114 protein-coding genes (2 of these 114 only partly in view) are annotated in these 111,820 nt (G+C 69.7%); 44 read left to right on the top strand and 70 right to left on the bottom strand.

The window, feature by feature from the left end:
* From ACOCEP_RS30955 to ACOCEP_RS30940, 4 genes are all read left to right on the top strand, one after another.
* Positions 1-372 carry the final stretch of a M55 family metallopeptidase gene (locus ACOCEP_RS30955; RefSeq protein ID WP_482332637.1) on the top strand. The gene continues 456 nt to the left of window position 1, outside the view, so 372 of the gene's 828 nt are visible here — the last part of the coding sequence; its start codon lies beyond the left edge, outside the window; the stop codon is at positions 370-372.
* Positions 365-1,660: a M20/M25/M40 family metallo-hydrolase gene (locus tag ACOCEP_RS30950; protein WP_482332636.1), complete on the top strand. Its 1,296-nt coding sequence runs from the start codon at positions 365-367 to the stop codon at positions 1,658-1,660. The genes ACOCEP_RS30955 and ACOCEP_RS30950 overlap by 8 nt, the downstream gene beginning before the upstream one ends.
* Before the next feature lie 120 nt (positions 1,661-1,780).
* Positions 1,781-2,422: a maleylpyruvate isomerase family mycothiol-dependent enzyme gene (locus ACOCEP_RS30945; RefSeq protein WP_482332635.1), complete on the top strand. Its 642-nt coding sequence runs from the start codon at positions 1,781-1,783 to the stop codon at positions 2,420-2,422.
* 149 nt (positions 2,423-2,571) lie between these two features.
* A complete protein-coding gene (locus tag ACOCEP_RS30940) occupies positions 2,572-3,645 on the top strand; it encodes a GDSL-type esterase/lipase family protein (protein WP_482339852.1) in 1,074 nt (357 codons plus the stop codon).
* Here ACOCEP_RS30940 and ACOCEP_RS30935 read toward each other — a convergent pair.
* From ACOCEP_RS30935 to ACOCEP_RS30910, 6 genes are read right to left on the bottom strand one after another with little or no spacing between them, the layout of a single operon-like run.
* A complete protein-coding gene (locus ACOCEP_RS30935; RefSeq protein WP_005150941.1) occupies positions 3,642-3,941 on the bottom strand; it encodes a hypothetical protein in 300 nt (99 codons plus the stop codon). The genes ACOCEP_RS30940 and ACOCEP_RS30935 overlap by 4 nt on opposite strands.
* Positions 3,928-4,155, bottom strand: a complete 228-nt coding sequence (locus tag ACOCEP_RS30930) for a hypothetical protein (protein WP_007035425.1) — start codon at positions 4,153-4,155, stop codon at positions 3,928-3,930. The genes ACOCEP_RS30935 and ACOCEP_RS30930 overlap by 14 nt, the downstream gene beginning before the upstream one ends.
* Positions 4,156-4,201: 46 nt before the next feature.
* The gene (locus ACOCEP_RS30925) at positions 4,202-4,654 is read right to left on the bottom strand and encodes an Lrp/AsnC family transcriptional regulator (RefSeq protein ID WP_016334198.1); all 453 of its coding nucleotides are present in this window, start codon (positions 4,652-4,654) and stop codon (positions 4,202-4,204) included.
* Complete coding sequence (locus ACOCEP_RS30920) at positions 4,651-5,793, bottom strand: M24 family metallopeptidase (protein WP_478228360.1); 1,143 nt, start codon at positions 5,791-5,793, stop codon at positions 4,651-4,653. The genes ACOCEP_RS30925 and ACOCEP_RS30920 overlap by 4 nt, the downstream gene beginning before the upstream one ends.
* Positions 5,794-5,803: 10 nt before the next feature.
* Positions 5,804-7,054, bottom strand: coding sequence for an MFS transporter (locus ACOCEP_RS30915; RefSeq protein WP_482332634.1), 1,251 nt, complete (start codon positions 7,052-7,054; stop codon positions 5,804-5,806).
* Positions 7,051-7,629: an ArsR/SmtB family transcription factor gene (locus ACOCEP_RS30910; protein WP_482332633.1), complete on the bottom strand. Its 579-nt coding sequence runs from the start codon at positions 7,627-7,629 to the stop codon at positions 7,051-7,053. The genes ACOCEP_RS30915 and ACOCEP_RS30910 overlap by 4 nt, the downstream gene beginning before the upstream one ends.
* Positions 7,630-7,747: 118 nt before the next feature.
* On the opposite strand from ACOCEP_RS30910, the gene ACOCEP_RS30905 reads away from it, so the two are divergent.
* From ACOCEP_RS30905 to ACOCEP_RS30895, 3 genes are all read left to right on the top strand, one after another.
* Entirely contained in the window at positions 7,748-8,284 is a 537-nt protein-coding gene (locus ACOCEP_RS30905; protein WP_482332631.1) for an NADPH-dependent FMN reductase, read from the top strand.
* Positions 8,285-8,359: 75 nt separating this feature from the next.
* Entirely contained in the window at positions 8,360-9,304 is a 945-nt protein-coding gene (locus ACOCEP_RS30900; protein WP_482332630.1) for a 5'-3' exonuclease, read from the top strand.
* Entirely contained in the window at positions 9,301-10,269 is a 969-nt protein-coding gene (locus ACOCEP_RS30895; RefSeq protein ID WP_482332629.1) for a pirin family protein, read from the top strand. The genes ACOCEP_RS30900 and ACOCEP_RS30895 overlap by 4 nt, the downstream gene beginning before the upstream one ends.
* A gap of 308 nt (positions 10,270-10,577) precedes the next feature.
* On the opposite strand, the gene ACOCEP_RS30890 is transcribed toward ACOCEP_RS30895, so the two are convergent.
* From ACOCEP_RS30890 to ACOCEP_RS30870, 5 genes are all read right to left on the bottom strand, one after another.
* The gene (locus ACOCEP_RS30890) at positions 10,578-11,798 is read right to left on the bottom strand and encodes a GNAT family N-acetyltransferase (protein ID WP_482332628.1); all 1,221 of its coding nucleotides are present in this window, start codon (positions 11,796-11,798) and stop codon (positions 10,578-10,580) included.
* Positions 11,799-11,841: 43 nt separating this feature from the next.
* Positions 11,842-12,240: a DUF4333 domain-containing protein gene (locus ACOCEP_RS30885; RefSeq protein WP_482332626.1), complete on the bottom strand. Its 399-nt coding sequence runs from the start codon at positions 12,238-12,240 to the stop codon at positions 11,842-11,844.
* A gap of 34 nt (positions 12,241-12,274) precedes the next feature.
* Complete coding sequence (locus ACOCEP_RS30880) at positions 12,275-13,474, bottom strand: GNAT family N-acetyltransferase (RefSeq protein ID WP_482332625.1); 1,200 nt, start codon at positions 13,472-13,474, stop codon at positions 12,275-12,277.
* Positions 13,475-13,515: 41 nt separating this feature from the next.
* The gene (locus ACOCEP_RS30875) at positions 13,516-14,334 is read right to left on the bottom strand and encodes a DUF4333 domain-containing protein (RefSeq protein WP_482332624.1); all 819 of its coding nucleotides are present in this window, start codon (positions 14,332-14,334) and stop codon (positions 13,516-13,518) included.
* 509 nt (positions 14,335-14,843) lie between these two features.
* A complete protein-coding gene (locus ACOCEP_RS30870) occupies positions 14,844-17,621 on the bottom strand; it encodes a DEAD/DEAH box helicase (RefSeq protein WP_482332623.1) in 2,778 nt (925 codons plus the stop codon).
* A 112-nt stretch (positions 17,622-17,733) separates the two neighbouring features.
* Between ACOCEP_RS30870 and ACOCEP_RS30865 the strand changes: the two genes are divergently transcribed.
* Complete coding sequence (locus ACOCEP_RS30865; protein ID WP_482332622.1) at positions 17,734-18,321, top strand: hypothetical protein; 588 nt, start codon at positions 17,734-17,736, stop codon at positions 18,319-18,321.
* Here the strand turns inward: ACOCEP_RS30865 and ACOCEP_RS30860 are convergent.
* The 7 genes from ACOCEP_RS30860 to ACOCEP_RS30830 all read right to left on the bottom strand — a co-directional run bounded on the left by ACOCEP_RS30860 (position 18,305) and on the right by ACOCEP_RS30830 (position 23,238).
* Positions 18,305-19,180, bottom strand: coding sequence for a diacylglycerol/lipid kinase family protein (locus ACOCEP_RS30860; protein ID WP_482332621.1), 876 nt, complete (start codon positions 19,178-19,180; stop codon positions 18,305-18,307). The genes ACOCEP_RS30865 and ACOCEP_RS30860 overlap by 17 nt on opposite strands.
* Before the next feature lie 7 nt (positions 19,181-19,187).
* A complete protein-coding gene (tatC, locus tag ACOCEP_RS30855; protein WP_482332620.1) occupies positions 19,188-20,159 on the bottom strand; it encodes a twin-arginine translocase subunit TatC in 972 nt (323 codons plus the stop codon).
* A 94-nt stretch (positions 20,160-20,253) separates the two neighbouring features.
* The gene (gene tatA / locus ACOCEP_RS30850; RefSeq protein WP_482332619.1) at positions 20,254-20,586 is read right to left on the bottom strand and encodes a Sec-independent protein translocase subunit TatA; all 333 of its coding nucleotides are present in this window, start codon (positions 20,584-20,586) and stop codon (positions 20,254-20,256) included.
* A 37-nt stretch (positions 20,587-20,623) separates the two neighbouring features.
* Positions 20,624-20,833 (bottom strand): bacteriophage holin, encoded by a 210-nt coding sequence (locus ACOCEP_RS30845; RefSeq protein ID WP_482332618.1) that lies wholly within the window; start codon positions 20,831-20,833, stop codon positions 20,624-20,626.
* Positions 20,834-20,842: 9 nt separating this feature from the next.
* Complete coding sequence (locus ACOCEP_RS30840; protein WP_482332617.1) at positions 20,843-21,820, bottom strand: helix-turn-helix transcriptional regulator; 978 nt, start codon at positions 21,818-21,820, stop codon at positions 20,843-20,845.
* Positions 21,817-22,797: a helix-turn-helix transcriptional regulator gene (locus ACOCEP_RS30835; protein WP_482332615.1), complete on the bottom strand. Its 981-nt coding sequence runs from the start codon at positions 22,795-22,797 to the stop codon at positions 21,817-21,819. Before ACOCEP_RS30835 ends, ACOCEP_RS30840 begins: the two co-directional genes overlap by 4 nt.
* Positions 22,798-22,806: 9 nt before the next feature.
* Positions 22,807-23,238 carry a winged helix-turn-helix transcriptional regulator gene (locus ACOCEP_RS30830; RefSeq protein ID WP_482339851.1) on the bottom strand — a complete coding sequence of 144 codons (432 nt, stop codon included), beginning with the start codon at positions 23,236-23,238 and terminating at the stop codon, positions 22,807-22,809.
* Positions 23,239-23,343: 105 nt separating this feature from the next.
* Here ACOCEP_RS30830 and ACOCEP_RS30825 point away from each other — a divergent pair, with 105 nt between their 5' ends.
* The 3 genes from ACOCEP_RS30825 to ACOCEP_RS30815 are packed head-to-tail and all read left to right on the top strand — an operon-like array spanning position 23,344 to position 25,467.
* The gene (locus ACOCEP_RS30825) at positions 23,344-24,282 is read left to right on the top strand and encodes an NADP-dependent oxidoreductase (RefSeq protein WP_482332614.1); all 939 of its coding nucleotides are present in this window, start codon (positions 23,344-23,346) and stop codon (positions 24,280-24,282) included.
* A gap of 37 nt (positions 24,283-24,319) precedes the next feature.
* Positions 24,320-24,772: an SRPBCC family protein gene (locus ACOCEP_RS30820; RefSeq protein ID WP_482332613.1), complete on the top strand. Its 453-nt coding sequence runs from the start codon at positions 24,320-24,322 to the stop codon at positions 24,770-24,772.
* Positions 24,769-25,467, top strand: a complete 699-nt coding sequence (locus tag ACOCEP_RS30815) for an SDR family oxidoreductase (RefSeq protein ID WP_482332612.1) — start codon at positions 24,769-24,771, stop codon at positions 25,465-25,467. Before ACOCEP_RS30820 ends, ACOCEP_RS30815 begins: the two co-directional genes overlap by 4 nt.
* Here the strand turns inward: ACOCEP_RS30815 and ACOCEP_RS30810 are convergent.
* From ACOCEP_RS30810 to pafA, 4 genes are all read right to left on the bottom strand, one after another.
* Positions 25,464-26,327 (bottom strand): TIGR03620 family F420-dependent LLM class oxidoreductase, encoded by an 864-nt coding sequence (locus ACOCEP_RS30810; RefSeq protein ID WP_482332611.1) that lies wholly within the window; start codon positions 26,325-26,327, stop codon positions 25,464-25,466. The genes ACOCEP_RS30815 and ACOCEP_RS30810 overlap by 4 nt on opposite strands.
* A 71-nt stretch (positions 26,328-26,398) precedes the next feature.
* A complete protein-coding gene (locus ACOCEP_RS30805) occupies positions 26,399-26,740 on the bottom strand; it encodes an ArsR/SmtB family transcription factor (RefSeq protein ID WP_482332610.1) in 342 nt (113 codons plus the stop codon).
* A 12-nt stretch (positions 26,741-26,752) separates the two neighbouring features.
* Positions 26,753-27,796 carry a WD40/YVTN/BNR-like repeat-containing protein gene (locus tag ACOCEP_RS30800; RefSeq protein ID WP_482332609.1) on the bottom strand — a complete coding sequence of 348 codons (1,044 nt, stop codon included), beginning with the start codon at positions 27,794-27,796 and terminating at the stop codon, positions 26,753-26,755.
* Positions 27,797-27,875: 79 nt separating this feature from the next.
* Positions 27,876-29,234 carry a Pup--protein ligase gene (pafA, locus tag ACOCEP_RS30795; protein WP_007035399.1) on the bottom strand — a complete coding sequence of 453 codons (1,359 nt, stop codon included), beginning with the start codon at positions 29,232-29,234 and terminating at the stop codon, positions 27,876-27,878.
* Positions 29,235-29,381: 147 nt separating this feature from the next.
* Between pafA and ACOCEP_RS30790 the strand changes: the two genes are divergently transcribed.
* Positions 29,382-30,860 carry a phosphatase PAP2 family protein gene (locus tag ACOCEP_RS30790; protein WP_482332608.1) on the top strand — a complete coding sequence of 493 codons (1,479 nt, stop codon included), beginning with the start codon at positions 29,382-29,384 and terminating at the stop codon, positions 30,858-30,860.
* A 240-nt stretch (positions 30,861-31,100) separates the two neighbouring features.
* Here the strand turns inward: ACOCEP_RS30790 and prcA are convergent, their stop codons facing one another.
* From prcA to dop, 4 genes are all read right to left on the bottom strand, one after another.
* Positions 31,101-31,862, bottom strand: a complete 762-nt coding sequence (gene prcA, locus ACOCEP_RS30785) for a proteasome subunit alpha (RefSeq protein WP_482332607.1) — start codon at positions 31,860-31,862, stop codon at positions 31,101-31,103.
* A 52-nt stretch (positions 31,863-31,914) separates the two neighbouring features.
* Positions 31,915-32,751: a proteasome subunit beta gene (gene prcB / locus ACOCEP_RS30780; RefSeq protein ID WP_125678144.1), complete on the bottom strand. Its 837-nt coding sequence runs from the start codon at positions 32,749-32,751 to the stop codon at positions 31,915-31,917.
* 73 nt (positions 32,752-32,824) lie between these two features.
* On the bottom strand, positions 32,825-33,019 hold the full coding sequence (locus ACOCEP_RS30775; protein WP_037319666.1) for a ubiquitin-like protein Pup: 195 nt from the start codon (positions 33,017-33,019) through the stop codon (positions 32,825-32,827).
* A 97-nt stretch (positions 33,020-33,116) separates the two neighbouring features.
* Positions 33,117-34,619, bottom strand: a complete 1,503-nt coding sequence (gene dop, locus ACOCEP_RS30770; RefSeq protein ID WP_482332606.1) for a depupylase/deamidase Dop — start codon at positions 34,617-34,619, stop codon at positions 33,117-33,119.
* A 43-nt stretch (positions 34,620-34,662) separates the two neighbouring features.
* On the opposite strand from dop, the gene ACOCEP_RS30765 reads away from it, so the two are divergent.
* Positions 34,663-35,181 (top strand): NUDIX hydrolase, encoded by a 519-nt coding sequence (locus ACOCEP_RS30765; protein ID WP_482332605.1) that lies wholly within the window; start codon positions 34,663-34,665, stop codon positions 35,179-35,181.
* On the opposite strand, the gene ACOCEP_RS30760 is transcribed toward ACOCEP_RS30765, so the two are convergent.
* From ACOCEP_RS30760 to ACOCEP_RS30750, 3 genes are read right to left on the bottom strand one after another with little or no spacing between them, the layout of a single operon-like run.
* Positions 35,178-35,783, bottom strand: a complete 606-nt coding sequence (locus ACOCEP_RS30760) for a hypothetical protein (RefSeq protein WP_482332604.1) — start codon at positions 35,781-35,783, stop codon at positions 35,178-35,180. The two genes, ACOCEP_RS30765 and ACOCEP_RS30760, sit on opposite strands and share 4 nt — an antisense overlap.
* A gap of 56 nt (positions 35,784-35,839) precedes the next feature.
* A complete protein-coding gene (locus tag ACOCEP_RS30755) occupies positions 35,840-36,793 on the bottom strand; it encodes an aldo/keto reductase (RefSeq protein ID WP_482332603.1) in 954 nt (317 codons plus the stop codon).
* Positions 36,790-37,134: a hypothetical protein gene (locus ACOCEP_RS30750; RefSeq protein WP_125678154.1), complete on the bottom strand. Its 345-nt coding sequence runs from the start codon at positions 37,132-37,134 to the stop codon at positions 36,790-36,792. The genes ACOCEP_RS30755 and ACOCEP_RS30750 overlap by 4 nt, the downstream gene beginning before the upstream one ends.
* A gap of 144 nt (positions 37,135-37,278) precedes the next feature.
* On the opposite strand from ACOCEP_RS30750, the gene ACOCEP_RS30745 reads away from it, so the two are divergent.
* Positions 37,279-38,190, top strand: a complete 912-nt coding sequence (locus ACOCEP_RS30745) for a DMT family transporter (protein WP_482332602.1) — start codon at positions 37,279-37,281, stop codon at positions 38,188-38,190.
* Between the two features lie 54 nt (positions 38,191-38,244).
* Here the strand turns inward: ACOCEP_RS30745 and arc are convergent, their stop codons facing one another.
* Entirely contained in the window at positions 38,245-40,047 is a 1,803-nt protein-coding gene (gene arc / locus ACOCEP_RS30740) for a proteasome ATPase (protein WP_482332601.1), read from the bottom strand.
* A gap of 362 nt (positions 40,048-40,409) precedes the next feature.
* Here arc and ACOCEP_RS30735 point away from each other — a divergent pair, with 362 nt between their 5' ends.
* Together ACOCEP_RS30735 and ACOCEP_RS30730 are read left to right on the top strand one after the other, a co-directional pair.
* Positions 40,410-41,231: a hypothetical protein gene (locus ACOCEP_RS30735; protein ID WP_482332600.1), complete on the top strand. Its 822-nt coding sequence runs from the start codon at positions 40,410-40,412 to the stop codon at positions 41,229-41,231.
* Positions 41,232-41,238: 7 nt separating this feature from the next.
* Positions 41,239-41,694, top strand: a complete 456-nt coding sequence (locus tag ACOCEP_RS30730; protein WP_482332599.1) for a hypothetical protein — start codon at positions 41,239-41,241, stop codon at positions 41,692-41,694.
* A gap of 300 nt (positions 41,695-41,994) precedes the next feature.
* Here the strand turns inward: ACOCEP_RS30730 and ACOCEP_RS30725 are convergent, their stop codons facing one another.
* Together ACOCEP_RS30725 and ACOCEP_RS30720 are read right to left on the bottom strand one after the other, a co-directional pair.
* Complete coding sequence (locus tag ACOCEP_RS30725) at positions 41,995-42,819, bottom strand: tRNA (adenine-N1)-methyltransferase (RefSeq protein WP_482332598.1); 825 nt, start codon at positions 42,817-42,819, stop codon at positions 41,995-41,997.
* Between the two features lie 58 nt (positions 42,820-42,877).
* Positions 42,878-44,029, bottom strand: coding sequence for a M50 family metallopeptidase (locus ACOCEP_RS30720; RefSeq protein WP_482332597.1), 1,152 nt, complete (start codon positions 44,027-44,029; stop codon positions 42,878-42,880).
* A 128-nt stretch (positions 44,030-44,157) separates the two neighbouring features.
* Between ACOCEP_RS30720 and ACOCEP_RS30715 the strand changes: the two genes are divergently transcribed.
* The 3 genes from ACOCEP_RS30715 (at position 44,158) to ACOCEP_RS30705 (ending at position 46,849) form a co-directional block, all read left to right on the top strand.
* Complete coding sequence (locus ACOCEP_RS30715; RefSeq protein WP_482332596.1) at positions 44,158-45,051, top strand: RecB family exonuclease; 894 nt, start codon at positions 44,158-44,160, stop codon at positions 45,049-45,051.
* Between the two features lie 9 nt (positions 45,052-45,060).
* Positions 45,061-45,846 carry a thioesterase family protein gene (locus ACOCEP_RS30710; protein ID WP_482332594.1) on the top strand — a complete coding sequence of 262 codons (786 nt, stop codon included), beginning with the start codon at positions 45,061-45,063 and terminating at the stop codon, positions 45,844-45,846.
* 67 nt (positions 45,847-45,913) lie between these two features.
* Complete coding sequence (locus ACOCEP_RS30705) at positions 45,914-46,849, top strand: ParA family protein (RefSeq protein WP_482332593.1); 936 nt, start codon at positions 45,914-45,916, stop codon at positions 46,847-46,849.
* Between the two features lie 70 nt (positions 46,850-46,919).
* Here the strand turns inward: ACOCEP_RS30705 and hisG are convergent, their stop codons facing one another.
* The 5 genes from hisG to ACOCEP_RS30680 form a co-directional block, all read right to left on the bottom strand.
* Positions 46,920-47,765, bottom strand: coding sequence for an ATP phosphoribosyltransferase (gene hisG, locus ACOCEP_RS30700; protein ID WP_482332592.1), 846 nt, complete (start codon positions 47,763-47,765; stop codon positions 46,920-46,922).
* 32 nt (positions 47,766-47,797) lie between these two features.
* Positions 47,798-48,061, bottom strand: coding sequence for a phosphoribosyl-ATP diphosphatase (locus tag ACOCEP_RS30695; RefSeq protein WP_034306611.1), 264 nt, complete (start codon positions 48,059-48,061; stop codon positions 47,798-47,800).
* Positions 48,062-48,133: 72 nt separating this feature from the next.
* Positions 48,134-48,625 (bottom strand): methylated-DNA--[protein]-cysteine S-methyltransferase, encoded by a 492-nt coding sequence (locus tag ACOCEP_RS30690; protein ID WP_482332591.1) that lies wholly within the window; start codon positions 48,623-48,625, stop codon positions 48,134-48,136.
* Positions 48,626-48,640: 15 nt separating this feature from the next.
* The gene (locus ACOCEP_RS30685; RefSeq protein ID WP_482332589.1) at positions 48,641-50,104 is read right to left on the bottom strand and encodes an AlkA N-terminal domain-containing protein; all 1,464 of its coding nucleotides are present in this window, start codon (positions 50,102-50,104) and stop codon (positions 48,641-48,643) included.
* Positions 50,105-50,160: 56 nt separating this feature from the next.
* The gene (locus ACOCEP_RS30680) at positions 50,161-50,841 is read right to left on the bottom strand and encodes an HAD family hydrolase (RefSeq protein ID WP_482332588.1); all 681 of its coding nucleotides are present in this window, start codon (positions 50,839-50,841) and stop codon (positions 50,161-50,163) included.
* A gap of 179 nt (positions 50,842-51,020) precedes the next feature.
* Between ACOCEP_RS30680 and ACOCEP_RS30675 the strand changes: the two genes are divergently transcribed.
* Positions 51,021-51,920: a PAC2 family protein gene (locus ACOCEP_RS30675; protein WP_482332587.1), complete on the top strand. Its 900-nt coding sequence runs from the start codon at positions 51,021-51,023 to the stop codon at positions 51,918-51,920.
* A 102-nt stretch (positions 51,921-52,022) separates the two neighbouring features.
* Here the strand turns inward: ACOCEP_RS30675 and ACOCEP_RS30670 are convergent, their stop codons facing one another.
* From ACOCEP_RS30670 to ACOCEP_RS30660, 3 genes are read right to left on the bottom strand one after another with little or no spacing between them, the layout of a single operon-like run.
* Entirely contained in the window at positions 52,023-52,847 is an 825-nt protein-coding gene (locus tag ACOCEP_RS30670) for a metallophosphoesterase family protein (protein WP_482332586.1), read from the bottom strand.
* A 15-nt stretch (positions 52,848-52,862) separates the two neighbouring features.
* Positions 52,863-54,101, bottom strand: coding sequence for an MFS transporter (locus tag ACOCEP_RS30665; protein WP_482332585.1), 1,239 nt, complete (start codon positions 54,099-54,101; stop codon positions 52,863-52,865).
* Positions 54,098-54,676 (bottom strand): ArsR/SmtB family transcription factor, encoded by a 579-nt coding sequence (locus ACOCEP_RS30660; RefSeq protein WP_482332583.1) that lies wholly within the window; start codon positions 54,674-54,676, stop codon positions 54,098-54,100. The genes ACOCEP_RS30665 and ACOCEP_RS30660 overlap by 4 nt, the downstream gene beginning before the upstream one ends.
* A gap of 150 nt (positions 54,677-54,826) precedes the next feature.
* Here ACOCEP_RS30660 and ACOCEP_RS30655 point away from each other — a divergent pair, with 150 nt between their 5' ends.
* Both ACOCEP_RS30655 and ACOCEP_RS30650 read left to right on the top strand, forming a co-directional pair.
* A complete protein-coding gene (locus tag ACOCEP_RS30655) occupies positions 54,827-55,294 on the top strand; it encodes a MarR family winged helix-turn-helix transcriptional regulator (protein WP_482332582.1) in 468 nt (155 codons plus the stop codon).
* A gap of 149 nt (positions 55,295-55,443) precedes the next feature.
* Positions 55,444-57,051, top strand: a complete 1,608-nt coding sequence (locus tag ACOCEP_RS30650) for an ABC-F family ATP-binding cassette domain-containing protein (protein ID WP_482332581.1) — start codon at positions 55,444-55,446, stop codon at positions 57,049-57,051.
* A gap of 328 nt (positions 57,052-57,379) precedes the next feature.
* On the opposite strand, the gene mshC is transcribed toward ACOCEP_RS30650, so the two are convergent.
* The 4 genes from mshC to ACOCEP_RS30630 all read right to left on the bottom strand — a co-directional run bounded on the left by mshC (position 57,380) and on the right by ACOCEP_RS30630 (position 62,829).
* Positions 57,380-58,618: a cysteine--1-D-myo-inosityl 2-amino-2-deoxy-alpha-D-glucopyranoside ligase gene (mshC, locus tag ACOCEP_RS30645; RefSeq protein ID WP_482332580.1), complete on the bottom strand. Its 1,239-nt coding sequence runs from the start codon at positions 58,616-58,618 to the stop codon at positions 57,380-57,382.
* 74 nt (positions 58,619-58,692) lie between these two features.
* Positions 58,693-59,457 carry a MerR family transcriptional regulator gene (locus ACOCEP_RS30640; RefSeq protein ID WP_482332579.1) on the bottom strand — a complete coding sequence of 255 codons (765 nt, stop codon included), beginning with the start codon at positions 59,455-59,457 and terminating at the stop codon, positions 58,693-58,695.
* 19 nt (positions 59,458-59,476) lie between these two features.
* Positions 59,477-61,435: a vWA domain-containing protein gene (locus tag ACOCEP_RS30635; RefSeq protein ID WP_482332578.1), complete on the bottom strand. Its 1,959-nt coding sequence runs from the start codon at positions 61,433-61,435 to the stop codon at positions 59,477-59,479.
* Positions 61,432-62,829: an ATP-binding protein gene (locus ACOCEP_RS30630; RefSeq protein WP_482332577.1), complete on the bottom strand. Its 1,398-nt coding sequence runs from the start codon at positions 62,827-62,829 to the stop codon at positions 61,432-61,434. Before ACOCEP_RS30630 ends, ACOCEP_RS30635 begins: the two co-directional genes overlap by 4 nt.
* A 131-nt stretch (positions 62,830-62,960) precedes the next feature.
* On the opposite strand from ACOCEP_RS30630, the gene ACOCEP_RS30625 reads away from it, so the two are divergent.
* A complete protein-coding gene (locus ACOCEP_RS30625) occupies positions 62,961-63,758 on the top strand; it encodes a hypothetical protein (protein ID WP_482332576.1) in 798 nt (265 codons plus the stop codon).
* A 5-nt stretch (positions 63,759-63,763) separates the two neighbouring features.
* On the opposite strand, the gene ACOCEP_RS30620 is transcribed toward ACOCEP_RS30625, so the two are convergent.
* Together ACOCEP_RS30620 and ACOCEP_RS30615 are read right to left on the bottom strand one after the other, a co-directional pair.
* A complete protein-coding gene (locus ACOCEP_RS30620) occupies positions 63,764-64,399 on the bottom strand; it encodes a VC0807 family protein (protein ID WP_482332575.1) in 636 nt (211 codons plus the stop codon).
* Complete coding sequence (locus ACOCEP_RS30615) at positions 64,381-65,265, bottom strand: alpha/beta fold hydrolase (protein ID WP_482332574.1); 885 nt, start codon at positions 65,263-65,265, stop codon at positions 64,381-64,383. Before ACOCEP_RS30615 ends, ACOCEP_RS30620 begins: the two co-directional genes overlap by 19 nt.
* Positions 65,266-65,352: 87 nt before the next feature.
* Here ACOCEP_RS30615 and ACOCEP_RS30610 point away from each other — a divergent pair, with 87 nt between their 5' ends.
* Positions 65,353-65,919, top strand: coding sequence for a TetR/AcrR family transcriptional regulator (locus tag ACOCEP_RS30610; RefSeq protein ID WP_482332573.1), 567 nt, complete (start codon positions 65,353-65,355; stop codon positions 65,917-65,919).
* A gap of 722 nt (positions 65,920-66,641) precedes the next feature.
* Here ACOCEP_RS30610 and ACOCEP_RS30605 read toward each other — a convergent pair.
* Positions 66,642-67,688 carry a ferrochelatase gene (locus ACOCEP_RS30605; RefSeq protein ID WP_482332572.1) on the bottom strand — a complete coding sequence of 349 codons (1,047 nt, stop codon included), beginning with the start codon at positions 67,686-67,688 and terminating at the stop codon, positions 66,642-66,644.
* A gap of 85 nt (positions 67,689-67,773) precedes the next feature.
* Here ACOCEP_RS30605 and ACOCEP_RS30600 point away from each other — a divergent pair, with 85 nt between their 5' ends.
* The 3 genes from ACOCEP_RS30600 to ACOCEP_RS30590 all read left to right on the top strand — a co-directional run bounded on the left by ACOCEP_RS30600 (position 67,774) and on the right by ACOCEP_RS30590 (position 70,023).
* Positions 67,774-68,358: a TetR/AcrR family transcriptional regulator gene (locus ACOCEP_RS30600; RefSeq protein ID WP_482332571.1), complete on the top strand. Its 585-nt coding sequence runs from the start codon at positions 67,774-67,776 to the stop codon at positions 68,356-68,358.
* Between the two features lie 69 nt (positions 68,359-68,427).
* On the top strand, positions 68,428-69,609 hold the full coding sequence (locus ACOCEP_RS30595; protein WP_482332569.1) for a Cmx/CmrA family chloramphenicol efflux MFS transporter: 1,182 nt from the start codon (positions 68,428-68,430) through the stop codon (positions 69,607-69,609).
* Between the two features lie 9 nt (positions 69,610-69,618).
* Entirely contained in the window at positions 69,619-70,023 is a 405-nt protein-coding gene (locus ACOCEP_RS30590; protein ID WP_482332568.1) for a nuclear transport factor 2 family protein, read from the top strand.
* Between the two features lie 64 nt (positions 70,024-70,087).
* On the opposite strand, the gene fabI is transcribed toward ACOCEP_RS30590, so the two are convergent.
* Both fabI and fabG read right to left on the bottom strand, forming a co-directional pair.
* On the bottom strand, positions 70,088-70,855 hold the full coding sequence (gene fabI, locus ACOCEP_RS30585; RefSeq protein WP_181777424.1) for an enoyl-ACP reductase FabI: 768 nt from the start codon (positions 70,853-70,855) through the stop codon (positions 70,088-70,090).
* Positions 70,856-70,906: 51 nt separating this feature from the next.
* On the bottom strand, positions 70,907-71,611 hold the full coding sequence (gene fabG / locus ACOCEP_RS30580) for a beta-ketoacyl-ACP reductase (protein ID WP_016334125.1): 705 nt from the start codon (positions 71,609-71,611) through the stop codon (positions 70,907-70,909).
* 192 nt (positions 71,612-71,803) lie between these two features.
* On the opposite strand from fabG, the gene ACOCEP_RS30575 reads away from it, so the two are divergent.
* From ACOCEP_RS30575 to ACOCEP_RS30550, 6 genes are all read left to right on the top strand, one after another.
* The gene (locus ACOCEP_RS30575; RefSeq protein ID WP_482332566.1) at positions 71,804-73,162 is read left to right on the top strand and encodes an MFS transporter; all 1,359 of its coding nucleotides are present in this window, start codon (positions 71,804-71,806) and stop codon (positions 73,160-73,162) included.
* Positions 73,163-73,178: 16 nt separating this feature from the next.
* Complete coding sequence (locus ACOCEP_RS30570; RefSeq protein ID WP_482332565.1) at positions 73,179-73,841, top strand: response regulator transcription factor; 663 nt, start codon at positions 73,179-73,181, stop codon at positions 73,839-73,841.
* A 4-nt stretch (positions 73,842-73,845) separates the two neighbouring features.
* On the top strand, positions 73,846-75,249 hold the full coding sequence (locus ACOCEP_RS30565) for a sensor histidine kinase (protein WP_482332564.1): 1,404 nt from the start codon (positions 73,846-73,848) through the stop codon (positions 75,247-75,249).
* Positions 75,246-76,187 carry a TAXI family TRAP transporter solute-binding subunit gene (locus tag ACOCEP_RS30560; RefSeq protein WP_482332563.1) on the top strand — a complete coding sequence of 314 codons (942 nt, stop codon included), beginning with the start codon at positions 75,246-75,248 and terminating at the stop codon, positions 76,185-76,187. Before ACOCEP_RS30565 ends, ACOCEP_RS30560 begins: the two co-directional genes overlap by 4 nt.
* Before the next feature lie 166 nt (positions 76,188-76,353).
* Positions 76,354-77,616: an alpha/beta hydrolase family protein gene (locus ACOCEP_RS30555; protein WP_482332562.1), complete on the top strand. Its 1,263-nt coding sequence runs from the start codon at positions 76,354-76,356 to the stop codon at positions 77,614-77,616.
* A gap of 207 nt (positions 77,617-77,823) precedes the next feature.
* Positions 77,824-78,255: an acyl-CoA thioesterase gene (locus ACOCEP_RS30550; RefSeq protein WP_482332560.1), complete on the top strand. Its 432-nt coding sequence runs from the start codon at positions 77,824-77,826 to the stop codon at positions 78,253-78,255.
* On the opposite strand, the gene ACOCEP_RS30545 is transcribed toward ACOCEP_RS30550, so the two are convergent.
* Complete coding sequence (locus ACOCEP_RS30545; protein WP_482332559.1) at positions 78,243-79,838, bottom strand: alkaline phosphatase D family protein; 1,596 nt, start codon at positions 79,836-79,838, stop codon at positions 78,243-78,245. The two genes, ACOCEP_RS30550 and ACOCEP_RS30545, sit on opposite strands and share 13 nt — an antisense overlap.
* Positions 79,839-79,949: 111 nt before the next feature.
* On the opposite strand from ACOCEP_RS30545, the gene ACOCEP_RS30540 reads away from it, so the two are divergent.
* Complete coding sequence (locus tag ACOCEP_RS30540; RefSeq protein WP_482332558.1) at positions 79,950-80,411, top strand: tRNA (cytidine(34)-2'-O)-methyltransferase; 462 nt, start codon at positions 79,950-79,952, stop codon at positions 80,409-80,411.
* A 215-nt stretch (positions 80,412-80,626) separates the two neighbouring features.
* On the opposite strand, the gene ACOCEP_RS30535 is transcribed toward ACOCEP_RS30540, so the two are convergent.
* The 5 genes from ACOCEP_RS30535 to ACOCEP_RS30515 all read right to left on the bottom strand — a co-directional run bounded on the left by ACOCEP_RS30535 (position 80,627) and on the right by ACOCEP_RS30515 (position 85,643).
* The gene (locus tag ACOCEP_RS30535) at positions 80,627-81,607 is read right to left on the bottom strand and encodes a VWA domain-containing protein (RefSeq protein WP_482332557.1); all 981 of its coding nucleotides are present in this window, start codon (positions 81,605-81,607) and stop codon (positions 80,627-80,629) included.
* Positions 81,604-82,488 (bottom strand): DUF58 domain-containing protein, encoded by an 885-nt coding sequence (locus tag ACOCEP_RS30530; protein ID WP_225950060.1) that lies wholly within the window; start codon positions 82,486-82,488, stop codon positions 81,604-81,606. Before ACOCEP_RS30530 ends, ACOCEP_RS30535 begins: the two co-directional genes overlap by 4 nt.
* 66 nt (positions 82,489-82,554) lie before the next feature.
* Entirely contained in the window at positions 82,555-83,625 is a 1,071-nt protein-coding gene (locus ACOCEP_RS30525) for an AAA family ATPase (protein ID WP_034306533.1), read from the bottom strand.
* Between the two features lie 116 nt (positions 83,626-83,741).
* The gene (gene mobA, locus ACOCEP_RS30520) at positions 83,742-84,284 is read right to left on the bottom strand and encodes a molybdenum cofactor guanylyltransferase (RefSeq protein WP_482332556.1); all 543 of its coding nucleotides are present in this window, start codon (positions 84,282-84,284) and stop codon (positions 83,742-83,744) included.
* Between the two features lie 3 nt (positions 84,285-84,287).
* Positions 84,288-85,643, bottom strand: a complete 1,356-nt coding sequence (locus ACOCEP_RS30515; RefSeq protein WP_482332555.1) for an NlpC/P60 family protein — start codon at positions 85,641-85,643, stop codon at positions 84,288-84,290.
* 341 nt (positions 85,644-85,984) lie between these two features.
* Between ACOCEP_RS30515 and acnA the strand changes: the two genes are divergently transcribed.
* From acnA to ACOCEP_RS30500, 3 genes are all read left to right on the top strand, one after another.
* Positions 85,985-88,792, top strand: coding sequence for an aconitate hydratase AcnA (acnA, locus tag ACOCEP_RS30510; protein ID WP_482332554.1), 2,808 nt, complete (start codon positions 85,985-85,987; stop codon positions 88,790-88,792).
* Between the two features lie 74 nt (positions 88,793-88,866).
* Positions 88,867-89,499, top strand: a complete 633-nt coding sequence (locus tag ACOCEP_RS30505) for an alpha/beta fold hydrolase (protein ID WP_482332553.1) — start codon at positions 88,867-88,869, stop codon at positions 89,497-89,499.
* A 5-nt stretch (positions 89,500-89,504) separates the two neighbouring features.
* Positions 89,505-89,669: an alpha/beta fold hydrolase gene (locus ACOCEP_RS30500; protein ID WP_482332552.1), complete on the top strand. Its 165-nt coding sequence runs from the start codon at positions 89,505-89,507 to the stop codon at positions 89,667-89,669.
* A gap of 15 nt (positions 89,670-89,684) precedes the next feature.
* Here ACOCEP_RS30500 and ACOCEP_RS30495 read toward each other — a convergent pair whose 3' ends face one another.
* Both ACOCEP_RS30495 and ACOCEP_RS30490 read right to left on the bottom strand, forming a co-directional pair.
* Entirely contained in the window at positions 89,685-90,155 is a 471-nt protein-coding gene (locus tag ACOCEP_RS30495) for an MgtC/SapB family protein (RefSeq protein ID WP_482332551.1), read from the bottom strand.
* 135 nt (positions 90,156-90,290) lie between these two features.
* Complete coding sequence (locus ACOCEP_RS30490; RefSeq protein WP_482332550.1) at positions 90,291-91,244, bottom strand: LysR family transcriptional regulator; 954 nt, start codon at positions 91,242-91,244, stop codon at positions 90,291-90,293.
* Between the two features lie 144 nt (positions 91,245-91,388).
* Here ACOCEP_RS30490 and ACOCEP_RS30485 point away from each other — a divergent pair, with 144 nt between their 5' ends.
* The gene (locus ACOCEP_RS30485) at positions 91,389-92,807 is read left to right on the top strand and encodes an MFS transporter (RefSeq protein ID WP_482339850.1); all 1,419 of its coding nucleotides are present in this window, start codon (positions 91,389-91,391) and stop codon (positions 92,805-92,807) included.
* Between the two features lie 67 nt (positions 92,808-92,874).
* Here ACOCEP_RS30485 and ACOCEP_RS30480 read toward each other — a convergent pair whose 3' ends face one another.
* The 8 genes from ACOCEP_RS30480 to ACOCEP_RS30445 all read right to left on the bottom strand — a co-directional run bounded on the left by ACOCEP_RS30480 (position 92,875) and on the right by ACOCEP_RS30445 (position 101,468).
* A complete protein-coding gene (locus tag ACOCEP_RS30480) occupies positions 92,875-93,594 on the bottom strand; it encodes a nucleotidyltransferase domain-containing protein (protein WP_482332549.1) in 720 nt (239 codons plus the stop codon).
* Between the two features lie 237 nt (positions 93,595-93,831).
* On the bottom strand, positions 93,832-95,436 hold the full coding sequence (locus ACOCEP_RS30475; protein ID WP_482332548.1) for an alpha/beta hydrolase: 1,605 nt from the start codon (positions 95,434-95,436) through the stop codon (positions 93,832-93,834).
* Between the two features lie 156 nt (positions 95,437-95,592).
* Positions 95,593-96,015 (bottom strand): nitroreductase family deazaflavin-dependent oxidoreductase, encoded by a 423-nt coding sequence (locus tag ACOCEP_RS30470; RefSeq protein WP_482339849.1) that lies wholly within the window; start codon positions 96,013-96,015, stop codon positions 95,593-95,595.
* 46 nt (positions 96,016-96,061) lie between these two features.
* Entirely contained in the window at positions 96,062-97,039 is a 978-nt protein-coding gene (gene egtD / locus ACOCEP_RS30465) for an L-histidine N(alpha)-methyltransferase (protein WP_482332547.1), read from the bottom strand.
* Positions 97,036-97,800: an ergothioneine biosynthesis protein EgtC gene (gene egtC, locus ACOCEP_RS30460; RefSeq protein ID WP_482332545.1), complete on the bottom strand. Its 765-nt coding sequence runs from the start codon at positions 97,798-97,800 to the stop codon at positions 97,036-97,038. Before egtC ends, egtD begins: the two co-directional genes overlap by 4 nt.
* Before the next feature lie 5 nt (positions 97,801-97,805).
* Positions 97,806-99,155 carry an ergothioneine biosynthesis protein EgtB gene (gene egtB, locus ACOCEP_RS30455; RefSeq protein ID WP_482332544.1) on the bottom strand — a complete coding sequence of 450 codons (1,350 nt, stop codon included), beginning with the start codon at positions 99,153-99,155 and terminating at the stop codon, positions 97,806-97,808.
* Positions 99,152-100,414 carry a glutamate-cysteine ligase family protein gene (locus tag ACOCEP_RS30450; protein WP_482332543.1) on the bottom strand — a complete coding sequence of 421 codons (1,263 nt, stop codon included), beginning with the start codon at positions 100,412-100,414 and terminating at the stop codon, positions 99,152-99,154. The genes egtB and ACOCEP_RS30450 overlap by 4 nt, the downstream gene beginning before the upstream one ends.
* A gap of 130 nt (positions 100,415-100,544) precedes the next feature.
* The gene (locus ACOCEP_RS30445; protein ID WP_482332542.1) at positions 100,545-101,468 is read right to left on the bottom strand and encodes a LysR family transcriptional regulator; all 924 of its coding nucleotides are present in this window, start codon (positions 101,466-101,468) and stop codon (positions 100,545-100,547) included.
* 161 nt (positions 101,469-101,629) lie between these two features.
* On the opposite strand from ACOCEP_RS30445, the gene ACOCEP_RS30440 reads away from it, so the two are divergent.
* Entirely contained in the window at positions 101,630-102,817 is a 1,188-nt protein-coding gene (locus tag ACOCEP_RS30440; RefSeq protein ID WP_482332541.1) for a Glu/Leu/Phe/Val dehydrogenase dimerization domain-containing protein, read from the top strand.
* A gap of 69 nt (positions 102,818-102,886) precedes the next feature.
* On the opposite strand, the gene pip is transcribed toward ACOCEP_RS30440, so the two are convergent.
* From pip to ACOCEP_RS30415, 5 genes are all read right to left on the bottom strand, one after another.
* Positions 102,887-103,834, bottom strand: a complete 948-nt coding sequence (gene pip / locus ACOCEP_RS30435; protein WP_482332540.1) for a prolyl aminopeptidase — start codon at positions 103,832-103,834, stop codon at positions 102,887-102,889.
* A 177-nt stretch (positions 103,835-104,011) separates the two neighbouring features.
* Entirely contained in the window at positions 104,012-104,743 is a 732-nt protein-coding gene (locus tag ACOCEP_RS30430) for an ESX secretion-associated protein EspG (protein WP_482339848.1), read from the bottom strand.
* Between the two features lie 24 nt (positions 104,744-104,767).
* Positions 104,768-106,108, bottom strand: coding sequence for a hypothetical protein (locus tag ACOCEP_RS30425; RefSeq protein WP_482332539.1), 1,341 nt, complete (start codon positions 106,106-106,108; stop codon positions 104,768-104,770).
* A complete protein-coding gene (locus ACOCEP_RS30420) occupies positions 106,105-106,731 on the bottom strand; it encodes a DUF3558 domain-containing protein (RefSeq protein WP_482332538.1) in 627 nt (208 codons plus the stop codon). The genes ACOCEP_RS30425 and ACOCEP_RS30420 overlap by 4 nt, the downstream gene beginning before the upstream one ends.
* Positions 106,732-106,733: 2 nt before the next feature.
* Positions 106,734-107,132, bottom strand: coding sequence for a hypothetical protein (locus ACOCEP_RS30415; protein ID WP_482332537.1), 399 nt, complete (start codon positions 107,130-107,132; stop codon positions 106,734-106,736).
* 202 nt (positions 107,133-107,334) lie between these two features.
* Between ACOCEP_RS30415 and ACOCEP_RS30410 the strand changes: the two genes are divergently transcribed.
* The 5 genes from ACOCEP_RS30410 to ACOCEP_RS30390 form a co-directional block, all read left to right on the top strand.
* Positions 107,335-107,931: a TetR/AcrR family transcriptional regulator gene (locus ACOCEP_RS30410; RefSeq protein WP_125678272.1), complete on the top strand. Its 597-nt coding sequence runs from the start codon at positions 107,335-107,337 to the stop codon at positions 107,929-107,931.
* 158 nt (positions 107,932-108,089) lie between these two features.
* Positions 108,090-109,436 (top strand): hemolysin family protein, encoded by a 1,347-nt coding sequence (locus tag ACOCEP_RS30405; protein ID WP_482332536.1) that lies wholly within the window; start codon positions 108,090-108,092, stop codon positions 109,434-109,436.
* Positions 109,433-110,476, top strand: a complete 1,044-nt coding sequence (locus ACOCEP_RS30400) for a hemolysin family protein (protein ID WP_465422151.1) — start codon at positions 109,433-109,435, stop codon at positions 110,474-110,476. Before ACOCEP_RS30405 ends, ACOCEP_RS30400 begins: the two co-directional genes overlap by 4 nt.
* Positions 110,473-111,384, top strand: coding sequence for a 3-methyladenine DNA glycosylase (locus tag ACOCEP_RS30395; protein ID WP_482332535.1), 912 nt, complete (start codon positions 110,473-110,475; stop codon positions 111,382-111,384). The genes ACOCEP_RS30400 and ACOCEP_RS30395 overlap by 4 nt, the downstream gene beginning before the upstream one ends.
* A 93-nt stretch (positions 111,385-111,477) precedes the next feature.
* A protein-coding gene (locus ACOCEP_RS30390; RefSeq protein WP_482332533.1) for a hypothetical protein crosses the window boundary here: on the top strand, positions 111,478-111,820 show its beginning. The gene runs 344 nt beyond the window's last position; 343 of the gene's 687 nt are visible here — the first part of the coding sequence; its start codon is at positions 111,478-111,480; its stop codon lies beyond the right edge, outside the window.

Genomic DNA, 111,820 nt, shown 5'->3' with positions numbered 1-111,820 from the left:
TCCGGTGACGACAAGGCCTGCGACGACGCACAGGACTACGCGCCGGAGGCCGAACTGGTCACGGTGAAGGAATGCGTCAGCCGCTACGCCGCGATCTGCCTGCCGCCCGCGAGGACGGCCGAACTGCTGAGCTCCGCGGCGGCGGACGCGATGAACCGGGCGGGCCGGATCGAGCGGTTCACCACACCGCACCGGATCGAGGTCGAGTTCGACGCGAGCCACCTCGCGCAGGCCGCGGCGGTGATCCCGACGGTGGAACAGATCGGTGTGCGGCGGGTCGGCTTCGACGCGCCGGACATGACCGAAGCGATGAAGGCGTTCAAGATCGTCACGGCGATCGCGGCCGGGGCGGTGCAGGGTATCTATGGCTGAGTTCGATGTCGTCGACGTTTGTTCGCGGCTGATCCGGTTCGACACCACGAACCGCGGCAACGGGGACTCCCAGGGCGAGCGTGAGGCCGCCGAGTACGTGGCGTCGCTGCTTTCGGGACTCGGGATCGACTCGAAGATCATCGAGTCCGCGCCCCGCCGCGCGAACGTGATCGCCCGGGTTCCCGGCACCGACCCGAGCCTGCCCGCGCTGCTCGTGCAGGGCCATCTCGACGTCGTGCCCGCCGACGCCGCCGACTGGTCGGTGGATCCGTTCTCGGGCGAGGTGCGTGACGGGTTCCTCTGGGGCCGCGGCGCGGTCGACATGAAGGACTTCTGCGCGATGGTGCTCGCCGCCCTCGCCACGGGTGTCCGGCCGCGGCGGGACCTCGTCCTGGCGTTCGTGGCCGACGAGGAGGACAAGGGCGAGTACGGCGCGCACTGGCTCGCCGCGGCGCACCGGGACCTGTTCGACGGCTGCGCGGCCGCGATCAGCGAATCGGGCGGGTACACCTACCACGTCCCCGCCGCCGACGGCCGGACCGTGCGGCTCTATCCGGTGGCCACGGCCGAACGCGGCACCGCGCATCTGCGCCTGACCGCCAAGGGCCGCGCGGGCCACGGCTCGCGGCCCAACGACGAGAACGCGGTCATCCGGCTGGTCACCGCGCTCGGCAAGATCGCCGCGCACCGCTGGCCGGTCCAGCTGACCCCGACCGTCCAGGCCTTCCTCGAACGCACCGGCGAAGCGCTCGGTGTCCCGGTCGATCTGTCCGATGTGGACGGAACGATCGCGCGGCTCGGGCCTGCCGGGGCGCTGGTGGTGCCGACCGTCCGCAACAGCACGACGCCGACCATGCTCGACGCCGGCTACAAGGTGAACGTGATCCCCACTTCGGCCGAGGCCCAGGTGGACGTCCGGGTCCTCCCCGGCGCCGAACCGGAACTGCTCGCCGAGCTCGACGCGATGCTCGGCGAGGGGGTGAGCCGCGAGTTCGTCGCGCACCAGCCGCCGGTCCAGGCTCCGGTGGATTCGCCGTGGTTCGACGCGATGGCGGACGCGCTGCGCTCGGAAGACCCCGAAGCCGTCGTCGTCCCCTACTGCATGGGCGGCGGCACGGACGCGAAGGCGTTCAGCCCGCTCGGGATCGACTGCTACGGCTTCGCGCCGCTGTGGCTGCCGGAAGGCTTCCCGTACCGGGCGATGGCGCACGGTGTGGACGAGCGCGTCCCGGTGGACGGCCTGCGGTTCGGCACCCGGGTGCTGCGGCATTTCCTGGAGAACTGCTGAGCTCACCGCGTCGGTTGCCGGAGTTCGTGACGGTCCAGGCCAAGGTCACCCAGCGGAACGAGGACACGAACCACTACGTTCGCGGGTGGCTCGACTACGAATGACCTCAGGAGGCCACCGGTGGACTCTGTCGCTCGGCTCGCCCGGGAGGAACGGGCGGACTTCGCCGCCTTCCTGCGAACCCTGTCCCCGGAGCACTGGGACGCGCCGACGTTGTGTTCGGAGTGGACGGTCCGGCAAGTGGTCGCCCACGTCGTCGACTACGACGCTCAGCGGTTCCGCGATGTGCTCGGACAAGCCGTCCGCGGCGGGCTGCGGCTCGACCGGATGAACGCGCTCGGTGTCGCGCGGAAACCCGCCAGGACACCGGAGGAGCTCATCGCACGGATCGAGGAGCACCTCGAACCGCGCGGCCTGACCTCGGCGTTCGGCGGACGGGTGGCGCTGCTCGACGGTCTCCTCCATCACCAGGACATCCGGCGCCCGCTGGGGTTCCCCCGCGAGGTGCCGCCGGAACGCCTGCGGCACGCCCTGGCTTTCGCCCGCTACGCCCCGCCGATCAAGGCGGGCAAGCGGGCGCGCGGGCTCCGGCTCGTCGCCACGGACCTCGACTGGTCCGCCGGATCCGGGCCGGAGGTCCGCGGCCCCGGTGAGGCGATCCTGCTGTCGATCGCCGGCCGGGCCGTCGCGCTGGACGAGCTTTCCGGACCGGGCACGACCACCCTCGCGTCCAGAGTGGACGGTCGCCCGGCCGTCGGCTGAGCTCGGCTCCGGAGCTCGCAGCCCGTCGACTGCGCGTCACCGAGAGTGAGCCGGAGCGGACCTGACAGAGGCGGGCCGACCCGGGCATCGCGACCGTCACACCGCCATGATCACCCTGTCGGGCCACGGGTCCGTAGAATCCGATGACGATGCGACGTTTCCGGTGGTGGTGGGGTGCTCTCGCGCTCACGTTCGTGGTGGTTCTCGTCGGGTTCATTGCCTTTACCGGGTCGGAAAGCCGCCCAGGGCAGCCGTCCCCGCGCCAAGGGCCGCCGGGGACGGGGCCGCTGACGGTCGTCTCCATCGGCGACAGCACGGTGTCCGGTGAGGGCGCGGGCGACTACACGCCCACGACCAACGGGCAGGGTGGCAACTGGTGCCACCGCTCCCCCAACGCCTTCGTCGAGCAGATCAAGATTCCCGACGTCACCGCCCGGGTGAACCTCGCGTGTTCGGGGGCTCCGTCGGAGCAGATCGCCCTCGGCGAAGCCAAGCAGTGGACCGAGCCGTCACAGGCCCAGCAGCTCGCGAACCTGATCAAGGATCACCGGGTGGCCGCGGTGGTGATCGCGATCGGCGCGAACGACGAGCCGAAGTTCTCCGCTCAGGTCAGCGAATGCTTCAAGGCGTGGTTCTCGCCGCAGAACCCGCCGTGCAGCGCGGCACTCAGCACCACGTGGAAGTCCAAAGTGGACGCCATGGTGCCGAAGGTGACCAACGCCGTCGCCGACGTGAAGAAGGTGCTGGCGCAGGCGGGTTACGTGCCGGCGGACTACCAGCTCGTGCTGATGTCGTACGCCTCGCCGGTCGGCCCGCAGATTCCCGAGGCGCTGCGCAGCCTCAACGGCTGCCCGTTCCGCACCGAGGACCTGGAGTGGATGCGCCGCGACGGCGTCTCCGTCCTGTCCGACGGGCTCAAGCAGGCGTCGAGAGCGACCAGCGCACGGTTCCTGGACCTCTCGCGGGCGGGCGCCGGGCACGAGGCATGCAGCAGTGACCCGGCGAACGAGTGGTTCAGCCGGCTGACGCTGCAGTTGCGCGACCTCGGCCAGGTCGACCGGGCGAGCCACGCGCTGCAGGAGTCCTTCCATCCCAACGCGAACGGCCACGCGCAGATCGCGAACTGCCTCAACGAGTTCCTCGCCGCGCGCGCGGGCAACGCGTCGTGCCTCTCGGGCCCTGACGGCAAACTGCACGCCGCGCCCGAGGTGATCGCGCGCTAGAGGTCGAGGGCGGCGCGCAACGCGATGTCGATGCGCTCCTGGACCTCTTGGTCGATCTCCGCGATCTTCTCGTCGAACCACGGCCGGTACAGGCGCGTGAGGTTCAGCGTGGAGACCCAGTACCGCGCGTCGACGGCGACGCCGAGGATGTCCTGCGGATCACGGTCCAGCAGTTCGGTGCCGAGCAGCCACGGCCGCTCGGATTCGTTCACCCCGTCCGAGGACAGCAGGACGACGGTGCGCTGCCGTGCCGGTTCGGTCGGGGGGTGGTACGTCCAGACTTCACCCCTGTGCACGCAGATCCTTCTCCGCGGCGGTCAGCTCGGCCTCGTCCGATTCGGCGGACGGTTCGACCGGGGCGCGCTGCGGGGTGTATCCGGTGCGGACGGCCTCCCTGCGGGCCGCTTTGGACAACCACGACGAGACCGAGATCCCGTGTGCCTTCGCGGCCCGCTCGGCGAACTCGAGCGCACCACTGTCGAGTGAGAGAGTGACCTTACGTGTTGCCATACCTTTTATCGTACCAGTGCCGCGCAAGCCCACCCGTTTTTCCGTTTCACAGAGTGGGCGAGCGGCCCTCGAACGGCGTCGACAGCACCACGGTGGTCCGCGTCGAGACCTTGGCGGACTCCCGGATCCGCCGGAGCAGATCCTCCAGGCCGAGCGGCGAAGCCACCCGGACCAGGAGGATGTACGACTCGTCGCCGGCGACCGAGTAGCAGGACTCGATCTCCTTGATGTGCTCCAGACGCTGCGGATAGTCATCCGGCGCGGCCGGATCGTTCGGCGTGAGCGAGATCAGCGCCGTGAGCGGCAGGCCGATCTGCTCACCGTCGAGCCGCGCGGTGTACCCGAGGATGACCCCGCGCTGCTCCAGTCGGCGCACCCGCTGGTGCACCGCCGACACCGAAAGCCCGACGCGCTCCGCCAGATCGGTGAAACTGCGCCGCCCGTCGGCGGCCAGTTCCTGCACGATGGCCTGATCCAGCGGCTCCAGGGAACCGGTCATGCGTCGAGCACGATCAGGTCGTGCGGGCGCTGGTTGACCGATTCGACGCCGTCCTCGGTGACCACGACGATGTCCTCGATGCGGGCGCCCCAGCGGCCGGGCTGGTAGATACCGGGCTCGACGCTGAAGGCCATGCCCGGCTCGAGCGGAAGCGCGTTGCCCTTGATGATGTAGGGCTCCTCGTGCACGTCGAGGCCGATGCCGTGGCCGGTGCGGTGGATGAAGTACTCGCCGTAACCCGCCTCGGCGATGATGTCGCGTGCGGCGGCGTCGATCGACTCGGCGGTGACGCCCGGACGGACGGCGTCGACGGCGGCCTTCTGGGCACGCTGCAGGACGGCGTAGGTCTCGGCGACGTCGGCGTCACGCGGCTCGCCGACCGCGTACGTGCGGGTGGAGTCGGAGTTGTACCCCTCGGCGATCGGGCCGCCGATGTCGACCACGACGACGTCGCCGCGCTCGATGACCCGGTCGGAGACGTCGTGGTGCGGGCTGGCGCCGTTGGGACCCGAGCCGACGATCACGAAGTCGGCGTGGGTGTGGCCCTCTTCGACGATGGCGGCGGTGATGTCCGCGCCGACCTCGGCCTCGGTGCGGCCGGGGCGCAGCCATTCGTGCACGCGGGCGTGCACACGGTCGATGGCGGCACCCGCGTCACGCAGCGCCTGGATCTCGGCGGCGTCCTTGCGCATCCGCAGTTCGCGCACGATCGGCCCGGCGAGCGTCTGCTCCGCGTCACCGAGCGCGCCGCGGAAGGCGAGCACGTGCAGCGCCGGGGTGAAGTCGCTGACCGCCACCCGGCCGGGCTTGCCCAGCCTGTCGGCCACCAGCTCGTAGGCGTTGTCCCCGTCGACCCAGGTGACGATCTCGATACCGAGTTCGTCGGCGGGGACGTCGGCGTAGCCGGGTGCCTCCAGCTTCGGCAGCACCAGCGCCGGAACGCCGTCGGCCGGGATCACCAGCGTGGTCAGCCGTTCGAAGGAGCCCCCGGCCTGGCCGATGAGGTAGCGCAGGTCCGAGCCGGGTGCGATCAGCAGGGCGTCGGTGTCGGCGGCGGCCGCGGCGGCGCGGGCCCGGTCGAGGCGGGCGCGGAGGCTGGCGGCGTCGGGGGCAGGGTTGTGAAGGGAACGGCGCGACATGAGGGCGAGCCTAGTCGGTCCGCGCCCCTTGGCTCACCGGCCGGTCACCCCCGATCGGGGCGGGATCGTCGAGTCCGCGCCAGACCCGGAAGATCGCCGGGAAGGTGCCGGCGATCAGGTACAGACCGCCGAACACGGCGAGCGCGCCGACGAGGCCGATGCCGTCCAGCAGCAATCCCGCCGCCATCGAGCCGAGCGGTGCCGCGGCGAGCACTCCTCCCACCAGAAGGCTGAGCACGCAACCCCGCACGGCCTCGGGAACCCGTTCGTAGACCACTGGGAGCACGATCGGGTTGAGCGCGCCCGCACCGATCCCGGCGACCACGAGTCCGGCGAGCAGCACGGCAGGCGGAGGTTCCAGCGCGAGCAGGGCGAACCGTGGCGCGCCTTCGATCGCGACGGCGACGAGGATCGCCGTCCGCCGGGAGAACCGGTGGCCGATCCAGCCGTAGAGCGCCGAGCCGAGGAGCGCACCCGCCGCGACGGCGGTGATCATCGCGCCGATGAGCGCGGTGCTGTGCAGGACCTGATCGCCATACGCCGGGTACAGGACGCCGAGGAGGCCGAAGTCGAGACTGCTGGTGAGCATCAGCATGCCGACCACCGCGCGCAGGACCGCGTCGTGTTTGACGTAGCCGAGTCCTTCGCGCAGTTGCTTGAGATATCCACCCGACGACGGTCTCGGCGGACCGGCCGCGACCGGGATCAGCGCGAACACCAGCACCGAGGACAGCATGAGCGCGCCCGCGTCGACGAACAGCACCGGCACCGGGCCGATCAACGCGATCAGCGCGCCGGCGGCGGGTCCGCCCGCCATCCGGCCGGTTCTCATCGCCGCCTCGACGGCGCTCGTCGCCCGGCTCACGCGAACACCGCCGAGTTCGGCGACCCCGGGTAGCAACACCTGTTTGGCCGTGTCGGCGGGGCCGCGGGAAACACCCATCGCGAACGACAACGCGACGAGTCCCGGCAGGCTGAGCCCGGTGGTGGCCATCGCGAGCGGGATCAAGAGCACCGTCACGGTGGTCAGCAGATCGGCACCGACGCTGGCCCGGCGCGTGCCGACGCGGTCCACTACCGGTCCGCCCAGCAACGCGGCGACCATCAAGCCCAGCACTTCGGCCGCGGTGACGAGGCCGGTCTTGGTGCCGCTGCCGGTGGTCTGCAGCACGAACCAGGGGATCGCGAGCAACGTCGTCATCACTCCGGCCGAGGAGATCCCCGAAGCCACGACCAGAGCCCCCAGCGGCACCCGGCTCATGGCGTCTCCGGCCGGGACTTCCTCGGGAAGGCCGCCCAGTGCACGCGGACCTGGGTGTCGCCGTCCTTCTCCGGACGGCGGTAACGGCCGATCACGTCGAGGATCTCGTCGCTCAACGCGGCGGCCTCATCCGGTGTCAGCGAGAGCTGCGAGTCATCGAAGCTGACCTTGTCGATCCACTCGTCGGCCCAGTCCCGCACTTCGGCGACGAACCGCGCTTCGGCGGCGTAGCGCCTTTCGACCATCGCGTGCGCGTACGCGTTGAAGGGGCCGGCGAGGTCGGGATCGTCGATGAAGTCCCGGGCGCGCATCCGGTCGCCCTCGTGCACCGCCTTCCACCACCTGTCGCGCCTGCTGCCGCGTCCGGTGTCCTCCGTGATGAGCCCGGATTCGGCCAGCTGACGCAGATGCCAGCTCGTGGTCCCCGAACTCTCCCCCACCCGTTTCGCCAGCCCGGACGCCGTCGCCGGACCGTCCTCCCGCAGCAATTCCAGGATCTTGACGCGCAGTGGATGCGACAGCGCCCGCAGAACGCGCCCGTCGACCCGCGCGAGATACCTCTCGCTCTTCCCCATGAGGCACACGGTACAACCGCAGAGGTTTCTCTGCAAAGAGTTCTCTGCGATTGGTTCCGGATATTCGGCGATTCTGGAGTTTGACCTCTACTTAAGTTCAGGTTCTACGGTCTGTGCCATGACAACGAACCCGACTTACCAACTCGCCGTCGTGATCAGCAGCGTCCGCGAGGGCCGCTTCGCCCCCGTCGTCGCGAACTGGTTCCTCGATCGCGCCAAGCAGCGCGACGACGTCACCCTGTCCGTCATCGACCTGGCCGAAAGTCCCGGCGATCTCTCCCCCGGCGTCGCCGCCGCGGACGCCGTCGTCGTGATCGTCCCCGAGTACAACCACAGCTACCCCGGTCCGCTGAAGACCGCGCTCGACGCCACCGGTCCCGAATGGCACGGGAAGCCGGTCGCCTTCGTCTCCTACGGCGGGATCTCCGGCGGTCTGCGCGCGGTCGAGCATCTGCGTCCGGTCTTCGCCGAGCTCCACGCCGCCACGATCCGGGAGACCGTCAGCTTCCCCTACGCCTGGAACCACTTCGGCCCGGACGGGGCGCACGACGACTTCGAAGGCGCCTCCGCCGCGGCCACCACGCTGCTGAATCAGCTGAACTGGTGGGCCAACGCCCTGCGCGACGCTCGCCGGGTGCGGCCCTACGCGGCCTGACGGTGTCCGTGGAGGACCCGGCTGGGGGTCGGGTCCTTCACGGACATCCGGGGCCGGACATGGCAGGCTGTCCGGGTGACCGGACCACTCGCTCTCCTCGATTCCGCGAGCCTCTACTTCCGCTCGTTCTACGCGCTGCCCGATTCGATGACCGCCCCCGACGGGACCCCGGTCAACGCGGTACGCGGGTTCACCGACACCATCGCGCGGATCCTCGTCGACCGGCGGCCTTCCCGGCTCGTGGCGTGCCTCGACGCGGACTGGCGGCCGAAGTTCCGCACCGACCTGCTGCCCAGCTACAAGGCACACCGGGTGGCCGAAGAGGTCCCGGAAGGCAGCGACGTCGAAGAGGTGCCGGACACGCTGACGCCGCAGGTGCCGATCATCCTGGAGCTGCTGGAGGCCTTCGGGATCGCGACGGCCGAGGCGGCCGGATACGAGGCCGACGACGTCATCGGCGCACTCGCGATCCGCGAGAAGGAGTCCCCCGTCGAGGTCATCACCGGCGACCGTGACCTGTTCCAGCTGGTCCGTCACGAACCGACGGCCACGGTGGTCATCTACGTCGGCAAGGGCTGGAACAAGGCCGAGGTCCTCGGCCCGGAGGAGATCGCCGAGAAGTACGGCATCCCGGCCGCGAACGCGGGCCCCGGGTACGCCGACATGGCGGCGCTGCGCGGCGACCCGTCGGACGGGTTGCCGGGCGTCGCCGGGATCGGCGAGAAGACGGCGGCGAAGCTGATCACCCAGTTCGGTTCGCTGCAGGAGCTGATCGAGGCGTCCAACGCCGGTGACTCGCGCGTGCCGCTCAAGACCCGGCTCCGGCTGACCGAGGCCGCCGACTATCTCGCGGTCGCCCCGACCGTCGTCCGCGTCGCGGCCGACGCTCCGGTCGACCAGTCCCGTCCGGACGTCGTCCCGTCCGAGCCCGCCGACCCGGACAAGGTCGCGGAACTCGCGGAACGCTGGAATCTCGGCCGTTCGGTGGAGCGCCTGCTGGCCGCGCTCCCGAAGTCATGAGCAACACCGAGGCCGACCCGGCCGAACTGCTGTGCTCCGAACAGCCGGGCGAAGGTGTCACCGTGCTGACGCCACGCGACGTCCCGCTCGGCGGTCCGCGCGCCATCCGGGTCCGGCGGACGCTCCCGCAACGCCGGCGGTCCTTGATCGGCGCCTGGTGTTTCGCCGACCACTACGGCCCGCAGGACGTTTCGGAGTCCGGCGGGATGGACGTCGCGCCGCATCCGCACACCGGATTGCAGACCGCGAGCTGGCTGTTCAGCGGCGAGATCGAGCATCGCGACAGCATCGGCACCACTGCCATGGTGCGGCCCGGTGAGCTCAACCTGATGACCGCCGGGCACGGCATCGCGCATTCGGAAGTGTCCACACCGGACACATCGACCCTGCACGGTGTCCAGCTCTGGATCGCGCTGCCGGACGAACACCGTGACACCGCACGGGATTTCCGGCACTACGCACCGCCACTGCTCGAGCTGCCCGGCGCGACCGCCCGGGTCTTTCTCGGGAGTCTCGCCGGGACGACGTCGCCGGTCCCGGCGTTCACTCCCCTGCTGGGCGCCGAACTCACCGTGGAGCCTGGGGCGACCTCGGCCCTCGACGTCGACCCGGCCTTCGAGCACGGTGTCCTGCAGGACACCGGCTCCGTCACCGTCGCCGGGACCGCGTTGGGCACCGGGGAACTCGCCTACCTCGCGCCCGGCGCCGGACGGCTCGAACTGACGAACCCTGGCGGTGAACCGGCCCGGGTGCTCTTGCTCGGCGGGTCCCCGTTCACCGAGGAACTCGTCATGTGGTGGTACTTCGTGGGCCGGAGCCACGAGGAGATCGCCGAGTATCGCGAGGCGTGGCAGGCCCAAGCGGACCGGTTCGGCCAGGTGGAGGGCTATCAGGGCACCACGGCTTGGCTGCCCGCACCCGCGTTGCCGCAGGTCCGGATCAAACCTCGCCGGAATCCGGCTTAGCGGCACACCCCGTGAGTGGTAAGGACGGTTATTGAGCCGTAGGGCAAAGGTGTCCTGTCGGGTGACTCGCGCTCGGGGGGTGCTCGGCGAGGTGAAGGGAGCTTTCCCCTCATCGCACGCGAGGAAAGTCCCCTTCACCACAGGTGGTGCGGTCCTTAAGGGCGACAGAAGGCTAGGACACGTCGCGAAAGCCACTTTCGCGACGCCTGATGTCCCGAAAGTGGCTTTCGCGACACCGAAGCCCGCATCCAGCAATCGCCACATTTGGCCTACGGCTCACTAGAACCGTCCTTACCACTCACGAGTGGCTAGAAGAACGTCCCGCACCACGGGGTGCGCGCGGTGTGGAACAGCGCGTCGGCACGGGCCACCGCCGCCTCGTCCAGCACCTCGACCCGGCCGGACATGGCCAGATCGCCGAAGAGGCCGTGGCCGAGGTACAGCGACGACAGGGTGGCGACGTCCAGCCGCAGATCGGCCTCGGCGGTCGTGCGTTCCACGCCATCCGGGCCGACGAGGTAACGACCGTCGTTGCCGGGAAGCTGCTTGTCGTGCACTTCGAGCACCACGGGCTCGGCGGGGCCGTACGAACGTGCCCGCAGCGCCGCGAGGACGTCGACGAGGCGCAGCCACAGGTCGTCGATCACCTCGGTGGTGTTCACCGCACGCGGGTCGGTGAGCAGTTCGGCGAGCGGCTCGTCCACCGGGCGGCCCCGGCCGGCGACGGCCGAGACCAGGTCGATGGACAGCAGGAAGCGCCACAGACCCGCCCAGGCCTGTGGCGTGGCGGCGTGGAGTTCCCGGATGTCCAGGAGCGCCCCACGGTCCGGCGCCTGCCGGTCGCGAGTGTCGATGGTCTGGTAGACGACGAAACCGTCGTCCCCGTCTGGTCCACTGTGGACGGCCACGCGGTATCCGTCGTCTCCGGTGACCACTCGCTCGAAGAATCCCGGCCACCAGTTGGCGGGACGGGAGACGAAGCCCGGCCGCGTTCCCTCGAAGCGGTGATACAACGCGGGGACGCGCTCCACGGCTTCGGCCGGGGTGACGAACCTGACCACACCGTCCCGCCCCACGCCGTCGCGCAGCCGGGCGCGGGGGCGTTCGACGGAAACGCCACGGCAGAAAGTGGCCGCGCCGTAACCGAAGCGGCCGTAGATCACCGCTTCCGACGCGTGCAGCGCGGCGAGCGGGACGCCGCGCGCCGCGAGATCTTCGAGCTGTGCGGCCATCATCGAGGTGAGGATCCCGCGGCGAGTCCAGTCGGCGCGGACGCCGACACCGTCGACGGCGGCCGTGACGAGCTTCTGTCCACCCGGGACGGTCAGCTCCACCTCGAACGAACTGGTGATGCCCACCGGGGTGCCGTGGTCGTCGAACGCGGCGAATTTCCCGGCCGCCGGCCAGGACGGAGCCATCTTCGCCCAGACCTCGTCCGACGCGGGCTTGCCGTGCAAGGACTGCGACAGGACGTCGAGACACGCCCGCTGTTCGCCTTCGGCCACGGCACGCACAGGGAATTCGCTCATACCGACGATCCTGCCGCCCGGGCCGGGCGAACCCAACCCGTTTTCAGGCAGGCGCGCCGACCTCGTAGCGGCCGTCTTCCCCGGTGACGGTGATCGTGACGGTCTTGCCCTCGCCGCCGACCTGGACGGTGCAGGTGAACGTGCTGCCGTCCTTGACGGTCTGGTTCGCCGGGCAGAGCACGTCGCCGACTTCCCTCACCTGATAGGTCTCGGTGAGGATCTTCCGCACGTCCGCCTGCATGGTCCGCGGGTCGAAGACTCTGCCTGGAGCGGCGGAGGACGACCCGCCCGACGTGGCGGGGGTGCCCGACGAAGCGCTCGTCGTCGGCGGGACCGTGACGGTCTTCGTCGCCGGCGCGGGCGCCGGGTCGTCCGAGCACGCCGCCAGCACCGCGAAAGCGGCACAACACAGACCGACCGTCGCGACGGCTCGCCTGCTCAAGCTTCTCCACCCCCACCGGTGTGATCATCCAACGTCAGAAGAAGGTACCGCACCAAGGATCGACCCGCGTGCCGAACAGCAGGTCCGCGCGTTCCAGTGCCGCCGCGCCCGTGGCCCGGACCCGGCCGGCGGCCGCGAGATCCGACGGACGCCAGCCGCCGAGGTACACCATCGACAGGGTGTCGGCGTGGAGTTCGAGATCCGCCGCGTCGGTGGTGCGGACGGCGCCGTGCTCGGACAGGCGAAAGCGGCCGGAATTGTGGTCCAGGAAGGGATCCGTGACCTCGATGACGACCGGTTCGCCTCGGTAGGTGCGCGCGTCGAGCATCCTCTCGACGTCGACCAGCCGGAGCCAGCCCTCGTCCTGGATCTTCTGCACGGTCACGTGCCGCGGGTCGGTGAACAGCAACTCGACCGGCTCGTCGAGCGGCCGCTTCTCGGCGGTGATGACGTCGACCAGGTCCACGGAAACCAGGTAGCGCCACAACCCCGCGAACGCTTCAGGGCTCGCGTAGTGGAACGACTGGATCTTCAGGGTCGTCTGAGCGTCGAAGCGCGCCCGATCGACGGTGTAGGTGACGTAGCCGTCGACCCCGTCCTGGCCGCGGTGGACCGCGGTCGTGACCGGCGTGGTCGCCCGGCGCAGTTCCCGCTCGTAGCCCGGCCACAGATGTGGGCTCCGCGCGATCATCCCCGGCCGGGTGCGGGGAAGCGCGTCGAAGAGCGAAGGCCATTCCTCGACGGTGCTTTCCAGATCCAGCAACGAGATCTCCCCGCCCGCCGGGGCCTCGGGCCGGAAGCGGGCACGGCGCTTGTCGACCTCGATCGACTTCGCCCGCACGGCGACGCCGTACCCGAACCTGCCGTAGATGGCGCCTTCGGACGCGTGCAGCATCGCCGCGGGAAAGCCCCGGGCGGCGAAATCCTCGAACTGAGCGCGCATCAGGCCAGTCAGTACGCCGCGGCGGATCCGGTCGGCTCGGACGCCGACCAGGCTGACCGCGGCGAGCGGCGTCGTGCCGCCTCCGGGCAGTGTCACTTCCGAATCGAAGGACCGGAGGGTGCCGATCAGCTCCTGGTCGAAGGCGCCGAACCCGCGATCCGGCTGCATCGAAGGCGCGATGGCCGACCATTCCTCGTCAGTCATCTCCTTGGCGTGCAAGGCGCGCCGGAACAAGTCGGTCGCGGCCCGTTCCTCGTCGGACCGCAACCGCCGCACTGAGAAGTCGCTCATGACACGATCATGCAGGATCGGCCACGACCGGCGCCCGCCGATTATTTGGTGGCGGGCGGCGAGACCTCGTAGTTGCCGGTGTCACCCTTCACGGTGATCGGCACCTCCTGCGGCTTGCCCTCGATCGTGGCGGTGCAGGTGAACTTCGCGCCGTCCTTGACCTCCTGGCCGGAGGGGCAGGTGACCGCGCTGATCTCCTTGATCCCGTAGGTCTCGGTCAGCAGCTTCTGCACGTCGGTCTGCATCTGCGTGTTGTTGAACACCTGGGTGTTGAACCAGCCCGGCGTGACGAAGCCGAGGATGCCGACCGCGGCGATGATCACCACGAGCGCGCCGATCCCGATGAAGAGACCCTTCTTGGACTTCGGCTTGTCCTGCGCCTCGCCCTGGTTGCCCGGGAACTGGCTCTGGCCGTAGTCGTACTGGCCCGGCTGCTGCTGGCCGTACTGCGGCTGCTGCTGCGGGCCGCTCTGGGGGTAGCCGGGCTGCTGCTGGGGCCCGCTCTGCGGATATCCCGGCTGCTGTCCGTACTGCGGCGGCTGCTGCCCCCACTGCGGCTGCTGTTGCTGGGTCTGCGACGGGTCGTGCTGCGGGTAGCCCGGCTGCTGCTGGGTCTGCGACGGGTCCTGCTGCGGGTAACCCGGCTGCTGCTGCGACGGGTCGTACGGTGCGGGCTGCTGACCCCACTGCGGCTGTTGCTGCTGGGTCTGCGACGGGTCGTACTGCGGCTGCTGGCCCCATTGCGGTTGCTGCTGCGGGCCGCTCGGCGGTTGAGCGCCGCCCGGCTGTTGCCCGTAGCCCGGCTGCTGACCCCATTGGGGCTGCTGCTGCGGGTCGTTGCCGCCATACGGCGTGCTCATCGTTCGCCTCCGCCTGTTCCGCCATCGTCACACCGGCCGACCTGCATGGCCGTCGTGGGCGATCCAACCACAGGTCGGCGCCCCTGCCCACTGTTCCCGGCCGGTGTCGGGGCAACTCACCGCGACCGTGCTCACACCGGACGCGGGTCCGCTCCGCCGGTCAGCCCAACGCCTCGTTGCCGGTGCCTGTCCTTCCCGAGTACATGAAGGCCCCCTTCCTTGCGCCTAAGTACAGGAAGGGGGCCTTCATGTACTCGGCCAAGTTGTGAAGGTCGAGTTTCCTCGGCTGAGCCGAGGGAAGGGGGCCTTCACGCGCAACCCTTGTGACTCCTGGTGCAGGTGGGGCGCACGTGGCGATCGTCGAGTTCGTGAAGGCCTCCTTGACGGACTCTGGGCCCCTCAAGGGGGCCTTCACGGACTTCGGCCAGTAACCAACCGCAGCGGATCTGACGGCCGAAGGCGTCGGGAGCCTTCACCCACCGGCCGACCTCAGGAAGTCACGAGGCCGGTCACGCGCCGCCGGCCGCCACGACACCGCGCCGCAACGCCTTCACCGCGTCCGAGGCCGCCGCTCCGACCGCGTCCGCCTTGCCGAGGACGTCGCGGATCTGGTCCAGCAGATCGATGACCTGCCGCGACCACCGCACGAAGTCACCGGCCGACAGCTCCTGCCCGTTCGCCTCGGCGGCGGTGAGGACCTTTTCCAGCGATTCACCGCGCGCCCATCGGTAGACGGGCCAGGCGAATCCGGCGTCGGGTTCGCGGGTGCGGTCCAGTTTGTGGCGCCGCTCGTCCTCGGTGAGCTCCATCCACAGCCGTGTGGTCGCCTGCCAGGCGTCGAGCACCTTGCCCGCCGGGAGGCGGGGCTCCCCCGCGGTGTCCCGGCGTGCCTCGAAGACCAGCGTCGAGACGACGGCGGCGAGCTCGGCGGGCGCCAGGCCCTTCCAGACGCCGTGCCGGATGCACTCGGCGGCGAGCAGGTCGGACTCGCTGTAGAGCCGGGTGAGCCGCTTGCCGTGTTCGGTGACGCGGTTCTCCCCGTCGCCCTTCGACTCGGGGCCGAGGTACCCGCGCTCGCCGAGCAGCCGGAGGATGCGGTCGAAGGCTCGGGCGAGCGAGTGCGTGGTCGCGGCGACCTTGCGTTCCAGTTGCTCGGTCTCGGCCGTGAGCCGCTGGTAGCGCTCGACCCAGCGCAGATTCGCCTCGCGTTCGGCGAGACCGTGGCAAGGATGCGCGCGCAGCGCCCGTCGCAGTGCGGCCAGCTCACCGTCCTCATTGGCCCCGGCGCGCCGCTTTTGCCTGCCGGGCAACGAGATTCCCGCGTTGCGCAGGCTCGAAGCGATGTCCCGCCGGGTCTTGGGCGAGCGCAGCTCGATGTGCTTCGGCAGCTTGATGTTCCCCAGTGCCTCGACCGGCGACGGGAAGTCGGAGACCGAGAGCGGCCCCGACCACCGGTCCTCGGTGACCACCACGGGCCGCGGTTCGCGGATCGGGTCGAGCCCCGGGTCGACGACGACCGCCAGCCCGGCACGCCGGCCCGCGGGCACGGCGATGACGTCTCCCTTGCGGAGCTTCTCCAGGGACTCGGCGGTCCCCGCGCGGCGGGCGGAGGTGTTCTGCCGCGAGAGCGCCTTCTCCCGGGCGGAGATCTTCGCCCGCAGCTCGACGTACTCCAGCATCTCGTCGAAATCGCCGGTGATGGCGGAGGTGTAGCCCCGCAGGGCCTCCTTGTTCCGCTCGATCCGCCGCGCCGTGCCGACCACCGACCGGTCGGCCTGGAACTGCGCGAAGGACTGTTCGAGCAGGTCGCGGGCCTCTTCCGCGCCGACCTGGGCGACCAGGTTCACCGCCATGTTGTACCCGGGCCGGAAGGACGACCGCAGCGGATACGTCCTGGTCGAGGCCAGCCCGCCGACCTGCTTCGGATCGATCCCCGGCTGCCAGGCGACGACCGCGTGGCCTTCGACGTCGATCCCGCGCCGTCCGGCCCGCCCGGTGAGCTGCGTGTACTCCCCCGGTGTCAGGTCGACGTGCGCCTCGCCGTTGTACTTCACCAGCCGTTCCAGCACGACTGTGCGCGCGGGCATGTTGATACCGAGCGCGAGTGTCTCGGTGGCGAAGACGACCTTCACCAGGCCCTGGACGAACAACTCCTCGACGGTCTCCTTGAACGCCGGGAGCAGCCCGGCGTGGTGCCCGGCGATCCCGCGTTCGAGCGCCTCACGCCACTCCCAGAAGCCGAGGACGCCGAGGTCACCCTCGGGGAGATCCTTGGTGCGCTCGGCGACGATACGGCGGACCTTCTCGACCTCTTCGGGGCCGTTGAGCCGCAGGCCCGAGCGGACGCACTGGCCGACGGCGGCGTCGCAGCCTGCGCGGGAGAAGATGAAGACGATGGCGGGAAGCAGCCCGGCGTTGTCCAGCCGCTCGACCGTGTCGGTGCGGGACGGCGGCCGGTACCGCGGCATCCGCGACGGCGCCCCGCGCCGCCCGCGAGGCCCCCGCAACCCGGCCGGGGCGAACCGGCCGCCGATCTCCTCGGTACGGCGAAGCAGGCTGGGGTTGATCCGCAGCTCGGCGCCAGGCGCGTGTTCCTCCTGGCCGGCGAACAGGTCCATCAGCCGGTTTCCGACCAGCATGTGCTGCCACAGCGGCACGGGCCGGTGCTCGTCGACGACGACGGTGGTGTCGCCGCGGACCTCGACGAGCCATTCGCCGAACTCCTCGGCGTTGCTGACCGTGGCCGACAGACCGACGACGCGGACGTGCTCGGGCAGGTGGAGGATGACCTCCTCCCAGACGGCGCCGCGGAACCGGTCGGCGAGGTAGTGGACCTCGTCCATCACCACGTACGCGAGCTCGCCGATGGTCGAGGACCCGGCGTACAGCATGTTGCGGAGGACCTCGGTGGTCATGACCACGACCTGCGCGTTGCCGTTGATCGACGTGTCGCCGGTCAGCAGGCCGACGGCGTCGGGCCCGTAGCGGCCGACGAGGTCGGCGTACTTCTGGTTCGACAACGCCTTGATGGGCGTCGTGTAGAAGCATTTGCGGCCCTCGGCGAGGGCCAGGTGCACCGCGAACTCGCCGACCACGGTCTTCCCGGCGCCGGTGGGCGCGCAGACGAGCACGCCGTGACCGTCTTCGAGCGCCTCGCAGCCGCGGACCTGGAACTCGTCGAACTCGAACGACGATTCCGCCGCGAAGCGGGTCAGCTGGGGGTATCGAGCGCGGCGCTGGGAGGCCGTGTAGGCCTCGGCCGGGGTCTGAGAAGGGCTATTGACCACTTCGTCAGGGTTCCATACCCCACCGACAGTTCGCACTCGGTGTGACGATCTCGGGAACGGCCGCCACCCTCGTGTCATCCAAGGGGCGGATCCGTGATCGAGAGGGGACCCCATGGAGATCGCTTGCCCGCAATGCGCGCAGGTCGACCAGGTGCAGAGCGTTCCGGCGGTGTTCCAGAGCGGGCAGACGACCTACCGGGTGCAAGGGGGCATGACGGCCATCCCGGCGGGCGACGGCGTGGTCTACACCGCGACGACGCACACGGGTGTCTCGGTGACCGCGACCGCGGCGTCACTCAACCCGTACCCGGTGCTCCGGGGCGGGGGCTGCTTCCTGGCGCTCGCGCTGGTGCTGCTGATCCCGGCGTTCGCGTTCGTCTCCTTCGCCACCGGCTCGCTCGCCGAGAACCCCGCGCCGACGGCGAGCGGCCGTGTCGGTGCGGCCATCGGCGCCTGGATGTTCCCCTTCGGCGCCTTCGCCCTGGTCGCGTTGTTCGCCGTGCTGTTCGTTCTCCGGTCGCGGCGCAACGCGCGGATCCGGCGAGGCATCCCGAACGCGCTGGAGTACTGGCGCCAGGCATGGTTCTGCCATCGCTGCGGCGGGGTGTTCTTCCCACGCGGCGACCTGATGTCGCCCGCGACGTTCCGCGGTCTCGTGTGGCGCGCGGGTGACTACGCCGGGCTCATCCGACGACGGTGAGCGCGCCGGGGACGCAGGTGACGTCGAGCGGCAGCCTGCCCACCGGCTCTCCGTCGGCGTACACGGGCAGGTCACTGCCCGCCAGATGGATCTGACTGGCTTTGAGGACACGCACCGCCGGATGCGCGAGGTGCTGCCCGGACCGGACACCGGGCAGCATGCGGAGCAGGTCACGCCGGGTCGCGTCGCCGACGACGGTGACGTCGAACAGGCCGTCTCCGGGGTCCGCGCCGGGGCAGATCGGCATGCCGCCGCCGTAGAACGGGGTATTGCCGACGGCGATCATCGTGGCGTCGAGTTCGAGTGTCTCGACGTCCGTGCGGAGCACGACCGGCCGGGGCCGGAACGCCGCGAGCTCGGCCAGGATCGCGACGTCGTAGCGACGCGGGCCGCGCGGCCACGTCAGCCGATTGGCTCTTTCGGTGACCAGGGCGTCGAAACCGGAGCACAGGACCGTGGCGAACCATTCGCCACCGGCCCGGCCGAGGTCGATCCGCCGCCGTTTCCCCTCCGCGATCCGCCTGGAGACGAGATCCGCCGCGGCGTGCGGGCGTTCGGGGATGCCGAGCGCCCTGGCGAAGTCGTTGCCGGTGCCCGCGGGGACGAGCCCGAGCGCGACACCGGATTCGGCGCAGAACTGGACGCCTTGGTGAGCCGCCCCGTCACCGCCGAGGACGACGAGGACGTCCAGACCGGACGCGCGCGAGTCGGTCATCAGCGCGCGGGATTCCTCGACCGTGTGGGCGACGAGGACGTCGAGCCGGTCCACGACGGGCCGCAGCCGCGCCGCGACCGACTCCATCAGCCGTTCCGCGGCCCCGTTACCCGAGGCGGGGTGGACGGCCAGCGCCGCGTACATCCCCGGCTCAGGTGACGTCGTCGGTGCTGGTGCGCTTGCCGTTCGTGGCGGCCGACGGCTCCTCGTCGATGGTGCTCGGCGTGTAGTCGAACGGCGCGGCCTCGTCGTCGGCGAGCTGGTCCCAGCCCTCGGTGCCGCGCTCCTTGTCGAGCTTGCGGTCGTGGAAGCGCGCGATCTGGATGGACAGCTCCAGGAGCACCACCAGCGCGCCCGCCAGGGCGAGCATCGAGAACGGGTCCGAACCTGGTGTCGCGAAGGCGGCGAAGACGAACACGACCATGATCAGGCCGCGACGCCACTTCTTGAGTGTCTGGTACTTCAGGACGCCGACGCGGTTCAGCATCACCACGAACAACGGGAGTTCGAAACTGACGCCGAAGATCAGCAGCAGCGACAGGATGAACGAGATGTACTTGTCACCGGTCAGCGCGGTGATGAACTGGTCGCCACCGAAGTTCATCAGCAGCTCGAGAGCGTGCGGGATGAGCAGGTACGCCAGGACCGCTCCGGCGGCGAAGAGGATCGACGCGAAGAAGACGAAGGTGAGCGCGTACTTGCGCTCCTTCGAGTAAAGGCCGGGCGCGATGAACGCCCAGATCTGGTAGAGCCACAGCGGGGCGAGCAGGACCGCGCCCGCGGCGAGACCGACCTTCAGCTGGATCATGAAGGCTTCGAACGGGACTGTCTGAAGCAGCTGACAGGGACCGTTGGGTTCCCCGCCGAGCCTGCGCTGGTACGGGATGCCGCAGTACGGCCCGGTCATGATCTCGCCGAGCGACGGGATCGGCCCTACCTTGGTCTGGAACCAGATGAACCCGATGATCCCGCCCGCCAGGATGGCGAGCAGCGCGAAGCCCAGACGGCGGCGGAACTCGTAGATGTGCTCGATGAGCGTCATCGTGCCGTCGGGGTTGGTCCGACGGCTGCGCTTGCGCCGCTTGGTGCCGCGGCGCTCCTCACCGGAGGCGGAATCCGCCACTGGACAGTCCGTTCTCGTCAGGGTCCACCATGAGCGCGCCGGGACTCCGGCGCGCTCATCCGCGAACAGGCTCCGCTTGGCTAACTAAGACCGCTCAGCTGGCGTTCTTCTGCGCCTGCTCGGCCGGAGCGGGCGTGGCGGCCTGCTGCTTCTTGAGCTCGTCGAGCTGACGCTGGAGGTCGGCGACCTGCTTGTCCTGCGCGGTCGCGGCGGGCGCGGGCGCGGCGGCCTGCGGCAGCTGCTTGGTCTCGACCTCTTCGGTCTCGGCGGCCTTGTCCTTGTCCCCGGCCATGTCCTTGGTCTCGGCCTTGAAGATCTTCATGGACTTGCCGATGGACCGCGCGGCGTCCGGAAGCCTCTTGGCGCCGAACAGCAGGACAACGACGAGCACCAGGATGATGATGTGCCACGGCTGCAGCGCGTTCATCGTTTGCGGCCTCCTTCTCGAGTCTCTATGTGTGATGTTACCGGTCTTCGAGCCCGCGCCGTTGCGCGATCGCCACGCGGAGCGCGGCCGACCTGGCACGAAGGAGCCCTGTCCGTTTTCGGGTGTTCGTAACCACCATGCTCATCGTATGGGTGAGCACGCGCAAGACTCTGCGTACTTTGATCAGCAGAACAAAGAGCAGGATCAGCCCGGCGACGGCGAGCGCGATGCTCGGCAGGTACGACACGGCGTCACCCTACTGCTCGTAGGTTGACGTTAGGTGACGAGCCCGGGCCAGCGCGTCGGCCGCCCGTCGACGAACTGCCTCTCCGAGCGCGACCGGGCTTTCCACCTGCGCGTCTCCGCCCAACCCCAGGATGAGCCGGACCATCCAGGACTCGTCGGCGTACCGCATCCGGATCCGCAACCGTCCGCCGTCGAGCTCGTCCAGCTCCTCGCAGGGGTAGTACTCGGCTACCCAGCGTGCGTCGGGGTCGAGGACGAGAACGGCTTCCTGCTGGTCGGGACGGGGGCGGAAAACACCATCGGAAATGTCAGTGGGCCGCGCGTGCGCCGGTGGGACGGCGGGTTCGTCGAGCACGGTCAGCTCGTCGATGCGGTCGAGCCGGAACAGCCGGACACCCTCGGCGCGGCGGCACCACGCTTCGAGGTAGCCGACCGCCTGGACGATGAGCAGCCGCATCGGATCGACGGTGCGTTCGGTGATCTCGTCCTTCGACGCGGTGTAGTACCGGATCCGCAACGCGCGCTTCGCGGTGAGCGCGGCCCGGACGGCTTCGCGGGTGCCGGCGGTCCTCTTGCCTTCCCGCACTCCCCCGCCGACGACGATGCCCGACGGCTGCGCCTGCCCCGCGGCGGCCTCGATCTTCGCGATGGCGCGGCGGACGGCGTCGGCGTCGACCACTCCGGGCGTCTCGGCCAGGGCGCGCAGCGCGACGAGCATGGCCGTCGCCTCACCGCCGGTGAGCCGCAACGGGCGGTTCATCCCGGCGTCGTGCGTGACGACGATCGTGTCGCCCTCGAAGGAGAGGTCGATCAGGTCGCCTGGGCCGTAGCCGGGCAGCCCGCACATCCACAGCAGTTCGAGGTCCTTGCGCAGCTGCTTGGGCGTGACGTCGAAGTCGTGGGCGGCGTCGTCGATCTTGATCCCGGGCCGGGCGAGAAGGTACGGCACCAGCGCGAGCAGGCGCGGCATCCGTCCGGTGGCGCTCATCGGGCACCGCCGGCGTGCGCGACGGCTTCGAGACGGCTGAAGACCGACTTCGCGAGGACCTCGGGTTCGAGGACGAGGACGTCCGGCCCGTGCGCGGTGAGCCAGTCGGCGGCGGACTCGGGGTAGTACAGCTCGATCTCCACGAGGTCGCCTTCTTCTCCCCCGGCGTCGCTGCGGCCGACCACCCGGCCACGGCGGCGGACGCCGGCGGCCCGGCCGTCGGCGACCCAGACACTGGCGATGGTCGGCGCGGACGGGTCTTCACCGCTGCTGGCGGAGACCATCTTCAGCAGGTTGACCCCTTCCGGGCGTTCGACGACGCCGGTTTCCCCGAAGGCGTCGACCTTCCCGGTCACCCGCGAGAGCCGGAAGCAGCGGGACGCACCACGGTCCCTGTCGTGCCCGACGACGTACCAGCGGCCCTTCCACGACACCACGCCCCACGGTTCGAGGGTGCGGATCTTGCGTTCGGCCGAACCGCTGCGGCGGTACTCGAAACGCACCGCCTGCCCGGCTTGGACGGCGGCGAGCAGCGGGCCGAACGCCGGTTCGGCGCGGACGCGGGGTTCGACGACGGTCGGGGCGTGGTCGTCGACCTCGACCCCGGCGGCACGGAGTTTCACCAGCGCGCCCTGTGCCTCACCGGTCAGCTCCGGGGAATCCCACAGCCGGACGGCGAGGCCGACCGCGGTCGCTTCGTCGGGCGCGAGGTCGATCTCGCCGAGTTCGTAGTCGCGGCGCGCGATGCGGTAGCCGTCGATCGCGTCGAACGCGGAGTTGCGGCCGGTCTCCAGCGGGATGCCGAGTTCGCGCAGTTCGGTCTTGTCGCGCTCGAACATGCGGAAGTACGCCTCGTCACTGGCCGCGTCGGCGTACCCGGGCACGATGCCCCGGATCCGCTCGGCGGTGAGGTACTGCCGGGTGGACAGAAGGGCCAGAACCAGGTTGACCAGACGTTCGGCGCGTGCGGTGGACACCCGGCTACCCTAGCCCGCGCCGTCCGACCCGATGGTGAGAGCCGCCGATCGCGCGTCGTAACGATCTCTGGCGGTCTCGACCTCGTCGAACCGGGTCTCGGCCCAGTCCTTGATCCCGGCCAGCAGCCGCCGGAGGCTCCGGCCGAGTTCGGTCAGTTCGTAGTCCACGCGGACCGGCACGCAGGCGGTGACCGTGCGGGTCACCAGGCCGTCCCGCTCCAGCGTCCGCAAAGTCTGAGTGAGCATCTTCTGGCTGACCCCGGCGATCCGCCGGGAGAGGTCGCTGTAGCGCTGCGGCCCGTCGCCGAGGGCGACGAGGACGAGGCTGACCCATTTGCCCGAGACCTCGTCGAGCAGCTTCCGGGCGGGACAAGCCGCGAGATAGGCGTCGTAGGCCCGTTTCTCTTCGTCCCGGCGTTCCTGTGCCGTGCGCGTGACCACGGTGCGCGTACCTCCGCGTGGGTTGGGCACCTCGAGGTGCGTACTTCCCGAAGGAGAGTAACTCCCCATACGTTCGCGGGGAACCATCCCCTTTGGAGGAGAACGATGCGCGCAGTGGTGGTCCGCCGGTTCGGCGGTCCGGAAGTCCTGGAATTCGCCGAAGTCCCTGTCCCCGTACCGGGAGCCGGTCAAGTACGGGTGAAGGTGGCCGCGGCCGGGGTGAACCCGGTCGACGCCGCGACCCGTTCGGGCTTCCTGACCGAGGCGGGGATCGTCCCGCCGCGTGAGGTGCTCGGAATCGGCTGGGATGTCGCCGGGACGGTCGACGCCGTCGGCGACGGCGTCACCGGTTTCGCCGCGGGCGACCGCGTGGTCGCTCTTCAGGACCGGCCGTCGGCGGCGCTCGGCACCTATGCCGATTTCGTCGTCCTCGACGCCGAGGCGATCACCGCCGCCCCGCGGACGGCGTCCCTCGCGGAGGCGTCGACCTTGCCGCTGAACGGTCTCACCGCGGTCCAGGCCCTCGATCTGCTCGACCTGCCACCGGGCGCGACGGTCCTGGTGACCGGCGCGGCGGGCGCTGTCGGCGGCTACGCGGTCACCTTGGCGAAGGCTCGCGGTTTTCGCGTGGTGGCCGTCGCCGGCGCGGCCGACGAGGCGCTGGTCCGAGGGTTCGGCGCGGAGATTTTCGTGTCCCGTGGCGATTCCCTCGCCGAGCGCGTGCGGGCGGTGATCCCCGGCGGCGTCGATGCGGCGCTCGACACCGCACTGCTCGGACCAGAGGCGTTGGACGCGGTGGCGAACCGCGGCCGGTTCGTCGTGTTCGCCGCCGGCGCCGCTCCGATTCCGTTGCGGGGCATCAAGGTCGAGCATGTCTGGATCGCCGCCGACGGCGTGGCGCTCGCCGGGCTGGTGAGCTTGGTCGACGATGGCGCGCTCACCCTCCGGGTCGCGGACACCTTGCCGTTGGCCGAGGTGGTCAAAGCACACGAACGCCTGGCCGAGGGCGGGCTCCGCGGGCGCCTGGTCCTGACCAACGAATAAGTTGACGCTTAATTAAGCCTACGGTTATCTTCGCATCATGGACAACGAGGAGACCCGGCTCGAACTCCGGCGCCAGTACCCGGACCCGATCGAGGACGTCTGGTCGGCACTGACGGAATCCGAGCGCACGGCCCGCTGGATCGGCACCTGGACGGGCGAAGCCGGCGTCGGCAACACGATCATGCTGTCGATGACCGCCGAGGAGGGCTCCGAGCCGGGTCCCGCCGTCATCCGCGAATGCGATCCGCCGAAACGGCTGGTCATGGAGCTGCACAACACCGGCGAGCCGACCTGGCGGGTGGAGCTGACCCTGACCCCGCGCGGCGGCGGGACGGTCCTCGATTTCGTGCACCGGATGCCCAAACCCGAGTGGGACACCTCGGACATCGCCAAGGGCTGGCACTTCTACCTCGACCGGCTCGGCGCTTCCCTCGCCGGCGAACCGGTGCCCGAATGGGACGGCTACACGCCGCCTAGTTTGGAGGCATGAACGATCGAGTACTGCTGATCACCGGCGCTTCCCGCGGCCTCGGTGAGGCCACCGCGCGCCGGGCCGCCGCGGCCGGATTCCGGCTGGCGTTGCTCTCCCGCGACCGCGAGGCACTCCTGCCACTCGTCGCCGAGTTCGGCGAGGAGCGCGCCCTCGCGGTCGCGGCGGACGTCACCGACTGGGGATCACTGTCCGCGGCCGTCGAGACGGTCGGGGAAACCTTCGGCCGGTTGGACGCGGTGTTCGCCAATGCGGGGCAAAGCGTCGTCGTCTCGTTCTTCGGCGAAGGCGGCGCGGACCCCGAACAGTGGCGGGACATGGTGCTGACCAACGTCTACGGCACCGCCCTCACCGCGCGGGCGACCCTTCCGGCGCTGGCGGAATCGAAGGGACACCTGGTGCTCACCGGCTCGGTCGCCGGACGCTACCACCGGCCGGGGAACCTCTATTCGGCGACGAAATGGGCGGTGACCGGGCTCGCCGGGTCCATCCGCGAGGAGGCGGTCGGCACCGGCGTGCGGGTCACCGTCGTGCAGCCGGGTCTGGTCGACACCTCCATGATCCCCGAGGACTCGAAGTCCAAGCCGAAGCTGGACCCCGACGACGTCGCGAGGGCGGTGCTCTTCGCGTTGGAGCAGCCGCCCTCGGTCGACGTCAACGAGATCGTGGTCCGCCCGACCGGCCAGGCCCGCTAGCGCGGCAGCAGCGAGTCGGCCAGCCGCCGCCAGTGCGGCATGGCCGATTCGCCGGGTTCGACGCCGATGACCTGGACGCCGACGTGGTCTGCCCCCGCGTCGAGATGCTCGCGCAGTTTCGCGGTCACGGTGTCGAGATCGCCCCAGAACACGAGATCGTCGACGAGCCGGTCGCTGCCCCGGCCACCGTCGATGTCGGCTTCGGTGTAGCCGAGGCGGAGGTACTTGGCGACGTTGTACTCCGACGTCAGGTAGCCGTGCAGATGCTCGCGGGCGATTTCGCGCGCCCTGCCCGGGTCGGTTTCGAACAGCACGGCGTGCTCCACGCCCAGGAACGCCTTCTCCCCCAGCACTTCCCGCGCCTGAGCGGTGTGCGACACCGGCACGTGGTAGGTGTGCGCGCCCGCTGAACGGTCCCGGGCGAGTTCGAGCATCTTCGGCCCGTACGCCGCCAGCAGCCGCCGGATCGGCTCGGCGGGCAGCGGATTCGCGCTGGTGACCGCGTCGAGGTCGTCGAGGTAGTCGCTCATCGCCCGCAACGGCTTGACGCCGGGCTGAGCGCCTCCGAAACCGAGCCCGAGGACATGCCTGCCCGGATACGCGTCGGCGAGCAGGAGCGCGGCGCCGTGGACCCATCGCGCCCCACGCGAGCCGATCCGCGCGATCCCGTTGACCACGGCCATGCGTTCGGTGGACGCGAGCAGGAATCCGGCGTGGGTCAGCGCCTCACGGCCGTCCCGTTCCGGGATCCAGATCGCGGGCCAGCCGAGTTCGTCCAGTTCCCGCACCGAATCCCGGAGCATGCTCGCGGGCTGATCCTCGAAGTCGAACGTCCAGATCCCGAAACGCCCCAGTTCCATCTGTCTCTCCTCAGGTCGAGTCCAACGTATCGAAGTATCGCAGATTTTCGATACGTTATTCCCGATCGGGCTCAGATGGAACGTCCCAGCAGGTCGACGAGCTGCGCGATCCGCTGCTCGTCACGGCGATAGTGCGTCCACTTGCCCACCCGGGTGGACCGGACGAGCCCGGCGCGCTGCAGCAGCGCCATGTACGCCGACACCGTGGACTGCGCGAGCCCCAGCTTCGCCTGGAGATGACTGACGCAGACCCCGACCTCGTTCTGGTCGGCGATCGCGTTCTCCGGCGGGAAGTACCGGTCCGGTTCGCGCAGCCAGCCGAGCACCTGCAGGCGGATCGGGTTGGCCAGCGCCTTCAACACCTCGACCAGATGATCGGTGGTCTCCGGGACTGGTTCGGCTTGTGCGGTCATAGTCCTTCGAGCTTAGGCCGTGCCGAGCCGCGCGGCCCTGCCGTTGGCCCCGCTCGCCCAGCACGCGCCGCGAGCGCAGTCGACCGAGTCGAGCGATCCGGTGTCGAACGACTTCCAGTGCCGTCCGCCGTCCGGGCTCAGATCGCTCCCGCCGGGGCCGACGGCGATCACGGTGTTCCCGAGCCACGCCAAGCCGGAGCGATAGCCGACCGGGGCCTCGGACGGGGTCCGCCAGGTGCGTCCCCGGTCCGCGCTGAGCGCCACCGCCGGGCCAGGAGCGTTCGGCGCCGCGTAGTCGCCACCGATGGCGACGCCGTGCCGCGGATCCCGGAACGTCACCGAGAAGACCCCGGCCGAGGCGCCGCTGGGCAACGGGGTGTCCGCGGCTTCCCAGGTCATTCCGCCGTCCCCGGAGTGCAGGACCCGTGCGCGGGCGCCGCCGCCGGTGGCGATCCAGGCGTCACGCGGGCCCGAGGTCGTGAGGCACTGGCCGCTGGCGGCGAACCCGTACTCTCCGTCGAGCGCGGGGACCATGCCCTGGGCGGGGACGGGCTTCCACGTGCGGCCGCCGTCCGAAGTGGACTGCAACCGGAACTTGCCGTCCACCGGATCGCTCATCGCGAGACCGCGCCGTCGGTCGAAGAACGCCACACAGTCGTAGAAGGCGGCGGGGTCACTGTTCTGGAAGGACAGTCGCCAGCTCTTGCCGCCGTCGTCGGTGCGGTAGATCCGGGAGGCGTCGCCGGGCCCGATCGACAGCGCGACCGCGTGATCGGCGTCGAAGGCCTCGATGTCCCGGAAGTCGAGCGCCTCGGTGCCCGCCGGAGCGACGGGCTTCCAGGAGCGGCCGCGGTCGGTGGTGCGCAGGATGGTGCCCCTGCTGCCGCTGACCCACGCCGTCCGCGAATCCACCGCGGACAGGCCGCGCAGCTGCGCGTTCGTGCCCGTCGGTGTCTCGGTCCACCTGGGTTCGGGACGTTCCGGTGCGGCTTGCGCGACACCGGTGAACGCCAGCGGGACGACCGCACCCAGCAGGACCAGCAACGCACGGCGCATCGGCGCACCTCTCCCTCGAAGATCCGTGAAGGCCACCTTAAGGGACTCTGGATCCCTCAAGGTGGCCTTCACGGACCAATCAGAGTGAGCTGATCAGCCGCTCGACGCGCTCGTCCACCGAGCGGAACGGGTCCTTGCACAGCACCGTCCGCTGCGCCTGGTCGTTCAGCTTGAGGTGCACCCAGTCCACGGTGAAGTCACGTCCGGCGGCCTGCGCGGCGGCGATGAAGTCACCGCGCAGCTTCGCCCGCGTGGTCTGCGGCGGGGTGTCCTTGGCCAGCTCGATCTCGCCGTCGTCGGTGACCCTCCGCACGAGCCCCTTCCGCTGCAGCAGGTCGAAAATGCCGCGCCCGCGCCGGATGTCGTGATAGGCCAGGTCGAGCTGCGCGATCCGCGGGCTCGACAGGTCGAGGTCGTGCTTGTTGCGGTAGCGCTCGACCAGGCGGTGCTTGATCGCCCAGTCGATCTCGGTGTCGATCTTGCTGAAGTCCTGCTGCTCGACCGCCTCCAGCGCCCGGCCCCACAGCTCGACGACCCGCTCGGACTGCGGCGACGAACCCGTCTCCTTGACGTGCTGGACGGCGCGGGCGTGGTACTCGCGCTGGATGTCCAGCGCGGACGCCTCGCGACCGCCGGCGAGCCGCACCTGGCGGCGGCCGGTGAGGTCGTGGCTGATCTCGCGGATGGCCCTTATCGGGTTGTCCAGGGTGAAGTCGCGGAACTGGACCCCCGCCTCGATCATCTCCAGCACGAGGTTCGCCGATCCGACCTTGAGCATCGTGGTCGGCTCGGCCATGTTCGAGTCACCGACGATCACGTGCAGGCGCCGGTAGCGTTCGGCGTCGGCGTGCGGCTCGTCGCGGGTGTTGATGATCGGCCGCGAGCGCGTGGTGGCGCTGGAGACGCCTTCCCAGATGTGTTCCGCTCGCTGGGACAGGCAGTACACGGCGCCGCGCGGCGTCTGCAGCACCTTGCCGGCGCCGCAGATGAGCTGCCGGGTCACCAGGAACGGCAGCAGCACGTCGGCGATCCGGGAGAACTCACCCGCCCTGGTCACCAGGTAGTTCTCGTGGCAGCCGTAGGAGTTGCCCGCCGAGTCGGTGTTGTTCTTGAACAGGAAGATGTCGCCGCCGATGCCCTCGTCCGCCAACCGCCGCTCGGCGTCGACCAGGAGGTCCTCGAGGATCCGCTCCCCCGCCTTGTCGTGCGTGACGAGCTGGACGAGGTCGTCGCATTCGGCCGTCGCGTACTCCGGGTGGGAACCCACGTCGAGGTAGAGCCGCGAGCCGTTCGACAGGAAGACGTTCGACGAACGCCCCCAGGACACGACACGCCGAAACAGGTAACGCGCCACTTCGTCCGGGGAGAGCCTGCGTTGCCCGTGAAAGGTGCACGTGACCCCGAACTCGGTCTCGATGCCAAAGATCCGCCGCTGCATCCCACCAGAGTAGGCGGTGAAGACCCACTGAAGGTGCGCCGTTCGGGCGGCGACACGCGGTCGGTACGTTGCATTCGGTGAAAGGTGTGCGGGAAGTCCCGATCGGGTATCACGCGCATGACGTCCAGACCCGGAAGTGGGGAACCCGTGTTAAAGCAGCTCAAACGCCCTTTCCGCAAGGTCGGACGGACCGATCGGCGGCTGATGGCACGGAGTGCGGCCCTGCCGAGGAGCAGGGCCGACGACGTGATCACCTCGCTCTCCAAAAGTGCGGACAAATCCAAGCTTTGGTGGTGTGTCGCGGTCCTGCTCGCGGCGAAGAAGGGGCCGACACGCCGGGGCGCGCTCCGCGGCGTGGCCGCCATCGCCGGGGCCAGCGCGGCGGCGAACCTCATCGGCAAGCCGCTGTTCCCCCGTCGCCGTCCCGCGGCCGAAGAGGTGCCGATGCACCGGCGGCTCGTCCGGCGGCCGACCTCGTCGTCGTTCCCGTCCGGGCATTCGGCGTCCGCGGCCGCCTTCGTCACGGCCGTGGCGATGGAATCGCCCAAGGCCGGGGCCGCCCTCGTACCGCTGGCCGCGGCCGTCGCCTATTCCCGGGTCCACACCGGCGTCCACTGGCCCAGTGACGTCGGCGTGGGGATCGGGATCGGGGTCGGCGCCGGCTTGCTGACGCGGCACTGGTGGCCGCTGAACGACGACGTCCCCGGTCGCACCGCGCACACCGCCGAAGCGCCGGAGATGCGCGACGGCGAAGACATGCTCGTCCTGGTCAACCCGCATTCGGGGATCGACGGCCAGGATCCGACCGAGGAAGCCCGGTTCGCCTGGCCCAAGGCCACCATCCTCTATCCGGACGCGAAGCGTGACCTGCGCGATCAGCTCTGTGACGAGATCGCCGCGCGCGGCGGCACCGTGCGCGCGCTCGGTGTCGCCGGCGGCGACGGGACCGTGGCCGCCGTGGCCGCCGTCGCGGCCGACCACGACCTGCCGCTCGCGCTCATCCCGGCGGGCACCCTCAACCACTTCGCCCGGGACGTCGGCATGCGCTCGATGCCCGACGCGGACGCCGCCACCGAAGCGGGCAACGCCGTCGGTGTCGACCTCGGCGAGGTCGAGATCAACCACGACGACGACCACCGCTACTTCGTCAACACCGCCAGCCTCGGCGGTTACCCGGAAATGGTCCGGATCCGGGAGAAGCTGCAGAAGCGGCACCCGAAGTGGCCGTCCGCGGCGATCGCGCTCGCCCGCACCCTGCGGCGCGCGAAGCCGCTGGAAGTGACCCTCAACGGCAAGCACACCAGCATCTGGCTGCTGTTCGTCGGCAACGGCACCTACTCGCCGAAGGGGTTCGCGCCCTCACGTCGGCCCGCGCTCGACACCGGCCTCCTCGACGTCCGCTACCTGCGCGCCGACGTGCCGTACTCGCGAGCGCGGTTCATCCTCGCCACGATCACGAACAGCCTCAACGCCAGCCACGTCTACCAGGAACTCGACGTCCCGGAGCTGCACGTCCGGCTGCTGAACGGCAACCGCCGCGTCGCCACCGACGGCGAGGTCGGCCCGCTCGGCAACGACTTCCTCTTCCGGTCGCGGCCCAGCGCGCTCACCATCTACCGGCTCTAGGCGCCGCGTCCACTGTGTACTGAGGGCACAAGGCACGTTGCGAAAGCCACTTTCGCAACGTTGAAGGTTGCGAAAGTGGCTTTCGCAACGTCAGCGCGGGTGTCGGCCCTGCCGAAAGTGAAGACCTCACGGCCTGAGCGCACGTCGCGAGCTGACCGCTCACACCAGTCCCCAAGTACGTGAAGGCCCCCTTCATTGCGCTAGACGCAATGAAGGGGGCCTTCACGTACTTGACGAGACTCAGTCCTTCTTGGACTCACCGGCGGGCTTGTCGCCGTCGGCGTCGTCCTCCTTCGGTTCCTCCGGCTCGGCGGGAAGCAAGGCGTCCAGCGCGGCACCGGCGACCCGGCGGAACTTACGGCCGCGCCGGTCCCGCTCCAGGACGGCGACCTCGAGCTTCACCGGGTCCGAGTCACCGTTGGCGGGCGTGGGAGTGTTGTCCCGCAACGCCTTCACCGCGACGCCGAGCGCCGCTTCCAGCTCCATGTCCGATTCGAAGCTCTCCTTGAGCTTCGTGGTGAGCGTGTCCGCCTGACCGCCCATCACGACGAACTTCGGCTCGTCGAAGATCGAGCCGTCGTAGGTCAGCCGGTACAACTGGTCTTCGGCGGCGGTGTCGCCTACCTCGGCGACACAGACCTCCACCTCGAACGGCTTCAGCTGCTCGGTGAAGATGCTGCCCAGCGTCGCGGCGTACGCGTTCGCCAGCGCCCGCGCGCTGACGTCCCGCCGGTCGTACTGGTAGCCCTTCAGATCCGCGTGCCGGATACCGGCGACGCGGAGGTTCTCGAACTCGCTGTAGCGGCCCACGGCCGCGAAACCGATCCGGTCGTAGATCTCCGACACCTTGTGCAACGTCGCCGAGGGGTTCTCGGCCACGAACAGCACGCCACCGCGGTACTTGAGCACGACCACGCTCCGGCCACGCGCGATGCCCTTGCGCGCGATCTCGGAACGCTCCCGCATCAGCTGCTCGGGAGAGGCGTACAACGGCATCGTCACTGTGGTGCTCCGCTCTTTCGGGCTCTCATCGGGAAGGGACAGGGAAGGACGGCTAGCGCCCGCGCTCGGCTCGTGCGGCCACGACGGCCTCGGCCACCGCCGTCGTCTGCTCGAGTGGCAACGCCACCGCACCCTGCTCCGCGGTGACCGTCACGATCGTCGGGAAGATCCGGCGCACCAGATCCGGCCCGCCGGTCGCGGTGTCGTCGTCCGCCGCGTCGTACAGCGCCTCCACCGCCGTCCTGATCGCGGCTTCGGCGTCCGCGTCCGGGTCGTACAGCTTCTTCAGCGAGCCCTTCGCGAAAAGCGAACCCGAGCCGATGGCGTGGTAGCCCGCGTTCTCCTCGTAGCGGCCGCCCGTGGCGTCGTACGAGACGATCCGGCCCGCGTGCTTCGCGTCCTCGGCGTCGAGGTCGTACCCGACGAACAGCGGCAGCACGGCCAGCCCCGCCATCGCCATCTCGAGGTTGGACTTCACCAGCCCCGCGAGCTTGTTCGTCTTGCCGTCGAGCGAGAGCGAAACACCCTCGATCTTCTCGTAGTGCGCCAGTTCGACCGCGTACAGCCGCACCATTTCGATCGCCAGCCCGGCCGAGCCCGCGATGCCCACGGCCGAGTACTCGTCGGTGACGTGGACCTTCTCCATGTCGCGCGAAGCGATCAGGTTGCCCGACGTGGCCCGCCGGTCACCGGCGATCAGCACGCCGCCCGCGAACTTGACCGCGACGATCGTCGTCCCGTGCGGGGCGTCCAGCCCGCCCGCCCCGGCCGAGACCCGCCGCTCAGGGAGCAGCTCGGGCGCCTGCGCCCGAAGGAAGTCCGAGAACGACGAGGTCGCCGACGAGAAGTACGCGGCGGGCAGCGCCGACTTACCCGAGGTGTGTTCCATACGTGCTCAAAGTTCCAATCTGTGTGATCCGCCGGCTCCGCACAGGCGGCCGCGCCGGCCGCCGGAAGACGAGTTACTCGCCGCCCTTTTGCACGTAGGCGCGGACGAAGTCCTCGGCGTTCTCCTCGAGCACGTCGTCGATCTCGTCGAGGATCGTGTCGACGTCCTCGCCGAGCTTCTCGCGCCGTTCCTGACCCGCCGGACCGCCGTCCTCGAACTCTTCGTCCGAGTCGCCGCCGCCGTGCTTTTCGATCTTTTCCTGAGCCATCTCGCCTCCCGGTGTGGCCGATGTTTCCTAGCCTACCCAGCGGTCCCGACAATCCGCGGGATCCGTGATCGCTTAACCCCGATGAAAGGAAATCCAGCTAGTCCGAACCGGTGAGCGCCTCGACCAGCTCCTCGGCGGTCGCGGAGTCGTCCAGCAACTTCCCCACATGGGCCTTCGTGCCCCGCAACGGCTCCAACGTCGGGATCCGCACCAGCGATTCCCGGCCGACGTCGAAGATGACCGAATCCCAGGACGCCGCGGCGATGGAGTTGGCGTACTTCTCCAGCGTGCGGCCCCGGAAGTAGGCCCTGGTGTCCGAAGGCGGGGTCGTGACCGCCTCCAGCACCTCCTCCTCGGTCACCAGGCGCTTCATCGATCCCCTGGTGACGAGCCTGTTGTACAGGCCCTTGTCCAGCCGGACATCCGAGTACTGCAGGTCGACCAGCCGCAACCGCGGCGCGCCCCAGGCCAGCTGGTCCCGCGCGCGGTAGCCCTCGAGCAACCGCAGCTTCGCCGGCCAGTCCAGCCTGTCCGCGCATTCCTGGGGGTCCCGCGCCAGCGCGTCCAGGATCTCGCCCCAGACCCGCAGGACCTCCTTGGAGGCCTCGTCCGCGCCGGTGCGCTCCAGGTTCGCCGATGCGATCTCGTGGTAGGCGAACTGGAGGTCCAGCCCGGTGTACTTGCGCCCGTTGGCCAGCGACACCTTCGCCTTCAGCGTCGGGTCGTGGCTGATCTGGTGCACGGCCCGCACCGGTTCGTCGAGTTTCAGATCGTCGAAGCGGACGCCCGCCTCGATCAGGTCCAGCACCAGCGCCGTCGTGCCGACCTTGAGGTACGTCGAGTACTCGGCGAGGTTCGCGTCGCCGATGATGACGTGCAGACGGCGGTACTTGTCCGCGTCGGCGTGCGGCTCGTCACGGGTGTTGATGATCCCGCGTTTGAGCGTGGTCTCCAGGCCGACCTCGACCTCGATGTAGTCCGAACGCTGCGAGAGCTGGAAACCCGCTTCCTCGCTCTGCTGCCCGACACCGACGCGGCCCGAACCGGTGACCACCTGGCGGGAGACGAAGAACGGCGTCAGCCCGGCGATCACCGCGGTGAACGGGGTCGACCGCTGCATCAGGTAGTTCTCGTGCGTGCCGTAGCTCGCGCCCTTGCCGTCGACGTTGTTCTTGTAGAGCTGCAACGGCGGCTGGCCCGGGACGGTGGCGGCCTTGCGCGCCGCTTCCTCCATGACCCGTTCGCCCGCCTTGTCCCAGATGACCGCGTCGCGCGCGTTCGTCACCTCGGGCGCCGAGTACTCGGGGTGGGCGTGGTCGACGTACAGCCGCGCCCCGTTGGTCAGGATGACGTTCGCCGCGCCGAGGTCCTCGACGTCCGGGTCGTGTCCGGGGCCGCTCGGACCGGTCAGGTCGAACCCGCGCGCGTCGCGCAAGGGCGATTCCACCTCGTAGTCCCACCGGGCCCGCCTCGCCCGCGGGACGTCCGCCGCGGCCGCGTAGGCGAGCACGACCTGGGTCGAGGTGAGTACCGGGTTCGCCGTCGCGTCGCCCGGCACCGCGATGCCGTACTCGACTTCGGTTCCCATGATCCGCCGCATACCCACCACCCTACGGGGTCGGAGGCGTGCGACGATGCCCCCCATGTCAGGCAGTGACGAACTCGTTGCGCTCTATGACCTCGGCGGAACCGTCGTGGGTGCGGCCACGCGCTCCCGGGTCCGCGCCGAAGGACTCTGGCACGCGGCGGGCGTGGTGTTGGTCCGTTCGAGTGACGGAGAGCGTGTCTACGTGCACCTCCGTACGGCCACCAAGGACGTCTATCCCTCCACATGGGACTGCTGGGCCGGCGGCATCGTCGCCGCGGGCGAGACCCCGGAGGACTGCGCCCGCCGGGAACTGGCTGAAGAACTGGGTGTCCACGGAGCGGAACTACGGCCGCTTTTCGTCCACGTCACCGACGACGACACGATCCGCTGCCACAACTTCGCCTTCGAAACGCGCTGGGACGGCCCTTTCGTCCATCAGCCGTCCGAAGTGGTCGAAGGACGCTGGCTGACGCTGGGCGAGTTGCGTTCGTGGCTCGTGGATCCGGAGAGCCGGTTCATCCCGGACGGGCGTTTGGGCGCCCTGGAGTGGTTCCGGCGAGAAGACGCGCGCTAGGCCGAACGGAGGCGCTGCGCGACGACCGGCAACAACCGCTTCGCCGCGTCCGTCGCCCTCGCCTCGGTCCCGGCGGTCACGCTGAGTGCGGAGACGAGCTTTCCCTTGGCGAGCAACACCGTGCACGTCGTGCCGTCGCACCAGGCGCGCTGGACCTCGACGCCGGTTTGCTTCGCCAGCGTGAGTTTCTTGCCGTCGCAGTCCGCACGGAGGACGACGTCCGAAGCGGCACGGTCGGTGTACTCGGTGACCTGATGTTCCAGCGTCGAGCCGCTGGGGTACGCCCACGTGGCCGAGCGGCTCGTGCCCCGGGTGAGCCCGGTCAGACAGCCGGACACCTTGCTCTCGCCGGGAACGACCTCTTCCTCGGCGACGTCCTCGTCGGTCAGCAGCGCGGCGGAAACGGCCGCGGGGACGGGAGCCAGGGTCGACGACGGTGGCACCGGGTTGGCCTGCGGCTTCACCGACGGCTGCGCGGGCTCGACCGTGGGCGTCGGTGTCGGGTCGTCGTAGTAGGTGTCGAGGTCGTTGGGACGGTCGGCGCATCCCGACAACCCGAACAGCGCGACCGTCGCCACCGCGAGCACCTGCCGATGACGCACTCTCGAGTCCTCCCCGATGTCCCGCCTGACGTTTGCCGCGAGACTAGTCCAGCCCCTCAATGCCAGCCGAGGCAGGATCGATGCCGCCAGTAGGCGACCGGTTCCTCCGCGAGCGCGGCCAGCTCCGCGAGTTCGCCCTCGGCGAGTTTCACCTTCGCCGCAACGAGATTCTCCGCGAGCTGGGCGGTGCTCGACGGGCCGATGACCGCGATCGGGCGCCAGTCCTGTGCCAGCGCCGCCGCGATGGCCACCGCGTCCGGGCCCGTCCCGTGTTCGCGCGCGATCCGCGCGAGCGGCGCCGGTGGCTCGACCACCAGCCGTCCGTTCGCGACGGTTTCCTTGACCAGCACCCGTTTCCCGGCGGCGTGCGCTTCCGCGAGCGCCGGGCCGGCGGACGGTTCCAGCAGGTTCCACGTCGACTGCACGGCGCTGAACACCGGCGTTCCCGAAACCTCCAGTTCGAACGCCCGGCGGACGGCGTCGGCCTGCGACGGTCCGGAGGTCGAGAACCCCACCGGCACGCCGTCCGCGGCGAGTTCCGCCAGCGCGCCGATCAGCCGGTCGTCGGTGAACAGTGGACTGTCCACAGTGAGCGAGTGGACCTGGTAGAGCGAGATCGCCTTCCCCAGCAGGCCCACGGATTCGGCCCACTGCCCGGCGAACCGCGCCGCGGTGTGCTCCTTGACCTCGTGCACCTCCGCGTCGAGCTTCCACTCCCCCACGTAGCGGTAGCCCCATTTACTCGACACGGTGACGTCCGTGTGGCCGCGGTCGGCAAGCCAGCCGGCGAGGAATTCCTCCGAAGAACCATACGAACGGGCGACGTCGATCCAGCGGACGCCCGCACGGTACGCGTCGTCCAGCACGTCGTGAGTAGCCGCTCGCATAGCCTCGAACTCGCGTCCGGGCGGCAGCGCGTCGACCCGGCCGAGATTGATGTACGCGGGCCTGCCGAGCGCCGCCAGGCCGACGGCGATCCGGTCGCCGACGGGGTTTTCCGAGTCTGTCACCGGGCTCCTTCGTTCTTGTGGCGGAGGATCGCGAGCCACTGACTCGAGTTCTGCGCCTGACGATGGAGCTTTTCGAGACGCGCCGCCGGAGCCCGAACGTAACCCTTGCCGAAGACGGGCGCGATCTGGCGGAGGCTGGCGCCCTCCTCCCTGGCGGCGAGCAGCGCCCAATCCGAAGCGTCGGCACACGCCGCGGAGGCGCGGCGCAACTCCCCCAGGATCTCGATCAGTTCGGGAGCGCTCACCTCTCCCGCTCGTACGGCGGCGGCCGTCGTTTCCAGCCAGGCCAGGACATCCGCTTCGGTGATCGGCGCGCGCGGGCGCCCGGAGGATTCGCTCACAGCCCGGAAGTATAGGTCGTTATACGGTCGGTTCGGCCGAGCGCCACGCGGGAGGCGTCGACCACATCGTCCGAAAACCGCTGGAGCGCAAGGGGGATCCCAGGCTTCACTGAGTCCCGGCTTGAGGATTCAGGAGAAGGACAATTGGGACGTTTCGGTATCGCGATCCGGTTCGCGGCGCTCGCGGTCGTCTGGGGTGCGAGTTTTCTGTTCATCAAGGTCGGTCTCACCGGCCTGTCGCCGGCCCAGGTGGCGCTTTCGCGCGTCTGCCTCGGCGCCGTCGCGCTGATCGCCATCGCCGCGTGGCGCCGTAAGCCACTCCCCCGCGATCCGGCGCTCTGGGGCCATCTCGCGGTCGTCTCCGTCCTGCTGTGCGTGATCCCGTTCCTGCTCTTCTCCTGGGCCGAGCAGTACATCTCGTCCGGGCTCGCCAGCATCTTCAACGCGACGACGCCACTGATCACCATGCTCATCGCCGCCGCGGCCCTGCCGTCGGAACGCTTCACCAAGGCCAGGACGACCGGCTTGATCCTCGGCTTCCTGGGCGTGCTCACCATCGTCGGCGTCTGGCAAGGGATCGACGTTTCCCACGAACTGACCGCGCAACTTGCCTGCCTTGGCGCGACGACCTGCTACGGCATCTCGTTCGTCTACGTGCGCCGGTTCATTTCCTGGCGGAACCTCGACGCGCCCACCATCGCGCTCGGGCAGGTCTGCTGCGGCGCCGTCGTGATGCTGGTGCTCGCGCCGTTCATCGCGACGACGCCGGTGCGCCTGGACACGCCGATCGTGCTCAGCATGATCGCGCTCGGGGCACTCGGAACCGGTCTGGCGTACGCCTGGAACGCCTCGATCATCGCGGCGTGGGGCGCGTCCAACGCGTCGGCCGTGACCTACCTCACACCGGTCGTGGGTGTCCTGCTCGGCGTTCTCGTCCTCGACGAGCCCCTGGCGTGGAACCAGCCCGTCGGCGCGCTGCTCGTCGTCCTGGGCATCCTGGCCGCGCACGGGCGGCTGAGCCCGCGCAAGAAGGTCGAAGAACCCGTACCCGTGTGACACGAAGGGGCCCTTCACCGCGAAGCGTGCGGTGAAGGGCCCCTTCGGTTCGTGCTACAGGTACTGACCGGTGTTCGTGGCGGTGTCTATCGCCCGCCCCGAATCCTGGTTCTTGCCGGTGACGAGCGTGCGGATGTAGACGATCCGCTCGCCCTTCTTGCCGGAGATCCGGGCCCAGTCGTCCGGGTTGGTGGTGTTGGGCAGGTCCTCGTTCTCCGCGAACTCGTCGACGATCGCGTCCAGCAGATGCTGCACGCGCAGGCCGGGCTGCTTGGTCTCCAGCACCGACTTGATGGCCGACTTCTTCGCCCGGTCCACGATGTTCTGGATCATCGCGCCCGAGTTGAAGTCGCGGAAGTACAGGACTTCCTTGTCACCGTTGGCGTAGGTGACCTCGAGGAACCGGTTCTCGTCCGTCTCCTCGTACATCCGCTCGACGGTGTGCTGGATCATCGCGTCGAAGGTCGCCCGCACGTCCCCGCCGAACTCGGCGAGGTCGTCCGCGTGGATCGGCAGGCCGTCGGACAGGTACTTGGAGAAGATGTCCTTCGCGCCTTCGGCGTCCGGACGCTCGATCTTGATCTTGACGTCGAGCCGGCCCGGCCGCAGGATCGCCGGGTCGATCATGTCCTCGCGGTTGGAGGCGCCGATGACGATGACGTTCTCCAGGCCTTCCACACCGTCGATCTCGGAAAGCAGCTGCGGGACGATCGTGGTCTCCACGTCGGAGGACACGCCCGAACCGCGGGTGCGGAAGATCGAGTCCATCTCGTCGAAGAACACGATCACCGGGGTGCCTTCGGAGGCCTTTTCCCGAGCTCGCTGGAAGATCAGGCGGATATGCCGCTCGGTCTCCCCGACGAACTTGTTCAGCAGTTCCGGACCCTTGATGTTCAGGAAGTAGGACTTCCCGTCCGCCGAGTCGCCGCGGGCTTCCGCGACCTTCTTGGCGAGCGAGTTGGCCACCGCCTTGGCGATGAGGGTCTTACCGCAGCCAGGAGGCCCGTAGAGCAGCACGCCCTTCGGCGGGCGCAGCTGGTACTCCTGGTAGAGATCAGCGTGCAGGAACGGAAGCTCGACGGCGTCGCGGATCTGCTCGATCTGCCGGGTGAGGCCACCGATGTCCTCGTACCGGACGTCGGGCACCTCCTCCAGCACGAGATCCTCGACCTCCGCCTTCGGCACGCGCTCGTAGGCGTAACCGGCTTTCGAGTCCACCAGCAGGGAATCGCCCGGCTTGAGGGGCTGTTCGGCCAGCGGATCGGAGAGCAGGACGACCCGCTCCTCGTCCGCGTGCCCGACCACGAGCGCGCGGGGGCTGCCGCCCTCGACGTCCGGGGCCAGCACCTCGCGCAGCGCGCAGACCTCGCCGATCCGCTCGAAGTCACCGCCTTCGACGACGGTGAGCGCCTCGTTGAGCCGCAACGCCTGTCCGCGCTGAAGCGACGAGACCTCGACCGCGGGTGAGACCGAGACCCGCATCTTGCGGCCCGCGGTGAACACGTCCACCGTGTTGTCCTCGTACGCGGTGACGAACACGCCGTAACCGCTCGGAGGCTGGGCCAGCCTGTCGACCTCCTCTCGCAACGCGAGCAACTGGCCACGCGCCTCGCGGAGCGTCTCGACCAGTTTCGTGTTGCGTTCCGTGAGTTGGCTCACTCGTTCCGACGCCTCGGCGAGTCGCTGCTCCAGCACTCGGTTCTGGCGTGGGGAATCGGTGAGCTTCCGGCGCAGCAGTGCGACTTCCTCCTCGAGGAAGCGGACTTGACGTGCCTGCTCGTCGGACGTGGTTCCAGCTCCGGTCGTTTCTGAAGGGTCGGCCTCCTCGCGCCGACCTCCGGGAAGGTCATGATGCATCGGGCACCTCCTCGGAGTGCTTTTCATTCCACGGTACCGGCGATCACCGACAATAAAAGGCCTTTCCGCATCACAAGATCGGCGCGTCGCGTTCCGGACGACCCGTCAGCACGTACCTTCGCGACGCGCAAGGGGCCATCCCGGTGCCGGGTCCGGCGCACTCATGGTCACAATCCGTCCACCTGCCCTGACCTGCGGCGGAATACCCGGCTCCGTCCGGGTGCAAACGAGATTCCGGTATCAGTTCGGCCCTAATCGAGCGGCGATCGGGCTCGATGGCTAGCATCGGGCGACGTTCGCCGGGGAGGCGGACCCGCAGGTCATGTTGAGCATTTTCGCAGAACAGCTAGGGGGCACCAGCCATGACTTACCCGCCGCAGCAGCCCGGCGGCTACGGACAAGATCCGTACGGCCAGCAGGGCGGGTACCCGCAGAGCGGCCCCCAGCCGCAACAGGGATACCCCGGTGGTGGCCAGTACGGACAGGACCCGTACGGCCAGCAGCAGGGCGGCTACCCGCAAAGCGGTCCTCAGCCCCAGCAGGGATACCCCGGCGGCACGCAGCAGTTCGGCCAGCCGGATCCGTACGGGCAGCAGGGCGGCTACAACGCCTACCCGCAGGAAGGCGGTTTCGGCGGCGGAGAGCCACCCAAGAAAAAGAAGACCGGTCTGATCGTCGGCATCGCGATCGGCGCGGTCCTGCTGGTCGGTGGCGGGGTCACCGCGCTGGTCATCGCGCTGAACTCGGGCGACGACAACCCGGTCGCCGCGCCGCCCAGCAGCAGTGCCGCCCCGACGGAGGCCCCGTCCTCGTCGTCGCAGAAGCCGAGCTCGACCCGGACCAGGTCCAGCTCGCCGAGCACCTCGTCGACGAAGAGCTCGGGTCCGGCTCCCGGTGGCAAGGCCACTCCGCAGGAAGTCTTCGAAAGCGCCGCGACCTCCTACAGCGCGGGCGACAAGAAGACGTTCCTCGATCTGATCTGCCGCAGCGAGAACACCAAGGACGAGGGCAAGCCGCTCGACCCCATCAAGCTGGAGATCACCGAGCCCGCCAAGGAAAGCGGCGACCGGGCGACCGGGCGTTACCGCGCCACCCAGGGCACCAAGATGGCGGAAGGGACGATCACAGCGGCCAAGGAGTCGAACCTGTGGTGCCTCAAGGACATCAAGGCCGACAAGAAGTGACCCACCGGTGACGGTGAGCCACAAGCTGACCGCCGCGGCGGTGGTTTGTGGCGCGGTCGTGGCCGGGGTCGTGGTGGGGCTGCTGCTGGTGGCCCCCTCCGGCTCCGACCCGGCCGCGTCGAGCACCGGCGCGCCCTCGCCACCGCCGGGTTCGTCCCGTCCGGTTCCGGTGGATCCGGACGTGGCGGCGGTCGAGGTGGCCGGCAAGGCGATCGCCGCGGCCATCGTCAACCACGACGCGACGGCGTTCGGGAAACTCACCTGCGCCCAGCAGTCGTCGGCCGATCTCGCCGAGCTCGGCCGGAAGTGGGCGGCGGCGGGCAAGGTGACCGCGACGGTCCCGGATCCGCCGGTGGTCAGCGGTGACTCCGCCACCGTGACCGTCCACGTCGAAGGCGTGGGCGGGCGGAAGGACACGCCGTTCCCGCTCAAGAAGCAGGACGGCAAGTGGTGCGTGCCCTGACGTTTCGGGGTTCTCCTGGATTCTGCTGAGGGCTGGGCCTGGCCCGGGCGTTACGAAAGCCACTTTCGCAACGTTGAGGGTTGCGAAAGTGGCTTTCGCAACGTCCGGCATGGCTGCCCCGCACCGCCCCGGCGATCATCCCTCGAAAGCCACTTTCGAGACGTCTGGTGTCCCGAAGGTGGCTTTCGCGACACCACCTCCAGAACCCGCGGGCCAGGGCTGTCCGTGCTCAACCGCGGCCGGAAGCCGGCAGGAACCCAAGACCCCACCCGAAACGCCACTCAAGACCGGCTTTACCGATCAGCCCTTGCCGGAGCGGCGATGCACCCGCGGCGAAACGGTGCCGTCCGCCAGACGGCGCGCCGTCAGCAGGAACGCGGTGTGCGCGACCATCCGGTGGTCCGGCCGCACCGCGAGACTCACGACGTGCCACGGCCGCATGAGGGTCTCCCACGATTCCGGCTCGGTCCAGCACTGCTGGTCCCGCATGGCTTCCGTGATCCGCGAAAGCTGTGTGACCGTCGCCACATAGACCGTGAGCACGCCGCCGGGCACCAGATGCGCGGCGACCGTCTCCAGCTGGTCCCAAGGCGCGAGCATGTCGAGAACGACGCGGTCCACCTCGCCGGTGTGCGTCGACAGGTCCGCGACCGTCAGCGACCAGTTGTCCGGCTTGTGGCCGAAGAACTTCTCGACGTTCCGCTCGGCGTGTTCGGCGTGGTCGTCCCGGATCTCGTAGGACTGCACGGTCCCTTCCGAACCGACCGCCCGCAGCAGCGAACAGGTCAGCGCGCCGGAGCCGGCGCCCGCCTCGAGCACCCGCGCGCCCGGGAAGATGTCGCCCCACATCACGATCTGCGCGGCGTCCTTCGGGTAGATCACCTGCGCGCCACGCGGCATCGACAGCACGTAATCCGGCAGCAGGGGGCGAAGCGCGAGATAGTGGCTGCCGCCGGCCGAAGTGACGACCGAACCCTCCTGCGCGCCGATCACGTCGTCGTGCGCCAGCGCGCCGCGATGGGTGTGATACTGCTGTCCCTCGGCGAGGACCATGGTGTAGTGCCGCCCCTTGGAGTCGGTCAGCTGAACCCGGTCACCAACACGAAACGGCCCTCGGACCGACACTGAACCTCCATACCCGCGAACTGATCGACGACCGATCCTCGCAGGTGGCCTCGCCGCGCTACGCCGGGGGTCGGCTCCGGGTCATCGCCGCGCGGAGGTCTTCACGCCTGAGCACGCCCGCGGGCCTGCCTTCGTCGTCCACCACGAGGAACTGCCACGCGGCCGTTTCCCGGACCCGCTCGGCGATCTCCTCGCCCGGCTCCGACGAAAGCAGCACGGTGTCGGCCCGGATCGGCTCGGCGGCCATCTCCGCGGGCGCGTGCGGTGACGTTCCGGCGAGCTGCGCGGCGGCCGTTTCGTCGAGCAGGCCCGCCGCGACGCCGTCGGCACGCACCAGGACCACCCCGCGGCCGGCCGAAGCGGCCAGCGCGTCCGAGACCGGGCTTTCCGCCGGCAACTGCAGGACGGGACGGACGAGTTCGCTGAGCCGTACGCCTTCCGGCCAGCCTCGGCGCGTTTCGGCGGCGAGTTCGCTTCGGGCTCCGAGGACCACGAACCACGCCGTCACGACACAGACCCCGAGCCGGAGCCAGCGGTCCTCACTACCCGCCGCCAGCCCCCACAACGCCCAGACGACCAGTCCGGCGGCGACGATCCCGCCCCCGACGGCCGCCGCCCGCGTGCCCTTCTCACGGCGGCCGGTCGCCGCCCAGACCCCGGCGCGGACCAGCCGTCCGCCGTCGAGCGGGAGTCCGGGAAGAAGATTGAAGATCCCGACGGCGAAGTTCGCGACGGCGCATTCGGCGATGAGCAGCCAGGCGGCGCTTTCCGGCGGGACCGCGAACATCAGCAGACCGCAGAATCCGCCGAGCAGCAGCGAAACGATCGGTCCCGCGGCGGCGACGAGCCCCTCCTGCCTCGGCTCGCGGGGTGTCCTGGCGACCTCGGAGAGGCCGCCGAGCAGGAACAGCCGCAGGCGCCGGACCGGGATGCCGAGCCGCAGCGCGACCAGGCAGTGCCCGAGTTCGTGGGCGAGCACCGAGAGCCCGAGAAGGACCGCGAACGCGGCCGCCAGCAGCCAGGAGGTCAGCGTGGTCGCGCCGGGCAGGATCCGGCCGACCAGCGGCGTGTAGAGGACCACGATGATCAGGGAGCCGATCCACCACGAAGGGGCCAGCAGCACAGGGATCCCGGAGACGCGGAACAGCAGGAGCCCACCCTCCGGCGCCACGCCTCGTCGAGGCGGGCCCTGCTCACCCGTCACCGCCATGTGTCAGAGCGTAGATGCCCAGGTGTGGGGTGCCCGTAACCCGCCCTTCCCGTCCGGGTGGTGTCGGTCATGCCGCTCCGGTGCGTCGCGGTCCCGGAACTGTCGGTGCCCGGCGATACGCTCACCCCATGCCCGACACCGACACGGTCACCGCCGATCCGCCGCCCGGCGCCGAAGTCCCGCGCCGTCGGCCGGCCCTGTCCCCGTCGCGTGCCAGCGACTTCAAGCAGTGCCCGCTGCTCTACCGCTTCCGCGCGGTGGACAGACTGCCCGAGATCCCGACGAAGGCCCAGCTGCGCGGCACGCTGGTGCATTCCGTGCTGGAGCGCCTGTTCTCCCTTCCCCAGGCCGATCGCACCCCGCCGCAGGCCAAGGAGCTGCTCGCGCCGGCGTGGGAGGAGCTGTCCGCGGAGCGTCCGGAATGGATCGAGCTGTTCGACCAGGACGATCCCGAGGCCGTCACCTCCTGGCTCTCGTCGGCCGAGCAGCTCGTCGACACCTACTTCGGCCTCGAGGATCCGCGTCGTCTGGAGCCTGAGGCATGCGAGCTGCACGTCGAGATCGAGCTGGGCTCCGGAGTGCTGCTCCGGGGTTACGTCGACAGGCTGGACGTCGCGCCGACCGGCGAGATCCGGGTCGTCGACTACAAGACCGGCGCCGCGCCCCGCGAGATCGGCGAGGCCAAGGCGATGTTCCAGATGAAGTTCTACGCCGTGGTCCTCTGGCGGCTCCGCGGTGTCGTGCCGCGCCAGCTGAAACTGATGTACCTCACCGACGGGCAGTCCCTGGCCTACACGCCGGACGAAGGCGAGCTCATCCGCTTCGAGCGCACGCTGGAGGCGATCTGGCAGGCGATCCTCAAGGCGGGCAAGACCGGCGACTTCCGGCCGAATCCGAGCAAACTCTGCGCGTGGTGCGATCACCAGGCGCTCTGCCCGCAGTACGGCGGCACTCCCCCGCCGTACCCCGGCTGGCCGGAGCCCGATCCCGGTGAAGAGTCCGTATTGGACCGTGCGGATTAGAGTGCCCTTGTGACAGAAGCCTTCTACGTGCCGTCAGGGGACGGCGTCTTCCTCCCGACCCCGCACACCGCCGGCCCTTGGACCCCGGACGCGCAGCACTTCGGGCCGCCCTCGGCGTTGCTGGTCCGCGCGCTCGAAGAGGTCGAGGCGCCGCACGCCGGCCAGCTGGCACGGGTGACGGTCGAGATCCTCGGGCCCGCGCCGCTGAAGGAGCTTTCGGTGCGGGCGTGGGTGGAGCGGCCGGGCCGGTCGGTGGAGTGGCTGGTGGCCGAGCTCGCCCACGGTGAGCGGGTCGTCGCCCGTGCGTCGGCCTGGCGGATCGCGACCTCGGACACCTCGGCGGTGGCCACCGAGGAAGGTCCGGCGCTGCCCTCACCCGACGGGCTACCGGCGTCCTCTTGGCCGGAGGGCTGGCACGGCGGGTACCTCGACGCCGTCGAGTGGCGGCGGGTCGAGGGCGCGCTGGACGAACCCGGCCCCGCGACCGTCTGGGGCAGGCAGCGCGTCGCGCTCGTCGACGGGGAGAAGCCGAGCCCGCTGCAGCGGTTGTTCGTGCTGGCGGATTCCGGCAACGGGATCTCGAACTTCCTGGACCCGCGTGACTGGTGGTTCATCAACTCGGAGCTGACGGTGCACCTGCGCCGCCCGCCGCTGGGCGACTGGATCGGGGTCGACGCGGCCACCCTGGTCGGCCCGAACGGGATCGGGACCGCGACCACGACCCTGCACGACGCCTCGGGCCCGATCGCCTCCGGAGCCCAGGCCCTGCTGGTGCGGCCGCGACAGGCGGGCTGATAGACGCGCTTTCTCGGCGGGTTTCCAATAGCCTTCCCGGAACAACAGACACAGGGAGCGCTTCGGCATGCAGATCACCTCGGTGGTCAACCAGAAAGGCGGGGTCGGCAAGACCTCACTCAGCGTGGGCGCGGCGGCCGCACTGGCCGAACGCGGCCGCCGGGTGCTGCTGATCGACCTCGACCCACAAGGCCACGCGACCACTGAACTCCTCGGGCTGGACGAGGTGGCGCCGGACATGCCCAGCCTCGCGAAAGCCCTGACCAAGGTATGGAAGGGCCCGATCGAGGAACTCGTCGTCCGGCATCCGCGCAGCAACCTCGGGCGGGGCGGGGCGTTCGACGTCATCCCGACCTCGCCGGGGATGTTCGACCTGATCCGGCGGCTGGACCAGTTCCGGGTGCCCGGCTGGCAGCTGGCCAGGGTCATCCAGTTCGCGAACTACGACCACATCATCATCGACTGCCCGCCCGCGCTCGACGTCCTGACCAACAACGCGCTCGCCGCTTCGCACGGGATCCTCGTGCCGGTGCAGCCGGACCGGACGAGTATCCGTGCCCTGCGCCTGCTTTCGGACCAGGTGCGTTACGTCGAACAGACCGTCGGCCGTCCGCCGATCGCCTATTACGGTCTGGTGCCCGGGCTCTACCGCCGCCCGATCTCGCACTACGCGGCCGCGGCGTTGCAGGAGCTGTACGCGTTCGGGATCCCGATGCTGTCGCACGTCCCGCTCGGCGTCGTGATGAACGAAGCCGCCGCGCACGGCGTGCCGGTGACGACCTACGCACCGGAAACCCTGCAGGCGTTGTCGTTCCGGGAGATCGCGGAGACGCTGGACGGCTACCTGCAGAACCATCCCGCCGCGGCGATCGTGCCCGCGGACGAGGAGTTCGTCTTCGAGGACTTCATCACCGAGGTGTCGGTGACGCGCAGCGCGAAGGACAACGGGACGCGCAAGAAGCTCTACGACCTGATGCCCAAGAAGCCGAACCGGCCCCGCTAGCCCATGCTATGAACGGTCCGTTCCTTGCAAATTTCGCAAGGAACGGACCGTTCATAGCGTCTGGAGGGCCTCAGAGACGGCAGGCCCGGATGTCCGAAGCCAGTACGGCCTTGGCGCCGGTCTCGGCGAGTTCGTCCATGATCCGGTTGACCTCCTTGCGCGGCACCATCGCCCGCACGGCCACCCAGTCTTCGTCGGCCAGCGGCGCGACGGTCGGCGACTCGAGGCCCGGCGTGATCGCGATCGCCGCGTCGAGCAACGTACGCGGACAGTCGTAGTCCAGCATCATGTAGTGCTGGGCGAAGACCACACCTTGCAGCCGTGCCTTCAGCTGGTCCTTCGGCCGGGTGTGCTCCGTACCCGCCCGCTGCAGCAACACAGCCTCCGACACACAGATCGGATCGCCGAAGGCCACGAGATTGTGCTGGCGCAACGATCGTCCGGACTCGACGACGTCCGCGATGGCGTCGGCGACACCGAGCTGGATCGAGATCTCGACGGCGCCGTCGAGGCGGATGACCTCCGCCTCCACCCCGTGCTGCTTCAGGTTCTCGCGCACGAGGCGCGGGTACGACGTCGCGAGCCGCTTGCCCTGCAGGTCTTCGGCCTTCCACTCCCGGCCCGCGGGCGCGGCGTACCGGAAGGTGGAACCGCCGAAGCCGAGGCCGAGGATCTCCTCGACCGGGGCGCCGGAGTCGAGCGCGAGGTCGCGGCCGGTGATGCCGAGATCCAGCTCGCCGGACCCGACGTAGATCGCGATGTCCTTGGGACGCAAGAAGAAGAACTCGACCTCGTTGACGGTGTCCAGCACGGTCAGGTCGCGGGCCTCATGTCGCCTGCGGTAGCCGGCCTCTCCGAGCATCTCCGACGCGGCGGCGGCGAGGGCTCCCTTGTTCGGCACGGCGACACGCAGCATTGCTTCTCCTTGGTTCTCCGGACGCGAAAGCGTCACAGGTACCGGTACACGTCCTCTGTCGACAGTCCTCGGCCGAGCATGAGCACCTGTACGCGGTACAGCAGCTGTGAGATCTCCTCGGCGAGCCTGTCGTCGGATTCGTGCTCGGCGGCGATCCACACCTCGCCCGCCTCTTCGAGCACCTTCTTGCCCTGCGCGTGCACTCCCGCGTCGAGCGCGGCGACGGTGCCGGAACCGTCGGGCCGCGTGCGGGCGCGGTCGGCAAGCTCGGCGAACAGCTCATCGAAGGTCTTCACAGTCTGGAGATCCTTCCATCCGCGCCCGCGTCGCGCTGCCCCGGGCCGGTGTGGTGCCGGTCGCGTCACACTTCAGAACAGCGCCGCGCCACCCCGCTCGAAGTCGAGCAGCCGCCGCTTCCGTTCGACACCACCGCCGTAACCGGTGAGACCGCCGGTGGAACCGATCACCCGATGGCACGGCACGATGATGCTGATCGGGTTCTTCCCGTTCGCGAGGCCGACCGCGCGCGACGCGGTGGGCCTGCCGAGCCGGTCGGCGAGCTGACCGTAGGAGACCGTCTCGCCATACGGGATCGCGAGCAGTCCTTCCCAGACCATCCGCTGGAACTCGGTGCCGCCGAAGCTCAGCGGCAGAGCGAAGTCCTCGCGCTGACCGGCGAAGTACTCCTTCAGCTGTTTCTCGGTGTCCACGAAGATCGGCGAGCCCGGATCGGGATGGCCGAACGTCTCCTCGGCCGGGCGATGCCGCTGCTGGACCATGTACACCCCGCAGAGGCTCTCGCCGTCCGCGACCAGAGTCAGCTTGTCGTACGGGCTGTCGATGACGGTGTGCGTGCGCATGGCGCTCCTCGGAACTCAGGCGGCGGGCAGCCGGTTGATGGGGTGATCTCCGGTCGCCCAGAGGTGCTGGACGGCGTAGGCGCGCCACGGGCGCCACCGTTCGGCGTGCGCGGCGAACGCCGCCGGGCCGAACCCGAGCTCCTTCGCGGCGACCTTCACGCCGAGGTCCGTCGGCAGGAAGGCGTCCGGGTCGCCGAGCGAGCGCATCGCGATGCTCTCGACGGTCCACGGGCCGAAACCGGGCAGCGCGTGCAGCCGCTCGCGGGCTCGCTGCCAGTCGCTTCCCGCGCCGAGGTCGAGGCCGCCGCCGTTCAGTTCGGCCACGAGACCGAGCAGGGTCCGCTTGCGGCTCTCCGGCATCGCGAGGCTTTCCGGGTCGAGGTCCGCGAGCGCGGCGGCGTCCGGGAAGACGTGCGTGAGGCCACCGTCCGGGTCGTCGACGGGTTCTCCGTGCGCGAGGACCAGCCGGGCGGCGTGGGTGCGGGCCGCGGCGGTGGACACCTGCTGGCCCAGGACGGCGCGGACGGCGAACTCGTCTCCGTCGACCGTCCTCGGCACCCGCCTGCCCGGCGCGGCGGCGACGAGCGGCGCGAGCAGCGGGTCCGCCGCCAGCGCCTCGTCGACCGCGACCGGGTCGGCGTCGAGGTCGAGCAGACGGCGGCAGCGGCTGATCGCGGTCGAGAGGTCCCGGAGATCCGACAGGGTGAGCCGGCATCCGATGTAGCCGTCTTCCGGTTTGAGGGCGACGACGGCCGGGCCGTGCGGGAGCCGCAGTGTCCGGCGGTACGCGCCGTCGCGCCACTCTTCGACGCCGGGGACGCCTGTCGCGACCAGATGCCCGAAGAGGTTGTCCGGGAACAGCGGTTTCCGATACGGCAAACGCAGATTCAGGGTCCCGGCGGCGGTCGCCGGTGCCGTGCGGACCCGAGCCCGCAGCTCCGTCGGGGACAGCGCGAAGACCTCTCGCACGGTGTCGTTGAACGTCCGGACGCTGCCGAATCCCGCGGCGAGGGCGACGTCGATCATCGACAGCCCGGTCGTCTCGATCAGCAGCCGCGCCGTCTGCGCCCGCTGGGCGCGAGCGAGGCTGAGCGGACCGGCGCCGAGTTCGGCCCGCACATGGCGCTCCACCTGCCGGACGCTGTAACCCAGCCGGGCGGCCAGCCCGCGCACGCCGTGGGTGTCGACGACGCCGTCGGCGATCAGCCGCATCGCCCTGGCCACCAGGTCCGCGCGCTCGTTCCACTGCGGCGAACCCGGGCTCGCGTCCGGACGGCAGCGCTTGCACGCGCGGAACCCGGCCTCCTGCGCGGCCGCCGCGCTCGGGTAGAACGTCATGTTCTCGGGCTTGGGCGGGACGACCGGGCAGCTCGCCCGGCAGTAGATCCGCGTCGTCAGGACGGCGGTGAAGAACCAGCCGTCGAACCGGGCGTCGTTCGACTGGACCGCTCGGACGCAGCGCTCGAAATCCTCATGCACCCGGCAAGCATCACCGACCGCACGGGGCGGGGTCTAGCGGAAATGCGACATGGCGGTCAGGGCAGGAGCGCGGTCAGCCCCGGCACGTCGAGACCCACCAGCGACGAGCGGAACACGCGCCGTTCACCCGGATCGACGTCGACGTCGTTCGGGATCACCACCACGGTGCACCCCGCCGCGGCCGCGGAAGCCGCGCCCGGCGGTGAATCCTCGATCGCGACGCACCGGGAAGCCGGGACTCCCAGCAACTCCGCGGCCAGCTGATACGGCCTGGCGTTCGGTTTGTTCAGACCGTCGACCTCGTCTCCGCAGACCGTGGCGGCGAAGTACTCGCGGCCGATCGTGTTGAGCGCGAGTTCGGTCAGCGACCGTTCGGTGGAGGTGACCAGCGCCATCGGGACACCGTTGGCGCGCAACAGTTCGAGCAACTCCTGCGCGCCGGGGCGCCACGGGAGCGGGCCGTCGAACAGATTGGCCGTACGGCGGCGGATCCACTCCCCCATCTCCGCGATCGACTCTGGCGTCACGGGCCTGGCGCACACGTCGAGGAGGAACGCGGCCGTGTCGTCCATATTGGACCCGACGAGGCTCAGGCGCTGCTCCTCGGTCAGGGTGCCGCCGAGGCTTTCGACGGCCTCGTAGAGCGCGACGTCCCACAGCTTCTCCGAGTCGACCAGCGTGCCGTCCATATCCCACAGGACGGCGGCGAGTCCGTCCAGTGTGGACGGTTCGGTCACGGTTCCCCCTCACGGTCGAATGGGCCTTTTCCGGACCCACGGTAGCCGAGAGCGATTCACGTCGGCGGCCAGGACGCTGCCCGAAATGTCGTGTTGCATCGGCTCTGCGCGGTTCGCGCCCGCGAAACGCCACCGGACATGCCCGACGCCGCGTGGCCGCCTGGTCGTAGGCTGGTCCGGTGAGTGAGCCCGTCGACGAGACCCAGCGGCCCGGCCGCGACCACCCGGATGACAGCAAGCCGATCATGATCGTCGCCTTCGAAGGATGGAACGACGCAGGTGACGCGGCCAGCCGGGCGGTCGAGCATCTCCAGCTCAACTGGGATGCGACCCCGCTGAGCGAGCTGAGTCCTGACGAGTACTACGACTTCCAGGTCAGCAGACCGACCGTGCGCATGGTGGACGGCGTCACCCGAAGGGTCGATTGGCCGACCACCCGGCTCTCGGTGTGCCGTCCGGAGGGCGTCAGCCGGGACATCGTGCTGGTCCAGGGGCCCGAACCGAACATGCGCTGGCGCGCCTTCTGCGCCGAACTGCTGGAGCACATCCAGCAACTGGAAGTCACCACGGTCGTCACGCTCGGCGCGCTCCTGGCCGACACCGCGCACACCCGCCCCGTCCCGGTCACCGGGACGGCCTACGACAAGGACACCGCTTCGCAGTTCGGCCTGGAGCTGAACAACTACCAGGGGCCGACCGGCATCGTCGGGGTCCTGCAGGACTACTGCGTGCAGGCGGGTGTGCCGGCGGTGTCGATCTGGGCCGCCGTGCCGCACTACGTCTCGCATCCGCCGTCGCCCAAGGCCACGCTGGCACTGCTGCACAAGCTCGAAGACGTCCTGGACGTCGAGATCCCGCTCGGTGCCCTGCCCGAGCAGGCCGAGGAGTGGCAGCGGACGGTCACCGAGATGGCCGAGGAGGACGAAGAGATCAGCGAGTACGTCCGGGGGCTCGAGGAGCGCGGCGACGCGGAGACCGAGTTCACGCTGGACGACGTCAGCGGGGACAAGATCGCGGCCGAGTTCGAGCGGTACCTGCGGCGTCGCCGTCCCGGGCAGGACGGTCCCGGCCGCGGCTGATCGCACCCGCCTGCCGCAAATGTCATGAAAGGGTCGTTCCTGACGTTTTTCGTCAGGAACGACCCTTTCATGACATTAGAGACTCGCGCCCCCGTCGAGGCCTCAGAAGATGCGCCGCAGCGGGATCGGCCCCCGCGACCGCTTCCGCCACTCACGCGGATAGCCGAGCGAAACCTCTTCGAAGCGCACGCCGTCCGCCTCCGTGGACCGCGGGATGTGCAGGTGCCCGTAGACGGCGACCTCCGCCCGGAAGCGCCGGTGCCAGTCCTCGGTCTCGGTCGTCCCGCACCACAGCGCGAACTCCGGGTAGTACAGCGGCTCGGTCGGGTGGCGGTGCAGCGGCCAGTGCGACATGAGGATCGTCCCGTGGTCTTCGGGGATCGCCTCCAGCCGTTCCGTGCTGATCTTCACCCGGTCGGCGCACCACGCCTGCCTGCTGGGATACGGGTCCGGGTGCAGGAAGAACTCGTCCGTGCACAGGACACCGGCCTCCCGCGCCTGCTCGATGGCCGCCGACATCGGGAGACCGTCGGCCGCGGGGGTGCGCCAGCTGTAGTCGTACAGCACGAACAGCGGGGCGATCGTCAGGGGCTTCTCCTGGTGTTCCCACACCGGGTACGGGTCCTCAGGGGTGAGGACGTCGATCTCGCGGCAGCGCTCGACCAGGTGCTCGTAGCGAGCCTGTCCTCGCAGCTGACATTCATCCTTCTGGGTGGTCCACAGCTCGTGGTTTCCGGGCACCCAGACGACCTTCGCGAAGCGTTCGCGCAAGGTCCTGAGCACCCCGATCACGGATTCGGCGCGTTCGGCGACGTCACCGGCCACGAGCAGCCAGTCGTCGGGGGTCCGGGGAACGACCTCGTCGACGAGCGGGGCGTTGCCCTCATGGGTGACGTGGAGGTCGCTGGTGGCGAAGAGATGCGGCACTCCACCACCGTAGCTTCACCCGGACCGGGGAACCGCCGGAATCGGATCACGGCGCGGCCTGCCCGAGGCCGACACGCCCAGCACGACCAACGCCGAGACGGTGTGCAGACCCGCTTGGACGTTCAGCAGGACGCCGCTGCCCAGCACGTCGAGCAGGGCGCCCGTCAGCAACGCGCCCAGTGCCGTGAACCCCGCGGTTCCGGCGAAGACGGTGCTCAGCACGCGACCGGACCGTTCGGGGGACGCGGCGGTCTGGACCAGCGAGAGCAGACCGGAGCCGGCGAGCACGCCGGGGGCGCCGACCAGGCCGAACAGTCCGATGAAGACGCCCAGCGAAGCGGTCAGCGCGGGCAGGTTCCAGATCACCGCCGACAGCAGGCCGAGCGCCAGTCCGCCCCAGCCGAGCAGGGCCACGGGCGCGACCTTACGGGCGACGGTGGCGACGGCGAATCCAGCGGCCAGCCCGCCGAGGGCCTGCACGCCGCGCAGCAGACCGACGTCGCCTTCGGTGCCGTCGAGGATGTCGAGCACGAAGACCACGAACAGGACCAGGAACATCCCCTGCGCCAGTGATGTCAGCACCACGACGACACCGGCGAGGCGAAGGCGCCCCTCGCGGCCGATCTCGCGAAGCCCGTCGATCCAGGCTCGCACCACCGGTTCGTGCGGTCCGGCCGCTTTCGGCGCGGCGACGCGCGGAAACGGGCGGGCCAGCAGGGCCGAGCCGATCACCAGCACGCCGAGATAGGCCACCACGACCCAGCCCAGGCCGCCGAAGCCGAGCAAGAGACCGCCCGCCCAGCCGCCGGCGAGGCGGGCGACGCTGCCGTTGACGCTCATCAGGCCGTTGGCGCCGATCAGCTCCTCGGGGGCGACCAGCTCGGGTACGAGCGCGTTGCGGGCGGGTTCGAACAGCGAAGCCAGACCCGCCTGCGCGGCCATCACCCCGTAGATCACGAAGACCGGGCCGCCGGAGGCGACGAACAGCAGTGGAAGCGCCACGAACGCCTGTCCCGCGCACACCACGCACAGCACCAGCCGACGGTTCCAGCGGTCCGCGATCACACCGGCGACCGGGCTCAGCAGTACCGCGGGCACCAGGCCGAGGACGATGCTCAGCGCCGTGGTGGCCGCCGAACCGGTCGCCTGGAAGACGAACACCGGCAGCGCGATCTGCAGCATCCACTCGGCGGTCTCGGAGAAGAAGGCGGCGATCCACAGCCGCGCGAAGGCGGGCTCCCTCAACGGTTTCATCTGCTCGGCTTCCCCTCGGCGTCGATGCGGAGGAAGGCCCGCAGTCCCAAGTGGACCGGCAGAGCCTCCGCCGGAGCGTCTTCACGGATCGCACCGACGTAGGGCCGCACGAGCGCGTCGATCTCCCGCACCAGCTCGTCCAGCTCCGTCGCGGTCACCCGCAGCGAGTAGTTGCTGATCCCCGACGCGTCCCGCCACTCCTTGCCGAGCCCGTCGGCGGCGTCGAGATAGCGCTCGGTCAGCTCCTTTTCGCGGGCGAGGGTGGTGCCGACGACCGCGAGCTGCGCTCCGTGCAGCTCCGGGTCGTCACCGAACTCGATGCCGACCTGGCACGCCCGCCACGGCCGCTCCCGGCCGTCCTCCCCTTCGACTCGCTCCACGAGACCGTGCCGTGCGAGCTGACGGAGATGCCAGCTGCAGTTCGAGGCCGTCGAGCCGACGGCCGCCGCGCACTCGCTCGCGGTCTTCGGACCGACCGCCATCAGGTGGTCCACCAGCGCCGAACGCAACGGATGCGCCAGCGCCCGCATCAGCTCGGCGTCTTCGATCCGCTTGCGCGGCGGCAACCCGGTCATCGCCCGATCCAATCTGAAAGGAACCTTTCGAAAGTTCTCTTTCAGGTTCACAGGTGGGCGGCGGTATGTCAAGCGGCCCGGATACCCTTGCCTGAACAGTTACTGCATAAGGCAGTCACTGCACTACTCAACTACTGCCCCAGGAAGCACATGCCTGACCAGCGAGAACTCGCCACCGCGGCAGCCTTGGAGATCCCCCGGTTCGTCAGCGCGACCGTCCTGTTCCAAACGGCCATGGCGGAGCGGCTCGGGATCAGCGCCACCGAACTCCACGGGCTCCAGCTGGTGATCAGCGGGGCGGCGACGTCGCCGAGCCGCCTGGCGCGGGCGCTCGGCATGACCACCGGCGCGGCGACCCGGATGCTCGACCGCATGGAGGCACAGCGCCTGGTCGAACGCGTCGCCGACCCCGCGGACCGACGGCGGATCACGATCCGCCCGCTTCCCGACCGGCTCGACGACGTCGCCGAGCTCTACTCCCCCATGGCCCGCTTCTTCGGCGACCATCTGGGCAGGCTCGACCGCCGCCAGCTGGCCGCACTCGTCGGCGTCATGTCCGAGGGGCGCGCGTTCGCCGAACAGGAGGCCGCGCGCCTGCGATCCGAAAAGAGGGGTTGACTAACGCTACGCGGGTTGCGTTAGACTGCTCGCATCATGGACAACTGACATCGCACCCACCCGCTCCGAGGCGGCTTCGGTCGAGCACCGCTCCCGTAGCCACGAGGCCCGGCGGGTTCCCTCATGTCCGAGAAGCGCGGTGATGTCTCATGTCTCTTTCCCTGATCGCCAAGGACCTCGTCCATTCCTACGGCGCCCGCGTCGTGCTCGACGGCGTCAGCTTGACCGCTTCGGCGGGGCAGCGGCTCGGCCTGGTCGGCGAGAACGGCGTCGGCAAGTCCACGCTCCTGCGCCTGCTGGCCGGGGTCGAACAGCCGCACGGCGGCGAGGTGCTGCGAGGCGACGACGTCGGATTCCTGGTGCAGGAGCTGCCTTTCCCGCTCACCGCTCGGATCTCGGACGTCATCGACGACGCGCTCGCCGAGATCCGGCAAGCGTCGGCGAGGCTCGACGAACTGACCGCGGCACTCACCGAGCACCCGGACGACGAAGCCGTGCTCGACGAGTACGGCACCGTCTTGGAATGGGCCCAGGCCCACGACCTGTGGGACGCCGACCGGCGGGCGGAGGTCGTCTGCGCGGGTCTCGGGCTCGCCGGGATCGGCCCGGCGCGCGAGCTGGGCACGCTCTCGGGCGGGCAGCGGTCGAGGCTCGGGCTCGCGGCGCTGCTGATCCGGCGGCCGGGCACGCTCATCCTGGACGAGCCGACCAACCATCTCGACGACGCCGCGATGGAGTTCCTGGAACGGCATCTCGCCTCGCTGACCGGAGTCCTCGTGCTGTCGTCGCACGATCGCGTGTTCCTCGACGCGGTGTGCACCGACATCGTCGACCTCGACCCGGCCTTGGGCGGCCCGACCCGGTACGGCGGCACGTATTCCGACTACCTGGACCAGAAGCGGGCCGAACGGGCGCGTTGGGAACAGCGCTACGCCGAGGAACAGGACGAGCTCAAGGACTTGCGTGAATCGGTGGCCGTCACCGCGCGCGCCGTCGCGCACGACCGGCCGCAGCGCGACAACGCCAAGATGCTCTACGACTTCAAGACCGGGAGGGTGCAGAAGCAGATCTCACGCCGCGTCCGCAACGCCCAGCTCCGGATGGCCGAACTGGAACGCGACCAGGTACGGAAACCGCCCGCACCGCTGCGGTTCCAGGGCGAGCTGACCGGCGAGCCCGGAGCGGGCAAGACGGCGATCTCCGTCCGGGACGTCGAAATCGCCGGACGGTTGCGGCTGGCGACGTTGGACGTCACCACGAGGTCGAGGCTCCTGATCACCGGCGGGAACGGCGCCGGGAAGTCGACGCTGCTGTCGGTTCTCGCCGGCTCGCTGACGCCCGACTCCGGCACCGTCCTTTCCGGACGCGGCGTGCGGATCGGCATGCTGGCCCAGGACGTCGCGTTCGCGGAGCCGGAGAAGACCGCGCAACGGACCTACGCCGAAGCCCTCGGCGAGGACGCTCCCCCGTTGCGAGGCCTGGGATTGCTGGCCCCGCGTGATCTCGGGACCCGTGTGGGCGCGTTGTCGGTCGGCCAGCGGCGGCGGCTCGCGCTGGCGTTGCTGCTCGCCGACCCGCCGGAGGTGCTCCTGCTGGACGAGCCGACGAACCACATCTCCCTCACGCTGGCCGAGGAGCTGTTCACCGCGCTCGATTCCGCGCCGGGTGCCGTCGTCATCGCTTCGCACGATCGGTGGCTGCGGCGCGATTGGACGGGTGACCATCTCCGGCTGGAAGCCGGTCGCGTCGCGGTGTAGGGCGTTATACGGATGTCATGAAAGGGTCGTTCAGGACAAAAGATGTCCTGAACGACCCTTTCATGACGGTGGCTGAGACACGGTGGGTTCCCTTGACCCATAAGACGAAGGTGGCGCCGTGATCGGCGCGCTCCGGCGCCCCAGCAAGACACGAAGGGGCCCATCACCACATCAGATGCAGCGAAAGCCCCCTTCAGCCCGGCTGACGAGCACGCCACCATGCCATGAAGGACCCCTTCATTGCGCCTAGCGCAGTGAAGGGGCCCTTCATTGCGCCTAGCGCAGTGAAGGGGCCCTTCACGTACTTAGGAAGGAGCCCTGACATTCCTCAGAGCTCGATGCCGAGCAGCGCGTCGACCGCGTTCCGGATCAGCCCCGGCGCGGCCGGGTCGGTGCCGGAACGGGTGAGCGCCTGCTCGGCCCAGGCGTCGACGGCCGCGAGCGCCTTGGGCGTGTCGAGGTCGTCGGTGAGGTGGTCACGCAGGCGCGCGACCGTGTCCTCCGCGGCCGGGCCGGTGCCGAGGGAGACGGCTTCACGCCAGCGCGCGAGGCGTGCTTCGGCGTCGGCCCGCAACTGCGCGGTCCACGGCCGGTCTTCGCGGTAGTGGCCGGCGAACAGCGCGAGCCGGATCACGCCCGGGTCGACCTTGTCGGCCCGCAGCCGCGAGACGAACACGAGGTTCCCGCGCGACTTCGACATCTTCTCGCCGTCGAGGCCGATCATCCCGGCGTGCACGTAGTGCCGCGCGAACGGCCTGTCCCCCGCGACGGCCTCCGCGTGCGCGGCGCTGTACTCGTGGTGGGGGAAGATCAGGTCCGAGCCGCCGCCCTGGACGTCGAAGCCGAGGCCGAGCCGGTTGACCGCGATCGCGCTGCACTCGATGTGCCAGCCCGGCCGCCCCGCGCCCAGTTCGGACTCCCACGACGGCTCACCCGGCCGCGCCATCCGCCACAGCAGGGCGTCGAGCGGGTGCCGCTTGCCGGGACGGTCCGGGTCGCCGCCGCGTTCGGCGAAGAACTTCGTCATGGTCTCGGCGTCGTAGTTCGATTCCGAACCGAAGTGCCCGGTCGCGTTGTGCTCGAAGTAGATGTCCGGGAACTCCGCGTCGTCCGCGCGATACGCGCTCCCGTTCGCCACCAGCTTCGCGATGACCTCGACGATCTCCGGGATGCTCTCGACCGCCCCGACGAACTGCCGCGGCGGGAGCACCCGCAACGCGGTCATGTCCTCGCGGAACAGCGCGGTCTCGCGCATGCCGAGGACGACCCAGTCGTCCTTGTCCCGCTCGGCGCGCTCCAACAGGGGCTCGTCGATGTCCGTCACGTTCTGCACGTAGTGGACGTCGTGCCCGGCGTCCCGCCACAGGCGGTTCACCAGGTCGAACGTCAGGTACGTGGCGGCATGCCCCAGATGGGTGGCGTCGTACGGCGTGATGCCGCAGACGTACATCCGGGCGGTCGACCCGGGCGCCGTGGGGCGGATCTGCCCCGTCGCCGTGTCGTGGAGCCGCAGCGGACGGGGGGTGCCGGGGATACGGGGCACGTCGACCGATGACCAAGTCTGCATACTCCGACTGTAAGCGGAGCCGCCGCGCCGTTCCCGTCCGGTGGGAGACGAACACGGCCGGAGTAATCGATTCGCTATCCCTCGGCCTGTTCGGCGTTCGCGTGGATCGCGTCGCGGATGTACTCACCGAGGCCCGGCCGCTGGTCCGGCTCACGCACCAGGAAGCCGAGCTGAACCGGCTCGGTCGCGTACAGCCTGGCCAGCTCCCGATGCGTCGCGAGGTCACAGTCCCCCATGAACGCCGAGAGCATCCGGCGGTGCTCCTCGGCGAGGTCCATCGCCTCGCGGCCGCCCGCGGGCGCGCCGGAGTCGAAGACGGCGAGCAGCCGCCGGACCCAGTCCTCCCGGATCTTCTCCGCCTCGATCCATTCCTGTTTGGTGCGCGGTACGGCCGCCGCCCGCCAGTGCGGGGTGTCACCCCACCGGCGGACGGCCTCCTCCGCGTACCCCTCCGGCTCGCGGAACTCGCCGAAGACCTCGAATCGCTCCTCGGGGGTCAGCGCGGCGCCGGCCTCCTTGGCCGCGATCACCCGCTCGACGGATTCGGCCATCCGGGTCAGCTCGCCGATCCGGTCGGCGAGCAGCGCCCGCTGGCGCCGCAAGTGCTCCAGCGCGTCCACCGCCGGATCCCCGGTCATCTTCGCGATGGTCTCGAGATCGAACCCGAGTTCGCGATAGAACAGGACGCGCTGCAGGCGGTCGAGGTCGTCGTCGCTGTAGCTCCGGTACCCCGCCGCCGTCCGCCCGCTCGGGCGCAGCAGGCCGATCTCGTCGTAGTGATGCAGCGTGCGCACGGTGACGCCCGACAGCGCCGCGACCTTTCCGACCGAGTACCCCATCGGGCCAGCGTAAGCGAGTTCAGCGCTTCCTGGTCCGCAGGTAGTCGCCGACCACGGCTGCGCCGAGCCCGTCCAGATCCGGCGCGACGACACGGCCACCCGACCGGCGCGCGATGACGTCGACGAACTCGGTCAGGCGCGGATCGTCCCCGAGCCGGAACACCGTCACCGACGCGCCCAGCTTCGCCATCCTGTCCACTTCGGACAGGGTCTTGAGCAGGGTCCTCGGCTGCGGCGGATAGTCGAACTCGGCCGTGCCATCGGGTTCCAGGTGAGCCGTCGGCTCGCCGTCGGTGACCATCAGGACCACCGGCTGCGCGTCGGGGTGCCGCCGCAGATGGCGTCCGGCCAGCAGCAGCGCGTGGTGGGCGTTGGTGCCCTGTTCCCAAGTGCCCTCCAGGCCGACCAGCTCGGCCAGTTCGACCGGTGTCGCGTAGCGGCCGAAGGTGATCAGCTGCAGCGCGTCGTTGCGGAACCGGGTGCTGATCAGCTGGTGCAACGCGAGCGCCGTCCGCTTCATCGGCAGCCAGCGGCCCTCCTGCACCATCGACCACGACGTGTCCACGAGCAACGCCACCGCCGCGCGCGACCGATGTTCGGTCTCGACCACCTCGACGTCGGAGACGTCCATCCGGACCCGCCGCTCGCCCACCGAAACCGAACGCAGGACCGCGTTGCGGACCGTCCTGGAGACGTCCCACGGCTGCATGTCCCCGAACCGCCACGGCCTGGTGGCGCCGGTCGGCTCGCCCGCGGCCCCGGCGGACTCCGTCTCCCGCTGGCCGGTCTTGCCGCGTAACGCGTTCACGACGTCGGCGAGCGCCGTCTCCCCCAGCCGCCGCAAAGCCTTGGGCGACAACCGGAGCGTGCCATCGGGGGCGCGTTCGAAGAGACCTTGCCGCCGGAGCTCGCGTTCCAGTTCGGACAGCCGCCGCGCATCGACGCCGGCGTCCGGACCCAGCTGCCGTTCGAGCGCGTCGACGTCGATGTCCTCAAGTCTCGCGCCGGGGTAGGACTGGCCGAGCTGTTCGGCCAACGCGTCCAGTTCGGCGAGGTCGGACATCGCCCGGGCGCCTTCGCCGAGGCCGAGCGGGTCGTCGCCCCGGAACCGTTCCGACGACGTCCAGTCCTCGCCCGGCCGCAGCGCCCGCAACTGGGCATCCAAAGTGGACAGCTGCTGCGCGAGCCTCGGGTCGCCGAACGCCTGCTGAGACAGTTCTGCCAGCTCGGCCCGCTGCTCCGGTGTCATGGAGTTCAGCATCCGTTGCGCGGCCGCGGCGCGAGCGGCGAGGACGTCGATCAGCTCTTCGACGTTCTTCGGGTTCTCCGGGAAGAACTCGCCGTGCTCGCGCATGAACTCCGCGAACCGCTCCGGGACGTCGTCGCGCCCCTGGGCGTGCGCGGCCAGGAGCGCGTTGAGGTCGGCGAGCATCCGGTTGACCTGCTCGGCCTGTTCCGGCCCGGCGTTCCGCAGTGCCTCCTTCATCCCCTCGAAACGGGAATCCAGCAGTTCACGGCCCAGTAGGTCGCGAATCTTCTCGTAGTTCTCCCTGCCCTCCCGCGAGCGCCAGTCGTACCCGGCGAGCTCGCGCACGGCCGCCGCCGTACCCGGCGGCAACGCGTCCAGCTGGGCCTCGCGGAAGCGGGCGTCGTCGTCCGGATCGGGGAACAGCTCGCGCCGCTCGGCCTCCAGCGCCTGGTCGAGCAGCCGCTGGACCTCCTGGAGCGTGCCGTCGAGCCGGTGCCGCCGCTGGATCTCCGACCGGCGCTGCCAGAGCCGCCTGGTCAGTTCGTCGAGCCCGGCGGTGCGCGGGGTGCCGCGGCGCAGCAGTTCTTCCAGCGCGGACCGGGGCGAAGCGCCGGCCATGACGTCGCGGCCGATCTCGTCGAGCGCGTCCCGCAGGTCCGCCGGCGGCGCCAGCGGATCCGGGCCGTTGTCCCACGGCCCGTACGAATAACCTTCCGGGAGGAGACTCATCGGCCGTAGACGGTCGTCGAGTCGTCCGAGTCCTTGGCGAGTTTCCTCGACAGGAACAGGGATTCCAGCGCCAGTTCGACCGCGGCCGCGATCCTCCCCGCCGGTTCGTCCGGGCCGACGCCCGCACGCCCGGCGACGTCGTGGAGTACGGGCAGTTCCGGCAGTGCGGCGAGGACATCCTTGCCGGGGACGCGTTCCCCGGTGGCGACCAGATGCCCGGACTCGACCGCGTCGGCCAGCGGCAGCAGATCCAGCCCGGCGAACCGCGAGCGGGCCGTCTCCGCGACCGCCCGGCGTAGCAGGTGCACGAGATGCTCGGTCTCCCGGCCCTCCTCCCCCGGCTCGAATTCGAGCTTGCCGCGCAGGACGCCGGGGACCGCGTCGAGGTCGACCGGGCGGGCCACGGCGGGTTCCTCACCGGTCAGCGCGGACCGGCGCAACGCCGCCGCGCCGACCGTTTCCGCCGCCGCGACGGCGAACCGGGCGGAGACACCCGAGCGCTGGTCGATCACCGGCGACTCGCGCAGATTCCGCACGAACCGGGCCAGCACCTCCAGCAGCGGCTCACCGACTTCGGCGACCAGATGGGCCTCCTGCCGGACGACCGCGATCTCCGCCTCGACGTCGAGCGGGTAGTGCGTGCGGATCTCGGCGCCGAACCGGTCCTTGAGCGGGGTGATGATGCGGCCGCGGTTGGTGTAGTCCTCCGGGTTGGCCGTCGCCACCAGCAGCACGTCCAGCGGCAGGCGCAGCGTGTAGCCGCGCACCTGGATGTCGCGTTCCTCCATCACGTTGAGCAGCGCGACCTGGATGCGTTCGGCCAGGTCCGGCAGCTCGTTGATCGCCACGATGCCGCGGTGGGCGCGCGGGACGAGTCCGAAGTGGATGGTCTCGGGATCGCCGAGGCTGCGGCCTTCCGCGACCTTCACCGGGTCGACGTCGCCGATCAGGTCCCCGACCGAAGTGTCCGGTGTGGCCAGTTTTTCCGTGTACCGCTCGTCGCGATGACGCCAGGTCACCGGCAGCGCGTCGCCGAGTTCGGCGGCGCGGCGACGCGATTCCGGGGTGATCGGGTCGAGCGGGTGCTCCGCCAGCTCGGCGCCCTCGATGACCGGCGTCCATTCGTCGAGAAGCCCCGCGAGGGTGCGCAGCAGGCGGGTCTTGCCCTGGCCCCGTTCGCCGAGGAGGACGACGTCGTGTCCGGCCAGCAGCGCGCGTTCGAGCTGCGGCAGCACGGTGCGCGAGAACCCGACGATCCCCGGCCAGGCGTCTTCCCCGGCGCGGAGCTTGGCGAGCAGGTTGTCGTGCAGTTCTCGGTTGATCGACCGCGGCAGGTGACCCGCCGCGCGAAGGTCCCCGGCGGTCCGGGGCAGGTTTGCGGGAACATCGTTCACCCGTTCGACGCTACGTCGCGAGTCTGGCGCTGTCGACGTGAAGCGACTCCAGCTCCGGTGATCGCGAACGGCAAGCCGGGGTTAACCCTCCCATAGCCGGGTTTCGCCGGAACACGACTAAAATCACTCCGGTGTGCCGTCCTAGTGCGACCCTCGCGGTCTGGTCTTCGGCGTGGCTGAACGGAGCCGCCGCCTCCGACGACGTCCTTGACGCCCTGCAGGTCTGGGGCGAAGCCCACGACTTCGTCGCCGCGGACGCGGCGGCCGCCGAGGCGTTCGACCTGCCGCTCGCGTTCAACCGCGCCGCGACCTCGGTCCAGCTGCTGCTCGCCCTGCGCGCGCAGGGCGCCAAGAGCATGCAGCTCCTGCTCCCGGTGCCCGGCGACGTCCGCGGCCTGGGTGGCGGCGGGCCGTTCACCGCGGCCGCGCTGCGGATCGGCGAGGCCGCTCTGCTGCCGGACCTCGGCTACGGAGTGGTCCCCGAGGCGATCGCCGAGGGCCTCGTACGGTGGACGGTGTACTCGGTGCCCATGCCCGGTGTCCTCGAATACCGCCCCCTGGGCGAGGCCGAACACGGCCTGACCGACGCGATCCGCGCGAGCGCGGGTGCCCTTCAGTCACTGGACGTCGCCAGCGAGCGGCCGGGGGTCCGAGCGGAACTCTCGGCACGGCTCCGGGCCGCCACCGACGCGCCCTGGCCCGCCGGGATGCCGAGCCGGGCGCTGCGGGTGCTCCAGCGTTCCCAGGAGATCGCGGCCATCCTCGCCATCGCCGAATCCGACGATCCCGGCGGCGCGCTCTCTTCGTCGGCGGCGCTCCGGCGGGCGGAGGCGCTGCGGCCGCTGACCGAAGCCGTCCGCAATGCCCGGTACGCGGCGATCAACGAAGCGGTGCGGGTGTTCGCCGAACAGGCGGACAGGCACCCATAGGGTCTTCAGGTGGCCACCGCGTGCCTTTTCTGGACTTTCTCGGCATAGCGGACAGACCACAGCGATAGCCCGCCGACGACGGCGAGCAGCAGGGCCACGCTGAGCGCGTTCATCACGTCGGCCGACAAGGTGTAGACCAGCGGCACGCGGATCGCGGCCTCCAGCAGCAGCGCCACGCCCCAGACCGCCGACATCCGGGTGAACGCCCGCCGAAAGCCGGGGACCTCGTCGCTCAGCCGGTCGATCTCCGCGCGTTTCGCCGCACTGGAACCGGCCCGCACGGCGACCAGCATCATCGGTGTTCGGCTGAAACAGCTGAGCAGCAGGACGATCGCGGCGGTCGCGGTGGCGAAGGATTCCTTCAGCAACAGGAATTTCGCGTCCCCGGTGACCAGCGAGAGGACCAGGCCGACGCCCAGGACACCGGCCAGCAACGCGGCGAAGCCGTCGAAGGACCGCTCCCGGACGGCGACCCACGCGATCCTGGCCGCCGCCACCCCCGCCCCGGCCAGCAGCGAGACCTGCTCGCTCTGTCCGGCGAGCCGGAGCCCGTAGTAGGCGGCAAGCGGAAGCGCGACGTCCCAGAGCAGCAAGGACAGTGCGGGGTTCTTGGCGCGCTCGGTCACGAGTCGGGCTCGCATTCGGCCAGGAACTTCAGGACGCGCGCGTTGACCTCGTCCGCGGCCTCCCCGGCGATGGCGTGGGTCGCCGACGGCCACAGCTCGACCTGCCCTCGCGGGAGGAATTCACGGGCGCGGGCCGCCGCCCGCTCCGGGTTGTGGATGACGCTGCGTCCGGCGATGAGGGCCAGCACGGGCATCCGCAGGGAGCGCAGCTGCGCGTCGGTGAACAACCTGGGCGACGGCAGGGCGATGCGGTAGGTCCGCATCCCCTCGTCGATCACCCGCGCGACCGGATCCGTGGCGTCGACCTCGGCGCCGCCGGAGATCCAATCGAGGAACGACGGCCGGGCCCATCGGTTGATCACGGGGACGGCGGTGAGCGTCGCGCGGACTACCAGCCCCGCGGTCAGCCCGCCGAACGTCAGCACGGGGTCGATCACGGTGAGCGATTTCAGCCGTTCCGGCGCCCGGACGGCGAGGTTGGTCGCGAGCCAGCCGCCGAACGAATACCCGATCAGGTGCACGGACTTCAGGTCGAGTTCGGCGAGCACCGTGCTCAGCCACGCGGCCTGGTCCGCGCCGTCGCGGATCGGGGCGGTCTGTTCGCTGCGGCCTGCTTCGCCGATGAGGTCCACCGCGAAGACTTCGCCGTGCGCGAGCAGCGCGGCGAGGTTGGGTTCCCACATCACCGCGGTCCCCGCGCGGCCGGGCAGCAGCACGATCGGCGTCGCACCGGGCTGCCCGAACCGGTACACGCGCGCCACCCCGAACGCCGTCCGGACGTCGTGGACCCCGGCCGGCGCGGGCAAAGCCGCCATCCCTCGTTCGTAGACGGCCTCGTATTCGGCACGCGCCTCCGACGAGGCGAATCCGCCCACCTTCATTCTCACCCCTCCTTTTTACGGTACGATCGGATTGTAAACAGTTGGTGAGAAGTTGGCAATCCGATCGGACTGCGAAAAGGAGCACGGGTGCCCAAACGGGTCGATCACGAGGACCGGCGGCGGCAGATCGCCGCGGCAGTTCGCCGCATCGCGGCCGACCGGGGACTCGAAGGGGTGAGCCTCAACGAGGTCGCGGCCGAAGCCGGCATCTCGAAAGGGTCCGTCCAGCACTACTTCGCGTCGAGGGACGAGATGCTGCGCTACGCGACGACCACCCTGCGCGGTGGCGTCGAGCAGCGCATCGCGACCTCGTCGGAGCCGCGCGTCCGGGACCTGCTCGTCGCCTTGCTGCCCCTGGACGAGGCAGGCCGCGACGACGCGCTCGTCGCGAACGCCTTCCTGGTGCGCGCACTCAAGGATCCGGAGATCGCCGGCCACTTCCGGACCGGGCACGGCCAGCTCCGCGACGCGGTGGCGGCCCTGCTCTCCGCCACCCGCGACGATCTCCTGCCCACCGTCGATCCGGTCACCGAAGCCGGGCTCCTGCTGGCACTGGTGTCCGGTCTCGGCGACGCGGTACTGCTCGGCTACCAGTCCGGCGACGAGGCCATCGCCCTCATCGACCTGCACCTGTCGCGGATCGCGGCCCGATGACGATCGGCTTCGTGAGTGGTGAGGCCGGTTATGACCAAGGGGTCTGAGGTATCTACCGGACGCGGCCTGGGTCGAAGGTCCGCGAAGGCCTCCTTGCCTACCTCAAGGCAAGGAGGCCTTCACACCTCGCCAAATACGTGAAGGACCCCTTCACTGCGCTAGGCGCAATGAAGGGGTCCTTCACGTACTGCCGGAGAAAGTGCAGCGGTGGTGTGGCGGGACTCGGCCTCGTGAGTGGCTAGGACGGTTAGAACCAAGGGTGTCTTGGCTACCTATCGGGCGCGGCCACGGCTGAGGCGTTGCGAAAGCCACTTTCGCAACCTTCAACGTTGCGAAAGTGGCTTTCGCAACGCCTCGGGGCGAGGCCGGCTACCCAGCGGGACCGGCGTGTCGCCTAGCCAGAGTAGGCCGCGCGTGGACATCACGCGTGTCGTCCGTCCAATCACGCGAGATCGCCAGTAGGGGCCAGGACACGGTTGGCTCTAACCCGAATCGCCACTCACGTGACCAGACCCACTCGGTACCGCCGGGTGCTGGGCTTGGCCGGGGGTTGCGAAAGCCACTTTCGAGACGTCTGGTGTCCCGAAAGTGGCTTTCGCGACACCGGCTCCAGCCCCCAGGCCCCAGCAGACCGAGACCAGGGGTCAACGGCGGCCGGGAGCCAGTAGGTACCTAAGACACCCTCGGCTAGAACCGGCCTAGCCACTCACGAGACCGATCGCTCAAGGGCGTGCGGGCCTCTTCGCGGGCTCGCAGCATCCGATCGCGCAAGGCGCCCCGTTGACCGTGCACCCGGCCGCCGGGAACGGCGACAGCTTCCGCGCCGGCAATCCTTCGGTGTGCTCCCGGATCAGCTCCACGACGAGTTCGGCGAACCGCGGGTCGGTGTCCGGCGTCGCGGCCCGCGCGAAGCCCATGCCGTGCTCCGCCGCCCGCTCGGCGGCCTCGTTGTCGAGGTCCCAGATCACTTCGAGGTGATCGGACACGAAACCCACCGGGCAGACGACCACCGAGGTGACGCCTTCCGCGTGCAGCGCGTCGATGTGGTCGACGATGTCCGGCTCCAGCCACGGCACCTGCGGCGGGCCGGAGCGCGACTGCCAGACGACGTCGTAGGTCTCGATTCCCGCCTCGGCCGCGACGAGGCGGGCGGCCTCGGCGATCTGGCGTGAGTAACGCCGTCCGCCTTCCGATGGCGGTCCGGAGGCCTTGTCTGCGGACTCTGGCACCGAGTGGGCGCAGAACACCGTACGGGTTCCGGGCTGGTTCCCCAGTTCCGCGTGCGCGGCGCGGACGGCGTCGGCGAAAGCGGCGATGAACAGCGGGTGGTCGAAGAACTGCCGCAGCTTCACCAGTTCCGGCGCGCCGTCGCCGACCGCCGCCCGGGCACGCTCGATGTCCTCGTCGTACTGGCGGCAGGCGGAATAGCCGCCGTACGCGCTCGTCGGGAAGACGAGGACGCGCTGAGCACCCGCCTCGGCGATTTCGGCCAGGGTGTCCTCGACCATCGGCCGCCAGTTGCGATTGCCGAAGTGGACGGGCAGATCGATCCCGGCGGCCGCGAGTTGCTTCTCGACCGCGGAGATCGCGTCCCGATTCAGCCGGTTGATCGGCGAGACCCCGCCGAAGTGCTGATAGTGCTCGGAGACCTCGAGCAGCCGTTCCCAGGGGACCCCCCGGCCCCGCGTGACGTTCTCCAGGAACGGCATCACCTCGTCGGGCCCCTCGGGACCACCGAACGAAAGCCAAAGCAGCGCGTCGTAACCCACCCTGCCATCTTGCCGCTGTGGCGCCCCGCACGCTGACCCGGCCCGTTTTGAACCGAGCGATCCAAAATCTGGTACGGTCCCTTCCATGGCCAGGCCGAAGGAATTCGACGAGCGCGCCGCGGTCGGGCGCGCCATGGACGCGTTCTGGGCACGCGGTTACGAGGGCACGTCGACACAAGCCCTCTGCGAAGCCACCGGTTTGGGCCGCAGCAGCATCTACAACACCTTCACCAGCAAGCACGAACTGTTCATGCGCGCGCTCGATCACTACGCCGAGCGCGGGATCGCGGCCAGGACCGCCCTGCTGGAGGAATCCGGGACCGGCGTCGAGCGGTTCCGTGCCCTGTTCGCGTACACGATCGACGAAGAAGCCGAGCATCCCGGACGAGGCTGCCTCGTGGTCAACACGGTGGCCGAGTTCGGCGAGCGCGACGCCGAAGTCAAAGCCCGGATCGACGCCGACACCCGGCGACACCTCGCCCTGCTTTCGGCCTGCGCCAAGGAAGGGCAGCTCGACGGGACGATCGACGGCGGCCGTGATCCCGGCGCGATCGCCGAGTTCGCCCACGGCACCGTCGCCGGCCTCCGGCTGATGTCCCGCCGAGGTGCCGACCGGGCGGCCATGGAATCCGTCGCCACCATCGCGGTGGACGCGATCGCCGCGAAGTAGACCGAACCGAACCCCGTGCGCAACGCTGCCCACATTTTGGACTGATCGATACATAACTGGAGGAACTTCGTGCCTTTGGCAGTCTGCGTTCTCGGACTGAGCGTGTTCGCGCTCGGCACCTCCGAGTTCATGATCACCGGCCTGCTGCCGGGGATGGCGGCCGATCTGAACGTCGGTATCCCGGAGGCCGGGCTGCTCATCTCGGCTTTCGCGATCGGCATGGTCGTCGGCGCTCCCCTGCTCGCGATCGCGACGCTGAGGGTGCCGAGGCGCGCCACCCTGATGGCCCTGCTCGTCGTCTTCGGGCTCTCGCACGTCGTCGGAGCGCTGGGCTCGGGGTACGCCCTGCTCTTCGCGACGCGCGTCGTCAGCGCGGTCGCCTGCGCCGGATTCTGGGCGGTCGCGGCGGCCACCGCCGTCGCGCTGGTCCCGGTCGAGCGCCGTGGCCGCGCGCTGGCCATCCTGGTCGGCGGACTCACCGTCGCGAACATCGCCGGCGTCCCCGCCGGGACCTTCCTCGGCCAGCACGCGGGCTGGCGGGCGGCGTTCTGGGCGGTCACGGCGCTGACCGTGGTCGCGCTGATCGGGGTCTTCGCCCTGGTCCCGGAGACCCAGAACGGCGGGGACGAGACCGACGTCGCGACCGAACTACGGCTCTACCGAGGCGGCCGGTTCTGGCTGGCGCTCGGCGTGATCGCCCTCGCGCAGGCGATGATCTTCGCGACCTTCAGCTACCTCGCGCCCTTGCTGACCGAAGTCGCCGGGCTGCCGGAAAGCTGGGTGCCGGGAGTGCTCTCCCTGTTCGGGCTCGGCGCGCTGATCGGAATCACCTCGGGCGGCAGGCTCGCCGACGCGAGGCCCTTCGCGACGCTCTACGGCGGCCTCGCCGTCGCCCTGGTCGCCTTGATCCTGCTCGCGATCTCCGGCCCGGCGACCCCGCTCGCGATCGTCGCCGTGTTCCTGTTCGGCGTCGCCGGATTCGGCGTCAATCCCGCTTTGAACGTCCGCGCTTTCGCGGTGGCGGGCAACGCGCCCACGCTCGTCGGCGCGAGCACGACCGCCGCGTTCAACGTCGGCAACACCGTCGGCCCGTGGCTCGGCGGCGAGTCGATCGACGCCGGTCTCGGCTATCCCAGCGTCGCGTGGGTGAGCGTCGGGCTCGGCGTGGCCACCGTCGTCGCCCTCACCTTCGCCGCCGGTGTCCAGCGCACCGACGACACCCGCCTGCTCCGTGAACCCGTTACCCAGTAAGGAGAAATGATGTCCGAACGAACCAAGGCCACCCTCGACGAGTTCTTCCGCCGATTGTCCACAGGGGACGCTGACGGCGCCACGGAACTGTTCGCCGACAGCGTCGCGTGGGACATCCCCGGCGCCACCGAGCTGGTCCCGTGGATCGGCCCGCGCCGGAACCGCGCGGAGGTCCGCGAGTTCTTCGACCTGCTCGACAAAGGACTCGTCAAGGACCGGTTCGACGTCGAACGCGTCTTCGTCGACGGACGTCACGCCGTCGCGATCGGCCGCCTGCGCTCGACGATCCGCAACACCGGCAAGGTGATCCAGACGGCCTTCAGCCTCGAATTCGAGGTGGACGACGACGGCCGGATCACCAAGTACCTGATGCTCGAGGACTCCTGGCACGTCGCGAACGCCGTCCTCCCCTGATGTGCGTGAAGGCCCCCTTCCCTCGGCTGAGCCGAGGGAAGGGGGCCTTCACGCGCATCGAGACCTAGAAGCCGGTGGCGTGCAGACCGCCGTCGACCATGATCATCGAGCCGGTGGTCGCGGGCAGCCAGTCCGACAGGACGGCGCAGACGGACTTGGCCGTCGGGTCCGGGTCGGAGCTGTCCCAGCCGAGCGGCGCGCGGTCGCCCCAGCCGTTCTCCAGGTCGGCGAAACCGGGGATCGACTTCGCGGCCATGGTCTTCATCGGACCGGCGCTGACCAGGTTGACCCGGATGCCCTGCGGGCCCAGGTCGCGGGCCAGGTACCGGTTCACGGACTCCAGCGCCGCCTTCGCCACGCCCATCCAGTTGTAGGCGGGCCACGCGACGCGCGCGTCGAAGTCCATGCCGACGATCGACGAACCACGCGAAAGCAGCGGCAGCGTCGCGACGGCCAGGGACTTGAAGGAGTACGCCGACACGTCGACGGCCACCTTCACGTCCTCACTCGGGGCGTCCAGGAACGGCGCGCCGAGGCAGGACTGCGGGGCGAACCCGATCGAGTGCAGCACGCCGTCGAGCCCGTCGACGTGCTCACGCACGCGGTCGGCGAGCGAGTCGAGGTGCTCCTGGTTGGTGACGTCCAGCTCCAGCACCGGCGCCTCCTCGGGGAGCCGCTTGGCGATGCGCTCGACGAGCGACAGCCTGCCGAAGCCGGTGAGCACGACCTTCGCGCCCTCCTGCTGCGCGATCTTGGCCGCGTGGAACGCGAGCGAGGCGTCGGTGATGACGCCGGTGATCAGCAGGCGCTTGCCTTCGAGCAGTCCTGGCACGGGACCTCCAGTCCGGAGTGGTTTGCGATCGGTTCGGGAAAACGGGGGACGTCAGTGGCCCATGCCGAGGCCGCCGTCGACCGGCAGCACCGCGCCGTTGACGTAACCGGCCTCTTCCGAGGCGAGGTAGCGGACGGCGGCGGCGATCTCCGACGGCTCGGCGTACCGGCCGGAGGGAACCTGCGCGAGGATCTCCTTCTTGCGGTCCTCGCCGAGCTCGTCGGTCATGTCCGTGGCGACGAAGCCCGGCGCGATGACGTTCGAGGTGATGTTGCGCGAGCCCAGCTCCCGCGCGAGCGAGCGGGCGAGACCGACGAGGCCCGCCTTGCTGGCCGCGTAGTTGACCTGACCGGCCGAACCGGTGAGGCCCACGACGGACGAGATGAAGATGTAGCGGCCCCACTTGCCCCGCAGCATGCCGCGGGAGGCGCGCTTGGCGACCCGGTACGCGCCGGTGAGGTTGGCGTCGACCACGCGGGTGAACTGCTCCTCGCTCATGCGCATGAGGAGGGTGTCGTCGGTCATCCCGGCGTTCGCGACGAGGACCTCGACCGGGCCCTGGTGCTCCTCGACGAGCTTGAACGCGGCGTCGATCTGCTCGGCGTCCGTGACGTCGGCCTGCACCCCGAAGAGGCCTTCGGGCGCGCCGGAACCGCGGTGCGTGATCGCGACCTTGTGCCCCTGCGCCGCGAGGTCCTTCGCGATCGCCAAACCGATGCCGCGGTTGCCGCCGGTGACCAGTACCGACCGTCCCACTTCAGCTCTCCTCGCCTCGTCCTGTCGCGCTGACGGCACTGAGGTTATCCGCTCGCCACGTTCGTGCCGGAGCCGCGCCACCCCTACCTCCGGGTAACCGCGACCGTCCTAAGCGGATGTTAGGAACCGCGCCGAAACCTTGCCCGGCCGTCACGGATTGTTCACCGTGAGCCGGAACACAGGAGGTCAAAGATGACAACCCGGATCGGCGAAGCGTCGCCGCCCGTGAGCGAGCGTCGAGTCGTCGGCAACGTGCTGCGCGGCTCGATCGGCAACCTGGTCGAGTGGTACGACTGGTACGCCTACGCCGCCTTCACCACGTACTTCGCCAAGTCCTTCTTCCCCACCAAGGACACGACGGCGGCCTTCCTCGGCACCGCGGCGGTCTTCGCGGTCGGATTCCTCATGCGGCCACTCGGCGGCTGGATGCTGGGCCGGTTCGCCGACCGGTTCGGGCGACGAAGCGCACTCGTGCTTTCCGTCACGTTGATGGCGACGGGGTCGCTGATGATCGCCGTGACGCCGACCTACGCCTCGATCGGGATCGCCGCGCCGATCCTGCTGCTGGTGGCCCGGCTCGTCCAGGGACTCTCGGTCGGCGGCGAGTATTCGACCTCCGCGACCTATCTGTCCGAAGTGGCCACTCCGGGCAAACGCGGCTTCTACTCCAGTTTCCAGTACGTGACGCTGTACGGCGGCCAGTTGCTGGCGCTCGGTCTCCAGCTGCTGCTGCAGGCCATCCTGACCGAGCAGCAGCTGACCTCGTGGGGCTGGCGGATCGCCTTCGTCGTCGGCGCGCTCGCCGCGGTCGTGGTGATGATCCTGCGCCGCGGGATGGACGAGTCGGCCAGTTTCGAGGAGACCAAGGCCTCCGGCACCGGCAAGGACGCGGGCGACAAGGGCACGCTGCGCGCGCTGATCAAGTACCCCAAGGAGATCGCGCTCGTCGTCGGCCTCACGCTCGGCGGCACGGTGTCGTTCTACACCTTCGCCACCTACAGCCAGAAGTTCATGGAGAACACCGCGGGCATCCCGCGCCGGACGGTCACGCTGATCCTGTTCTGCGCGATCCTCGTCGCCGCGATCCTGCAGCCGTTCGCGGGCAAGCTCTCCGACCGCATCGGCCGCCGACCGCTGCTGATGTTCTTCGGGATCGCCGGCACGCTGCTGACCGTCCCGATCATGACGCTGATGGGCGGGACGAACGAGCCGGTGCTCGCCTTTCTGCTGATGCTGGCCGGTCTGGTGATCGTCACCGGATACACCTCGATCAACGCGATCGTGAAGGCCGAGCTGTTCCCGACGAAGATCCGCGCCATCGGCGTCGGTCTCCCCTACGCGCTCACCGTGGCGATCTTCGGCGGCACGGCCGAGCTCATCGCGCAGGCGCTCAAGGGCGCCGGCCACGAATCGGTGTTCTTCTACTACGTCGCGGGCTGTGTCCTGGTGTCGCTGATCGTGTACGGCACAATGCGGGAAACCTCGAAGACCTCGGAGCTGGACAAGAAGAAGCGGCCCGAGCCCGAGCTCGTGTCCGGCCGCGAAGGCTAGGCGGGAAGGTGTGGCCGTGCGGGTGCTGCTCGTCGAGGACGACGCCGGTGTCGCCGACGCGCTCGCCGAAGCGCTGCAGTCACGCGGCCACACCGTCTCCCACGCGATCCGCGGCAGCGACGCGCTGCACCGGCATCGCGCCGCCGACGTGATCCTGCTGGATCTCAACCTGCCCGACATGCACGGGCTCGACGTGCTCAGGAAGGTCCGGCAGGTGTCGCCGGTGCCGGTGCTCGTGCTCACCGCGAGCGGGGACGAACGGTCCGTCGTGCGCGGGCTGCGGCTCGGCGCCGACGACTACCTGACCAAACCCGTCCGGCTGGCCGAACTGCTGGCGAGGATGGACGCGGTCGTCCGCCGCGCCTCCGTCTCCGCGGCACCACAGGACGGCGTCGTCCGCGTCGAGGACGTCGAGATCGACCTCGGCGCGCGGCGCGTGCTGGTCGACGGGAACGACATCGGGCTCACCGCCAAGGAGTTCGCCGTCCTGGCCGTGCTCGCCGCCCGGCCGGGCACGGCGGTGAGCCGCCAGCAGCTGATGGACGAGGTCTGGGGCGACGCGTACCTCGCCGTCTCCCGTTCGCTCGACGTGCACCTGACCCAGTTGCGCGCGAAGCTCGACCGGCCCGGCCTGCTGACCACCATCCGGGGCTTCGGCTACCGGCTCGGCCGGGACTGACCCGGTGCGCACCCGGCTGCTGGTCGTCCTCGTGGCGCTCGCGCTGACGGTGGTCGCCGCGTTCGCGATCCCGCTGTTCGGGTCGACGGCCGCCCAGCGCACGCAGCAGCTCGTGATCGCCCGCAACGCCGACGTCGACCGGTTCGTCGTCCTGGCGCAGCAGGCCGTGGACGCCGCCGACCCGACCGCGCTGGCGGTCGACGCCGAGCGGTATTCGTCGTTATACGGTGAGGCCGTCGTGGTGGTCGACGCGCGCGGGGTGCCGCTGGTGGAGACCGGCGGGATGACGGCCGCGGAACCCGTGGTCCGCTCGCTCGTCGAGGCCGCGCTGCGCAACCAGCCCGCCAAAGGCCCCGAACAGCTCAGCCCGTGGTCGGCCGATCCGGTCCATTTCGCCCGTCCGGTGGGCACCGGCACCCGGGTGGCCGGTGTGGTGGTGCTCCGTGCGTCGGTGACCACGGCGGCGGCCGACGTCGCCGCCCGCTGGGCCGCGATCGTCGCGGGCGCGGCGCTGGTCGCGGCGGTGTTCGTGCTGCTCGCGGTCCTGCTGGCCCGCTGGATGGTGCGGCCGCTGCACGAACTGGAGACCGGCGTGCAGGCCGTGACCGAAGGGCATCGCGCGCAGGTCCCCGACCGGGCCGGGCCCCGTGAGCTGCGGTCGCTCGCGACGTCGTTCAACCGGATGTCCGACGCCGTCGTCGAGGCCTCGGAGCAGCAGCGGCGGCTCGTCGCGGACGCGTCGCACCAGCTGCGGAATCCCATGGCCGCTTTGCGGTTGCGGGTCGATTCGCTCGCCGCGCAGGTCGACGGCGACGGCCAGCGGGCCTACCGGGCGACCGTCGCGGAGGTCGAACGCCTGGAGACCCTGCTCGACGGGCTGCTCGCGCTGGCGCTCGCCGAAAGCGCCGCGACCCGGCTCGCCGCCGGCGAGTCCGGTGACGAACCCTGCGATCTCCCCGCCGTCCTGGCCGAACGGGTCGACGCCTGGCGTCCGTCGGCCGAAGACGCGGGAGTCGGCCTCGCGGCCGCGGCGGGCCACGACGAGCCGGTACCGGTGCGGTGCGCGGAAAGCGAGCTGGCCCAAGTCCTGGATGTGCTGCTGGACAACGCGGTGCACTACGCGGGACGCGGAGCGACGATCACCACCGGCTACGAGATCGGAGACACCACGGCCACGTTCTTCGTGTCCGACAACGGTCCCGGACTGTCCACAGAGGACCGTGAACGCGCGACCGAACGGTTCTGGCGCGCCGGGGGCGACGGCGCGCCGCGCGGAACGGGACTCGGCCTCGCGATCGCCAGCCAGCACGTGCTCGCCCGGAGCGGAAAGCTCGAACTGCGCGAAGCGAAACCACACGGGCTCGAAGTCCGTGTCGAACTCCCCCTCGCGACAGGGGAAAAGGCATGACCCTCACCAGGCGCACCGCGCTCCTCGCCGGTCTCGCGACACTCGCGGGCTGTTCGGCCGCGGGATACCGGGGCCCGGAACGCGAGGTCGTCATCGCGGCGGGCGAGAGCGGCGGGTTCTATCTCGCCTTCGCGGAACTCCTCGCCCAGCAGCTGAACCGGGCGGAACCACGGCTGCGGGCGACCGCCGTCGCCACCGAGGCCAGCGTCGAGAACCTGCGGCGGCTACGGGACGGGCGCGCGGATCTCGGGCTCGTCCTCGGAGACGTCGCCGAGTCCGCCTTCGCCGGCGCCGAGCCGTTCTCCGTGCCGATCGCGTTCTCCGCCATCGGCCGTGTCTACGAGAACTACCACCAGCTCGTCGTCCGGGTGGACGGCGGAGTGCGGTCGCTCGCCGACCTGGCCGGGCGGCCGGTGGCGATGGGCGCGAGCGGATCCGGCGTCGCGGTGTTCAGCACGCGCCTCTTCGCCCGCGCCGGGGTACCGGTGAAGGCCAAGAACCTCCTCCTGGGTGAAGCGATCGACGCGCTGGCGGCACACGAGGTCGACGCGCTGCTCTGGTCCGGCGGGATCCCGACCCCCGCGCTCACCGAACTGAACCGGACCACCCCGATCACCCTGCTCCCGCTCGACGCCCATCTCCCGGCCCTGCGCGCCGGCTACGGTCCGGTGTACGACCAGGTCCACGTCCCGGCGCAGGCCTATCAGGGAGTGGGCGAGCTGCGGACGATCGGCGTGGCGAACCTGCTGCTGGCCGCTCCGACGCTCCCCGACGACGTCGCGGCCGCGGTGGCGCGGGTCCTGGCCGGGCACGCCGCCGATCTCGTCCCGGCCGCCGCGGTGGGGACGCAGTTCCTCGACGTCCGGACGCTGATCGGCACCGGCAAGGTCCCGCTGCATCCCGGGGCCGCCTCGGCCTACCGTGCCCTGCACGGGTGACCCGGGCTCCATCTTCAGAGGGATGCGCGTCGCACCGGAGCGCTGCCATGGTCGGAAACAGGCGGCCATCGGGCCGCCCCGATCCGGAAGGACTCCAGCAGTGGGCGAATTCATGCGGTCGTCGCAGCATGGTCTACCGGGGACAGTGTCATCGAGACACGCCAGGGTGGCGCGGGGTTCGGCGCTGATCGCGGGCCTCGCGCTCGCGGGCGGGCTCGCCACGGCGGCCCCCGCCGCCGCGGCCGACCAGGTCAAGCTCACCGCGCCGGCCGTCACCGGCCACCACGAGGTCGGCACCACCGACCTCCACCTCGTCGACCCGTCCCGATCCGATCCGTGGAAACCGGAACGACGCCGGGAACTCATGGTCACCGTCACCTATCCGGCGGACCGGTTCGCCGAGGGGCCGCGCGCGCCGTGGTTCACCCCCGGGATGAGCTCCGTCATCGACCAGGTGCTGGCGAGCGAGGACTACCTCGGTCTTCCCGCGGGCTCCATCGACTGGGCGTCGGCGAAGCGGCGGGCCGAGATCGGCGTCTCCGCCGCGCACGGCGCACCGAAGCCGGTGGCGCTCTTCTCCCCCGGTTTCGGTGCGCCGCGGGAGACGTACACGGCGATCGTCGACGACCTGGCGAGCCGCGGGTACGTCGTCGTCTCGCTCTCCCACACCTACGAGAGCGCCGCGGTCGAATTCCCCGGCGGGCGGCTCGAAACGGCCGTCTCGGGCGAAGGTCCCGAGTTCATGAAGAAGGCGCTCGACGCCCGGGTCGGCGACTTCCGCTTCGTTCTGGACCAGCTCGCGAAGATCGCCCGTGGCGAGAATCCCGACGCGGAGAAGCGACAGCTCCCCCGCGGCCTCGGCTGGTCACTCGACCTGTCCCGGGTCGGTGCCTACGGGCATTCCTACGGCGGATTCACCTCCGGCGAAACAATGGTGCACGACCGCCGGATCGACGCCGGGATCAACCTGGACGGCGCGATGGCGACCGCGTTCGGCTATCCGCCGGGCAGTGCCTACGTGCCCGGCGAGGTCACGAAACGCGGTCTCGACCGGCCGTTCCTGCTGATGGGTGCCGAGGGTGTCGACGAGAACGGCAAACCACTCGAACACACGCACCGGCAGCCCGAATTCGACCGCAGCTGGGCGGATTTCTGGGCCAGCCAGCGCGGGTGGAAGCGAGACCTTCTGCTGCGCGGCGGCAGCACGCACATGGCCTACAGCGATCTGCAGGTCGTGGTGCCGCAGCTCGGCTCGCGAGTGGCGCCGGAAAAGCGTGAGGCGGTCATCGGCACGATCGATCCCCGCCGTTCGCTGGCCGCGCAACGGGACTACATCGGCGCGTTCTTCGACCTGCACCTGAAGGGCCGGGACCGGCATCTGTTCGACGGCGAGTCCCCGCGTCATCCGAACATCGATTTCATCGACTGACCGGACGCGCGTGAAGGACTCCAGGCAGGCACTCACGTGAGTGGCCGCGGTCCGTGAGGATGTCGTGAAGGGCCCCTTTGAGACGATGAAGGTCTCAAAGGGGCCCTTCACGACACAAGAGCTCGACGCCAGGCCATCGGAATCACCGAACGAGCCGCCCACTCATCCTCGAACCAAGGGAAGAAGCCCTTCACGTAGGTTGGAACCGTGACAGAGCCACGGAAACCGATCGTCGAGATGCCGCTGCGCGTGCGCTACCACGAATGTGACGGACAGGGCATCGTGTTCAACGCCAACTACCTCGCGTACGTGGACATGGCCATGTTCGAAGTGGAGAAAGCCCTCTTCGGCTCCCACCAGGAGGCGCTGGCCCGCGGTGTCGACGTCGTCGTCGCCGAGTCCAACCTCCGCTACCGCGCGCCCTGCCGGTACGACGACGAGCTGGTCGTGGCCGTGTACCTGGAGCACCTCGGGACGACCTCGCTGATCATCGACTTCGAGATCACCCGCGGCGGCGACCTGTGCACCGAGGTGAAGACCCGGTACGTCTTCGTCGATCCGAAGACCCTCGAGAAGGCGGCGCCCCCCGCGTCGGTGCGCGAGGTGTACGCCGCCCTCCTGCCCGCTCAGGCGGACTGAACGCCGGGCCGCCGGTCTTCGACGACGTAGCTGGCACGCGTGCTGATCGGCGCGCCGGGAGTGTTGACGAACGGCACCACCCGGAAGTCGCTCCGCCAGCGCTGCCGGTTGACGTTGACCCGGACGTACCCGCGCTGGCTGTTGAAGAACTTCATGTGCGGGTTGGCCTTCAGCAGGTTCTCACCGCCGGGCGTCATGTCGGCGCCGTTGCCGCCGCTGGTGATCGACGTCCCGACGAACTCGCTCGCCACGGTGGGCGAGTCCGGGTCGGTGAAGTCGCGCTTGAGGTCCCAGGCGTAGTTCTGGTGCCGGTCGCCGGTGATGACCACCAGGTTCCGCACCCCACGGTCCTGTGCGGCGGCGAGCACGCGGTCGCGGTCGGCGACGTAGCCGTCCCACGGGTCCAGGTAGACGTTCGTCGCCTCGCCCGCGTCGGTGTCGGTCTGGCCCATCGGCGCCTGGTTGCCGAGGATCTGCCACCGTGCGCGGGACCGCGAGAACCCGTCGAGCAGCCACTGCCGCTGCTCCGAGCCGAGCAGGGTGCGTTCGTCGTCGAACCGTTCCGTGCAGTTCGCCGACTGGCCGTCGCCGCAAGGCTGGTCGTCGCGGTACTGACGCGTGTCGAGCATGGTGAAGTCGGCCAGCGTGCCGTAGCTCAGCCGACGGTGCAGACGCGCGTCCGGCCCCTTCGGCAGCTGGGCGATGCGGTACGGCAGGTGCTCGTACATCGCCTGGAACGCCTCGGCCCGCCGCTGCCGGAACACCGCGCGGTCCTGGTCCGGTTCCTTGTCGATCTGCGAGATGTCACCCGCCCAGTTGTTCTCCACCTCGTGGTCGTCGTTGACGTGGATCCACGGGAAGGCGGCGTGCGCGGCCATCAGCGGCGCTTCGGACTTGTAGAGCGCGTACTGGAGCCGGTAGCGGGCCAGGTCGAAGGTCTCGCCCTTGAACTGCGGCCCCACGGGCGTCCCGCGGCCGACTCCCGTGACACCGCTTTCGTAGAGGTAGTCGCCCAGGTGCACGACCAGGTCGAGGTCCTCCGCCGCCATGTGGTCGTACGCGGTGAAATGTCCGGCCTCCCAGCTCTGGCAGGACGCGAACGCGAAGTTCAGCTCGCGCGGCGACGACCACGCGACCGGCGCCGTGCGGGTGCGTCCGACCGGCGAGATCTCGCCACCCGTGCGGAAACGGTAGAAGTACTCGTGGTCCGGCGCGAGGCCGTGGATCTCGGGGTGCACCGAGTGACCGAGTTCAGGCGTGGCGACCACGGATCCGCGGCGGACGACGGCGCGGAAACGCTCGTCGAGCGACACCTCGTACTCGACGCGGACCGGCGTGCGCGGCATACCGCCGAAGCCGTCGGCCTCGTAGGGCTTCGGCGCGAGCCTGGTCCAGAGCACGACGCCGCCGGGCAACGGGTCGCCCGACGCGACCCCGAGGGTGAACGGGTTACCGGCACCGCTGGCGAGCGGCATCGCGCCGGCGGCGTTCCAGGCACCGGTCCCCAGCAGGACGGCGGCCGCGCCGGCGGAGCCATAACCGAGGAAGCGACGCCGCGACAGGGGGTGAGGGAGCGAAGGCATGAAGCCCTCCTGTGGTGGGATGGTCACGGGCGGGCCTCATGCTCGTCCGGCTTGATGGCCGCCCGGCCGCGCTCAGGCGAAGCGCCCGTGAACGAAAGACGATCAACCCTCGTGTTCCGCATCCTGTTCTACCGCCCCGAAATCCCGCCCAACACGGGTAACGCGATCCGCTTGACCGCGAACACCGGCTGCGAACTCCACCTGGTGGAGCCGCTCGGTTTCACGCTGGAGGACAAGCAGTTACGGCGAGCCGGGCTCGACTACCACGACCTCGCGCGCGTCCACGTGCACGCGGATCTCGACGCGGCTTGGGCGGCGCTGCTGCCCGCACGGGTCTTCGCGTTCAGCGCCTCGGCGACGCGGCTGCACACCGACGTCGCGTACGAACCCGGGGACGTCCTGATGTTCGGGCCGGAGTCGGCGGGGCTGCCCGCCGAGATCCAGGAGTCCCCGCAGGTGACCGACCGGGTGCGGCTGCCGATGCTGCCGTCGAGCCGGTCGCTGAACCTCTCGAACACCGCTGCGATCAGCGTGTACGAGGCTTGGCGGCAGAACGGCTTCGCGACCCCGTAGCTCCCGGCCCTGGCGCCGCAGGTGTCGCGAAAGCCACTTTCGGGACATCAGACGTCGCGAAAGTGGCTTTCGCGACATCGACGCGGGAGAGCCCCGGAAGCTGTCAGGTCACGTCCGTCGATCGCCCGAGCCCGCGTTGCGAAAGCCACTTTCGCAACGTTGAAGGTTGCGAAAGTGGCTTTCGCAACACGCTGCCGCCGCTCTCGGAAAGGCCGCTACGGCAGTCTCTGCCCCAAGAACAACGAGGCCGCCGCACCGATCATCAGCACCAAGGTCCCGAGAATCACCCAAGGACGGCTCGCGTCGGCGTCCTTCAGCTCGTACCCGATCTGCTCACCGAGGTCGTCGTACACGCGTTTCAGCTCTTCGGCGCTGGCCGCCTTGTAGAAGTCGCCACCCGAAAGCCGCGCGATCTCCTCCAGCGACTCGACGTCGACCTTGACTTCCTGCGGTTTGCCGTCGATGTCGACCGAGCCGTGCGTGGTGCCGAACGCGATCGACGAGATCGGCACCTGAGCCTGCTTCGCCGCCTGCGCCGCCGTGTAGCCGCCGCGCGGGGCGTACAGGTCATCCGGAACGGTCTGCTTTCCGTCACTCATCAGCACGATCCGCGCGGGTGGCGGGCCTTCCGCGCCGCCCACGATCGCCGAGAAGCTCTCGATCGACTGCAGCGCGGCGAAAATCCCTTCGCCGGTGGCCGTCGACTGCGCCAGCTTGAGATTGTCGATCGCCTTGACCACGCCGCCGCGATCGGTGGTCGGCGCGACCAGCACGGTCGCCGTCCCCGCGAAGGAGATCAGCCCCAGGTTCACCCCCGGAGTCATGTTCTGCGCGAACGAACGCGCCGACTCCTGGGCCGCCTTCAGCCGGGTCGGGGCGACGTCGGTCGCCTCCATCGACAGCGAGGTGTCGATCACCAGCATCACGGTGGCCCGGTTGCGGGGCACCTTCTGCTCGGCCGTCGGCCCGGCGAGCGCGACGGTGAGCACCAGCAGCGAGAGCACGATCAGGATGGCGGGAACGTGCCGCACCCATCCCTGGCTCTTCGGCGCGACCTTCTCCAGCAGTTCGAGGTTCGCGAACCGCATGGTGCGCTTGCGCCGCGCGCGCTGGGAAAGCACATAGCCCACGACCACCGCGGCGACCGCCAGCAGCAGCAGGAACCACCACGGCGAGGCGAATCCGGTGAGGCTCACGCGACACCACCGGACCAGCGGCGTTTGCGGGCCACCACGAACCGGACCATGTCCGCGATCCAGTCCGAATCGGTGCGCAGCACCAGATGCGCGGCACCGGCCCGGCGCAGCGCGGCCGCGACCTCCTGCCGGTGAGCGTGCGCCGCGGCGCCGAATTCCTTGCGCAGCAAGGCCGAAGCGTGCACTTCGCGCTGTTTCCCTGTCTCCGGGTCGGCCAGCACGACGGTGCCCACGTCGGGCAGGTCGATGTCGCGCGGGTCGAGGACTTCGATGGCGATGAGGTCGTGGTGGCCGCCGAGCGCGCGCAGCGGCCGCTGCCATTCGGTGTCGCCGAGGAAGTCGGAGATCACGACGGCGAGCCCGCGACGGCGGGGCGGGCGCCGCAGCTTCTCCAGCGCCGCGGCGAGATCCCCGCGGACACCTTCTTCGGCACGCGGGGTCTCGGCGATCTTGCGGACCAGCCCTCGCGCGTGCGGGAGCCCGCCACGTGCCGGGATCCGCGTGATGCTGCCCGCCCCGTTGGAGACGAGCGCGCCGATCCGGTTGCCGCCACCGCCGGTCAGATGGGCGACCGCGGCCGTCGCGCAGACGACCAGGTCACGCTTCTCGCACAGCGCGGTGCCGAAGTCGAGGCTCGCGGACACGTCCGCCACCAGCCACGTCTCCAGTTCACGGTCGGCGACGGTCTCCCGGATGTGCGGGCTCGTCGTCCGCGCGGTGACCGCCCAGTCCATCCGGCGGACGTCGTCCCCGGGCTGGTACGGCCGGGCCTCCCCCGGTTCCGAACCGGGCCCCGGCACCAGGCCGAGATGGTTTCCCTGCAGCAGGCCGTCGAGACGGCGGCGCACGTCGAGTTCGAGCGTGCGCAGGCCCGCCTCCATCCGCTCCCCGCGGAGTACCGGCGGAGCCCAGGAAGGACGTTCGCCCTTCTCGTTCTTCACGCTTCCCTACCTGACCGGTGCGCCGGCCGGGACCGGGCCGCCCTGCCCGGCGCCGCCCTGCGGACGGGCCGAGACCTGCGGCAACGGCACGGTCTGCAGCACCCGCGTGATGATGTGGTCGATGGGCACGCCGTCGGCGAGCGCGTCGTAGGACAGCACCAGCCGGTGACGCAGCACGTCGGGAACGACGTCGACGACGTCCTGCGGCAGCACGTAGTCACGGCCGCGGACCAGTGCCAGCGCACGGGCCGCGGCGATGATGCCGAGGCTGGCACGCGGCGAGGCCCCATAGGACACCCAGCCCGCGACGTCGGCGAGGCCGTGGTCGTTCGGCGTACGGGTGGTGAGCACGAGCCGGACGACGTAATCGACCAGCGCGTGGTGCACGAAGACCTGCGAAGCGACGTTCTGCAGGCGGACCAGCTCGGCCGGGGTCAGCACCTCTTGCGGGGTGGGCGGGGTGACGCCCATCCGGTAGATGATCTCCCGCTCTTCCTCGGCCGTCGGGTATTCGACGACGATCTTGAACAGGAAGCGGTCGCGCTGCGCCTCCGGCAGCGGGTACACGCCCTCGTTCTCGATCGGGTTCTGCGTGGCGAGCACGAGGAACGGGTCGGGCATCGGGAAGGTCTGGCCGCCGATCGACACGTGCCGCTCGGCCATCACCTCGAGCATCGCCGACTGGACCTTCGCCGGCGCGCGGTTGATCTCGTCGGCGAGCACGAAGTTCGCCACGACCGGGCCGAGTTCGACGTCGAACCGCTCGGCGCCCTGCCGGTAGATCCGAGTGCCGAGGATGTCGGCGGGGACGAGGTCCGGGGTGAACTGCACCCGCGAGAACGAGCCGCCGACCACGCGCGCGAAAGTCTCGACGGCGAGCGTCTTCGCGACACCGGGAACGCCTTCGAGCAGGAGGTGTCCCCTGGCCAGCAGGCCGACCAGCATCCGCTCGACCAGCCTGTCCTGGCCGACGATGATCCGCTTGACCTCGAACACGGTCCGCTCAAGCAACTGGGCGTCCCGCGCCGGCGTTCCGGGCTGCTGCTGCGCGCCGTCGGCGTAGCCGGGCTCGGTCACTGTGCCTCCTGTGTTCCCCGCTTGCGTACTTGCGTCCGGATGTGACCGTAGTGGTCGGTGACACAGCCGTTCGTGACGGTAGCCAACCCGATCAGCGGTATGACGGCTGTGAAGCTCTAGGAGAGCCGGTCCAGATCCTCGGGCGTGTCGATGTCGTCGCTCTCACCCGGTTCCTCGGGTAGCTCGACGATTTCCAGCCCGCCCAGCGTCCGCCGCAGTGACGCGTTCGCCACCGTTTCCGGGAGGGCTCCGCGCAAGGCGTCCGCCCGCCAGGCGCCGAGCAGCCATTGCCGTTCCCCCGAGGCGTCGGCCAGCACCGCACCCGCGGCGGACCCGAGACCGGCCAGCAACCTGTCCACAGTGGACTTCCGGACCCCCGCGAGATCACCCGCCAGCACCACGACGAACTCCGAGCGCACCAGCGCGAGCCCGGCGGCCAGCGCGGCCACCGGACCCGTTCCGGGCGGGGACTCCCTGGTCCAGACGACGTCGCCGAATCCCGGCCGCTCCGGACCGACGACGATCACCGGATCAGCGTCCGCGAGCGCGGCCAAAGCCCTGGCCAGCAGCGGTTTCCCGCCGACGGGGAGCGTGGGTTTGTCCACACCGGACAGGCGCCGCGCGGCGCCGCCCGCCAGCACGATCCCCGCGTAGGACACGACCTAGCCGATCAAGCGGGTCGCGTACGGCATGATGCCGCCGTAGCGCACCGGCGCGATGCGGACCCGCAGACCGGACTGCGGAGCCTCGACCATCTGCCCGTTGCCGAGGTACATCGCGACGTGGTGGATACCCCGCGCGCTGCCACCCCAGAAGAGCATGTCGCCGCGGCGCATCTGGGACAGCGGCACCTTCCGCCCGGCGTTGTACTGGTAGCCGCTGTAGTGCGGGAGCGACCGCACCCCGGCGAAGGCATAGATCATCAGGCCCGAGCAGTCGAAGCCGATCTTGTTGTAGTCGCCGTAACGGTCGGCCGTGCCACCGTCACGGATACCGCGCGTCGGCCCGGACGTGTTGCCACCGCCCCAGGCGTACACCACGCCGAGCTGCGACAAAGCCCGACGGACGACGGCCTCGACGCTCGCCCCGGCGGGGGCGGACTGGACGGGCCTGCCGGTCGGACGGCCACCGCCGCCCTGGCCGGGGCTGGGCCTCGACGCGGCGAGCGCGGCTTGACGGGCACGTTCCTCGTCCTCGCGGGCCTTCTGCGCCTTCCAGTCCTCGTAACGCTGCCGCTGCCCCTGCAGGCCGCTGACCTTCTGCTGCGCCTCGAAGAGCTGCTTCTCGACGCTCGCCTTGTCGGCTTCGAGCTTCTGGTTCTGGGTGGCCTGGGTGTCCTGCGCGTGCTGCGCGGCGCTCTGCGCGTTGTCGGCCTCGTGCTTGGCCGCCTCCGCCGCGCGCTTGCGCTCCTGCGCGATCTCCAGCTTCTTGCGCGCCGTCGCGTCCTTGTTGGACTTGTCCGTCTGCGCGCGCTTCATCGTGTCGAGCGCGTTGAGCCTGCTGCCGCCGACCGCGTCGAGCATCTGGGCGCGGCCGAGCAGCTCCTTCGGGCTGTTGGCCGTCAGGTACGCCGAAACCGAACCGATCTTGCTGCCCTGCTGGAAGCTGGCGGCGGCGAACCGGTCGAGGTCGGCGCGGGCCTTGTCGATGGCGGCCTGCGCCGCGTCGGATTCGGTGCGGGCGGCCTGCGCGTCACGATCGGCCTGGGCGGCTTCGTCCTGCGCGGTCTCCGCGTCGACCTTCGCCTTGTTGGCCTCTTCCATCTTCAGCTCGACGTCGTCGTTGAGCTGGGCGAGCTTCGACTCGGCCTGGGCCAGCTGGTTCGTGAGCCTGCCGACGTCGCCCGCCTTGGCGTTGGCCTCGGCCTTGCTGGAGTTGATTTCGGAATCGCTGGGGTTCGGCGGAGGCGGCGGAACCGCGACGGCCGTGCCCGTCACCCCGAGCAACAGGGCGATGCCGAGCGCGCCGATGGTCATGCCACGGCGGGCGCCGGTCCCACACCCGGCTTCACCACGCACGATCCGCCCACCTCCCGATCTTGAACAACGACCTCACTGTGCCACTGCCGTCACAGCATTACCAGAAGCACCACCAGGAACTTACACACCGTAGGCACCATTTCCCCTCAACGGGGGACGAACAGACGAACGTTTCGTCACTCGAACGGCCGCAGGTGGATGAGACCTTCGCGACGGGCGTGTCGGGTTGCCAGTTAAAAAGGACGGGCGTACTGTTTGAGGAGACGAACGAGGTGTGCCATCCCGCGTCCGGACCTACGGTGGGGGTGCGCAAGACTCGCTCCCGGCCGACCCGAACGGCCTGGAGAACTCACCGAACTGACCCGCCACTGGAGTTAGAAGTGACCGCACCCGCCAGCAAGGACAGCTTCGGCGCCAAAGACACGCTGAAGGTGGGCGACGCCTCCTACGAGGTGTTCCGCCTGAACAAGGTCGAGGGCTCCCAGCGCCTTCCCTACAGCCTGAAGATCCTGCTCGAGAACCTGCTGCGGACCGAGGACGGCGCGAACATCACCGCCGACCACATCCGCGCGCTCGGCAACTGGGACGCCAAGGCCGACCCGTCGATCGAGATCCAGTTCACGCCCGCCCGCGTGATCATGCAGGACTTCACCGGCGTGCCCTGCGTCGTCGACCTCGCCACCATGCGCGAGGCCGTCACCGACCTCGGCGGCGATCCGGACAAGGTCAACCCGCTCGCCCCCGCCGAGCTGGTCATCGACCACTCGGTCATCATCGACGTCTTCGGCCGTGCCGACGCCTTCGAGCGCAACGTCGAGATCGAGTACGAGCGCAACCGCGAGCGCTACCAGTTCCTCCGCTGGGGCCAGGGCGCCTTCGACGAGTTCAAGGTCGTCCCGCCGGGCACCGGCATCGTGCACCAGGTCAACATCGAGCACCTCGCGCGCACGGTCATGGCCCGCAACGGCCAGGCGTACCCCGACTCCTGCGTCGGCACCGACTCGCACACCACCATGGTCAACGGCCTCGGCGTGCTGGGCTGGGGCGTCGGCGGCATCGAGGCCGAGGCGGCCATGCTGGGCCAGCCGGTCTCGATGCTCATCCCGCGCGTCGTGGGCTTCAAGCTCACCGGCGAGATCCCGACCGGCGTGACCGCCACCGACGTCGTGCTCACCATCACCGAGATGCTGCGCAAGCACGGTGTGGTCAGCAAGTTCGTCGAGTTCTACGGCGAGAGCGTCGGCGCGGTGCCGCTGGCCAACCGCGCCACCATCGGCAACATGAGCCCGGAGTTCGGCTCCACCGCGGCGATCTTCCCGATCGACGAGGAGACCGTCCGCTACCTCAAGCTCACCGGCCGCTCCGAGGAGCAGGTCGCGCTCGTCGAGGCCTACGCCAAGGAGCAGGGCCTCTGGCACGACCCGTCGCACGAGCCGGAGTACTCCGAGTACATCGAGCTGGACCTGTCGACGGTCGTCCCGTCGATCGCCGGCCCGAAGCGCCCGCAGGACCGCATCGAGCTCACCGACGCGAAGAACTCCTTCCGCAAGTCGATCCACGACTACGTCGGTGGCGAAGAGGTCCCGCACACCAACGTGGACGAAGCCGTCGAGGAGTCCTTCCCGGCGAGCGACCCGGCCGCCCTTTCGTTCAAGGACGAGGGCGCGGTCGACATCCAGTCGGCGGCGAACGGCCACACCGGCCGGCCGACCAACCCGATCAAGGTCAGCAGCGCCGACCGCGGCGAGTTCATCCTCGACCACGGCGCCGTGGTGATCGCCTCGATCACCTCCTGCACCAACACCTCCAACCCGTCGGTCATGCTCGGCGCGGCGCTGCTCGCCCGGAACGCGGTCGACAAGGGCCTCGCGGTCAAGCCGTGGGTCAAGACCTCGATGGCGCCGGGTTCGCAGGTCGTCACCGACTACTACGACAAGGCCAGCCTCTGGCCGTACCTGGAGAAGCTGGGCTACCACCTGGTCGGCTACGGCTGCACCACCTGCATCGGCAACTCCGGCCCGCTCTCTGACGAGATCTCCGCGGCGATCCAAGAGAACGACCTCACCGCGGTTTCGGTGCTCTCGGGCAACCGGAACTTCGAAGGCCGCATCAACCCCGACGTGAAGATGAACTACCTCGCGTCGCCGCCGCTGGTCATCGCGTACGCGCTCGCCGGCACGATGGACTTCGACTTCGAGGCCCAGCCGCTCGGCCAGGACACCGACGGCAACGACGTCTTCCTGAAGGACATCTGGCCGTCGGCCAAGGAGATCCAGGAGACCATCGACTACGCGATCACGCAGGAGATGTTCACCAAGGACTACGCCGACGTCTTCGACGGTGGCGAGCGGTGGAAGTCGCTGCCCACCCCCGAGGGCAAGACCTTCGACTGGGACGCGGAGTCCACCTACGTCCGGAAGCCCCCGTACTTCGAGGGCATGCAGGCGGAGCCCGCCCCGGTCACCGACATCTCCGGCGCGCGCGTGCTGGCGAAGCTGGGCGACTCGGTCACCACCGACCACATCTCCCCCGCCGGCGCGATCAAGCCGGGCACCCCGGCCGCGCAGTACCTGACCGAGCACGGCGTGGAGAAGAAGGACTTCAACTCCTACGGCTCGCGTCGCGGTAACCACGAGGTCATGATCCGCGGCACCTTCGCGAACATCCGGCTGCGCAACCAGCTGCTGGACGACGTGCAGGGCGGCTACACCCGCGACTTCACCCAGGCCGACGCCCCGCAGGCGTTCATCTACGACGCGGCGCAGAACTACGCGGCGCAGGACATCCCGCTGGTCGTCCTGGGCGGCAAGGAGTACGGCTCCGGTTCGTCCCGTGACTGGGCGGCCAAGGGCACGCGCCTGCTGGGCGTGCGTGCGGTGATCACCGAGTCGTTCGAGCGCATCCACCGGTCGAACCTGATCGGCATGGGTGTCATCCCGCTGCAGTTCCCGGCGGGCGAGTCGGCCTCGTCGCTCGGCCTCGACGGCACCGAGACGTTCGACATCTCGGGTATCACGAAGCTGAACGACGGCGAGACCCCGCGCACGGTCCACGTCACCGCGACGAAGACCGACGGCACCAAGGTGGAGTTCGACGCGGACGTCCGCATCGACACCCCGGGTGAGGCGGACTACTACCGCAACGGCGGCATCCTGCAGTACGTCCTGCGGAAGATGACCCAGGCGTAAGCACCACACGCGAAGGCCCCTTTTCCCGCACTTCGGGGAAAGGGGCCTTTCGCGTTCTTCGGTAGCGTGGCCGTATGACCACGGGGAGAGTTCAGGTCGAAAACGGCGAAGTGGCGTACGAGGTCCGGGGTGAAGGCGATCCGGTGATCCTGCTCCACGGCGGGATGCTCGACTCCCGGATGTGGGACGCGGAGATGTCGGCGCTCGCACGTCACCGCACCGCCATCCGGTACGACGCGCGCGGGCACGGCGATTCCTCGACACCGACAGCGCGATTCAAGCACTACGAGGATCTCCGCGAGCTGATGACCGCGCTGGGACTTCCCCGCGCATCGGTGGTCGGGTTGTCCGGCGGCGGGCGGATCGCGGTCGATTTCGCGCTGACCTACCCGGATCTGGTCGAAAACCTCGTGCTCGTCGCCACCGGCCTCAGCTCGATGGTGACGAAGGATCCCTTCGTCCTGGAACAGAACAAGAAACTCGAAGAGGCGGGCGCCCAGGGCGATCTTCCCGCCGCCATCGAGTGCATCCTGCGCATGTGGGTGGACGGGCCTCGGCGCGCGCCCACCGAAGTCGATCAGCGGGTCCGGCTGCTGTGCCGGGAGATGTACACGCAGACGATCGTGCGCCACGGGCTCGCCGGTTTCACGCTGATGACGAGCTACGGGCCATCGAGCGCATCGGCGAGCTGGCCCCGCGCACGCTGACCTTGGTGGGAGAGCTGGATTCCCCGGATATCGCCGCCATCGCGGACCAGATCGAAAGCGAGGCACGCGACGCCCGGAAACTGGTCGTCCCCGGGGTCGCGCACATGATCAATCTGGAGAAACCCGCCGAGTTCTCCCGGATACTGCTGGACTTCCTGGCCGCCTCGTGAGTGGTAAGGACGGCTCTAACCGTCCTTACCACTCACGAGGTCGTCTTCCTGCTGTTCCGGGCGGCGGTCGACGACACGGCCGAGCGGGCGCAACAGCACGTTGACCCCGACGATCACCGCGGTCCCGGCGAGTGCGACGACGTAAAGTCCAGCTCCCGCAAGGGATCCGACGGCAGCGGAGCACCAGAGGGTGGCCGCGGTGTTGAGCCCGCGCACGTTCAGGCCGTCGCGCAGGATCACCCCGGCGCCGAGGAAACCGATACCGGAGACGATCTGGGCGGCGACCCGCGTCGGGTCCGCGTCACCGCTGGTGTTCAGCCCGCCGAAACCGTGGGCGGACAGCAGGACGAAGAGGGTCGCGCCGACGGCGACGAGCGCGTTGGTGCGAAGTCCGGCCATCCGCGCGCGGTACTGGCGCTCGATGCCGATGACCGCGCCGAGACCGACGCCGGTGCCGACCCTGAGCAGCATTTCGAAGGTGTTCATGATTCCGGCTCTTTTCTGGCGTGCGTACACAAAGCCAGACAGGGAAAGGAGACCGGAAAGGGTCAGCGCACCGCGCACACGGGTGAACGGCGACCACGTCCGGTCGGTCCAGAACTGTCTTCCGGCATGTGCCGCTCACCTCGCTTTCGTACTCGATCGGTGTTGATCAACCTTCGGCACTTTACCACCGGACGGTCCGAGCGCGGCGTGGATCGTGTCACGTAGCCAGCGCTGGGCCGGGTCGGCGTCGAGCCGCGCGTGCCAGAGCTGGCAGACCTCGATCGGCGGGAGATCCGCCGGGATCGGGAACCAGCGGATGCCGAGCGATCGGCCGTACTGCTCGGCGAGCCGCTGAGGCGCGAGCCCGACGTAGTCGCTCGACGAGACCAGGAACGCGGCGACGGCGGAGGTGGGGACGACCGCCGCGACCCGGCGCTGAAGACCGGCCGCTTCGAGCACGTCGTCGAGCGGGCCCCTGACCCGGCCCCGCCGTGACGCGGAAACGTGGGGATAGCGGCAAAGCTGCGCCAGCGTCGGACGACGCACGCCACCGAGCGGCCCGCCCGCCCGCACGATCGCGACCACTCGTTCGTGGTACAGCAGCGTCGAACGGATGTCAGGCGCGGCGGCTTCGCCGGCGCCGATGTCCAGATCCACTGAGCCGTCACGTAATGCTTCGGCGCTTTCGCTGCCTTCGGCCACGAAACGCAGGACGACACCCGGCGCGACCGCGGCGGTCGCCTCGGCGGCGGCCGTCACCAAGGTCGCCGCGACACCGTCGTTGATGCGGATGGTGAAAGTGCGTTCGAGGTCCCCGATCGCCAGCTCGCGATCGGCGCTGATCAGCGCCGACGCCTCGTCGAGCAGGGATCGAACCCGTGGAGCCGTCCGGAGCGCGAACGGCGTGGGCACCATCCCGCGGCCGGCGCGCACCAGGATCGGGTCGCCCATGGCCCGCCGCAACCGGCCGAGCGCCCGGCTGGCCGCCGGGATCGACAGGTGCAGCCGGTCGGCGGCCGCCGTCACACTGCCCTCCCGCAGCAAGGCGTCGAACACCCGCAAGAGATTGAGGTCCAGCTGGTCGGCCATGATTGCATCATACGCAACTATGAGTTGCTGAAGTTGCGTCGTGCGAATAGTCGGCTGGCCCCTAGCGTCGTGGACATGCCACTCCGACTTCAAGCCCGCGACATCCCCGAAGCCGCGACGGACCGGCGCGGCCTGCTTGCCGTCATGTGCGCCTGTGTCGTGCTCATGGTCGGGATGGTCGCCGCGATCAACCTCGCCGTCCCGATGCTGGCCGCGAGTGACCTCCACCCGTCCGCGTCGGCGCTGATCTGGATCGTCGACACCTACGTCGTTTTCTTCGCCTGCCTCGTGATCCCCGGCGGAGCGGCGGGTGACCGCTTCGGCCGCAAGGGCGTCCTGCTCGCCGGTCTGGCGCTGTTCGCGCTCGGCGCGCTGCTCTCGGCGCTCGCGCCGAGCGTGCCCTTCCTGCTGGCGGGCCGGGCGATCACGGGGATCGGCGCCGCCGCGGTGCTGCCCAACACGCTCGCCGTCCTGCTGCACGCCGTCCCCGCCGAACGCAAGGGCGTCACCATCGCGACCTGGGCGTCGATGACCGGGATCGGCGGTGTCGTGGGCAACGTCGGCGGCGGCGCGGTACTGGCGGGCGGATCGTGGCGCTGGCTGTTCGCGGCCGCCGTCCCGGTCTCGCTGATGCTCCTCGTGCTCGTCGCCAGGATCGCGCCGGTGTCCCCGAGACACGACCGGCCGCTCAGTCCGCTCGGTGCCGTTCTGCTGGTCGGCGCGTCGGTCGCGTTGCTGCTCGGCATCGTCGAAGGCCCTGAAGCGGGTTGGGGCAGCCCGATCGTCCTGTCCGGATTCGCCGGCGCGGTCGTGCTTTTCGTCCTGTGGACGCTCGTGGAACTGAAGGCCGTGCATCCGCTGCTCGATCCCCGGTTGTTCGGCTTGCCCGCGCTGCGCAGTGCCTGTCTCGGGATGACCGCGATCTTCTTCGGGATGTTCGCGCTGTTCTACGTCAACGCGTCCTTTCTCCAGTACGGCAAGGGTTTCGGGGTACTGCTGACCGGGCTCGGGATCATCCCGCTGACCGTCCCGGTGATCCTGGGCGCGCGGCGGGTGGGCAAGCTCGTCCAGCGCCTCGGAGTCGACGTCGTCATCGCCATCGCGTTCGCGTGCTGCGGCGGCGGCCTGGTCGGACTGTCCACAAGCGACGCCTCGACGCCGTATCCGGTCTACGCGGCCTGGCTGGTGGTGACCGGGATCGGTGTCACTCTCGCCCTCCCGACGCTGTCCGCCGCGATCTCGGGCTCGCTGCCGCCGGCGCAGGCCGGTGTCGGCGCCGGGCTGCAAGCCACCACGCGCGAATTCGGCAGCGCGCTCGGAGTCGCGGTCATCGGCACCGTCCTCACCGGACGGTTCGTCGCCGCGCTCCCGTCCGACATCCGTGAGGGCCACGACCCGCACACCGTGGCTCAGGCGCTGGCGGCCGTCCCCGGTCGCTCTCCCGAAGTGATTTCCGCGTTCGTCACCGGCTCGAGCACGGCGCTGCGGGTGATCGGTGTGAGCGTGCTCGTCCTCGGGGCGCTCGTCGTGCTGCAATCACGGCTCTCCCGCGAAACCGAGTAGCCGAAGCCGACGACCATCACTCGTACCAGTTGCTCATCGAGGCGCGGTCTCGACGCCTACGCGAGCGTCAACGTCTGAACCAGGCTGGAGCGTCTCGCCGGTAGCCCACCAGAAGACGGCCTCCCACACCATCGAGAACAGCGGCGGCTACCCGCCGCATCGGGGCCGGATCACCCGCGCACACGACCTGCCGGTAGCCGAGCAGGAGTTCCCGGCAGGTCGCCGGATCGGCCTCCCTGAGCCGCCGCAGGAGCCACTTGCCGTGGGATCGCCACCGGCCACCTGCCAAGAGGACCAGTTCGGCGACCGCGATCACCAGCCGATCGGCGATGAAGACCAGCTCATCGGGATCGTCGGCCCCGTCGAGATCGTCCAGGAGATCGGTGAGCAGGTAGCGATGGTCCTCCAGGTCTGTCGCGGACAACGGTGGAGGCCCGGCGCGCAGACGCGCCCGTGCGTCCGCCCGCGTCCGCAGTCCGAAGCCGTCACGGTCCAGGAGGACGACACCTTCACCGCACATGTGCAGCAAAGGCGAGCGACGGTCCGCTGTCTCCCGAGCGGCGAAGCCCTCGTACGACTCCGCGGTATGGCAGAACAGTTCGACCGGCACACCGTCCAGTTCGGTCGTTTCGCGGTACGGCGCGGGCGGCCCGTCGAGGAACACGACGAGGTCGAGATCCGAACTCGCGGTGCGTCTTCCGGTGTTCGCGCTTCCGCCAAGGATCGCGGCCCTCGCGGCGGGGAAACGAGTCTCGACCACTTCGCGGGCGATACGGACGGGATCCATCCGTCCAGCATGCCCCACCCTGGCAGCGGCGATGGGTGGGCCAGGCGCACCGGCGGCCGCGACCACGCCGAAGCCGGTGCCCTGGTTACCCACCCGGATCTTCTGGACGAACAGGTCGTCCAGAGGCCGATCCGGCCCTCCCCGTCCGGAACCCTAGGGCCGGGAGTTCGGGACCGGTCCCCGGGCGCCGCGAAGGCCACCGCCGAGACGGTGGCCTTCGTGGTGATCAGCCCTGGATCAGGCGGTTTCGAACGGCTGGACGTTCGGCTGGAAGACCTGGCCGTTGGCCGGCACCTTCAGGTCGATCAGGTAGTCGGCCGTCACCTTGTCCACCCCGAGCGAGTCGCCCAGGATGCAGTGCCCGAAGGCGTCGACCGACAGCAGGCGGGCGTTGCCCAGCTGGTCGGCCATCCGCTTCGAGAACAGGTACTGGGTCGCCGGGTCGTAGTAGTTCCCCACGACCAGCACCGGGGTGTCGGTCTTGGCCTGCCACGGGCCGCGATAGGCGTCCGGCTTCTTCACCGGCCACACCGGGCAGCCCGCGATGTCCGCGAACGCCTGGTAGCGACCGAAAGTGGGCGATTCCTTCTCCCACTTCGCGGCGATCTCCGGAACCTTCTCCTGCTTGATCGTGATCTTCTTGTCCGAGCAGTTCACGGCGAAGTAGGAGTCGTCACCGGTGTAGGGGCTGTCCGGGTTCGCGTCCGCGCGCCCGTTCGCCCCCGACCGCAGCACCTTCAGCTCGACGGCCTGCGCCGTCTGTGCCTGGGCGGCGGGCGGGTGGACGATGTTGTACAGCGCCTGCAGGTCGTCGGCCAGCGGCGGGAACGACGTCGGCGAGTACAGCACCCCGGCCACCGTGCTGGTGAACGCGTTGATGTCGTAGCTGCTCCCGTCCGGCAGCTTGATCGGCTGCTGGCGGAGATGACCGCGGATCTCGTCGAACTTCTCCCGCGGCGTACCGGCGCTGAAGGAGCACTTCGGCCCGACCTGCGCGCACTTGCGCAGGAAGCCGTCCAGCGCGATCTCGAAACCGCGAGCGCGCTCCCGGTCGTACTGCACACCGTCGTTGGTGCGCAGGGCCGGATCGACGTTGCCGTCGATGACGATCGCCCGGCTCTGCTTCGGGAACATCGACGTGTACGTCGACCCGATCAGGGTCCCGTAGGAGAAGCCGACGAAGGTCAGCTTCTGGTCGCCGACGGCCGCCCGCATCTTGTCGAGGTCCCGCACCACATCCCTGGTGGACATGTGGTTCAGCAGCGCGCCCGCGTTGTTCTTGCAGAACTGGCCGTAGTCGCGGTACGAGGCCAGCGTCCCGGAGATCTCCTGCCGGGTCAGCGGCACGGGGATCTGCGCGGAGAAGACGTCGTCCGCGTCTTCCTGCGTGGTGAAGCACTTGAGCGGGTTGCTGGCACCGACGCCACGCGGGTCGAAGCCGATCAGGTCGAACCGGTCCAGCACCTGCGGCTGGAAGAAGTTCGCCGCGCCGATCGGCATCCGGAACCCGGAACCGCCGGGACCGCCCGGGTTGAGGAACAGCGAACCGACCTTCTTGTCGGGTGTCTTCGCCGCCCGCTTCAGCATCGCGATGTCGATGGTGCCGAGCGCCGCGTTGTCGTGGTCGATCGGCACGCGATACCGCGCGCAGCTGTAGAACTTGGCCTGGTCGGCAGGAACACCACGAATCTGGTCCGCCGTGCAGGTGCCCCAGTTCACCGGCGCCGTCGCGCCGACCTGGGCGGCGGGCGTCCCGGCCTCCGGCGCGGCGACCGCCGTCCCGGAGGCCCCGGTCAGCGCGGCACCGGCCACGAGTGCCCCTACCAGTGCGAAACCGCGCACCGGCCTCCTTGTGGATCTCGGCAAAACGACTCCTCCCTCGGCTGGCGACGTGACGGACCACGTCGCTCGGCGCGCCGTCGACGTCACGGCGCGTAACACCAAGCGAGCCTCGCACAAGCCGGTAACCCAGTCACCGGCCGAAAGGATGGTACGAACCTATCGAGTGGTTGTCTTCAACTCGAAAATCGGTAACACACGGCGAGCGGCTTGCTCCTCCATGGAGTAACCGGGCCAGAACTCCAGCAGCAGTTTCCACATCGCTTCGTACTCGTTTCCGCGCAGTTCCCTGGCTCTGACCGGGATCTCCTTGCCGGCCAGCGCGACGACCGCGTCGGGATGGGAGCGCAGGTTGTGTGTCCACGCGGGATCGTTCGGCCTCCCCCAATTGGAGCCGACGAGCACGAAGTCTTCACCGTGCGGGAAGTACAGAAGATTGGTACTGCGGGGCAGCCCGCTCTTGCGGCCGGTCGTGGTGAGGCGCAGGGAAGGGAGCCCGGCCAGCGCGACCAGGCTCACCTTCCCCTTGAACCACCGGTGGAGTCTCTTGTCCACCCAGATGATCCCGCCCGCGAGCCCCATCAGCCACGGTTTCGTGCCGAGGGCGCGGGCGAGCGACGTGAGAGGGTTAGTCACGGACAGATCTTGCCAGGCTCACCCCGAACCGCGATTCCGAGTCCGTCCACCATTTCTCCACCGAGAAACCGGCGGCGGCCAGTTCCGCGGCGATTCCCTCCCGGCGGAACTTCGCGGAGATCTCGGTGCGCACGTATTCGCCCTCGGCGAACTTGACCTGCAGGTCGGCGCCCGGGATGTCGACGGTCTGCGGTTCACGGGCGCGCAGGCGCATTTCGATCCATTCGTTCTCCTCGTCCCAATACGAGACGTGGTCGAAGGCGGCCGGGTCGAAGTTCGCGCCGAGACCGTTGTTGATCACGCGCAGCATGTTGCGGTTGAAATCGGCGGTGACCCCGGCCACGTCGTCGTAGGCGCGTTCCAGGGTTCGCCGGTCCTTCACCAGGTCTGTCCCGAGCAGGAACCACTCCCCCTCGTCGAGCACTTCGCGGACCGAGCGCAGGAAGGTGGCGCGGTCGGCGGGGAGGAAATTGCCGATCGTGCCGCCGAGGAAGACCACCAGCCGCGGGCGGTCGCCCGGCAACAGGTCGAGATGCCGGGTGAAGTCACCGACCACGCCACGGACTTCGAGGGACGGGTAATCGGCCGTGATGGCTTCCGCGGCTTCGGCGAGCGCGGTTTCGGAGACGTCGAGCGGGACGAACTCCTTCAACGTGCCGTGGCTCGTGAGCGCGTCGAGCAGGAGCCTCGTCTTCTCACTCGATCCGGAACCGAGTTCGACGAGGGTGTGCGCACCCGAGCTTCCGGCGATCTCACCGCCGCGTGCCGCGAGCACCTCCCGCTCGCTCCTGGTCGGGTAGTACTCGGGAAGGGCGGTGATCTTCTCGAACAGCTCGCTGCCGCGCGCGTCGTAGAACCATTTGGGCGACAACCACTTCTGGTCCGCCTCCAGGCCGGCGCGGACGTCCGCGCGCAGCTGCTCGGTGATATCCGATTCGCTGTGGTGTACGTCGAGGTCGACTTCGGTCATCGTGCCTCAGGGCTCCGATCGGCTTCGAGGGGAAGGATTTCCACGCGCGCGCCGGTGACCCGGACGGCGTGGCGGTCGGGAACGGGGGTCCAGCCGGGATCGTCGTCGCACGGTTCCGACGCGACGAGCACACCGCCTCCGGTGTCCCGGTAGGACAGGGAATGCGTCCACGCGGTACCGATGAGCGTCCGGCCGTCGGTCAGCAGGAGATTGAGCCGCGAACCCGGCCCGGCCTCCTCGACCGCTCCGGTCAGCCAGGTGACGGCCGCGAGCGGGTCTTCGCCCGCCTCCAGCCGTTCACGCAGCAACGCCCACAGCAGGACCGAATCCGTGGTCGCCTCCAGCGTCAGCAGCCGGGTGATCGGCAGTTTCGCGGCGAGCTCGGCCATCGAGTCCGGCCAGCCCCGCACCAGCCCGTTGTGGCTGAAGAGGTAGCCGCCGCCGGTGAACGGCGCGTTCGCCGCCTCGACCACGGGCATCCCCGTCGTCCCGTTCCGGACCGCCGCCAGGAAGGCGTGCGACCGGACGGATCCGGCCAGCGCCGGCAGATCCCCGTCCGTCCACAAGGGAGCGGACCCGCGCAGCCGCAGCGGCTCGGCGCTTTCGGCGTACCAGCCGAGGCCGTAGCCGTCCGCGTTGACCGAACCGCCGCCCCGCATGTCGCGCGGGGCGTAGGACTGCACGAGCAGCGAATGAGGGGCGTGAAAGAGCATCTCGGCGGGCGAACGCGGCTCACCGAGATACGCGAGGTGACGGCACATGCCCCTCAGGCCACCTCGCTCGGCCGAGCGTCCCGGGCGCAGCGGAACCCGGAGAAGATCTGCCGCCTGATCGGGTGATCCCAGTTGCGGAACGTGCCGCGGATGGCCGCCGCGTCCGTGCCGAAGGAGCCACCGCGCAGGATCCGGTAGTCCCCGCCGAAGAACACCTCCGAATACTCCTTGTACGGGAACGCGGCGAACCCCGGATACGCCTCGAAGCCGCTGCTGGTCCACTCCCAGACGTCGCCGATCAGCTGGTGCACGCCCAGCGGCGAAACTCCGGCCGGGTACGCGCCGACCTCCGCGGGCCGCAGATGCCGCTGCCCGAGGTTCGCGTGGTCGGGAGTGGGTTCGTCGTCGCCCCAGGGGAACCGGCGCGACCGGCCGGTCGCCGGATCGAACCGGGCGGCCTTCTCCCATTCCGGTTCGGTCGGCAGGCGACGACCGGCCCAGGCGGCGTACGCCTCGGCCTCGTGGAAGGAGACGTGGACGACGGGTTCCGCGGCGGGCACCTTCTCGTAGACGCCGAATCGCGTCCGCCACCAGCCGTCCTGCTCCCGTTTCCAGAACCGCGGCGCCTGGATGCCGTGCTCGCTCCGGTATGCCCAGCCACGTTCGCTCCACCACTTCGGGTCTTCGTAGCCCCCGGAGTCGAGGAACTCGGCATACGCCCCACAGGTGACCGGTGTGGTGTCGATGAAGAACGCCTCCACCGCGACCTCGTGCGCCGGACGCTCGTTGTCCAGCGCCCACGGCTCGGCGGAGGTGCCCATGGTGAAGACCCCGCCGGGTACGAACACCTCCGCGGGCAGCGGCCCGGACCGCGACGGCGGAGGCGCGGGCGCGTGCAGCACCGGATCGCCCTTGCGGAGCTGGTGGGTGGCCAGCATCGTCTCGTCGTGCTGCTGCTCGTGCTGGGTGATCATGCCGAAGGCGAAGGCGTCCTCGGTGAGCCGCCTGCCTTGCAGCGGAACGGTTTCCAAGATGTCGAAGGATTTCTCCCTGACCTCGCGGACGTACTTGCGCGCCTCCTCCGGGCCCAGCAGTGGCAGGGCGGGACGATCCGCGCGGGCGTGCTGGAACGCGTCGTAGATGTCGTCGATGTCGGGCCGGAGCGCCTCGCGGCCGCCCACGTCGCGCACCAGCCAGAGCTCTTCCTGGCTGCCGATGTGCGCGAGGTCCCAGACCAGCGGCGACATCAGTTTCGAATGCTGGCGGACCAGCTCCTCGTCGGCCACGTCCGTCAGCGCGACACTGCGCTCGCGGGCCCTGGTGAGCGCCTCGGCCGCGTGCGCCCGCAGGTCTTGCGGGCTCAGCGCGCGAAGCGGGTTGGTCTCGGTGCTTTCCACGCTCATGACTGGTGGCTCCTCGAACCGCGCAGGAGGGACTGCACGCCCTCGCTGATCTCCGTGATGGTGTCCGGTGGCAGATCGGTGGTGCCGAGTTCGGCACAGCCGAGGTCCACCACCTTGCTCGCGACGGTGGCGATCGCCGGGTCGGCCAGACCGTGCCGGGCCGCGCGCTCCCAGCCGCCCGCGACCGGTTCGCACAGTTCGAGCACCTTGTCCACTGTGGACGGACGCGCGAGCAGTGCGGCCAGCAGGGCCACCGGGTGCAGCCACCTGGCGGCGGGCTGGGCGTCGAGGTACCGGATCTCCAGGTACCCCTGTGGACGGACCGGAGTGAAGAACGTCGTCAGATGGTAGGCCAGATCTTCCTCGGTCGGCCTGCCGAGCCCGGCACCGTCGCCCCGTCCGTCGATCCAGTCGGCGAAGGTCAGCGAATCGGGCGCGTCCCAGCGGCCGTCGCCACCGGGGAGCACCATCAACGGGGTGTCCAGGATCCGGCGCGCCCACTCACCCGCCGGATCCCGGGTCGGTTCCGCCGACCGGGTGCGGGCCCTTTCCGTCTCCATCACGGCCAGCCAGCGCGCGGACGCGTGACCGGTGTCGCGTCCGGCGTGGACCCGGGAGTTGGCGAAAGTGGCCAGCAACGGCGGGCCGAGCGCGTGGACGGCGGCCCAGCGGTCGGCCAGGTCGTCCGCCTCGCCGGTGTCCACGCAGACCTGGAGGCCCGCGGTACTGCACATCATGGTCGCGCCCCCGGCACCCATCGGGGCGAAGCGGCGTTCCATCGCCGCGTAGCGTGGCGTACCGAGTTTCCGCGACGGGGCGCGATGCCGGTCTATCCCGGAATCACCCAGGTACAGGCCTCGCGTGGCGAGAAGTTCTTCGAGGTGGGCCAGATCGGCCGAGACGACGGCGTCCAGGCGACGCAGCGTGGTCTGTGGTTGAGCGGAGATCTCCACTTGACATCCGGGCTCGAGGCTCAGCGGTGAACCTGCCGGAAGCGGGAGGGCGGGGCTGTCGGGGCACAAGGTCCGCGGGGTGTGCGGGCCGAGCGCGGTGGCGAGATCGTCGGGATCGAGAGGCCGGGCGGGATCGTCGGCGTAGTGCACGGTGAATTCCAGCTCCACGCCGACGAGTCTCGGTGGCCCGTGCTTGAAGCACACGGAAGCCACATACGCCTCACCCTCGGCGCGGTCCGAAAGGACCTTCGCCGTCGCGTTCGACGCGCTCCCGGACTTCTCGGGGAAATCATGAACAGTAGTCATCTTTCCGCCGTCCAGTCGGTTGTCCGATAACTGAGATACCTTGACTTCGGACGCTACACGCGGGGTCCGACAAATTCAGGCCGGTTCTTGCGGGGCAGGATCCCCCGACCACCTCTTAGGACCGGTCGATTCAGGGCAAAGCGGGCTCCGTGCCCAGCCCCAGCGCGGCGGCCGCGGCCCGGACCGCTTCGATCACCAGCTGCAACGCCGGTCGCCGCGACGAGGTCGTCCGGTAGGCGATCGAAACCGTCCGGAGCAACGGTGTGGTCAACGCGACGACGTCGATCCCCGGCGGCCGGAGGCCGAGCCCGAGATCCGAAACGAGGGTCACCCCGAGCCCCGCCCGGACCATCGCCATCGCCGTCGATTGCTCTTCGACCTCATGGTTGATCTTCGGCTCGAACCCGTGACGGTGACACGCCGTGCGCACCGCGCGGCCGAAGTGGCTCTTCGGGCTGGCGAGGATCCACGGGTGCTCGGCCAGTTCGAGCAGCGACGCGCTCCCCGAGGGGACAGCGCCGGCGGGCACCGCGGCGTGCAGCCGTTCGACCGCGATCACCGCGCGCTCCAGCCCGGCGTCCCACGGCATCGGCGCGTCGGAGTAGTCGATCACGAACGACAGATCCAGTTCGCCGTCCCGGACGGCGTCGGCGGTGTCCTCGGGAGCGAGCTCGCGAGTCCGGACCTCGATCCCCGGATGCTCACCCGCCAGCGCGGCCAGCGCGCGCGGAAGCAGCCCCGAAGCGACCGACGCCCACACACCGGCCATGAGCCGTACCGAGACGGTCTCCTGCGCCTCCTCCAAGGCCAGTGTCGCCCGCTCGACGGACCCCAGGATCTCCTCGGCGTGTTCGGTGAGCAACAGCCCCAGTTCGGTCAGCTGCACCCGTCTGCCGAAGCGTTCGAACAGCTTCGCGCCCACGTCCCGCTCCAGCTGTGCCAGCTGCTGCGACACCGCCGAAGCGGTGTAATGCAGCGAAGCGGCGGCCGCCGTGACGGTGCCACGCCGGCTCAGCTCGCGGAGCATCCTCAGGCGGTGCAACGAAAGCTCCATGACCCCAACGTAATCGGGCGCGGTCACCGACGCCGGTTGGCGCGTTACACCAGTTTCTCTGCACGACATCGTTCAGATTCGGTAAATGGACGCCCGTGGCCGGCAGGGCGCACCCTCGGAAGTGGCGCAGGACGACCCCGAATCCCGAAGGAGGTGGCCGCATGGCCGCGAGGAACGCCGAACCGCTGATGAGGCTCATCTGGACCGACCCTGTCACCGGTGCCACCGGCTACCTCGTAGTGCACAGCCTGGTCTCCGGTATCGCGACCGGCGGGACCCGGATGCGCGCGGGCTGCACGATGTCGGAGGTCGAGGACCTGGCCAGGGGGATGGCGAACAAGACCGCGACCTTCGGCCTGCCGGTCGGCGGGGCCAAGGGCGGTATCGACTTCGATCCGAAGGACGAGCGCGCTTTCGGTGTGCTGGAACGGTTCTGCTCGTTCCTGCGGCCGTGGATCGACGACCACTGGGTGACCGCCGAAGACCTCGGTGTGCCCCAGCACCTGATCGACGAGGTGTTCGCGAAGCTCGGGCTCGAGCAGTCGTACCACGCGGCGATCCGCCGTTCGGCCGACCCGGCGCACACCCTTCGCCGCGTGCAGGCCGGATTGAGCACACCTGTCCCCGGCGGTCTCCTGCTCGGTGACGTGATCGGCGGCTACGGCGTCGCGCAGGCCTGCCTCGGTGTCGCGGACGCCTGGGAATGGGCCGCCGGGAACACCACGGTCGCCGTCCAGGGCATCGGCACCATGGGCGGCGGCGCGGCCTGGTACCTGCACGAAGCCGGGATGAAGGTGGTCGCTGTCGCCGACGCGGCCGGGACGCTGTACCGGCCCGAAGGACTCGACATCCCGGCGCTGCTGGAGCTGCGGGACGCCTACGGCGAAATCGACCGTAGCCGCCTACCCGCCGACGTCCGGCTGCTTCCCCGCGACGAGATCGTGGCGACGGACGCCGACATCCTCGTCCCGGCGGCGATCTCCTACGCGCTGCGCGCCGGGAACCAGGGCGCGGTCAAGGCGAAGGTCGTCATCGAAGCCGCCAACGCGGCGACCACTCCCGACGCCGAAGCGGGGCTGGCCGCTCGTGGCATCCCGGTGATCCCGGACTTCGTCGCGAACGCGGGCGCGGCCGCCTGGGCCTGGTGGCTCCTGCTCGGCGAGGTCGGTGCCGATCCGGCCGACTCGTTCCAGCGCCTCCGGACCGAGATGAGGGCGAAGGTGGCGCTGCTGCTGAGTTCGTGGAACCTCGACCGGATCTCCCCGCGCACCACCGGCCTGCGGCTCGCCGAAACCACCCGTTCGGACGCCACCGCTCCCGAAACCGCCCCCGCCCTGGTCATCCCCTGAGATCGCGCGTGAAGGCCCCCTTCCCTCGGCTGAGCCGAGGGAAGGGGGCCTTCACGCGCGATCTGTCGCTCAGGAGGCGAAGCGGTCCGTCGCGCCGATGAGGACTTCGCGCATCGGCTCGTCCTGGGTGCTGTGGCCGACCTCGTCGATGATCACCAGCTCGCTGCCGGGCCACGCGTGCGCCAGTTCCCACGGGGTGCCGATGAGGTTGCCCAGGTCGAGGCTTCCTTCGGCGAGCACGGCCGGGATGTGGGCCAGCTTCCCGGCCTCCCGCAGGACCACGCCGTCGGCCAAGAAGGAGCCGTGGCTCCAGTAGTGCGTCACCAGCCTGGCGAAGGCGAGCCGGAACTCCGGCGTCTCGAAGCTCTTGTAGGGCGGGGAGGTCGGGATGACCGCGTCCTCCCAGGCGCACCAGTCCGCCGCGGCCTTCTCGTGCACCGTCGGATCCGGATCCATCAGCAGCTTCAGATAGGCCGCCGCCAGATCACCGTCGCGATCCTCTTCGGGAACACCGTCGCGGAACTTCGCCCATGCCTCGGGGAAGACACCGCCGAGGCCGCGCGTGAGCAGATCCGTCTCGCTCCGGCGTCCGGTGGCCAAGCCCATCAGGACCATCTCCGAGACCCGGTCCGGATACCGCTGGGCGTAGACCAGCGCGAGCACCGAACCCCATGATCCGCCGAAGAGCAGCCACTTCTCGACGCCCAGATGCTCGCGGAGCAGCTCCATGTCGGCGAGCAGGTGGTCGGTGGTGTTGGCGGAGAGGTCGGCCTCGGGCTCGCCGGCGTGCGGTGTGCTCCGGCCGCAGCCGCGCTGGTCGAAGAGCACGACGCGGTACTTGGCCGGGTCGAAGTACCGGCGCAGGCCCGTACTGCACCCGGTCCCCGGGCCACCGTGCAGCGTGACGGCGGGCTTGCCGCCGGGGTTCCCGCAGACCTCCCAGTAGACGAGGTGCCCGTCGCCGACGTCGAGCATCCCGTGGTCGTACGGTTCGATTTCCGGATACAGCCGTGTCACGTTCTCGTCCTCCCAGACCCCGCCGAAAATACAACAGCGCTGTCACAATAGCCGGGAGGGCTGCCCATGTTTTAGGTACGTGAACTCTGGGCGCGCGGAATCCAAACGTGATCCGTGAAGGCCTCCTTGAGGGACCCAGAGTCCCTCAAGGAGGCCTTCACGGACCTTGGCAAGCGGCTAACCCGGCAGGGTCCCGGAGACGTGCCGGAGCGCGTCGGCCAGCTCCGCCGGGCCCGCGGGTCCGATGTGGACCACCGCGTCGTTGCCGTGCCCGGTCGTGTAGCTGAGGTACCGGCCCCAGTCCGTGTCGGCGAAGTGCAGCGGATCCTCGACGGCCACGTGCCTGCCGATTTCGTCCCGCTTCCCGACGTAGAGCTCACCGCTCCCCTCGACCGGGCGCTGCACGAGGCTGACGATGTCCGCGATCACCGGCGGCAGCGAATGCGTGTCCGGGCCGCGCCGGGCCGCCTCTTCGAGCTCGTACGCGCGGACCGTGCGAAGCCTGCCGCCACCCGCCGGAACGGGCGGCAGCTGTTCGATCAGGGTTTCCGGCAGCCGGCGGCGATCGATCTCCTGCAGCCCGACCCAGTCACCCGAGGCCACGGCCAGCACCGCCTGCAAGCCCAGCGAGGCGGTGAGGACGCCGTAGGTCTGGCCTCCGGCGTTCACCCAGCCGTAGTACTCGATGGCCGGTTTCGTGAGCACCGGAAGCCAGTCCAGGAAGTCGACCGACGCGCGGCCGCTCGAGTCCAGCAGCCCGGCTTGCGCCAGCGCGGCTTCCACTCGTTTGTCCGCCTCCGCGCGGGCCGTCCTGGACAGCCAGCGCGGTTCGGGACGGAGCGTGATGTGCAGTTCCCCGACGCGTTCGCGTTCGGCGAGCGCCGCCAAGGCTTCGACCGGGACGTCCACCCGGCCCGTTCTGACGGTCATCCGCTACTCGCCGATGACCGGCGGGCTGGTCCGCTGGTCGGTGCCGAAGATCGCGTCGGGGTCGGCCTCGATCAGGTAGTCGGGACGCTGGTGCTCGTCGTCGTCGTCACCGTCGGCACGCCTGCCGCCCGCGCCCATCGGACCCATCGCGCCCGCGCCACCACGGCCGGCGCCACCACGGCCACCGGCCAGGTCTCCGCCGCCAAGGCCGCCGAGCCCGCCCATGCCGGAACCCCTGCCCGCGCCCAGACCTCCGGAACCGGGACCACCGGGACCGCCCGCGCGGCCGCCGGTTCCGCCCTCGCCGCCCAGAAGCCTGCCGGCCGCGCTGTTGGGTCCGGGAACGTTGCGTCCGCTGGTACCGCCGGGCGGGTTCTGCCCGGTGTTGCCGCTGGGGTTGTAGTTCTGCCCCGGCCCGTTCGGGAGACCGATGACGTTGTCCGAGTCACCGGGTCCCCGTCCGGGGATCCGGCCCGGGATGTCGGTCGTCGGACCCGGCTTGCCCTTGCCGCCGCCGGTCGGGCGCGTGGTGTCGTCGTCGCCGGTACCCGGCGGTTTCCGCGTCGGCGTCGTGATGTTGCCGTCGGGCCTGTCCCTCGGAGGCACCGGACGGTCTTCGTTGGTGCCAGGCCTGTTCTGGTTCTGGTCTCCGCCCGGCTTGTTCTGGTTCGGGTTGGTGCCGTTGTCGTCCGTGCCGCTGGTGTCGGTGCCGTCGTCGTCACCGGTGCCGTTCCTGCCGGGCTTCACCGGCGGGTACGGCGGAATCACGATCGGGGGTGTACCGCCGGGCGTCTTGACGCTGACGTTCGCGCCGTCGTTCTTCAGCACGCCGTAATCGGTCGGCAGGCTGGAGCTGGTGCTGCTGGTGACCGAGTCGTACTGGTCCATCACGCGGACGTTGTTCTGGTTCGCCGCCTCGTGCTTCGCGACGCCTTCTTGGTAGTTCTTGATGTCGTTGTTGACCATGAACGGCCCGGCGATCGGGATCGCGCCCTTCAGGCCCGTGGTCCAGGGGTTCGGCTTGTCCGGCTTAGGCGGCACGGGCACGACCGACGACCCCGAGTCGTCGAAGCTGTCGGCCTGCGTGGTGACCGACGCCTTCGTGGTGAACAGCGGGTCCGCGGTCTCCTTGAAGGCCTGCTCGAGCGGGCCCGCGCCGGCGTTCGCCGCGTCCGCGGCGGACCCGGTCCAGGAGGACGCCATCCGCGACTGCAGGGACTTGATGCCCATGCCACGCTCGACGTACGCGTCCGACAGTTCCGCGATGCGATCGGCCGCCGAACGCAGGTTGCGGGTGTCGCCCTGGGTGAAGTTCTCGAAGATCTGTTTGCCGTCCACCCTCATGCCCCCTTGAGTGTCTTGATCACGGCCGATACGGCCTTCTGCGCGTTGCCGCAGGATTGCTGTTCGTTGTCGTAGCCCCCGGCATGCACGCTGACGGACAGGTCGTCGGCGACGCCGACCGCGAGGTCGCAGTTACCGCTCGCCCGCCGGTCCTGCAAGCCGAAATAGACGGTCGGATAGCCATCGACGTCGGGGCCTGGCTCCAGGAACCGCAGCTGCCCGGATTCCTTCGCCTTGTGCAGGCCGGCCAGGCCGCCCATGCCCTTTTCGCGGTTACCGCTACCGAGGATGAGATGCAGGCCGTCCGCCTTGCCTCGAATGTTCCAGCTGCAATCGGGGTTGCCGGTCTCGGTGTTCGATTCACCTGGCTCGGTGAACCCCAATTCCGCTGCCGCGGCGGCCGGAATCAGCTTGCAGACGTCGCCGACGAACGCTGAGGCATCCAGCGGATTCGCCACCTTCGGGACGTTTGGGTCCTGCGGTGCGGCTGACGACTCCGGCGACGAAGCCGTCCCACTGCTGGGCGACGGTGTCCCGGGGTTCTCTCCCGAGCAGCCCGCGACCGCGACGGAAACGAGCACGAGCGCCGCCGCGGCGACACGATTCCTCACCACGTTCGGCATCCTCAGGTCGCGCGCAGGGTGTTGGCCTGGTCGGTCGCCATCGTCTTCGTGCGGGCGACCTCAAGCTTCTCGATATAACCCTCGATGTACGCCTTCATCGAGTCGTTCTGCTTCTGCAGGGACAACAACGAGTCGACGCCGGAGTTCACATAGCTGGAGCTGGCTTCGTCCTGCCCCGGCGGCATCAGGTCCTGCATGATCGACTCGATCTTCTTGCCGTCGTCGATGACCTTCTTCAGCTCGTCTTCCCACAGCCCGATGACGGTCTTCAGCTCCTCGGGGCTCATCTCGAACCCGCCGCCACCACCGCCGCCACCGCCGTAAACGGTCGGTTCCTTCGGCGTGGTCAGGTCACCCCAGACGGCCTTGATCGCGCTCGCGGCGTCGTCGATGATGTTCACGCCCGCACCTTCCCCTCAGCATTCACGCACCGTGACGGACAAAGCGTAGCCAAGCGGCGGACGGCGTGTCAGCCGATCCGGCCGAGTAGTCCGACGTGTCGCGAAGCCGTCCGGTTCCCGTATCGGCCGATCATCCCGCGAACCGGTCACAGTACGTACGTACGGATTGCATTGAGCGGGTCCTCGGTGACAGGATTCCAGGATGCCACGGGTCAGCCAGGATCACCTCGACGCACGCCGGCGCCAGATCCTCGACGGCTCCCGCGTGTGCTTCGCACGCTATGGCTACGAGGGTGCCACCGTCCGGCGGCTGGAGGAAGCCACCGGCCTTTCCCGCGGTGCGATCTTCCACCATTTCCGCGACAAGGAGTCCCTCTTCCTGGCCCTGGCCGAGGACGACGCGGTGCGCATGGCCGACATCGTCGCCGAGCAGGGTCTCGTCCAGGTGATGCGCGAACTGCTGACGAACCGCAGCGAGCACCCCGCCGACTGGCTGGGCACGCGCCTGGAGGTCTCCCGGCGGCTGCGCACCGACCCCGAGTTCCGCGCCCGCTGGGCCGAGCGCTCCCACCAGCTGACCGCCGCGACCCGCCGCCGTCTGCTGCGCCAGCGCGACGCCGGGATCCTGCGTGACGACGTCGACGTCGACGTCCTGACCGCGTACCTCGAACTCGTGCTCGAAGGTCTCGTCTCACACCTCGCGATGGGCCAGCCGGGTGACGATCTCGGACCCGTTCTCGACCTGGTCGAGGAGAGCGTGCGGCGGCACCGGGCCCACGCGGCGGGCGGAACGCGTTAAGATTGTCTCATCGTCGCAGTACAGCGGCGGTATCTGTTGGTTTCCGATCGAGGAGTGACTCTTTTCGTGCGCGACGCGCAGTCACCTGGTGACAGTATCGAGCCGGGTGGCACACCCGGCTGTTCCGAAGCTCTTCCCGCCGACCCCGCCGGCAGGAAATGATGGAAGTCCTGCTCGCCGTTCTCGGCATTCTCCTGTTCCTCCTGCTGACCGTCGGCACCGGCCTCGCCGTCGCCGCCGAGTTCTCCCTGACCGCGCTCGAGCGCAGCACGGTCGACGCGAACGTCCGCCAGGTCGGCGACAAACGCGCGCACACCGTGCAGAAGGCGCACCGCACGCTGTCGTTCCAGCTCTCCGGCGCGCAGGTGGCGATCACCATCACCACCCTGATCACCGGTTACCTCGCGGAACCGGTGATCGGTGACCTGCTCCACCCGCTGTTCACCGCCGTCGGGTTCTCCGAAGGCGTCGCGAACGGCGTGTCGCTCGCGGTCGCGCTGATCCTGGCCACCTCGCTGTCGATGATCCTCGGCGAGATGATGCCGAAGAACCTCGCGATCGCCCGGCCGCTGCAGACCGCGCGCGCCGTCGCGGGGTACCACTCGCGGTTCTCGTCACTGTTCCGCTGGCTCATCACCTTGATGAACAACAGCGCCAACTTCCTCGTCCGCAAGTTCGGCGTCGAGCCGCAGGAGGAACTGCGGTCGGCCCGGTCACCACAGGAGCTGGGCTCCATCGTGCGGTCCAGCGCCGAGAGCGGCACGCTCGACACGTCGACGGCCGAGCTGCTGGACAAGTCGCTGCGCTTCGGCGAGCGGACGGCCGAGGAGCTGATGACGCCCCGCGTCCAGCTCGAATCGCTGACCGTGGACGACACCATCTCCGAACTCATCGAGATCTCGCGCCGTACCGGCTTCTCGCGATTCCCGGTCTACACCGAGGATCTCGACGACGTGCAGGGCGCGGTGCACATCAAGCAGGCGTTCACCGTCCCGGCGGCGCAGCGCGCCACGGTACGGATCGGTTCGGTCATGCGGCCGATCCCGACGGTGCCCGAATCGCTGCCGGGCGATTCGCTGCTCAACCGGCTGCGCGACTCCCGGTTCCAGCTCGCGATCGTCGTCGACGAGTACGGCGGCACCGCGGGCCTCGTGACCCTGGAAGACGTGGTCGAAGAGATCATCGGCGACGTCCGCGACGAGCACGACGAGCGTGAAGCGCCGTCCTCCCAGCAGGTCGGCGCCGACAACTGGCTCGTGTCCGGGCAGCTCCGCGCCGACGAGGTCACCGACGAGACCGGGTTCCGGATGCCCGACGGCGACTACGAGACGATCGCCGGGCTGATCCTCGAACGCCTCGGCCGGATCCCCTCCCCCGGCGACGCCACCGATCTCGACGCCTGGCGCCTCACGGTGACCAGGATGGACCGGCTGCGCATCGCCGAGGTCGAAGTCCGGCGGATCAGCGAGACCGCCACCTCCGCCGAGCAGGAGCCCGCCCGATGAGCGACTGGTTCAACATCTTCCTCGTCGTGGTCCTGTTGCTGGCCAACGCGTTCTTCGTCGGTGCCGAATTCGCGCTCATCTCGTCCCGGCGCGACCGGCTGGAAGCCTTGCTGGAGCAGGGAAAGACCCGGGCCCGGATCGTCATCAACGCGAGCAGGAACGTCTCGCTGATGCTGGCGGGCGCGCAGCTCGGCATCACCATCTGCTCGCTGCTGCTCGGACGGCTCGGCGAGCCCGCCGTCGCGCACCGGCTGGCCGGGTTCTTCGAGCTGTTCGGGATCCCCGAGGTCCTGCTGCACCCGATCTCGTTCGCGATCGCGCTGGCGTTCATCACCATCCTGCACGTCCTCATCGGCGAGATGGTGCCGAAGAACCTCGCGATCGCCGAGCCGGAACGGCTGGCGCTGTGGCTGGTCCCGGTGCACGTGGCCTGGGTGAAGCTCGCCAACCCCTTCATCTGGCTGCTGAACTTCGTGGCGAACTCGCTGCTGCGGGTGTTCAAGGTCGAGCCGAAGGACGAACTCGAAACCGCCTACACCTCCGACGAGCTCGCGGAACTGCTCAGTGAGTCGCGGCGCGAGGGGCTGCTGGAGCACTCCGAGCACCAGCGGCTGAGCAAGACACTGTCCTCGGTGGAGAAGACGGTGGCCGACGTGCTGGTCCCGACGGCTCAGCTGACCACGCTGCCCTGCTCGCCCACGCTGGGCGACGTCGAGCGCGCGGTGTCCTCGACCGGGTTCTCCCGCTTCCCGGTCTGCACCGACGACGGGACGCTGACGGGCTACATCCACGTCAAGGACATCCTCGACCTCGTGGGCGAGGACCCGACCACGGTCGTGCCGCCGGACAAGACGCGCGCGCTCACCGAACTGCACGCCGACGCCCGGCTCGACGAGGCGCTGTCGGCCATGCGCAAGGAAGGCAGCCACCTGGCGCGGGCGCTGAGCCCCGCGGGGGCGGCGGTCGGCGTCGTCGCGCTGGAGGACCTCGTCGAGGAATACGTGGGAACTGTCCGCGACGGTACCCACGTCATGTCATGACCGGTCCGATCGTCCTTCCCGAGCCCGTCTGGCGGGCTCGGGAAGACGAGCACGTGACGCGGATGCGGCGCTGGACGACACCCCACCAGCGCCGCCGCTCGCGGGGCGAGAAGCATCCGGTGCTCGACTTCCTCTTCACCTACTATTCGCACCGGCCCGGGCATCTCGAACGCTGGCAACCGGGCCCGGGTGTCGTGCTCGAAGGCGCGTCCGCGCGCCGGTTCCTGGAGCGGAAGGGTTACCTGGAGACCCCGGAGGGCGTCATGCTCGATCCGGCGGGCTTCACCGAGGGCCGGGCCAAGACCGCCGAATTCGTCCTCGGACTGCTTTCCGCGACCGCGTCCCGCTCGCCGAGACTCAGTTGTTTCGGATTGCATGAATGGGCAATGGTTTACCGGGAATCGTCGGATGAGGTTCGTCACTCACAACTTCCGCTCCGGCTCGGTTCCGCCGGAACCGACGGCGTGGTCGAGTCGCTGGAGATCCGGTGCGGGCACTACGACGCGTTCCGGTTCTTCACCGACCCCGCCCGGCCGCGCAACACGCTGCGGCCGGCCCGGGAGAACCAGACCGAGTTCGAGCAGCCGGGCTGCCTGCACGCCAACATGGATCTCTTCAAATGGGCGTACAAGCTCGATCCCTTCGTCCCCGCCGAGCTGGTCGGGGACTGTTTCGAGCTGGCGGCCGACATCCGGGAACTGGACATGCGGGCCAGCCCGTACGATCTGGCGGAGTTCGGGTACTCCCCCGTGCGGATCGAGAGCCCGGAAGGCCGCGTCGAGTACGCACGCGCGCAGGCCGCGTTCGCCCGCCGGGCGGCGCCGCTGCGTGAGCACCTGATAGCGCATTGCCAACGGCTCCTCGCCGGGTTAAAGAAGGTGCCCGCGACACGCGGAAAACAACTGTGAGTCGTCGCATTCCCCGTAACATCCTCCCCTGTTAGAGTGATAACGGTTTGATTGCATACGCAGCGCGAGCGCGCACGTTTCGAAAGGACAACGATGGGGCGACACAGCGCGGTCGAGGAGCCGGTGCCGCATCCCCTCGACCCGCCGAAGCGGCCTCAGGGCCGCGGTGAGGCGACCGGTTCACACCGGATCGTCGGGAAGAAGGCCCCGCGGCGCCGGATCGCCAAGTGGCCGATCGCCTGCCTGGTCCTCTTGGTCCTGGTCGCGATCGGCGTGTTCGGCTGGAACTGGGCCGACGGCGAGCTCAACACCCGCGCCGAAGCCCAGGCCAAGGCGTGCAGCGCCGGCGACACCCCGATGCGGATCATCGTCACCCCCAGCATCGAAAAGCCCGTGCGAGCGGCGGCCGAGCGGTGGAACAACGCCGCGACGGTGG

It is taken from the genome of Amycolatopsis sp. CA-211722 (genome assembly GCF_056828465.1).
The sequence above is the reverse complement of the archived record's forward strand: the minus strand, read 5'-3'. Positions and strand labels throughout refer to the sequence as shown.

Excerpts from the sequence above, each read along its gene's own strand:
- ACOCEP_RS30805 (WP_482332610.1), bottom strand. The coding sequence starts at position 26,740 with ATGACCGCACAAGCCGAACCAGTCCCGGAGACCACCGATCATCTGGTC.
- ACOCEP_RS30600 (WP_482332571.1), top strand. The coding sequence starts at position 67,774 with ATGGCCAGGCCGAAGGAATTCGACGAGCGCGCCGCGGTCGGGCGCGCC.
- tatA (WP_482332619.1), bottom strand. The coding sequence starts at position 20,586 with ATGAACGCGCTGCAGCCGTGGCACATCATCATCCTGGTGCTCGTCGTT.
- ACOCEP_RS30420 (WP_482332538.1), bottom strand. The coding sequence starts at position 106,731 with ATGCCGAACGTGGTGAGGAATCGTGTCGCCGCGGCGGCGCTCGTGCTC.
- ACOCEP_RS30505 (WP_482332553.1), top strand. The coding sequence starts at position 88,867 with ATGACCACGGGGAGAGTTCAGGTCGAAAACGGCGAAGTGGCGTACGAG.
- ACOCEP_RS30485 (WP_482339850.1), top strand. The coding sequence starts at position 91,389 with ATGTGCGCCTGTGTCGTGCTCATGGTCGGGATGGTCGCCGCGATCAAC.
- ACOCEP_RS30915 (WP_482332634.1), bottom strand. The coding sequence starts at position 7,054 with ATGAGCCGGGTGCCGCTGGGGGCTCTGGTCGTGGCTTCGGGGATCTCC.
- arc (WP_482332601.1), bottom strand. The coding sequence starts at position 40,047 with ATGCATCATGACCTTCCCGGAGGTCGGCGCGAGGAGGCCGACCCTTCA.
- ACOCEP_RS30720 (WP_482332597.1), bottom strand. The coding sequence starts at position 44,029 with ATGGCGGTGACGGGTGAGCAGGGCCCGCCTCGACGAGGCGTGGCGCCG.
- ACOCEP_RS30495 (WP_482332551.1), bottom strand. The coding sequence starts at position 90,155 with ATGAACACCTTCGAAATGCTGCTCAGGGTCGGCACCGGCGTCGGTCTC.
- ACOCEP_RS30425 (WP_482332539.1), bottom strand. The coding sequence starts at position 106,108 with ATGAGGGTGGACGGCAAACAGATCTTCGAGAACTTCACCCAGGGCGAC.
- pafA (WP_007035399.1), bottom strand. The coding sequence starts at position 29,234 with ATGCAGCGGCGGATCTTTGGCATCGAGACCGAGTTCGGGGTCACGTGC.
- egtB (WP_482332544.1), bottom strand. The coding sequence starts at position 99,155 with ATGAGCGTGGAAAGCACCGAGACCAACCCGCTTCGCGCGCTGAGCCCG.
- ACOCEP_RS30445 (WP_482332542.1), bottom strand. The coding sequence starts at position 101,468 with ATGGAGCTTTCGTTGCACCGCCTGAGGATGCTCCGCGAGCTGAGCCGG.
- ACOCEP_RS30860 (WP_482332621.1), bottom strand. The coding sequence starts at position 19,180 with ATGTACGCGGCGCTGGCCGTCCACCCCGCCTCGGGTAACGGGGCCGCG.
- ACOCEP_RS30820 (WP_482332613.1), top strand. The coding sequence starts at position 24,320 with ATGGACAACGAGGAGACCCGGCTCGAACTCCGGCGCCAGTACCCGGAC.
- ACOCEP_RS30620 (WP_482332575.1), bottom strand. The coding sequence starts at position 64,399 with ATGCGAGCCCGACTCGTGACCGAGCGCGCCAAGAACCCCGCACTGTCC.
- ACOCEP_RS30665 (WP_482332585.1), bottom strand. The coding sequence starts at position 54,101 with ATGAAACCGTTGAGGGAGCCCGCCTTCGCGCGGCTGTGGATCGCCGCC.
- ACOCEP_RS30655 (WP_482332582.1), top strand. The coding sequence starts at position 54,827 with ATGCCTGACCAGCGAGAACTCGCCACCGCGGCAGCCTTGGAGATCCCC.
- ACOCEP_RS30490 (WP_482332550.1), bottom strand. The coding sequence starts at position 91,244 with ATGGCCGACCAGCTGGACCTCAATCTCTTGCGGGTGTTCGACGCCTTG.
- egtD (WP_482332547.1), bottom strand. The coding sequence starts at position 97,039 with ATGACCGAAGTCGACCTCGACGTACACCACAGCGAATCGGATATCACC.
- ACOCEP_RS30690 (WP_482332591.1), bottom strand. The coding sequence starts at position 48,625 with ATGCGCACGCACACCGTCATCGACAGCCCGTACGACAAGCTGACTCTG.
- ACOCEP_RS30875 (WP_482332624.1), bottom strand. The coding sequence starts at position 14,334 with ATGAGCACGCCGTATGGCGGCAACGACCCGCAGCAGCAGCCCCAATGG.
- ACOCEP_RS30825 (WP_482332614.1), top strand. The coding sequence starts at position 23,344 with ATGCGCGCAGTGGTGGTCCGCCGGTTCGGCGGTCCGGAAGTCCTGGAA.
- ACOCEP_RS30440 (WP_482332541.1), top strand. The coding sequence starts at position 101,630 with ATGGCCGCGAGGAACGCCGAACCGCTGATGAGGCTCATCTGGACCGAC.
- ACOCEP_RS30890 (WP_482332628.1), bottom strand. The coding sequence starts at position 11,798 with ATGAGCGAATTCCCTGTGCGTGCCGTGGCCGAAGGCGAACAGCGGGCG.
- ACOCEP_RS30905 (WP_482332631.1), top strand. The coding sequence starts at position 7,748 with ATGACAACGAACCCGACTTACCAACTCGCCGTCGTGATCAGCAGCGTC.
- ACOCEP_RS30950 (WP_482332636.1), top strand. The coding sequence starts at position 365 with ATGGCTGAGTTCGATGTCGTCGACGTTTGTTCGCGGCTGATCCGGTTC.
- ACOCEP_RS30640 (WP_482332579.1), bottom strand. The coding sequence starts at position 59,457 with ATGGGGTACTCGGTCGGAAAGGTCGCGGCGCTGTCGGGCGTCACCGTG.
- ACOCEP_RS30560 (WP_482332563.1), top strand. The coding sequence starts at position 75,246 with ATGACCCTCACCAGGCGCACCGCGCTCCTCGCCGGTCTCGCGACACTC.
- ACOCEP_RS30920 (WP_478228360.1), bottom strand. The coding sequence starts at position 5,793 with ATGTCGCGCCGTTCCCTTCACAACCCTGCCCCCGACGCCGCCAGCCTC.
- dop (WP_482332606.1), bottom strand. The coding sequence starts at position 34,619 with ATGCGGCGGATCATGGGAACCGAAGTCGAGTACGGCATCGCGGTGCCG.
- ACOCEP_RS30590 (WP_482332568.1), top strand. The coding sequence starts at position 69,619 with ATGTCCGAACGAACCAAGGCCACCCTCGACGAGTTCTTCCGCCGATTG.
- ACOCEP_RS30930 (WP_007035425.1), bottom strand. The coding sequence starts at position 4,155 with ATGGCAACACGTAAGGTCACTCTCTCACTCGACAGTGGTGCGCTCGAG.
- mshC (WP_482332580.1), bottom strand. The coding sequence starts at position 58,618 with ATGCAGACTTGGTCATCGGTCGACGTGCCCCGTATCCCCGGCACCCCC.
- ACOCEP_RS30405 (WP_482332536.1), top strand. The coding sequence starts at position 108,090 with ATGATGGAAGTCCTGCTCGCCGTTCTCGGCATTCTCCTGTTCCTCCTG.
- ACOCEP_RS30800 (WP_482332609.1), bottom strand. The coding sequence starts at position 27,796 with ATGCGCCGTGCGTTGCTGGTCCTGCTGGGTGCGGTCGTCCCGCTGGCG.
- ACOCEP_RS30660 (WP_482332583.1), bottom strand. The coding sequence starts at position 54,676 with ATGACCGGGTTGCCGCCGCGCAAGCGGATCGAAGACGCCGAGCTGATG.
- ACOCEP_RS30910 (WP_482332633.1), bottom strand. The coding sequence starts at position 7,629 with ATGGGGAAGAGCGAGAGGTATCTCGCGCGGGTCGACGGGCGCGTTCTG.
- ACOCEP_RS30410 (WP_125678272.1), top strand. The coding sequence starts at position 107,335 with ATGCCACGGGTCAGCCAGGATCACCTCGACGCACGCCGGCGCCAGATC.
- ACOCEP_RS30895 (WP_482332629.1), top strand. The coding sequence starts at position 9,301 with ATGAGCAACACCGAGGCCGACCCGGCCGAACTGCTGTGCTCCGAACAG.
- ACOCEP_RS30575 (WP_482332566.1), top strand. The coding sequence starts at position 71,804 with ATGACAACCCGGATCGGCGAAGCGTCGCCGCCCGTGAGCGAGCGTCGA.
- ACOCEP_RS30470 (WP_482339849.1), bottom strand. The coding sequence starts at position 96,015 with ATGGGGCTCGCGGGCGGGATCATCTGGGTGGACAAGAGACTCCACCGG.
- ACOCEP_RS30450 (WP_482332543.1), bottom strand. The coding sequence starts at position 100,414 with ATGACTACTGTTCATGATTTCCCCGAGAAGTCCGGGAGCGCGTCGAAC.
- ACOCEP_RS30545 (WP_482332559.1), bottom strand. The coding sequence starts at position 79,838 with ATGCCTTCGCTCCCTCACCCCCTGTCGCGGCGTCGCTTCCTCGGTTAT.
- egtC (WP_482332545.1), bottom strand. The coding sequence starts at position 97,800 with ATGTGCCGTCACCTCGCGTATCTCGGTGAGCCGCGTTCGCCCGCCGAG.
- ACOCEP_RS30865 (WP_482332622.1), top strand. The coding sequence starts at position 17,734 with ATGGAGATCGCTTGCCCGCAATGCGCGCAGGTCGACCAGGTGCAGAGC.
- prcB (WP_125678144.1), bottom strand. The coding sequence starts at position 32,751 with ATGGAACACACCTCGGGTAAGTCGGCGCTGCCCGCCGCGTACTTCTCG.
- hisG (WP_482332592.1), bottom strand. The coding sequence starts at position 47,765 with ATGCTGCGTGTCGCCGTGCCGAACAAGGGAGCCCTCGCCGCCGCCGCG.
- ACOCEP_RS30925 (WP_016334198.1), bottom strand. The coding sequence starts at position 4,654 with ATGACCGGTTCCCTGGAGCCGCTGGATCAGGCCATCGTGCAGGAACTG.
- ACOCEP_RS30815 (WP_482332612.1), top strand. The coding sequence starts at position 24,769 with ATGAACGATCGAGTACTGCTGATCACCGGCGCTTCCCGCGGCCTCGGT.
- ACOCEP_RS30775 (WP_037319666.1), bottom strand. The coding sequence starts at position 33,019 with ATGGCTCAGGAAAAGATCGAAAAGCACGGCGGCGGCGACTCGGACGAA.
- ACOCEP_RS30530 (WP_225950060.1), bottom strand. The coding sequence starts at position 82,488 with ATGGAGGCGGGCCTGCGCACGCTCGAACTCGACGTGCGCCGCCGTCTC.
- ACOCEP_RS30735 (WP_482332600.1), top strand. The coding sequence starts at position 40,410 with ATGACTTACCCGCCGCAGCAGCCCGGCGGCTACGGACAAGATCCGTAC.
- ACOCEP_RS30635 (WP_482332578.1), bottom strand. The coding sequence starts at position 61,435 with ATGAGTCTCCTCCCGGAAGGTTATTCGTACGGGCCGTGGGACAACGGC.
- ACOCEP_RS30400 (WP_465422151.1), top strand. The coding sequence starts at position 109,433 with ATGAGCGACTGGTTCAACATCTTCCTCGTCGTGGTCCTGTTGCTGGCC.
- ACOCEP_RS30650 (WP_482332581.1), top strand. The coding sequence starts at position 55,444 with ATGTCTCTTTCCCTGATCGCCAAGGACCTCGTCCATTCCTACGGCGCC.
- ACOCEP_RS30480 (WP_482332549.1), bottom strand. The coding sequence starts at position 93,594 with ATGGATCCCGTCCGTATCGCCCGCGAAGTGGTCGAGACTCGTTTCCCC.
- ACOCEP_RS30715 (WP_482332596.1), top strand. The coding sequence starts at position 44,158 with ATGCCCGACACCGACACGGTCACCGCCGATCCGCCGCCCGGCGCCGAA.
- ACOCEP_RS30615 (WP_482332574.1), bottom strand. The coding sequence starts at position 65,265 with ATGAAGGTGGGCGGATTCGCCTCGTCGGAGGCGCGTGCCGAATACGAG.
- ACOCEP_RS30395 (WP_482332535.1), top strand. The coding sequence starts at position 110,473 with ATGACCGGTCCGATCGTCCTTCCCGAGCCCGTCTGGCGGGCTCGGGAA.
- ACOCEP_RS30705 (WP_482332593.1), top strand. The coding sequence starts at position 45,914 with ATGCAGATCACCTCGGTGGTCAACCAGAAAGGCGGGGTCGGCAAGACC.
- ACOCEP_RS30840 (WP_482332617.1), bottom strand. The coding sequence starts at position 21,820 with ATGAGCGCCACCGGACGGATGCCGCGCCTGCTCGCGCTGGTGCCGTAC.
- ACOCEP_RS30765 (WP_482332605.1), top strand. The coding sequence starts at position 34,663 with ATGTCAGGCAGTGACGAACTCGTTGCGCTCTATGACCTCGGCGGAACC.
- ACOCEP_RS30880 (WP_482332625.1), bottom strand. The coding sequence starts at position 13,474 with ATGAGCGACTTCTCAGTGCGGCGGTTGCGGTCCGACGAGGAACGGGCC.
- ACOCEP_RS30940 (WP_482339852.1), top strand. The coding sequence starts at position 2,572 with ATGCGACGTTTCCGGTGGTGGTGGGGTGCTCTCGCGCTCACGTTCGTG.
- ACOCEP_RS30810 (WP_482332611.1), bottom strand. The coding sequence starts at position 26,327 with ATGGAACTGGGGCGTTTCGGGATCTGGACGTTCGACTTCGAGGATCAG.